This window comes from Desulfovibrio subterraneus, from assembly GCF_013340285.1.
GTDB lineage: Bacteria > Desulfobacterota > Desulfovibrionia > Desulfovibrionales > Desulfovibrionaceae > Halodesulfovibrio > Halodesulfovibrio subterraneus.
Window position 1 is genome coordinate 173,015 of the sequence record NZ_BLVO01000004.1, and the last position, 113,530, is coordinate 286,544.

Below are 113,530 nucleotides of genomic sequence, written 5' to 3' on the forward strand. Positions count from 1 at the left end.
CGGTCAAGTGTACATCAGGTCGCGATTGCAGAGGATTTTCCGCAATCGCGACTTTTTTTGCGTCGGCCATTTCAGCCTTGCCACGCAAAGGTTTTCGGGCTTTTACGGTTGAGTTTCCTTGCGCAATCTGATAATAGACCCAATCCCGCCGTAAAGGATGGGAAAATATTCGTTGGTTGGAGGATTTCGTATGGAAACCATGGAAAACAACAATTTCGACGCTGACATCAGTTTCGAAGCTGCCCTTGAAGACTACCTTAGCTCAGATTTCGGTGATCTGGACGAAGGTTCCATCGTCAAGGGAGAAGTCGTTCGCGTGAGCAGCGACTATGTCCTCGTGGACGTAAATTTCAAATCTGAAGGGCAGATTTCCGCTGCCGAATTCATCGGCCCCGACGGCACTATGACCGTTGCGGTCGGCGATAAGGTGGATGTCTTCGTTGTTCGCAAGAACGAAATGGAAGGCACCATCACCCTCTCCTTCGAAAAGGCGAAGCGCATGCAGCTCTTCGACCAGCTCGAAGAAGTTCAGGAAAAAGAAAGCACCATCAAGGGCCGCATCATGCGCCGCATCAAGGGTGGCTACACCGTTGATCTGGGTGGCGTTGAAGCCTTCCTGCCCGGCTCTCACGTGGACCTGCGCCCCGTGCCGGACATGGACGCCCTTGTTAATGAAGAATTCGAATTCCGCGTACTCAAGATCAACCGCCGTCGCAGCAACGTCATCGTTTCCCGCCGCGTGCTGCTCGAAGAGGAACGCGATTCCAAGCGCTCGGAACTGCTGGTGAACCTTGAAGAAGGTCAGATCGTGAAGGGCAAGGCCAAGAACATCACCGAGTACGGCGTATTCGTCGACCTCGGCGGTCTGGACGGTCTGCTCCACATCACCGACATGTCCTGGAAGCGCATCCGTCATCCCAAGGAACTCGTTTCCCTGGGTCAGGAACTTGAACTGAAGATTCTGAGCTTCGACAAGGAAAACCAGAAGGTTTCCCTGGGCATGAAGCAGCTCATCACCGATCCGTGGCAGGACATCACCGCCAAGTTCCCCGAAGGTGCACGCCTCTCCGGCAAGGTTACCAACCTTGTTGATTACGGTGCATTCGTCGAACTGGAGCCCGGCGTGGAAGGCCTTGTGCACATTTCCGAAATGTCCTGGACCCGTAAGCTGCGTCATCCCTCCCAGATGGTCCGCGTGGGCGACGAAGTTGAAGTCGTCATCCTCGGCGTGGACGAAGACAAGAAGCGCATCTCCCTCGGCATGAAGCAGGTTAAGCCGAATCCGTGGGAAGTTGTGGCCGAGAAGTACCCCGAAGGCACCGTCCTTGAAGGTGTCATCAAGAACATCACCGAATTCGGCATGTTCATCGGTATCGAAGACGGCATCGACGGTCTTATCCATGTTTCCGACATCAGCTGGACCAAGAAGATCCGCCATCCCAACGAAATGTACAATGTAGGCGACACCGTTCAGGCCAAGGTTCTGACTGTGGACCAGGAAAACGAAAAGTTCACCCTGGGCGTAAAGCAGCTGACCGAAGATCCCTGGACCAAGGTGCCCACCAACTACCCTGTTGGTGCCATCATTGAAGGTCTGGTGACCAACATCACCGACTTCGGCCTGTTCGTGGAAGTGGAAGAAGGCATTGAAGGCCTCGTTCACGTTTCCGAAATCAGCCAGAAGAAGGTGAAGTCTCCCAACGAAATCTTCAAGGAAGGCGTTACCATTCAGGCCAAGGTCATTCACGTGAGCGCGGAAGAGCGTCGTCTCGGCCTCTCCATCAAGCAGCTCAAGGATGACGAAGACCGCAAGAAGCCCCGTGAATTCCGTACCGGCGCATCCGAAGCCGGCCAGAATCTCGGCGACCTTCTGAAGCAGAAGTTTGAAGAGGATGCAGCAGAATAAGCTGCCCTTTTACCAGAAGCATCCGCTTCTGTTCTGCCTCGCGCTTATAATGGCGGCCGTGGCCCTGTTCGCAGGTGCCATGGCCGCCTTGCGGCTTTCCGGCGCCCACGCTACCGGCGGTCTTTTCAAGCAGGACCGTGTGGGCATCTGCTATATTGAAGGCTTCATTGCCGACTCTTCCAAGGTTACCGCATGGCTGCGCGAACTGCGCGACGACCGCTCGGTCGTGGGCGTTCTGCTGCGCATAGACAGCCCCGGCGGAGCCGTTGCCCCCTCGCAGGAAATGTATAACGCCGTACGCCGCCTTGCCGCCGTCAAACCCGTGGTTGTTTCCATGGGTTCCGTTGCCGCAAGCGGTGGCTACTACATTGCCGCAGGCGCAGACCATATCGTGGCCAACCCCTCCACCATCACCGGCTCCATCGGCGTAAAGATGGAACTGGCTAACATGCAGGGGCTCATGGACAAGATAGGCATTGCGCACGATGCCCTCACCAGCGGTGACCTGAAGAACGCCGGCAGCCCCTTCAAGCCCATGACCGACAAGGAACGGGCGTATCTGCAGGGGCTGGTGGGCGACATGTATGAGCAGTTTCTTGAAGCCATCGTCAACGGCCGCCGCATGAACATCGAGGATGTACGCAAAGCCGCGGACGGAAGGGCCATGACCGGCAGGCAGGCGCTTGCCCTCGGCCTTGTGGACACCCTTGGGGACATGGAAACCGCCTACGACAAGCTTGTATCCATGTGCAACGCCACCGGACAGGCTCCCCTGCCTTTTGTGGAAGGCCCCCCGCAGGAAACCAGTATCCTGCGAGACCTTCTCAGCTCCTATCTGGGCATAGACCCGGCCAGCTCCTTCTCCGAATCCCTGCGACGACGATCGGACATACGCTTCCTGTACTACTAGGAACGCCGATCGCGTACCAGCGCAGCCCAAGAGCGATGCACAGGCCATTCAGCCTGACGCTCCCCCCCGTTTCCGCCATCCGCATTCCTGACAGTACCCCTGTCGGCCATCTGCCGTGACGCGTCTGCATCCGTCACACGCCATCCGCATTACGGGAACACAACCGTAACCTCGCGGTGCCACCATGTCATAATCCGTCCCGTTCTGCGCTTTCCGGTCACGAAAGCTCGCAGCGGACGGTACGCAGGAGTCAACCATGCGGTCTCAGAATGCTGTCTCCATCCCCGGCGTTTCTTCCGTCTCCACTGAACAGGCTCAGAGCAAGGCGACCATCCATATTGGCCACCCTGCCACGCCTGTTTACCCTGTTCATACCGCACCATTCCCTCACATATCTGCCTCAGTGCAGCCTGCGTTGCCTCATGAGCCGCTGACGCAGCGCACGCTCACGCCCGCCGATCTTGAACGGGCTTCCATGCAGGCATGGCCTGCTCTGGAAGAATGCTCCTTCGGCAACGTGCGGCTGCGCTGTGCGGGCGGCTTTACCAAACGGGCAAACAGCGCGGTACTCATACACCAGCCGTCCATTGAGAATAGTGATATTTCCGACTGTGCTATCGTTGATGTCGAGGCATGGTATGCAGGGCGGGGACAGAACACCGTATTCCGGCTCACGGAACCGCTGAGCACAGGGCTGGACGAGCAACTTGCACGGCGCGGATACCGTATGGCAGACCCCTCGCTGGTCATGGTCAACGATCTGTCCTTTGCTCCTTCCTTCACGCGGGACACTTCACACATCCCGCAGGCCCGCCTGATGCAGGATGAAGAGTGGCTGGAGCGCGAACGCCAATTCAGCAACCGTCCCGCCGGTGACCAGCGCATGATGCAGCATATTCTCGCCTGCAATGCCGTTTCAAATGACTACATGGCCATTGAGGACAACGGCACCATGGTCGCCTGCGGTCTTGGCGTGCGGCAGCAGGGGCTGTATGCCATTTTCTGCATCCGCACGGCGCAGTCCCACCGCAGGCGCGGCTATGCAACCGCGCTCATCTGTTCCATGCTGCAGCGGGCAAAGACCTCCGGAGCTTCTCATGCATGGCTGCAGGTTCTGGAATCCAACCTTCCGGCCATAGGGCTGTATCGCTCGCTACGCTTCTCCACCAGCTACCGCTACTGGTACCGCATACGCCCGTGACCGGTCTTTTCCCGCTGGCGGCACGCATCTGCCTGTGATAATGTTGCAGGATGCCGCATAACTCCTCCAAAGAGCCGTGCGGCGCTCACCGTCACAAGATACGGAGGTTTCCGGCATGTACACGCGCGCCAGCGGAATGCTGCTGCATATCACTTCCTTGCCGTCCCGCTACGGCATAGGCGACATGGGTCCGGCTGCCTGCGGATTCGCCTCTCTGCTCAGGGATACCGGCCAGCTGTACTGGCAGGTTCTGCCGCTGGGTCCCACGTCCACGGCCATCGGCAACTCTCCCTATTCAAGCTGTTCCGCCTTTGCGGGCAATCCCCTGCTCATCAGTCCGGAAAAACTCGTGGAAGACGGCCTGCTCTCGTGGGCCGATATCGAATATCCCCCCGGAACCGACCCGTCGCGAGTGAATTTTCACGTGGTGGAACAGCACCGCCAGCGCGTTCTGCGGGCCGCCTTCGAACGCAGCCGGCATTGGCTGGAAAAGGACTACACCTTCACGGCATTTTCCAGAAAACACCACCACTGGCTGCACAACTACGTCCGCTTTGTCACCATCAAGAAGTGGCATGACGGAGCCGTGTGGTCAGAATGGCCCGAGCCCCTGCGCTTTCGTCACGAAGAAGCCCTTGCCCGCTGGGATGCCGAACATCATGAAGAAATGCTCTTCGAAACCTTTGTCCAGTACGTGTTCTTCCGGCAATGGAACGATCTCAAGGAATACTGTTCCGGTGCGGGCGTGCGCCTTATCGGAGACGTGCCCATCTATGTCACCTATGACAGCGCCGACGTATGGGAGCACCCCGAATTTTTCAAGCTGGATGATCAGCGCAAGCCTCTCATGGTCGCCGGGGTTCCGCCCGATTATTTCAGTAAGACAGGCCAGCGCTGGGGCAACCCCGTGTATAACTGGGACGCCCTTGCCCGCGACGGTTTCGCCTGGTGGGTGCGCAGGCTCGCACACAATTTCGACCAGACCGATCTGGTGCGCATAGACCACTTCCGCGGGTTTGCAGGCTACTGGGAAATACCTGCTGAAGAAGAAACCGCCATAAACGGCGAGTGGGTCGATGCCCCGGGCATGCAGCTCTTTTCTGCACTGAGCCGTCATTTTACCGTGCTGCCGCTCATTGCGGAAGATCTGGGCATAATCACGCCGGACGTGCGCGAACTGAAATCGGCCTTCAACCTGCCGGGCATGAAGGTGCTGCAGTTCGGCTTCGGCGGGGACAAGCTCATCAATAATCCCGATGCCCCCATGAACCACGAGCGTCACAATGTGCTCTACACCGGCACGCACGATAACTCGCCCATGCGACACTGGTTCGTGCACGAAGCAGGCGATCAGGGGCGCAGCAACTTTGCGGCTTTTGCTGGACATGATGTGGTGGAAGCGGGTGCAGCAGAGACAGCCATCCGCATTGCCATGAGCAGTGTTGCCAACACGGCAATCTTCCCCGTACAGGACGTGCTCGGGCTTGACGGAACCGCCCGCATGAACACGCCTTCTGTTCCTGCCGGCAACTGGGAATGGCGACTGCGGCCCGAGGAAATGGAACTGCCCTTCTACAGAAACTTTGCACAGATGACGGAATTCTTCGGCAGGTGGACCTGACATGGTCCTGCGAGAATAATCACGCCTGTCCGCCTGCCGGATACTGCCCCCAGCACAGACACGAAACAGCACACGGAACACGATATGCGCAAACTCTACATAGCCATGATGGGCCTCCCTGCGCGGGGCAAGACCACTGTTTCCTCCAAGCTGAAGGAAGGACTGGAACAGGAAGACCTGAATGTCCGCATCTTCAACAACGGCGCCCTGCGCAGGCAGATTCTCGGCGAAGCCTCATCACGGGCGGAATTCTACAATCCGGAAAACAGGGACGGGCTGGAAGCGCGGGAAGAACTGGCCCGCCTGAACATGGAACGTGCGCAGCAATTTCTGGCCGAAGACGGCGATGTGGCCATTCTGGACGCCACCAACGTCAGCGCCCTGCGACGCGAGGTGGTACAGAAAACCCTTACCGACCACCCCCTGCTCTGGGTGGAATGCACCAACGACGATCAGGACCTTGTGGAAGCCAGCATTCTGCGCAAGACCCGCCTGCCGGAATTCGCCAGCCTGAGCGAATCAGAGGCCGTTGCCAGCTTCAAGCGGCGCATCGCCTATTACGAGCACATCTACACCCCCTTCAGTCAGGAACCCTGCTGGATACGGGTGGATTCGCTGCGCAACCGCATCATCGACGAGCAGATCAGCCACAACATCCCCTATTACGTAAATATCCGCGATATTCTCGTCTCGGACTGGATTCGCAATCTCTACCTCGTGCGCCACGGGCAGACGCTCTATAACATGGAAGGGCGCATCGGCGGCGACTCCGAACTCACGCAGCAGGGACTTGAGCAGGCCGAGGCACTGGGCCGCCATTTCAGGGGATTCAGCATTCCCTACATCTTTACCAGCACCCGCCGCCGCTCGCACCAGACCGCCACCCCCATCTATCAGGGGCAGGACCACTGCACGGTAAAAGCCCTGTCAGAGTTCGACGAAATCAACGCGGGCATCTGCGAGCACATGCGGTACGAAGAAATCAAGCACAAATGGCCCAACGAATACCGCCGCCGCCAGAAGGACAAATACCACTACATCTATCCGGAAGGTGAAGGCTACATCACCATGAAAGAGCGGGTGGACAAGGGATTGAGAAAGGCGCTGTATCTTTCGGGCAACGCGGAAGCGCTCATGATTGTCGGGCATCAGGCCATTAACCGCATGATCCTTTCCTACTTCCTGTTCCGCAGAACAGAGGATGTTCCTTTCATCTACATCCCGCAGGACCAGTACTTCCACATCGTTTCCACGCAGAAGAAAAAGCTGTTCGAACAGGTGCGGTTTACCGGCAGGCGGGAACGGACGGGGACAAAACCCGACTAGAGGGCGGTTCTGCCAGCCAGCTTGGCGGCCAATGTACTGAGTAGTGTGAAGGGCAGGCTGTCGGCCAAACGGGTGACAAAACGGCTGTCGAGCCTGGCGCTCAGGCCCTTTCGTACCTGCCGGAAGCAATGGTTGGCAAGTACCCGAACGGCATATGCGGCCCGACGCTATGCACGGTCTACAGCTCTATTTCGCGCTCCATCTCAAAGGTGAACCGCTTCGGCAGGAAGATGGACAGACGCGCCCCCGATGCCACAGGGCAGTGGGCCAGCGCCCGCACAACCTGCACGGGCCGATCTATCAGGGCTGCGGCACCGGGAATGTCGGGCAGGCAGAACAACTCGCCCCTGTTGGTCAGGTAGACCATTGAAGCGCTTTCCGGCTTTCTGACATCACGGCCGGTAGTAACGTTGACCAGCAGCATCACCCGCACCACAGCTTCGTCCTGAAGATACTCTCCCCACGGCCGTTCGCATGCGGCGGGCGAACATATTTCATACAACGCCTCCAGCGCCGCCTGCACATCGCCTATGCTCACATTCGGCGCAAGGGCGCTGCCCGTGACCACAGTACCGGGCTGCCAGTATTCGTTGGCAATGAGCCAGCAAAGCAGCTTGGCAAAACTCTTTTCAGAACGCAGCGCCTCGCGCGCGGCCTTACGCCCTGCCAGCTTGGGCAGGCGGGCCTGCACGTTCCATACTGCCAGCTGTCCGGAAGGGGCAGGCTGCGACCGGACAGAAGTTTGCGTTTGGGCAGAAGCCTGCGGCAGGGCAGAAGTCTGCGACGGTCCTGTCTCGCACTGCAGTTCAAGGCTTTCGATAAAACGGTACGGCGGCTCGATGAAAGGCAGCCGCATTATCTTGTAGGGTCTTGGCTCAAGCCACGCAAAGATCTTGCGCCCTGCCATGGTCAGATCGCGGGAGGAAACACCCGATTCGGCAGGAATCTCCACAGAGGCAAAATCCGGCACCTGTCCTTCCGCTCCTCCGCCGCCCTTCAGCCCCAGCATGTCACTCACCCGCACGTAGGTGGCGAGCAGGTAGCTGTTCAGCCGTTCACCAAGTTCGCTCATCTCGAGCAGACTCGGCAGGGAATCATCGCCCTGCATCACCGGATCGGCAAGCTTGCGGCCCACGGGATCTTCCGAATAAGGCAGAAAATACTCCAGATATTCCGCGCCAAGGTGCAACGTTTCCGCCGAGCGGATGGTCGCCGTGGATACGCCTGTGGCATAGCCGCATTTGCGCAGAAATGCCTGCCGGATGAGGTCCAGCACATCCAGACGCCCTTCGCCCTGATAAAAGGCATAAATATCACGCAGAATCACGGCCAGAGGATCGGCATGCCACACACCGCCGAATCCGTTATGCAGGCTGCGCTTAATGCGGTTGCACACAAGCTCCACGTTGCCGCCCTCCGGCTGTCGTGAAGACCCCGCAGCGCCGCCGTCTGGCTCATATGCCGTGCTGCCGTTTTTGCCCGCGACCATTGCCTCAAGCTGACCGAAGGCCAGAAGCGAAAGAAAGGGAACGGACATGGCGCGGGCAATGTACCAGAACAGGGAGTTCAGCAGGGATTTTGCCGGAATGTCCTCAAGCGGCCCCATATCAAGGGGAGACGCAGGCAGCAGCCCCTGTCCCATGTAGGGGAGTCGCCGCATGTATTCCGCATCATCAATGCCTGCGGGCGTGCACCACCATGCGGGCATGCGGCCAGCCACCAGCACGAGAAAACGATACAGCTCGGCCTTGAGCAGAAGCGATTGCGAAACACCCGCCTCGTTATCACCTGCGGCCGTATCAAAACCGAAGGCATTGTTCCGGATACTCCCGGCATGCAGCACATGAAAACGGATGGTCTGCCGTTGCTCCGCCTGCACCCAGCGGGCAATGGCTGCAAGCTTGTCTCGCAAGGCGTCCACCTGCACTGTGGCCTCATCCTTCGCAGCATGCACCACCCAGACATCAAGCGGAGAGCCCGCCGTCTGCGCTATGGAACCGGCAGCTCCGGAGAAGTACACGCCCTCGATCTCAAGAATATCCCCTTCTGCCTGCTCCGCTTCGGAATATGGCGCACCGAACCGCCGTTCTATGGCATCCAGCGCTCCCCTGTCGGGAATATATCCCGCAATGCGGCACGGAATGCCCCTGGTCACTGCAACAGCCTTGTTGGCCCCCGCTGCCTTGGTTGCCACCACTGATCGGGTTGTCACGGCCGCAGTCGGAGAAGCCGTCTGCGCAACCCCGCCTGCCCCGTAAGCATAAGACGACGCGCCCGTGCCGGAAGCAAGCGGTACCACACCGCTCTGCACCAGCAGGGGCAGCATGGCGACCAGATCCGCGTGTTTGCCGAGCTTGATGCGGCACCAGTCCAGCCGCCTGCGGTTCTGCACCAGCATGCGCACGGCCCTGCGCTCGGCGTCCGCCATCTGCAGCCAGCGCTGCAGCAGCAGATACAGCGCCGCACTGGCGGGAGGCATGACCGTATCAGCGGTGTCTTCCGCAATGGCAAACAGGGCTTCGTTACGCCACGTTTCCGCCATCACGAGCAGGAAAGGAGCATCCGTCACCACGGCCTGCGCCCTGCTCATGGGGGCAACGCATCCGGAAAAGGCCGTCCCCTGCGCCCGCACCTGTCGCAGATCGGCGCGGACAAAGGCACAGTCACCAAACAGACTGCCATCCAGCATCACATCGCGCATGGTCACACAGCCGAAATCGCAGTATTCCGCCATGCAGGTGACAAGACGGCTTCTGCGCCACCAGCTTCCCCACAGGCGCACGCTGCGCAGCGTTGCATTGCGGAATTCGCACCCCGTAAGACGGCACTCTCCCATATCCACATGGTCCAGCAGGCTGCCGTCGAACTGCACGTCCTGCATGAGGCAGATATCGGCAGGCATGAGCGCCAGTTCGCAGTCCTTGAACACCACGCCGGAAAGACGGGATTCCGTAAGCCGCACGCCGTGCAGGCGGCAACGCTCAAACCGCACACCGCTCATGGCGCAATACGAAATATCCACACCGCTGAAGGTGCAGTCCGTGAAGGTGACATTCTTCAGACGCAGGGAAGCGATGCTGCCGGGTGCAAACTGCTTTCCGGCAATTTCTTCGCCCTCCCTGACAAGCGAAAGTGGATGCGGGCCTTCTTCCTGCTTCTTTTCCCGGCTGAAAAAGGAACGGACATTGGAGAACATGCCGCCCGCCTCTGCGGTTGCATCTTCTGCCGGAGCCTCGGCGCGGGGCATGGGGGGCGTGTGAAAGGGCGTGAATTCCACATTGGCGTTGGCGGCGATAAAGCCGCGCACGTGGGCTGCTGCCTCTTCGGGCGAAGCCGTGCGCGTGGCCGGAACAGACAGCCCCTTGAGCACGGCCAGAAGCCGCTCCTGATCAAAGGAGGCCAGAATCACGGCAAGACGGGAAACCAGCGCTGCACGCACTGCCGAATCAAGCCGCTTGAAAACATTCTTGAAGACATCCCCGTCCAGCCCGAGCAGCAGAGAACATAGCGATGCAGGAGCCCCTTTATCCGCTCCGGCAAGATTGGCTGCCAGCGGTGCGTCCGCCTCCGGCAGGCCGAGCGCCACCTGCGCCCGCACAGCCTCTTCCCGCACGTGGGGCAAACGGTGCTCCGCAGCCTCGGCAAGCAGCTGCCTGACCTTCGCATCCTGCGGTTCGGCGCAGGCAGCGAAACATCGGAGGAGCGGAACAAGTTCCTCCCTGCGCATGCGCGGCCAGTGCCGGACAAAATGCATGGCAAGCCCGTGTGCGCGCATCACGCGCACCGCGTTGGCCATGTAGCCCAACTGCTCCGCATTCAACTCCATACGCAGCAGTTCTTCCAGCCACAGCCCGAAGCGGCTGCCAAGCATGGCATGCTGCACTGCACAGGCCGGTTCCAGCCCCCGCTTACCCAAGGTATCCAGAAGCACAAGCCCTTCTTCCGGTTCCTCGTTTATGACTTCGGAAAAATTGCGGCGCAGGGGAACCATCACGCTCTCGGCCGCCCCCGCTCTGGGCCTGCGCAAAAGCGCGTTGAGCAAGAGCAGACGGTGCTCCGCCTGAATGGACTGCACCATGCCCACAAGCACTTCGGGCCGCATCTGTCCGGACATGACATAGCCCACGGCATATGCCTCGCCAGCCTCACCCAGCGTACACAGCAGGCTCAGGCAGCGCCGGTGCAGCCCCTCTTCAGCTGAGGATGCCATCAGCACGGCAAGGATATGCGCAAAGTCAGCCCGATCACGCTCATGCAGAATAGGGTCCGGCCCGTCGTCTGATGGCTGTCCATCATCCCGGGTCCCCCCACCCTGCTCCTTCGGACCTGATTGCCGGGGCTTGAGCAACGCCTCAGCCTGCGCCAGCAATGCGACAAGACTCTGCGAATCCGCATGTCTTCCCGCACGCACGGCCTCGCGAAGCGCCTTCATAAAAGTTCGGGCAGCATAGACAGGAACGTCGGTCATAAATCGTCAGCTCCCCTTGGGCATGGACTCGGCGTAGTAATTGTATTGCGAAACAGGCGAGAGGTAGGCGTAGACTTCACGGGGCAGATCGTCGGCCTTGATGGTGGCGGAAACTTCCAGTTCATCCTCCACGGCCAGATCAACCACCAGCGCTTCCTTGCGCGGAACATCAGCATGGTAGATGAGCACGGTGGGGCGCGCCGCCTTTGCGGGATTGGTGGCCAGCACCATACCTGTTGCGCCGTTGGAAAGCTGCACCAGCGTTCCCGGCGGGTACACGCCGAGGCAGCGGATGAACACGGAGACAATGCGGGCATCCAGCGTGCCAGCCTTCTTGGCCATGGCAAACAGCCACTTCAGCGCCTCGTGCGGGGTTGCGCCGCCGTTTTCATCGTTGAGCAAATTTTCATAGGCGTCCACCACATGCACGATACGCGCATAGGGCATGATGGCGTCTCCGCTCAATCCCTTGGGGAAACCGGAACCGTCCATTGCTTCGTGATGCTCAAGGATGATGCGCACGGCCTGCCGGGGAAAACCGGGCATTTCCAGCGCCTGCCTTGCCCCCTGCTCAGGGTGGGAGGTATAGTGCGATTTCAGCACGGAACTCATGGCCGTGGCCTTGCCGCCCTTGAGCTGCTGAATGGGTACCCTGCCCTTGCCTATATCGTGGAAAAGACCGCCCATGCCAAGAATATGCATGGCCTCGGCATCCAGCCCCATATCCTTGCCAACCATCATGGAAAGCACGGTTATGTTGAGCGCGTGGTAGTGCTTTTTCTCATCGGTGGGCTTGTTTGTCATCAGGCCCACAACCACGTCGGCATCGCCGAGAAAGGTATCCACCATGGCGCGGACGAGTTCACCGGCCTCATCAACGGCCTCACCCGATTTGGATGATATGCGCCGCATCACTTTGTTCACGCTGACCATGGTCTGATCGTACTGCTTCTCAAAGCGGGCAAAGCGGGCCTTGCGTTCCTTGTTGCGCTCAATGGTTTCGCGCTTGAGGCCCAGCAGTTCCTTGGATACGGGGGTACGGGGGCCAGCTTCGGCCTTGGCGGAATCGGCCTGCGCCTCATCAAGGGGAATGGGCAGTTTGTCGCACTTGTCCAGCACGCAGATGACGTGCTTTAAGCCGGACGCACGAATGATATCTATCTGCTCCTGCTTATCTATCTTGAAACTGCGGGAGGGAAAGGGCAGCGAGATCTCAGCCGTATCCAGACGCACGAAAACGCCCACACACAGCTGATCCACATGTATCGGATATTCAGTGAAGCCCATCAGCATACGCCTTCAAAAGGTTGCTGCCGGACCGGACCGCCCGCCTGCGCAGCAGACAGAAGACGGATGGTGGTGACGCATCACCTTAACCAGCGCATATTGTCATTCACCCCAAGTATATACCACATTACCCCTGGCGGCATGAGGGGTCAACAGGACTTTGGCCTTCACCCCGAACACATTTTATACAAAAAAACCCCCGATCAGAAAGACCGGGGGCTTGTCGTTTGCAATTGTGCCGCACATGGCACACCGGCGCTTACAGGGCTACTGCACGGTCCATACGGGCGAGGGTGCGTTCCTTGCCCAGCACTTCCATCACGTCCGGCAGGTTGGGGCCGCCCATGGCACCAACAAGAGCCACACGCAGGGGCGGACCTACGGCCTTGAACTTCAGGCCGTTGTCTTCCACGTACTTGGCCATCACATCGTGGGTGGTCTCCTTGGTAAAGGATTCCAGTCCTGCGAACAGGGCACGCATACCGGCCACATGCTTTTTGCCTTCTTCGGTCAGGGCCTTGGCAACCGCAGCCTCGTCATAGGCAAGCTCGGCATCCGCAACAAGCATGAAGCGCATGGCTTCTGCCAGTTCGGGCAAATCCTTGGCGCGTTCCTTCAAAAGCGGCACCAGCGCGGCCACATAGCCCTTGTCGGCTCCGGCAAAACCGGCTGCTTCCACAAAGGGATATACGAGACCGGCCAGCTCTGCATCGGGAGTGGCCTTCATGTAATGAGCGTTCAGCCACTGCAGCTTGTCAGGGTCGAAGCCCGCAGGCGAAGAACTGAGACCATCGGTGGAAAACTTCTCGATCAGCTCCTGCAGCTCGAAGATTTCCTGATCGCCGTATGCCCAGCCGAGGCGAACCAGATAGTTCACCAGAGCCTGCGGCAGGAAGCCCATCTTCTCATATTCCATGACGGAAAGCGCGCCATGACGCTTGGAAAGCTTTTTGCGGTCGGAACCCAGAATCATGGGCACATGGCCGAACTTGGGAATGGGAAAGCCCAGCGCCTCGTACAGCATGATCTGCTTGGGCGTGTTGCTCACATGGTCGTCACCGCGCAGCACATGGGTGATGTTCTGTTCGTGGTCGTCCACCACAACGGCAAGGTTGTAGGTGGGCGATCCGTCGCTGCGGCGGATGATCATGTCGTCCAGTTCAGTGTTGTCGAACCCGAGGGGGCCCTTCACAAGGTCCACCCACGAGGTCTTGCCGCTCACGGGAGCCTTGAAACGCACCACGCGGCCTTCGCCAGGGCCGAGATTCCGCGCACGGCACCTGCCATTGTACTTAGGCTTGTCTCCGGCTTCGCGGGCAGCCTCGCGCATGGCCTCCACTTCTTCGGGAGAGCACTCGCACCAGTAGGCCTTGCCCTCTTCGATAAGGCGGTCGATGTATTTGTTGTACACATCGTCACGCTGGCTCTGATAGATGGGGTCCGCATCCCAGTCCAGCCCGAGCCAGCGCATGGATTCGAGAATGGCGTCCGTGTATTCCTGTCTGGAACGTTCGCGGTCCGTATCCTCAATGCGCAGCACAAAACGGCCGCCCATCTTGCGGGCAAGCAGCCAGCTGAAAATGGCGGTACGCGCACCGCCGATATGCAGATGCCCCGTGGGTGAGGGGGCGAAACGGGTGACAACCTGACGGGAATCAACAGGATTCGTCATGTGGTACTTCTCCAAGACGCGCATGCTGCCGAAGATGCCGGTGCATGGCGGAAATATTGCTGTATGGAATGAACGGGTGGCAAACCTGCACGGAAACGGCAACGCCACAATTGACGCCGCATTTCTCCGTTACACGTCGGGAACGGAAGAAAGACAGACCGGACCGGAAAAACCGGCACAAACCGGACCGCTATTCTTCGACGGCTTCCACACCCTTCACTTCGCGCACTTCCTTGAGCACAAAGCGCTCAACGGTGTTGCGCAGGGTGACCTTGGACATGGGGCAGCCCTTGCAGCGTCCGGTCAGGCGGACCATCACGATACCCTTGTCGGTAATCTCCACAAGTTCCACATCTCCGCCGTCGTTCTGCAGGTACGGACGTACCTTGGCCAATGCGGCTTCCACTTTATCTCTCATATACCTGCTCCTGAAGGGAAGGTTCGGGGACTCGCCCCGGCGCAGTCGTTCTAGCGCCCTTGAAATGGTGTGTCAAACACTCATGGGTATCATGTAACACCCTGAAACGAGAAGCGGGAGACGTATGCCTCCCGCCTCGTTCAGTTCTTGCGTCTGATATGGGGTTTCCGGCCCGTCGGGCCCGAATCAGGCCGGAGCAACCGTCACCGTATACTTTCTGAGAAAATCAACGGGGTGGTAACTCAGCTTGGCCTTTCGCAGCCCTTCGTCATCAAGGTCCTGCTCGCGGTTCACATAGGTGTAGTCGGCACCTTCGGCAGCCACAAAGAGATTGTTGATGGCCTGGTATGCGCCGCGATATCCGTTGCGGGCCTTTTCAAAATGCACCACCAGCGTATCTTCCGTGAGCTTCTCGCCCACTGTATACGCGGCCATCTCGCCGTCAATGTAGATAGCGCCGCCCACCAGACCGGGAATGACATCCCACTCTTCCAGCACGCGCACAATGGCTTCGTTCTCCGCAAGCAGGGCTTCGGATTCTTCACATTCACGCCACTGGCACCATTCTTCCTGCAGGGCAATCACATGCTCCACGCAGTCCGGCGTAAGGGGGTGATACTCAAACATGTACTGCTTCTTGAACTGGTTCACATGGTTCTTCTTCTTGTGAAACTTGTTCCCGCTCAGGGTAGCCAGTTCTTCCGCGCTGTAGAGATAATCCCACTGCCCGCGGGCTTCTTCCACCTGCACGCGGTCGCCAAGCTGTGCCTGCCAAAGCTCCATGAGCTGCTGGGGCACACGGTTGAACACCCGCTCGCCGGCTTTGAGAAGCGGACACTGCGACCAGTCCACTTCGTTCCACGGGCCAAGCGGCGCCCAGTAGCGCACATCGGGCCGGGTCTGGCGCACCCACACGTGCGTGGTGCTCCACGCCCATTCCAGCCCGTATTCCTCGGCCCAGCCCCACAGGTTGGTGAAGCTGTAGTCCGATGAAGGCGACGGGCACTTGGCAAAACGTTCGTTATATTCGTGCATCCGATCAAGCGAGATCGGACTAAACTGCAGGTCTGACATTGGTCTTCGCTCCTTCAAGCGGGGGAGGACAGCATTCTTCCTCGGTCCTGCACCCCTTGTTGTTGCGCTTCATCATGCTGAACCGGTACCAGTCGCGCTTGAGCAGGATATACATCATCGCGCTGGACTGGAATATCTGGGAAATCAGCATGGCAAGATACACGCCTTCAGCATCCTTCCACACAAAGTGGCCAAGCGTATAGGCTATGGGCAGGCGCACCAGCCACGTTGCGGAGCTGTATACCGCAAAGGTGTATATGGTGGCCCCCGCTCCGGTCATTATGCCGCCCAGCGTCATGCTGGCCACCGTGAACGGGATGGAAAGGATGTTATACAAAAGATAGTTCACCGCCTGTCTGGCAACCGCGGGTTCCGGTGCCAGAAACGCCGCAAGCGGATCAATGAACGGATACATGCACACGGCCACAAGGGTCATGGAACCGCAGGCAATACCCGTCAGACGCAGGGCTATGCGCAGTGCCTCATCCTTGCGGCCCGCGCCGAGACTGTTCCCCACCAGAATGCTGCCCGTCATGTTGAAGGCAAACGCCGGCAGAAACAGCAGAGACTCCACACGCATGCCCGCCGTCATGCCCGCAAGCGCGTTCACATTATCGTTGGGCAGCGAGGCCGTAATGGCAAACAGCACCATATAGCCGAGATGCCACAACAGCTGCATGCCGCCCGTGGGCAGCGCCACCTTCAGCAGATACGGCAGGCCCTTGCGCACCCAGCGCAGAGGGGGAAAGGTCTCCGCCTTGAGCAGGCCGTGATGGTACAGCATGTACACGTTGAACAGTGTGGCTGCCGTGACGGAGGCAAAGGTGGCCCATGCCACCCCCTTGTAGCCGAAGTTCGGCAGGCCGAACCAGCCAAGACCGAACCCGAAGTCCGTAAACGCGTTCACCACGGCCGCAATGGCCGTGGAGGCAAGCGGCACAACCACAAGTTTCTGAGCCCTGAATACCGCGTTGGTCACCACCATCAGGTAATAGGCGGGCAACAGCATCAGGAACACATCGAGAAAATAGCCCGTTACAGGCAAAATCTCATCCGGAACCTGCAGAATGCCGAGGAACTGCCACTTGAAAAGCCGCCCCACCACCCATATGGCCGAGCCGAAAATCAGGCCGATATAGAGCACCAGCCCGATATAGCGAAAAGCCCTGCGCCGCAGCCCCGCACCGAACGACTGGCTTATGGCCGCAACGCTGCCGTTGGCCACCGCCATGCCGATAACGAGAAAGAAGAACAGACTCTGGGAAATAAGCCCCACCGCTGCCTGCACGCTTCGGTCAATCTGCCCGGCCACCCACACATCGATAAACCCGATGGAAAAGTGGAAGAACATCATCACGATCTGCGGCCACGAGAGGTTCCAGATATTTCTATACGAAGCCTGATCTGTTTCAGGCGCTGCTTTCATAGACATCAGACGATATACCAGTCCATTGATGACGGTTACACTTCCAGTATTACATAGTGCCTTACCAGCAGCACATGGTCAACCGACCGAAAGGGAACCATGTACCCTGGGGGGAACCGCCCTTGTCATGTCGGAAAAACCTTGCCACTGGAACACACTTCTTGTACAAAATATGTACAGAACTCTCACACAATCCGGACACGGAGGCATATCATGCGCATATTCAAGGAAGAGCAGGAGACCAAAAGGGTCATCTTCAATGTGGATGCGGAGCTGGCCGCACGGCTGGAACACGCCAAAAACCTGGCGAAACAGCTGGGCAAAAAGCTCAATGTGGATGCCGTGATCGACGAAGCGCTCAGCCGGTATCTGGAAGCTGCGGAGAAACAATTCTCCCGTATCAAAGGGGGGACGCGGGGTGTTTCCGAAGATCCCATCGTCATGGGCCCCTCGCCCGAAGATGCAGGCGAGATGGCATCCACCACGGCGGTACAGGTGCGGGCTTCCAGCAATCTGGCTCGAACGTCCGTCAAGCAGCAGAAAAAGTAGGCCCATACGGAAAAAAGTCAATTGCGGATATGGGTATTCCTCTGCCGCATGCAGCAGAAAAGCCTTCACAACCATATGACAAACGACAGCGGGGCCGCTTTCTTCAAGAAGAAAGCGGCCCCGCACCGTGCAGCAAAGAACGCCGCACATTGATCGGCAAGGTGCAGGCAGGCTGCTGCTGCAGTCCTGCATGTCCGGCAAGGAACAGTGCTTCCCTGTTGCATTCGAACCGACTCGTCGAGGGGCACACTCTGCGAATACTGGTCCTGCGCTCCAGCTGCTCCTTCCGTGCATGAGTCGGGCACCTTGGCCGAATCATGCGGAACACTTGAAAATTTTCCCGCCCCTGTTCAGACGGAATTGCGGCTGGCACCGGAATACATACCGGCTGCCACCACATCATTTCTGCCGCACCACTCATGCCGCCCGCCGATGGCAGTCGACGGACGGCATGAAAGCGGTGCGCCGCACCGGCTGGCATACCGGTGCTGCAATTCGCCGCGGTAATCCCCCATATGCACAATCAGGCCCCCGCCGGATGGACGCATGGTGGCGGACCACGTGTCGGGTGTCATCTCGACGGCCGGACCTTTCCGAAGAACCTTGCAGGGAAACCACGGAAAAGCGCCGGGAACGGCATACGGAGTTTCGCGAAGCGAATGTGGATCCGGGCGTGCCAACCGGCAGGGATTGCGTTGTTGGTTGTCTTGGGGAACAACACACCCGGAAACCTGTTCCGCATGAAGGAGGCGGCCCTCATGCGCAACTATCGTAACCGCCGCGCGGGCGGCAAATATCTATGCGTTATGCGCAGGCGCGAAAGCGTTCTGTCAGCTCTGCCGCTTCGGGATACATGGCAAGCAGGTCGGCAATGGTTTCGCGGCGGCGGATAAGTCTGGGCTTGCCGTCGGACTGGATGAGCACTTCGGCGGGGCGCAGGCGCTGGTTGTAGGGTGAGGTCATGACGTAGCCGTATGCCCCGGCATCCAGCATGCCGATGATGTCGCCTTCCATGATCTCGGGCAACTGGCGGTCCTTGGCGATGATGTCGCCGGATTCGCAGATGTTGCCCACAATGGACTGTTCCATGGTTGCGGAAACAGGTTCGCCGTCTTCGCGGTATATTTCCACGTCATGGAAGGAGTCGTACATGGCGGGGCGCACAAGGGTGTTGAAGCCGAGGTCCGTGCCCACAAAGCGCTTGGGACCGTTGTTCTTCACGCTGTAGCAGGTGCCGAGCAGCAGGCCGCATTCGGCCACGATGTAACGGCCGGGTTCGCACATGAAACGCCCCGTGTACCCGGTGCGCTCGGCAAACTCGCTGATGGTGGCATGGAAGGCCTCGCCCAACTTCTGCATATCGAGGCGGGCCTGCCCTTCATACTTGCGGTAGGGAATGCCGAAACCGCCGCCGAAGTCGATGATCTCAAGGGTATCCCACTGCTCCGCAATGGACAGCAGCACCTGCATGGCCTCGATGTAGCCATCCGGTTCCATGAACAGGGAACCGATGTGCATGTTCACGCCGCACAGGGTGAGGTTGTGGCGCTCTATGATGTCGCGCACCTCATCCATGGTTTCGGGATCGACCCCGAACTTGGTCTGCTTGCCGCCCGTTACCACCTTGGCGTGGTGTCCTGCCCCGATGCCGGGGTTGAAACGGATGACCACCTTGCCGCCGGGGTTGATCTCGCCGAACAGGTCGAGCTGCGAAAGAGAATCCACGCTCACGTACACGCCGTGATCAATGGCGAACTTGAGTTCTTCGGCAGAAACGTTGTTGGAGATGAACAGAATCTGGTCCGGCGTGAATCCGGCAGCCAGGTTCATGATGATCTCGCCGGGAGACATGGCGTCTACCACCATGCCCTCCTCGCGGATGATCTTGAGCAGGTGAATGTTCGTGTTCGCCTTGGCGGAATAGTTGGGCGTGAATCCCGGATGGGTGGAAAGAGCCTTTATCTCGCAACACCGGCGGCGGAGCATGTCTTCGTTATAGACATACAGGGTGCTGCCGTATTCTTCCACAAGCTCCATGGGCGTGTTGAGCCCGAAAAAATCCACGCTGTCCGTATAGGTGGAACGAACATTCGCCATTGCTAGTCTCCTGTCATGCCCCCCCGCAACCTGATCAGCTCTATTTCGTTCAAGAGCGCTTCACGCATCAGGTACACAAGGTGCTTGTTCTTTGAATACAGGCACTGCCCCTTGTTCACTTCAACCAACCCCACGATGACCTCGCTGGTGTCGGCTATCAGCTTCACGTTGCCGGTGCCCGCGTTGTTTTTCATATATTGCGCGCCCCTGATGCCGGGGTCCTCGTTACAGAGGATAACCACCTTCAGCCCGCGTTCCACACATCCCGAAATCTCGCTTCGCAGCAACGCCACGTTGGTTGAATGCATCGAGATGTATATGCGCAGTTCCGCCATCAGCATCATGTTCCGCATCTTGTCCAGCGTGTTCTCATAGCCGGAAACGGTCAGATACGGGGCCGCGCCCTCCTCCTGTTCGGGGAGGTTTTCTTCCAGAAATTCAATGGTCCTTGCGCAGGACCGCTTCAGGTTCAGCAGCAGCTCTTCCTTGGGGGTTGCCACATAGTTACTGGCGTCCTCGCTGGAAACAACCGCCCCGCCCTTTTCCACAAGGCTGGACAGCGCCGCGTATGCGTTGGAGCGGGAAATGCCCGCCACCTTGGCAGCCTCGTATCCAGTCATGCCACCGTGACGACTGAGCGTCACATACATGAGGGATTCCTGCTGCGTGAAACCGAACTTTTTGAGTGCTTGGATGAGTTCCATTGCTTCCTCAGTGGTACTAATTGGTACTACTATGCTTCCGTTCTCCGGAAGTCAATACCTCTGCCTGCGAATTGATAACTTTTTTCAACGCGAATCCGCGTCGATTTCAAACATATTCCTTACAAAACAACGCGGCACTATGGCGCTTCATTCCGGCAATGTCCACCATTGCGAAACAAACGCCGACCCGCGTGCAGCCTCTACCCAGCGCTCAGGTTCCAGTCAACCGGTTCCCGTCGGGGGCAAGCTGCCTTTTTCACGCACCGCGCACCATACTGTACCAGAATCCTGCACTCAGGTCGCCACGTACTCATATTGTCCTGCCTTTGGGTTGTTTCCAACATGACAACGCGTTACACTGCCCGTATTGTCCGGTCTGGATGTTGCCACCCGGATTGCTGCGGCCCGCAGGGGTACAAACCCTTCCGCCGCTGCTGCAACGGGAACGCCACCGCCGGATTATCGCACCAAGCTGCATGGAGACAGTATGGACATCATTCGCACCCTCGTGCACGAGCATACCCCGTATCTCATTGAAACCCGCAGGGATCTGCACCGCATTCCCGAACTGGCCTTTGAAGAAGTGAAGACCGCCGCCTTTGTGGCACAGGAGCTCGAAAACATGGGCCTTGCCGTGCGTACCGGCGTGGCAAAAACCGGCGTGGTAGCCATGCTGGAAACGGGACGCCCCGGCCCTGTGGTCATGCTCCGTGCCGACATGGACGCCCTGCCCATGACCGAATGCACCGGCCTTGAGTTCTGCTCCACTCATGCAGGCTGCATGCACGCCTGCGGACATGATACACACATGGCCATTCTGCTCACCACGGCCAAGGTGCTCTGTGCCATGCGCGATGAATTGTGCGGTACGGTTAAATTCGTGTTCCAGCCGGCGGAAGAATTTCCCGGCGGCGCCCGCCCCATGATCAATGAAGGCGTTCTCTACAGCCCCAAGGTGGATTACTGTTTCGGCCTGCACGTGTGGCCCGGCACCCCATCGGGAGCCGTTGCGGTAAAATCCGGCCCGCTCATGGCCGCCATGGACCGTTTCGAGGTCACCATCATCGGCAAGGGAGGACACGCCGCCAAGCCCCATGAATGCGTGGATGCGCTTGAGATAGGCACGCAGGCAGTGGGCGCGTTGCAACGCATCATCTCCCGCCAGATAGACCCTGTGCAGCCAGCCCTGCTCACCGTGGCGGTGTTCAATGCCGGACACGCCTTCAACGTGATAGCAGAAACCGCCACCTTCGGCGGCACCCTGCGCACCTTCGACAAGGGCGTGCGCGCCCGCTGGGAGGCACGCATGCGGCAGGTGGTGGGCGGCATTTGCGATGCCATGGGTGCGACATATGAATTTTCCTTCATAGACGGCTACCCGCCCCTCATCAATAATCCGGATATGGCAGATGTCATACGGCGGGCCGCCGCAGCAACTGCGGGCAAGGAAAATGTGCACGAGGCCACTCCCACCATGGGCGGAGAAGACATGGCCTATTATCTTGAGCAGGTTCCCGGTTGTTTCTTTTTTCTCGGCACCGGCTACGAAGGAGCCCACCCCATTCACAACCCGGCCTTCACCGTGGATGAAGCAGCACTGCCCGTAGGCGTGGAAACATTCTGCCGCGCAGTAAGGGAACTCCTTGTAACTGAATGACTTTTTCCCTTCCCTGTTGACTTTATCCGGTACAGTGGCGATTCTTAGCCCTTCAACCCTTTAAATGAGGAGACGTGCATGACTCAGGTCAAAGACGGCGATTCCGTAAAAGTCCATTACACCGGCACGCTGAATGACGGCACGGTGTTTGATTCATCCCGTGACCGTGAGCCTCTGGAATTCACCATGGGTTCCGGCATGCTTATTCCCGGCTTCGAATCCGCCGTCCTTGGTATGGGCGTCGGCAACACCACCAAGGTGACCATCGCTCCTGAAAACGCTTACGGAGAAGTGAACGAAGAACTCGTTCTGGATGTTCCCAGATCGCAGGTTCCCAGCCACATCACTCCCGAAGTGGGCATGATGCTGCAGCTGCAGACCGAAGAAGGCATGATGGAAGTTGTCATCGCCTCCGTGAATGATGATTCCATCGTGCTTGACGCCAACCACCCCCTCGCCGGTCAGGAACTGACCTTTGAAATCGAAGTGGTTGCCATCAACTAATCAGGCATAAAGCCCCGTATGCAACAGGCCGCTGTTCCTGAAAAAACAGCGGCCTTTTACTATTCATACTGAAAGGGCCGCCGCTCATTTGAGCGGCGGCCCTGCCTGTTTGTTAGGCTTTTGTCTGGCGCATGCCAGGCGTATGCCAGGCGTTGTCAGACATATGTCAGGCTGATGAGTCCTGAACCTGAAGGCTATAGCGATCCGATCTGGTAGGCGGCAGTGGCCACGGCCAGTGCAAACACCGTGTTGAATACGGTGGAGAATATTGCCCATCCCCACGAACCGGCTTCCTGCTTGATGGCTACCACCGTCACAAAGCACGGTGCGTAAAGCAGCACAAAGAGGAGCAGGGATATGCCGTTGGCCCGAGTCCAGTGCGGGTCGTTGGCAATACGCTCGGCAAGGGGCTGTGCTTCTTCGGCGTCCACTTCTCCCAGAGAATAGGCAGTGCCGAGGGTGGATACGATAACTTCCTTGGCTGCAAAGCCGCCCACCAGTGCTATGTTGGTGCGCCATTCAAAGCCCGCCCACTTGGTCACCGGCTCAAGGGCCACACCCACACGACCGGCAACCGAGTTGCGCAGTGCTTCTTCGCTTTCAAAGTTATTCACTTCCGACAGCTTTTCCTCGAATGCGGCAACATCCTTGCCTTCAGCCTGTGCCGCTTCCATCTGCGCAACGATTTCGGCACGCTGGGCTTCAATGGGAGCAAGCTGTTCATCGGAAAGCTTGGGGAAGGTCATGGCCAGCCACAGCAGGATGGAAATGGCCAGAATAACGGTACCGGCCTTCTTGATATACTGCCAGGTACGTTCCCAGGTGTGGATCATGAGACCACGCAGGGTGGGAACGCGATACGGGGGCAGCTCCATAACGAAAGGAGTGGCCTCGCCGCGGATGATGGTGGACCGCAGCAGCTTTGCCACCAGCAAGGCGGATACCCAGCCTGCCAGTGTGAGCGAGAACATCACGGCAGCCTGATTCTTTTCAAAGAACACGCCCACGATGAGCAGAAACACGGGCACCTTGGCACCGCATGCCATGAAGGGCGCGGTGAGCAGGGTTGCCAGCTTTTCCTTGGGGCTGCGCAGAGTACGGGATGCCATGACACCGGGAACGGCGCAGCCACCTGCAATACCGCCGGAGACAATGAAGGGCATGACGGAACAACCATGCAGGCCGAAGAAACGGAACACGCGGTCGAGCATGTAGGCTATGCGCGCCATGTAGCCGGAGTCTTCAAGGAATGCGATCTGGACAAACATGAACATGATCAGCGGCACAAAGCCCATAACGCCGCCCACGCCGTCAATAATGCCGGAAACAATAAGCGATTTCAGCATGCCGTCAGGCAGCAGATTGGAAACAGTCTCGTTGAGCCAGCCGAAGAAGGCTTCAACCCATCCCATGGGAACTTCGCCGATGGTGAAGGTCACCTGATAGATAAGGAAGAGAATACCGAGCATGATCAGCGGGCCGAACATGCGGTGCGTGAGCACCTGATCGATCTTGTCGGATACAGCAAGGCGGTCTTCCAGCGCATCAAGGCGGGAAACAACACCCTGCCGCAGGATGGAAGAAATATAGCCGTAACGGTAGTCGGCGATAACGGCTTCGGGATAGGTCTTCAGCGTTGCCTCAAGATGGTCCGCCACTTCACGTGCGCGGGCCTCAAGTTCGGTCGCCACGGCTCCGAGACCGCGGCCTATACGCTGAATCTCTTCGTCACTCTCAAGGTACTTGATGGCAACCCAGCGGGCGGGATAACGGTCGGTGAGAAACTGCTCGCGGTTGATGAGGGCGATCATTTCTTCCAGAACGGGATCAAGGTCGGGGCCGTATGAAATAACCAGAGGCTCCCACGGCTTGCCTGCCAGCTTGTCACCATTGGCCACTGCGGTCAGCATGAGGGATTCGATGCCTTCGCCGGTGCGGGCCACGGTTTCCACAACCGGCACCCCGAGCAGAGACTGCAGCTTGCGGGCATCAATGCGCATGCCCTGCTTTCTTGCTTCGTCCATCATGTTGAGCGCGATGGTCAGCGGGGCGCCCATTTCCAGAAGCTGCACGGCCAGATACAGGTTGCGCTCAAGCGCGCCTGCATTGACAACATCAACGACCATATCAGGACGCTCGTCAGCCACAACGCTGCGGGCGACAACTTCTTCCATGGTGTACGCGGTCAGGGAATAGGTGCCGGGCAGGTCGATAACCTGCACTTCCCGGCCGTCCACATAGGTGGTGCCCTGCTTCTTGTCTACGGTGATACCGGGGTAGTTGCCTACATGCTGGCGGGCACCGGTGATGGCATTGAACGCGGTAGTTTTGCCGGAGTTCGGGTTGCCGGCAAGAGCAACAGTAATTTTTTTAGACATTATTCGATTCCTGTACGTTCCTTGGCAAGCCTGATTACAGCGGTTCCACGGTGATGAAGTCGGCCTCGTTATTGCGCAGCGAGAGCGTAAAGCCCACCAGTCGCAGGGCAACGGGGTCACGCAGCGGGGCACGTCCGGTTATTTCGATTTCGGCTCCGGTGATAAGCCCCATGTCGCGGATTCTGCGTCCCAGCTCGCCGGACGCCGTAACGCTGTGAATCTTGGCTTTCTGCCCAACCTTGAGTTCCCGAAGGGGAAGAATAACGGACATACATTCTCCTCAGATATTCCGCTGCCGAAACGGCCGGCACGGGTACCGCGTTATCGTGAGATCAATTGATCTTGAAAATCGTTTTCAATATACGTTGCCAAAAAAAGTGCACTCGGTGCACAGACGTTTTCGGAGATGGCAACGAAAACCTGAACCAGTCGTTATCGCTCGCCGCAGCTTCCGCCGCAACCGCACGAACTTTCAGCGGACTTTGTTGCAGCATCCGAACGGATATGCCGCGCAGAACCGCAGCCTCCGCAACCGCCGGAGCAGCCGCACCCGTCAGAAAGCTTTTTCTTCATCTGCCGTCTGATAAGGTAGGCCGCAGCAGCAACCACAATAAGGACAACCCCAATGGTATCCCACATGTCAAAACTCCTTCCCCCGCCCAGCAGGGGCCGGGGCTAAGCTACCCTGCCCTTGGGCTGGGCGTCGTTTTCAAGAGGTTCACAGGTAACCAGTCCTGCCACTTCAATTCCCAGTGCCACGCACGATTCACGCACTCTGACACTGCAAGGGGCGCACACTTCCACGACAGTGCCGGGGGTAAGCCCCAGCGCGCAGAGTCTGCCTCGCTCCCTTGAACAGCCGCAATACCCCTTGATGGTGGCCTTGCAACCGGCAGGTACCTTATCCAATGTACAACAGTTCATGTAATTCCTCCGAAAACGTGAATCTCTACTATTCCAGTTGAAAATGATTGTCAAGTTCCTCTGCGTACAAATTGAAAATAATTATCATCCAACACCTTGTCATGACGTACGTCACATTTTTCCGATTCTTTTGAATAAAAAAAGGAAGCTCCGCAGAACTTCCTTTCAATCCGTATCCAAATCATGCCGTCAGTGCCTACAGCACCGGCCCGCTGCAGCCTTTACCGTATCTACAACTGCCGGCGGTCCACAACCCTGCGTATTTTGCCTTCCGTCCGTTCCAGCGTCTTGCGGCCCACAAAGACCACATCCATGGCAACGCCCAGCTCAGACGCCAGCTTACGCTTGATGCCTTCAAGGGCTTCACGCGCCACGCGCATGCGGTCGAACAGCAGGTTCTCGGAAACCTCCAGAAACACGGTGGCTTTGTCGAGCCGCCCTTCGCGCTCAAGGACGATCTGATAATGCGGCTCGGCCCCTTCCATGGCCAGAAGAACCGTTTCCACCTGCAGGGGGAACACGTTCACACCGCGGATAATCAGCATGTCGTCGCTACGCCCGATAATGCGGGCAATTCTCCGGAACCTGCGCCCGCAGGGGCAGACGTCGGGCAGCACGCGGGTCAGGTCGCCCGTGCGGAAGCGTATCATGGGGAATGCTTCCTTGGTCAGCGTGGTGATGACCAGCTCGCCCACTTCGCCGTCCGGCACCGGTTCACCCGTTTCGGGATGCACTATCTCGAAAAGGAAGTGATCCTCGTTCACATGCAGCCCCTGCCGCTCAAGACACTCACCCGCAATACCGGGCCCCATGACCTCGGAAATGCCGTAGTTATCCGTGGCAGTTACCTTGAGCCGGTTCTGAATCTCTTCACGCATGGCCTCGGACCATGCCTCTGCGCCGAAAAGCCCCCACTTGAGATGCAGGGAGTTGGGGTTAACGCCCATCTCCTCCATGGTATCCGCCAGATGCAGGGCATAACTCGGCGTGCAGCACAGGGCCGTGGTGCGGTAATCCTGCATGATCATGATCTGCTTGCGGGCATTGCCGCCGGAGCTGGGAATAACGGACGCCCCGAGCGTTTCCGCTCCATAGTGCAGACCGAACCCGCCGGTGAACAGGCCGTAATGGAAGGCTATCTGCACCACATCGTCACGCGTCATGCCGCCCATGGCAAGCACCCTTGCCACAAGGCGCGACCAGCGTTTGAGGTCGTTGCGGGTATAGCCCACCACAATGGGCTTGCCCGTGGTGCCGGAAGAGGACTGCAGCCGCACGACATCGCGCAGCGGCACGGCGAACAGTCCATAGGGATAGTTTTCGCGGATGTCCTGCTTGGTGGTAAAGGGCAGCTTGCGCAGATCGTCCATGGACCGGAAATCATCCGGATCAAGCCCCAGTTCCGCAAACCGCTGCCTGTATAACGGCACGTTGCGTGCCACCCGGTTGAGCGTGGCCTGCAGGCGTTCAAGCTGAAGGTCTTCCAGTTCAGCCCGCTCCATGCACTCTACGTCTTTTTCAAAATACATCGAGTCACCCCTGTGCGTTCCGGAACTCCGGTTATGGCGCTGTTACGCACCCTGCTCCGGCTGTATTTCGCGGTCAAGATCGCGCCCCAGATAGGCACGTTGCACGTCATTGTTCGCCAGCAATTCCCCTGCAGGCCCCTGCAGCAGAATGCGTCCGGTTTCAAGCACGTAGCCCCTGTCGGCAATGCGCAGCGCGGCACGGGCATTCTGTTCCACCAGCAGCACGGTTAGCCCCAAGGCATCGCGCAGCTTGAGAATATACCGGAAAATTTCCTTCGTCACCGTCGGCGCAAGGCCCATGCCCGGTTCATCCAGCAGCAGCATCTTCGGTTTAGCCATAAGCGCGCGTCCTATGGCCACCATTTGCTGTTCACCGCCGGAAAGCGTGCCGGCAGCCTGCAGGCGGCGTTCTTCAAGGCGGGGAAACATGGCGTAGACCTGTTCCAGCTCCGGGCGCACATCCGTTCTGCGCCCCAGCCTGTGGCGGGTAAACGAACCGAGCAGCAGGTTGTCTTCCACCGTCATCGGGCCGAAAACCAGCCGCCCTTCCGGCACATGGGATACACCGGCCCGCACTATGGCATCGGCCTGTGCGCGGGTGATGTCTCTGCCGTCAAATTCAATACTGCCGGAGGCAGGTCGCATAAGCCCAGATACCGCCGTGAGCATGGTGGTCTTGCCCGCACCGTTGGCCCCTATCAGCGCCACGATCTCGCCCTTGCCCACATGCAGCGAAGCACGGCGGACAGCCTGTATGCGCCCGTAGGCAAGGTCCACGTTCCGCAAGCGCAGCATGGTTATGCCTCCCTGCCGGTTTCTTCAGCGCTGTCGTCGGGGGCCGGACAGTCATCCGCACCGTCATCCGCATCGTCGTCCGCATCGCCATCCGGATAGTCTTCGTCATCAGTTCCCAGATACGCGGCAATGACGGCAGGATTGCGCTGTATTTCCAGCGGAGTGCCCGAAGCCAGCAACTCGCCGAAGCACAGGACGTAGATCATGTCGCTGACGTCCATGACCAGCTCCATGTCGTGCTCCACAAGGGCCACGGTAATGCCAAGCTCATCGCGCATGCGCCGTATGAGCGTCCCCAGCTCGCGTGTTTCCCGCATGTTCAGCCCTGCTGCCGGTTCATCCAGCAGCAACAGTTCCGGCTCGGCGGCAATGACGCGGGCCATTTCGAGCAGACGCTGGTTCCCATACGCCAACTCGCCCGCAGGCAAAGAGGCCATCTCCGCAATGCCCGTAAATTCCAGCGCGCGCATGGCCGCCTCTCTGCATTCCCGCTCCTCGCGGTGGTAGCGCGGCGTTTTGAAAAAGGCATCCAGCACGCCGTATGCGCCCTTGCGGTGGCGACCGGCCATCACGTTTTCCAGCACTGTCATGTTGGTAAAGACTTCAAGGTTCTGGAACGTGCGCAAAATGCCCTTGCCTGCGCGCACATGCGGCGGCTGCGCATCCACCCGTTCCCCCCGCAGCGATATGCTGCCGGAGGTCATGGGAACCATGCCCGTAAAGGCGTTCAGCAGGGTTGTCTTGCCTGCACCGTTGGGGCCGATGACGGACGTTATCTGCCCCTCGGCCAGCACGCAGGATACGCCATCCAGCGCCTTCACACCGCCGAAGCGCACCCCCACATCTGCACAGTGCAGCATGACGTCAGTCATGACGTTAGGCATGACGTTAGGCATGACGTCAGGCATGACCTTGGGCATGACCTTGGGCATAGCGTCTGGCATAGCGTCTGGCATGACATCAGACATGGGAGTCTCCTTCCGGTGCGGTCGGCCGCTGTCCGTTGCGCCGCATCTTTCTGACAAGCGTGGTCAGTCCGCCTGCCAGCCCATGCGGCATGAACATCATGCACAGCACGAGCAGGCCGCCATAGACCAGCGTTTCCACACTCTCGAACACGCGCAGGAACTCCGGCAGCGCCGTGAGGAAAAAGGCACCGGCGACAGCCCCCCAGACAGAGGCCATGCCCCCCACAACCACCATGACGATAAGCTGGACGGAGAAGTGAAAGCCGAAGGAGGAAGGGGCCACAAACCCCAGATAATGGGCATACAGAAATCCCGCCACAGCCGCATAGATTGCGGACAGCACAAAGACGAACAGCTTGTAGCGGGCAATATCCACACCGATGCACATGGCGGCCTTTTCACTGGTGTGAATGGCCATGAGAGCCCGCCCGAAGCGCGACCGGATAAGATTGAGCGAGAGCAGCAGCACCAGACTGAGCACCGCTGCCACCACATAGAAATATTCCGTATCGTCCCACAGCTCACGCCCGAAGAGGGCAAGGCGGGGAATGCCCACCATGCCGGAAGGCCCGCCCGTAAGCTCAATGGATTCATTAAAGAAGATGTAAACGATAATGCCGAAGCCGAGCGTGCCCATGGCCAGATAATGGCCTGTGAGCTTGAGGGTGGGAATGCCCACAAGCAGCGCCACGGCGGCGGCAAGCCCCACGGCGATGAGAAACCCCGTACCCATGGAAAGCCCGTAGGTTGCGGTGGCAATGCCCGTGGCATAGGCGGCTATGCCGTAGAATGCCGCATGCCCGAGCGATATCTGCCCCGCAAACCCGAGCAGGAGGTTCAGCCCCACCACGATAATGGCATTGATGCAGGCCAGCGTGAGGGTGCTTACATAGTAAGGGTTGGGAAGCACATAGGGCATGCAGAGCATGGCCGCGAAAAAGAGCCCCACCGGCAGCGCGGAACCACCGGCAAGACGGGAGAGGATTCCGTTGCGGCTCATACGCGCTTCACCTCCGCCTTGCCGAACAGGCCGGAAGGCCGGACAAAGAGCAGCAGCAACAGGATGATGAACGCAAACGCATCCTTGTAGGCCGAGGAAATGACACCTGCTCCGAAGGATTCCAGCACGCCGATCATCAGCCCCCCTGCGGCCGCACCAAAGGGATTGCCCAGCCCGCCGAGTATGCAGGCGGCAAAGCCCTTGAGCCCCAGCAGTATGCCCACGTCGAACGAGGTCATGGTCATGGGTGCAAGAATCACCCCGCCCACAGCCCCCACAAGGGCCGAAATCATGAACGAGAGCAGCACCATGTGCTCAACGCTTATGCCCACAAGCCATGCGGCCTTGCGCTGGTATGAGCAGGCGAGCATGGCCTTGCCGAAAATAGATTTGCGGAAAAAGGTCCGCAGCGCATAGAGAACAACGGAAGAAATGCCCAGAATCCACAGGCTCTGCGGCATCAGGGCTGCACCTGCCACCATGATGGGCTGCGTTCCTGAAAAATGCGGCAGCGTATGCGTATCCTTATCCCACAACAGCATCACAATGCTGCGGATGAGAATGGAAATGCCTATGGTGATGATCACAAGGTTTATGGGCGGCGCGTTGCGCACAGGACGTATGGCAAGCCGTTCAACCAGAGCTCCCGCCAGCGTTGCGCCGAGCACGGCCAGCACAACCGAAACAGGCAGCGGCAGCCCCAGAGCAGCCTGACAGATGACGGCCAGCATGCCGCCCAGCATGACAAACTCACCCTGTGCAAAATTGATGAGGCCGGTGGTATTGAAAATGATGGTGAAGCCCAGACCGGTCAGCCCATAAGTGGCCCCCACGGTCAGGCCGGAAAAGAGGTATTGCAGAAAACTGGATGCATCCATCATATCAACCGCCATCAAGAGTGATGCCCGCGCCTTGTTTCCTTCCCTGCCGATGCAGACAGGGAATCCCAAAGTCACAGGACCCGACACACCCGCGGGAGCATGCGCAGCATTGCGCATTTCCGCACAGGTCCGCAGACCGCCGCAGCCGGTTCCTTCTGCAGCGGTATGACCCGTTGCAGCCCGTCAACAGCGGGTAAATAAACTCGGCGAGGGGCCAATCTCGCTTCTTTTTTACCCTTTTGTCAACTTCGATGATGACGAAAGGACATTTTCCCTGCCCAAAGCTGCGGATACGCGCAATCCATAAAAAATCCCCGCCGGAGCGGGGAAGCAGACTGCCGATAAAGTCATTTCTGGTATTTTTTGGCTCCGGCGGGCAGGAACCTACCGTTCCTGCACCTCGGATACGCGATAAAAAACCGTTTTGGGACCTTAGTTCCGGCTTAACGGGCATCTGAATTCCTGAAAGCGAAATTTTTCATTACCCTGGAGCCCCCCGAAACGGGACTGTATCATCACACGTCCATAATCGAATCCGACCCCTCACGGGAACGGCCGACATTGTCCACAAGCTCGTCGAACCCGTCCCCTGTCCACGGCTGACCGACCATACGGCCGTACAGGTCGCGTGCCTCGTCAAAGCCGCCGTTGATGCGCAGCGCCGTGACCAGAGCCTCCATGCCCTTGTCCCGCTCTTCAAGCAGATAGTAGGCTTTGGAGAGGTTGAAATAAATGTTCTCGTCTCCCGGCGATATCTCCAGCGCCTGCTGATAGGCCCGCACGGCTCCCTGCAGATCACCGTTTCTGCGCAGCCGCACCCCGAGTGTGTTGAAGGGATTAATGGCGGTGCTGTCCACCTTAAGGATTTCGATGAACAGTTCCTTCACCTCTTCCAGCCGGTCAAACTGGGCATAGGTATCTGCCGCCTTTTTCAGGTAGCGTTCATACCCATCCATATCGCCCTTGCCGCGGAAGGCCTCGGCAAGCCCCTGATACGCCTCGGCAAACAATTCGTTGATCTTGATGGCCTTGTTGAAGGAGACAATGGCCTTGCCGAACTTCTGCCTGAGCAGGTAACGGCAGCCCATGTCGTAATACTGCTGCGCCTCGTCGTGCAGGGCGATAATTTCTTCAAATTCCTCGATGGCATCGTCGTAGCGGCCCATGGCGAGCAGCTGCTTGGCATCGCTGATCTGCTGTTCTTCTATTTCGGTGAAGGTGGTGAGCTTGAGCGCCGTCCCCACATGCCGCTCGAAGGTGTCCACGGAATAGGGCCGCAGAATGTATCCGGCGCATCCTGCCGCAATGGCATCGAGCACTGCGTTGCGGTCGTTTTCCGCCGTCACCATGACCACGGGAATCTGCTTGAGGGTGGCATTCTTCTTGAGCAGACGCAGAAAACTGCGGCTGTCCATGTCGCCGATGTTATTATCGCAGAGAATGATGTCGCAGGGGTTGGAGCACAGATAGCCGAACGCCTCCAGCCCGGAGGCAAAGCTGGCTCCCAGAGTCAGGCGCTGACGGGAAATAGCCGCCCTGTCCTGCTCTTCATGTTCCTTGCGGGATGTCACGAGCACCACCTTGGGTGCATTCTCCCTCAATCGCATCATATTTCCCCCGTGCCTCACGCAAAAGGCCGCTACCCCACATGCAGTGAACAATGCATAACATGAGAAAGAGTAAGCGGTTTTTCCGGCCATATCAAGGCGATGTCGCGGATGAATTGGAGAAAAATCACCCTCACGCTCTTTCCGATACAGGGAACACCCTTGCGGATTTATGCCGGTGTGTGCAAAACAGCATGAGCGCAAGGCCGCAACCACATGAACATTGCATGAACATTGCGCGAACTTCGCACCAACACCGCACATACATTGTCACTAGCACCGCCAAAGGAGTCCCCCATGCCCCACAGCCCCGCCACGGTTCCGTCTTTGAACGACCGGACGCCGCTGCTGGATGTCCGCGACCTGACCACCGTGTTTCACACAACGCGGGGAACGGTAACCGCCGTGGACGCTCTCAGCTTCACTCTGAGAACGGGCAGAACACTGGGAATAGTGGGAGAATCCGGTTGCGGCAAAAGCGTTACCGCCCTCTCGATCATGCGCCTGCTTTCTCTGCCTGCGGGAGAAACCGTGGCAGGAAGCGTCCTCTTCGAGGGCAAAGACCTGCTCAAGCTCACGGAAAAGGAAATGCGCTCGGTACGCGGCAACGATATTTCCATGATCTTTCAGGAGCCCATGACCTCGCTTAACCCCGTCTTCAAAGTGGGAGAACAGGTAGCCGAGGTCATTCGCCTGCATAGAACAGCCGACAGAAAAAGCGCATGGAACGAAGCAGTGGAACTCCTGCGCAAAGTGGGCATTCCGGCACCGGAGCGGCGTGCGGAGGAATACCCCCACCAGATGAGCGGCGGCATGCGCCAGCGCGTGATGATAGCCATTGCCCTTGCCTGCTCCCCCAAGCTCATCATCGCGGATGAGCCGACCACCGCGCTGGATGTCACCATTCAGGGGCAGATTCTGGATCTCATGAAGGACCTGTCGCAAAGCACTGGCTCCGCGCTCATGCTCATAACCCACGACCTTGGCGTGGTGGCGGAAACGGCAGAAGACGTGATTGTCATGTACGCAGGCAGAATCGTGGAACATTCACCCGTGCACGACCTGTTCAACACGCCTCTTCATCCCTACACGCAGGGGCTGCTGCAATCACTGCCTGAGCATCCCCTCAGGCTTGCCAGTCATGGCGCATTGCGCAAACCGCTCAGGGCCATACCCGGAACTGTCCCCTCACTGCACAACCTGCCCCCCGGCTGCAAATTCAACGACCGCTGCCCGCATGCCTTTGATCGCTGCCACAACGAGGAACCCGGCCTTATAGCCGCCTCGGAAACACATCAGGTACGCTGCTGGCTGCATGCCTGATACACGCGCAGCCTGTCAGTCTGGAACTACCGGCAGATTCAGCCCGTCTCCCAGACCATGACTCAGCAATAAAAAAAGGGCGGTATATAACCGCCCTTTTCACTACCCTCCAAGGGTAGTAAGGATCGCCCCAAAATGCTTCAGTCACCTGAAGCGTGCCACCTGCAGAAAATAACGGAAGAGACACCCGGCCTGCGGACCCGGCCCGCATATGGTCTACACATGCGCTATGCGGCATCCGCCCTCGGCAGCCATCTCCGTCCTCTGCTTTCTGCACCTTTTTGAAATTCTGTGCTATTAGGTAAAACCCCACTTTTTGAGGTAGGGTTTTTCCCACTTTGCAACATTTCTTTACATTATCAAGTGAATCCAGCATAATTACTTAGAACGCCTTACTCTTTTCTGCGCGAAAATAGGTCGAAGAGATACAAATGGATACAAGCATACTTCTGGTTGAAGATCTGGAAATTGTCCGTCAGGGGCTGCGTGCTCTGCTCTCTGCGCGGGAAGGATTCACCATTATCGGCGAAGCTGCGGACGGACTCGAGGCCGTGCGTATGACAGCCGAGAAAAAACCGGACGTTGTTCTGATGGACCTGCACCTGCCCCATATGGACGGGCCGGACGCCATCCGCCAGATAAAGAAAAGCTACCCCAACACCAAGATCATAGCGCTGACTGCGGACACCAAGGACCGCATGCTCTTCAAGTCGCTGAACGCGGGGGTGGACGGGTATGTTCTCAAGAAGGCCAACTGCGAGGATCTGGTAAAAGCCATAGAATCCGTGCTGCTCGGCAAGACCTATATCAGCCCCGACCTTTCAGGCCATCTGGTAGAACAGTATCGCAGGGAAGGGGCCATATCCCAGAAAAGCACGCTGGATACCCTGAGCACACGGGAGCAGCAGGTTCTCAAGCTCATTGCCGGCGGCATGGGCAACAAGGCCATTGCGGAAACGCTGTGCATCAGCCACAAGACCGTGGAAAAGCACAAGGCCAACCTCAAAAAGAAAATTGCCGTTTCCACCACAGCTTCGCTTGTATCCTTTGCCATGGACCACGGCCTGCTGGAAGAACTCTAGCCTTCTCCCCCTATCTCTGCAGACATCTGCACCACTCTGTCCATCAGCGACCGGCAGCGCTCCGTTTCCTGCGCGTTGCCCTTTTCCAGCGCATCCATCAGGCATCCCGCACATTCAGCAAGCAACCGCTGCCCGAACGACAGCGCTGCGCCCTTGAGCGAATGCGCCGCCCGTATGGCCTCTGCATGATCGGCAGTATCAAGATACTGCCCGCACTGCACCCACAGTTCGCAGACCGATTCCACAAGACGCGGAACCAGTGGCTGCAACAGCAAAGGCACCGGCTGGCCGAAGGGCGCATCGGGGCCTGCAGTTCCGGCCGCACCGTACAGAATGGCCGCTTCCGCCAGAATTCTTCTCATACCGCCCTGCTTCACGGGCCATGGTATACTGCGTGCACCAGAAAGCCTGTTCGATACATCACCGGCTATGCCAGCCGCAATTTCGGGAGGAATCTCGCCGTGCACCCAGAGCACATGGTCCGGCATACCCGCACCCGGATTCCATGAGGCGGCAAGCAAGGGGGAGAGCATAATCACTCCACCCCATCCACAGGGTCCGCCGGGTCTGCCGATTCCTCCGGTCACGCCGGCTTCACCGATTACAGCAGTCCCGCCGTACGCAGCGTTTTCATAACTGGCGGGAAGACCGGCAAACGCCTGAATATCACAACGTATGCCGAGTTCCTCAGCCGCAGCCTGAATCCACAGGGTCAGCAAGGCACGGTTGGTCTCCAGCGGGTCAGCCAGCACAACGGGCAGAGAAAGAGATACAGGCCGGGATTCCAGTTCGGGCATGTGTGCTCCAGTGAATGGACGGACAACTGGGGAACAGGGAAACAACGAAACAGGGCGGGCACCTTTCGGCACCCGCCCTGACATTGTATTATTTTTTGGATGTTCTGCAATCCTCGCATACACCATATAGGTACATTCGATGACTTGTGAGTGTAAACCCGTGCCGTTCGGCAAGCTCCTCCTGCAGTCTTTCGATCTCTTCGTCTATGACTTCAAGATTCCTGCCGCAGGCTTCGCAGATAAGATGGTCGTGGTGCTCACTCCCATACTTCTGCTCATACCGGGCCACACCGTCGCCGAAGTGCACTTCCTTCGCTATGCCGGAATCGCAGAGCAGCTTCATGGTCCGATATACGGTGGCCTGCCCTACGGAACCGTCGACAACCTTGACCCGTTCGTACAATTCTTCCGTGGTCAGGTGTCCGGCTTCCCGAAGAAAGACCTCTACAATGCGTAAACGCTGAGGGGTCACCTTCAGTCCGTTCTTGGCTATATACTCAGTAAAAACCTGTAACGCTTCCTTCATTGACGCTCTTCCCGTATGGAGTGAGATTGACGCGGCATGGTACCCCGCCTGCGCCAAAAGCGCAACAGGCCAGATACACTAGAGAAGATCGGCAAGCTGCCAACCCTTTTCCGCTGCAGCTTCCTTCACGCCTGCACCACCAAGAACGCATACCACGCCCTGAGCGGCCGCTTCGGAAAGAATAGCCCCGAATGCCCTGAAATCGTCAAGGGTTGTTCCGAGAATCTCTTCGCGCATCTGCTGGCGACGCTCTTCAGTATCACCCGTAAGGTAGCGGGTCATGGACGCAGCTCCCTTGGCATCGGGCAGCAGGTGGGCATCCAGCTCGCCTATGGCACCGACAATGGCCTTTTCAAGCTCATCGGTACTCAGATGCACGTTGCGCAGGTATTCTGCAGAAGCATCATACACATCCAGCGTTTTGAGCAGATTGGGGTCGCGGTAGGAAACCTGGGCAAGGGTGCCACCGGCACGGTCAAACGCCGCAAAGGCTCCGTATGCCCCGCCCTGCACGCGCACCTTGTCCCACAGCCAGCCCATGCGCAGATGCTTGAAAATCACATTGGCAGAGCCGTGATAGACATAGCCGAGATCATACAGGTTGGCCGCCTTGCCCACATAGTTGACCTGTGCGGGAATGGCGAACACTTCGTGCTGAGATGAAGGCGTGAACGACCACACGGCACCGGCCTGCTCACGCTCCGGCAGTGCTGCCAGAAACGCCTTGGCGTGGGGAGCAATGCGGTTCCAGCCTGCATCATCCACGGTAATATTCAGCAATGCCGAATTACGGCGGATCAGCATTTCGCGCGCGGCCTCAAGGTTCGAGAGAATGTCGGCCCACTGCGCATCAAAACCGGAAACAAGGCGACGCAGGAACTGCAGATAGGCTATGCCGTCCGTCAGCTCGCTCACACGGCCCGCCATGCCGAAGTGAGACCGCAGGCGGGAAATCACCACGGAGTGACCGGCCGGAACAAGCTGCTCTTCGGCACGGGCCTTTTCTTCCAGCAGAATGGAGCGGAAGCGCTCCCTGTCATCCAGCCGCCCTTCGAGCAGCACTTCGCTCATCAGGGAGAACAGGGATTCGGCATTCTCCGTAGTCGCCTTGGCATTCACCAGCAGCTTCACCACGGGCGAACGGTCCTGCAGCGAGGTGGTGATGAGCATGTCGCCTTCAATGCCGCCGGTTTTGGCCGCAATACGCATGCCCAGTTCCACAAAGTCTCTTCTGGCTGTTCCCATTTCGGTGAAGCAGCGCGCAAGCAGCGGCACATAGGGCAGCATGGCTTCATCCATGCCCTGCACGTCAAAGGTAAGGTCGGCGTAAACAATGCCGCCCGTGGGCAGATCGTGCGTCATGACGCGCACACCCGCCAGTTCGGAAAACTCTGCGGGAATGGGCTTGTTGACGAGAGGCAGGTCAGCTTTGGTCACCCGGGGAATGGTTGCCACGGCCTCGGGATCGTCCGGCGCCTCCTGCAGAGCCCGCAGCGTGTCAGCTGTGGCTTCAATCTCTTCAAGGGCACGCGCATCAAGCGCACCGCGCACACCGGCAAGGCGGTCTTCCTCTTCCTTCCTGCGTGCTTCCTGCAATGCCTCATCAGGCACGAGCAGCACCGTGCTCCTGTGGTTGTTGGTGAGGAAGGCGCAGGTGATCAGCTCTTCAAACACACGCTCACCGGCACCAAGCCTCTGCTTGAAGGCAGCAAGAGGAGCTTCGAAGGCCAGCAGAGCCAGCGGATCACCGTCATACAGCCACGTGGAGAGCGAGCGTACCATCACGGCCAGACCAACAGGGAAACGGCCGGTATTATTCTCGCGCAGGGAGAACTCAACGCTGTTCACGGCAGCTTCCACGCAGGCCTTATCTATGCCCTTTTCAGACAGTTCGCGCAGGGTATCAAAAATAAGCGCTTCAACCTTGGGGGCATCTTCAGGATCAATGCCCTTGAGACCGGTGGAGAAATACATCTGGCGCAGTTCCGATTCCAGACCCACACCGGAAAGATCTTCACCAAGACCTGATTCGATCAGTGCCTTGCGCAACGGCGAGGCAGGCATGCCTATCAGGATATGCTCCAGCATCTGGAAGGCAAAGTTCAACTCCACTTCCACGGTTTCCGGCAGCAGCCAGTTCACCGTGAACATGCCGCGCCTGTCCTCGTCATCCTGCGCGGGACCGGCGGCATAGCCCGTGACAATGGAACGCGGCGCATCAAATGCAGGCTGCAGCGGCACGGCGGAATCCACCTTGAGCGGACCGAACCGGTCGAGAAGCTTGCCCAGAATGGCAAGGCGTTCTTCTTCCGGATCATCGCCCCAGAAATAGAACCGGCCGTTGGACGGATGGTAGTACGTTTCGTGGAAGGTATGGAACTGCTCATACGTCAGGTCGGGTATGACGGAAGGATTGCCGCCGGAATCAAGCCCGTAGGTGATGTCGGGGAACAGCGACTGCTGCGACTGCTCGCCGAGCACGCTGTCGGGCGAGCTGTATACGCCCTTCATCTCGTTGAACACCACACCCTTGTAGCTCAGCTGCCTGTCTTCGCCATCCACTTCGTAGTGCCAGCCTTCCTGCTGGAAAATGGCCTCGGTGATGCGCGGGAAAAAGCAGGCATCCAGATAGACGTCCACAAGATTGTAGAAGTCCTGAAGATTGGTGGAGGCCACGGGGTAGCAGGTCTTGTCGGGATAGGTGAAGGCGTTCAGAAAGGTCTGCAGCGATCCCTTGAGCAGTTCGACAAACGGTTCCTTCACGGGATACTTTTCGGAACCGCACAGCACGGAGTGCTCCAGAATATGGGCCACGCCCGTGGAATCCTGCGGCGGAGTGCGGAACGACACCCCGAACACCTTGTTCTCGTCACTGTTGACCATGGAAAGGAGCTGAGCGCCAGTCACGGTGTGCCGCCACAGTCTTGCCACGGAAGAAAGCTCCGCTACCGGCTGTTCATCCACAAGCTCAAATCCGTACATCTTGGTCATGCATATCCTCCGGATAGCCAAAAAGAGTAAAGAAGCGGGGATACCGCAAAGCTCCCCGCATGATGTATTTGCAAAAGATTGTTCAGCCTACATAGTACACGGTATTGCCGTAGACAAGGGGCTGCACGGCAAAACCCCTTTCCCCGTGCAGGAAACGCCTGCCCGTTATCCGACAAGTCGTTCCAGCTCGGCGTACACTCTGAATACCTGCGGTTCCATTTCCGCATACAGGAGACGCACCTCCTGCAGGTCGCCATTGCGGGCGGCGTGTTCCATTTCACGGGCCACCAGCGCGGGGCCTTCCGAAATAATATCAAGCGCGGAACCGGCCAGCGAGTGGGCCACATCCGCCACCTCACCAAGCCAACCTTCTTCCGCCGCCACCTTGAGCGCTGAAAATTCCCGGGGCAGTGATTCCTTCACCAGAGCATACAGGCTGAACACATCGTCACGGTCCAGGCCGAACTCGGAAAAGATGAAGTCAAGTTCGCGCATGCGGCCATCCTTCTGCCGGGCAATCTCGGACTCGGAACGCGGTGCAACCTGACGCCCCTTGTGCTCCATGACATCGCGCACTGTCTGCAAAAGAGTCGTAATGCGCACCGGCTTGATCAGCAGGCCGTCTATTCCGGCCTTGATGAAGCGTTCCCTGTCGTCTTCTCCCTTGGCATCCGCAAGCGCAATGACCGGAATAGAGGCATCAACCCTGTCCGTCACCGAAGAACGGATGGCCTCTGTCACCTCCACGCCGTCCATATGCGGCATGGTCACATCCATGACCAGAACATCGTACACATTGTGCAGAAGCTCGGACAGCAGTTCACGGCTGTCAGCAACCAGTTGCACGGAATGCCCGCGCCGTTCAAGCATGGCCGCCAGTATCCTGCGATTAAGCAGACTGCTGTCGGCAACGAGAATATTCAAGGCCCGAAGGGGGCTGTCAGAAAGCGGCATTATCCTCTCCCCCCGTTTCATCATGTTTTTGGACGGATGATTCCGACGAATCCTGATGCATGACAACCACCCTGTTTCTCCCGCCTGCTTTGGCTGCATAAAGCGCCTTATCCGCCAGAGCATAAATGGCATCCGGCCATACGTTCCTGCCCTCGCGGGAAGACACGCCGAATGATGCGGTTATCTGGACGGTCTGTTCTCCAGCCAATTTGATGGGAGTTTGCTGTATGGTCAAACGCATACGCTCCGCCACAATCCGTCCGCCTTCCGCATCGGTATCCGGCAGCAGAACGGCGAATTCCTCTCCCCCGACACGCGCAACCATATCGGAATCACGCGCAACACTTTTCAGCATTCCGGCGAACTCCCGGAGCACAACATCTCCCATCTGGTGTCCGTACGTATCGTTGACACGCTTGAAGTGGTCTATATCCGCAATCACAAGGCAGATCGGCGTGCGCTGACGGACACTGCGAGCTATTTCCTGTCTGAAGCGGTGCTGAAAATAACGGGGATTACAAAGGCCGGTGAGGGAGTCGATATAGCTGAGTTCGGCAAAGCGCTGCTCGTGCCTGCCGACAATGTAGCCGAATACGGCGAAAACACAGATGGTACCCAGCCCCATGTATCCATAAAGCCAGAGCCAATAATACGGGGCAGCCGCATCCAGTTCAAGCAAAGCGGAAAGACAGAGCCAGCCAAACGGCGCACCGATGCCCAGCACACATCCCTGAAGCAGCCTTTTCAGACGCGTTCTCGAAATGCCGAAAAAATCCCTTAGAGTATCGATTCCGGCCATCAGAAAACGCATCGCTCCTCCATTCCGCAGGATTCATCAAGACACCTTAACGCATATAGGATCGCGCCACCTTGAACACATCATCATACTCCAGACGCATTGCTATGGCGATGCTCATCTCAGTGGACATGAGCATTTTCTTTTGCGTTTCGGCAAGAACCACAGACTTGTGCTCCTTAAGCCATTTTCTGACGAAGGGTGCGTCAAAACCGTCTATGACCATGGACAACCCTTCGCGGAAGTAGCGTGATGAAACATAGGAAAGAAGCGGTTGGCAGCCCGTCTTGCTTTCATGGCGGGACAACAGCACATAGAAAAGCAAGGTCACAATGAGTTTGTCGTCCTGCGACTTGTGCCCCACATCGAAAAAGCGCTCCTGCCCTGCCTGATGTTCCGGCACCAGCTTGAGCAGTTCCTGCGACAGCGCCTTGGCCTTGTCTTCGGTGATAGGGGGAACGGGAAACTGCGCAAGCAGTTTGGCAAGCGTTCTGTGCGGATTTTCGCCGGTTGCCACGTCCAGAATGGCAATACGCATGAGATTGAAACGGCGGGCATACTCGCTGAGCTGCGTTTCCATCTTGGCATGAGCCAGCAAGCGTACCCGTTCATCGGAGTACCCGCAAAATCCGATATCAAGCAGATGCCGGACAAAAGGTTCCGTCGTATAGCGGGCTTCTTCCTCCAGCGCTTTGAAATTGCGCTTACTGCCCACCAGCTTTTTCAATGAAAGCCAATAGGCCGCAACGCCCTCCAGAGGCAGCTCCAGAATATCAAAATCATTCTGCAATTCAGACATAGGCAGGCACCAACCCCCGAAAGACAATACGAGTCTTATCCTGTATTCTTAATAGAATACAGAACCACTGGCGCATTGGCAAGCCGGAGCTGGATTTACTACAGCGAAATAACCGAGTTATCCGCCATGGCGAACGGGCAGAATTCAAACCTGTCCGCATCGGCATCGTTGTACCATTGGCCCCCGCAGTGGTAGCGGAACCGGTAATCCTTACCTGCTTCCAATTCAACCAGAACTGTAAATGAACCATCCTTGCCCTTTTTCATAGGGCAGGCTTTTTCATCCCAACTGTTGAAATCGCCGACAACGAATACTTCGTCGCACCCGTTCACCTCGTCCTTCGCCAGCTGGAACTTAACCTTGCACACCGGACGGCTTTTCAGAAACTGCTTGTTCAAAGACATATTCTTCTCCTCGCGGACAGAGACTTTATAAATAGGTTAAGGCCACCATACACCAGCTCGGAATACGTTTCCATGCCGAACCCATTATTTTTCCATTTCGGAGAAAACTCTGTAAACGGGGATGGATAACACCCCGGAGAGAAGAAAAGAAGAGAAGAAAAGAAAACGACCTGATCTGCAAAAGAACAGGCCGGACAGGGGGATGGAGAAACACAAAATGCGCCGGAAGGCGCATCAGGATGACAGAAAACTCAAACAAAACCAAGCTACTGGAAAAAGACCAGAAAAGACCAGCCTACCACCGGCAAGCTGTTAGGCGGCACCGCACTTGCCGCCCGGCGAGACACTGGTCCCCGCTCTCGCGGAGGACCCGACAATGACTGATGGGGCTACTGATTCGCAGCCTTGAGCGTCTGTTCCAGCGACTGCAGAAACTCTTCGCTTCTGCCGGAACCATCCAGCCCACAAAGCCCCTTCACAGCCGTCATGAGCAGGTCAAGCTGCACGGTGACATCGAAAAGCCCGTTGTTGATACGGCACATTTCGCCATCCACCTGCAGCAGATATACGCGACGATCCTTGTTCACACCGTCACTGGTGACGATGGAATACACCTGCTGGTTCTGATCGGTCACATACAACCGTTGACGGGTCATTACGCCGGTCTCTTCATCATAGTATGAGCTCTCGGAGTACAATCTGCCCCTGAACGTAATGTCGGCCCCGACATCATTCAGCAGGGTTACTTCCTCCATCACGGCTTTAGCCTGTTCATTGCTCATACCCGTTCCTCCTGTACTTAGGTGGGTAGTGTTAGCTGCTCCGGCCCCTTGGGTTTCTTCGGCTTTTCCGGCACCGGTTCCGGTTCCGGCTCCGGCTCGATCATTTGCTCCGCCTTTTCAAACAGAGCGCCGCCGCCCATGGAACTCCAAAACGCTTCCAAATCGGCTCGTGAAACACGATACCCTCTTCCCAGCTTGGCAGCCCGCAGCGTCCCATCCTTGATGGCTCTGCGGATGGTCTCCTTGTGGCAGCTCAACAAATCGGCCGCCTCACCCAATGTGTACGTCTGTTTGGTCATTGTTGCGCAGTAACCCTTGTCAAATCAGCCTTGGCACGAGCAGCAACACAATGAGGATCACACGACTGGGGGATATGTCCTCTCAACTCACCAAGCTATGGTTATCAGATGCTACACAGAGCCATTACCACCTGAAATCAACTATTGTCAACAATGCGCCCATAAACCTTGTTTGCATGCAATAATCAACTATAATCAACACTGGGCAACACCTGACCACATTTCTATCACTTCAGAACTGTTCAGACCCTTCCAGACTCTGCCAACCACGGTCAGACCAAATCAGGACATATCACCGACATATCTGACACACTCAGGCCCACAAGCACCTCCCGAGTGCCATGACAACACGGAATGGCCCGCTGCATTGCACCACAGCGTATTGATGCTCATCTGCATATAGCCTGCTGCATCCATGTGCTTTTCTGATGCACCAAGCTTATTTGAGCTAGCAGAGCCCACAAAAAAAGCCCCGCCATCAAGGCGGGGCCACAACTCACATGACTGATCGGAAAAACAGAATCTACCTGCCCGGAGGCACCAGCCTGAACACCTGAACGCACCCCAGCAGGGAACCGTCCGCACTGCGCAACGGCGTGACCGTATTATAAAATTCCGGACCTTCAGGCACAAAACGAATCCAACCGCTATGCACCTTGCCGTCCGCCACAAAACGGGTAAAGGGGCAATCTCCTGAACAATGGGAGCCGGTACCCGCAAACGGAAACTTGTGCGGGTCTATTGCACCGTCTTCACTTCCCACATGCCGGAAAAAAGCCTTGTTGGCAGCCAGCACCGACCTGTCGCGCCCCATGATGACCACCATATCGGGGATGGCGTCTATTGTGCTTCGCAGCACCTGCAGCTCGGCAGCAGCGGCGTCTCCCAGTCCACGGGTCTGAACAAGTACGGAATGATAACGGCCTGTTCCCCCATGCATACCGCTTGTACATTGGACAAATTCCAGAGCATCCAGAAACGCTCCGTCCCGCCTGCGCAGGCGGACCGCATACGGCCTGGATTCGGAAGAACTGTGCATCCGCGAACAAATCATGCTTCTGTGATCTGCCGCTTCATACAGACTGTCGGCTTCGGTAACGGCCTCATGCATCTGGCGGGAAGATTCAAAGCCGAGCATACGGGCCAAGGCCGAGTTGCATTCCAGTATGCTCCCCTGCGAGTCAGCAACATACATACCCGCAGGAGAATCGTGAAAAAAACTCTTGTAGCGGGCAGCCTGCTCCCGCAGGCTGAGACTCATGGCCTGGTGGTGCTGCAGAATGCTCAGGTTTACGCGCAACTCGTCTGCACTGACCGGCTTCTTGATTAGCCCCAGGCCTCCGCTTTCCACCACCTGTTCCAGCAGGGCCTTGTCGGATGTGCCGGTGATGAACAGTATCGGTATGGCCAGCTCCCTCACGATAACACGAGCAGCCTCTACTCCCGACATCTCATCGCTGAGAAAAATGTCCATGAGCACCGCATCGGGCATCATGGATCTCGCGGCCTCGACAGCACTGGCACCGCTGCTCGAAACACCGCAAACAACGTGCCCTTCAGCCTCCAGCAGCACCTTGATCAGTGTTGCGCTCAGCTTATCATCTTCCGCAATGAGAATGCGCAGGGATTGCATATGCGTACCCCTTGGCGATCGGATTATGCCGCCGCCAGCTGCGCGAGATTCATGGGCAGACGCACTGTGAAGCGTGTTCCCGCAGTCTCGCTTGTCGTAAAAAACACATCACCTTTCAGGTAGTTGGTGGCGAGCAATTTTATGCTGTATGTTCCAAGCCCCCTGCCTACTCCCTTGGTGGAAAAAGATCGCTGAAAAATCGCCGAACGGGATTCTGCAGGTATGACCGAAGCGTTCCAGACATGGAAAAGAAGTTCCCTCTCTCCCACGGAATATCCGAGGCGGATTTCCCCGCCACGCGGTGTTGCTTCAAGGGCGTTCTTCACCAGATTGGCCAGCACCCGCTTGAGCAAGGTGGGGTCAGAGATGAAAGCCACGTCACAGAGAGATTCTTCAACGCTTATGCGCCTGCCCTCGCCCACCTCATGCGAGGCATAGAGTTCACAGACGGTCCGCAGCACCTCGCCCGGCCGCAGAGATTGCGGGTCCACACTGAGTTCTTCATTCTCTGCCGCCAGCAGAACGCGCTGGGCCATAATCTCATCCACAAGTTCACTGGAAAACTTGTGAAGCAGCAGCGTTTCGTCCTTGAGCTTGAGGGGGACTTCTTCAAGCACCATACGGGCAAGATTGCGCAATCCGCCAGCGGTATTGAGGATATCGTGAAAAAAGATGCGTTCGAGCGCTCTGCGGCGCTTTTCGTGACTCATGTCGGTGATGGCGAAAGTGACATACCGCTCCCCTTCCAGAAAAACAGGGCTGCCCACCACCTTGAGATCATAGGCATAGATGGCGTCACCCTTGCGCTGGGTGAGGCGGCATTCATCCTCAGTTCTTCCGTTGCCCAGAGCACACATGATGACCTTCACCGCGCCGCAGTTGCGGCAGAACTCGGAAGTGCCGCATCCGCCGGGGACGCAACCGGCATGTTCACAACTGAACAGCTCACCCGGACGCATGCCGATGATCTCACGCGCATCCTGCATATCGAGCAGATGCAGCAGATTCCTGTTGGCATAGACAATCTGCCTGTAGCTGTTGAGGATCATGATGAGGTCAGTCACTGAATCGAGTAGCGAGACAAGGGGATTGCCTTTGAACATGGACGCCTGCTTGAGCAGAACATCCGATTCGGCACGCTCGGCCGGAGCAAATCTGGTTGGCAGCACCGTTGTCATACACTTCTCCGTTCTCTATCGTTGGCGGGTAAGCGGGTTGCCCCGCCGTCTAAGGGTGACTCCTACCCTATTCGCGTTACAAATCCAAGCCATCGAATATGCCAAAAATGCAAAAGCCCGCCATTGCGGCGGGCCATTTCAACAAATACTCAGAACAGGACGCTACCCCATATACGGCGCAGCATGGTTTACCGGCCCTGCTCCCTTGCCGGGAGTATAGCTCTTTTCCAGACACAGATGCAGATATTGCTGTGCACGCACCACAGCTTCTTCCATGACGCATCCGTGTGCAAGCCATGTGGCAATGGCAGCTGACAGCGTGCAGCCGGTCCCGTGATTGTTCACGGTGTCCACCCTCGACTGAGGCAGCGCACGCGGGGCCTTGCCGGGTTCGCCCAGCCAGTCCACCAACGTGGAGCCGCCTTCGAAATGCCCGCCCTTGAGCAGAACAGCCTTCGGCCCCATATCCAGAATACGGCGGATGGCTTCTGCCACATCCTCTTCTGTATCAATTTTCATACCCGCAAGCATTTCGGCCTCGGGGCGGTTGGGCGTAAGCAGGTCCGCAATGGGCAGAATGCGCCGTTTCAGTGCTTCCACCGCATCGGGCTTGAGCAGGGCATGCCCGCTCTGGCTCACGGATACGGGGTCCACCACCAGCGGAAAATTCTTGGCTGCAAGGCAGTCTGCCACGGCTTCTATGATGGGAGCCGAAAACAGCATGCCGGTCTTGGCAGCCGCAACGGGAAACCCTTCCAGCACAGTGGAAAGCTGCAAGGCCACAAATTCGGGCTCCGGTGCATGTATGCCGGTAACGCCAAGCCCGTTCTGCGCTGTAAGGGCGGTGATGACACTCATGCCAAAGCCGCCGAGCACAGTCATTGCCTTAATGTCAGCCTGAATACCTGCTCCACCGCCGGAATCGGAACCTGCAATGGTCAGGACACAGGGCGGAGTTTTCATCTGCATGCCGGCTGTCTCCTTCATAGCTAGACCACCACATCCATGAGCAGGTTGTCTCTGTGTATGGCCTCGGGATACTGGTTGTCACCAAGAACGTCCTTCAGGTCGGCACTCTTCATGCCGAGCACCTTGCGCAGGTCTGCCGCCGTGTAGTTGCACAACCCCACGCCGATGATCACACCATCCCCCGTGCTCACCCGCACAAGTGCGCCGCGCTGGAAGTTGCCTTCCACCCGCACGATACCGGCAGGCAGCAGGCTCTTGCCGCGCTCGGCAAGCGCCTTGACGGCACCGTCGTCCACCACCAGCACGCCGGAAGGATCGCCGTTGTAGGCCATCCAGAATTTGCGCCGTGAAACGGCCTTGGCTTCGGGGCATATCCATGTCCCCAGCATTTCACCGGAAAAGGCGCGGACAATGGCCTCAGGTTCACGGCCGGAAAGAATGAGGGTGGGCACCCCGAGCTGCGCGGCACGACGGGCGGCCAGCAATTTGGAATACATGCCGCCGGTGCCTACAGAGGTTTTGCCGCCGCACATGACATCAAGATCCAGATCGTGCAGGTCTTCGATAACCTCAAGCGGACGCGGATTGGCCACCTTGTCGGGGTTGTCCGCATACACGCCGGAAGCTGAAGTCAGGTTGACGTAGAGATCTGCCTCCACCACGTTGATCAGCAGCGAGGCAAGGCTGTCGTTGTCGCCGAATTCGAGCTCCCGCACGGAGACGGTGTCGTTTTCGTTGACAATGGGGATGGCCCGCCATTGCAGCAGCGAGGCAAAGGTGTTGCGGGCGTTGAGGAATCTGTGTCGGCTCTTGAGATCGTCTCGGGTAAGCAGAATCTGTGCAGAAAGCTTGCCGTGCTCTTCAAACGCCTCATTATAGAAATGCATGAGGCGACTCTGGCCGATGGCGGAAGCAGCCTGCTTGTCGGGCATGCCCTTGATCTCGCAGCAGGAACGCAGCACGTTTCTGCCCGTTGCCACGGCACCGGAAGAAACAAGCACAACGTCAGTGCCTCTGTCATGCAGCTGGGCAAGCTGCCCCGCAAGACTGCGCACGATGTTGATATCCACGCCAAGGCCGGTGGTGAGCACAGCACTGCCCACCTTTACAACCACCCGTTTCGCGCTGTTGAGAACCTGTTCGCGCTCCTGTTTCCAATCCATGTCCAATTCCGTACGGCTGGGTGTTGTACATAGACCCGCTATTCGCGGGTCCAGATCACTTCCACTTCTTCCTCGTCGTCCACTTCTTCCACCCAGTCGCGGGCAGAATTGATCGGGGCATGGCGCTCTACAGTTTCCTGAATACGCCACATCTCTTCGACGATTTCTTCGACACCCTCGCCATGCAGGGCAGACATGAAATACATCTTGCGGCCGTCTTCGGCTGCTTTCTTCTTCAGAGCTTCGACAAATTCTTCGTCCACAAGGTCTATCTTGTTGATAACCTGCAACTGAAGACGCTCACCCAGAACGGAATCGAACTTCACCAACTCTTCGTTAATGAGGTCGAAACCGGCCCACGGGTTCTCGATATTGATGTCTTCCGCACTGAGAATATGCACGAGAAAACGGGTGCGCTCGACATGCTTGAGGAAGCGGATGCCAAGCCCCTGCCCTTCATGCGCCCCTTCGATGAGGCCGGGAATATCCGCAATGACGAGACGCTTGTCGTTATCCACTTCATGAATCATCACGCCGAGATTGGGGGTGATGGTGGTAAACGGATAGTTGGCGATCTTGGGACGGGCTGCGGAAACCTTGGAAATAAAGGTGGACTTGCCCGCGTTGGGCAGACCGAGCAGACCTGCGTCTGCAAGAATCTTCAGTTCAAGGCGCAAGCGCTTGTATTCGCCCTCTTCGCCGGGCTGGGCAAAGCGGGGAACACGCATGGTGGAAGACTTGAAAAATTCGTTACCGTGTCCGCCACGTCCGCCCTGAGCAATAAGAATGCTCACGTCAGGTTCGGAAAGGTCGGCAATCATGGTTTCGTGACCGTCTTCGTCAACCTCGAACACAAGGGTACCCACAGGCAGATCGATGATCAGATCATCGCCCTTGCGGCCGAACATCTGGCTCCCCTGACCGGGACGCCCGTTCTCTGCACCGTAGTTGCGCTTGAGACGGAAGTCGTACAGCGAAAGCAGCTTGGTGGAACCGCGCAGAAAGACGTTGCCGCCCGCGCCGCCGTCACCGCCGTCGGGACCGCCGCGGGGAATGAACTTTTCTCTCCGGAAAGACAGACAGCCGTTGCCGCCCTTGCCGGCGCGCACGGTAATGGTGGCTTCATCTACAAAACGCATGATATTTGCCTACATTCCTTAGTGAAGATGTACGAAAGCCTAACACAACGATCGGCCTCCGTACAAGAAAGCATTGCGGCGGCCACCGGCCGCCTAAAAAAATGGGCGAAAGACGCATAGCGACTTTCGCCCAGTTCCGACTTTGCTGAAAAAGGTTACTCAGCCACTGCGGGAACGATGCTCACGCGGGTCTTTACCTTTCTCTTGCGGGTGTACTTTTCGTACTTAACCACGCCGTCGACCTTGGCGAAGAGGGTGAAGTCTCTGCCGATGCCGACGTTCTCGCCGGGATGCACCTTGGTGCCGACCTGACGAACAAGAATGTTGCCGGCCAGAACGATCTGACCGCCAAAACGCTTAATGCCGCGTCGTTGTCCCTGGGAATCGCGTCCGTTTCTGGAACTACCACCAGCTTTTTTATGTGCCATGACGTATCTCCTGACAGAAAAAAATTACTCGGCCCGTAAAATCTAGGCCTGGATGCCCTTGATCTTGAGAGCAGTGAATTCCTGACGGTGCCCCTGCTTCTTGCGGGAATCCTGACGACGGCGCTTCTTGAAGACAATGATCTTCTCGCCGCGGCCATGCTCCAGAACTTCAGCGGTAACCTTGGCGGAAGCCACATAGGGCGCGCCTACAGCGAACTTGTCGCCGCCAACCATAAGAACCTTATCGAGAACGACTTCGCTGCCGGCTTCAGCTGCAAGCTTTTCTACAAAAATCTTGCCACCTTCTTCAACACGGAACTGCTTGCCGCCCGTTTCGACGATCGCGTACATATATATTCCTCCATAGAAAGAGAGAGGGAGACTTACCCTCTTTCATCAGGAAAAGTCAACCCAAATTCATCTCGTTTGTTGCAATAAAGTCTCACAAAAAGTGAACCGCTTCCGCTACCACAAGGGTAATCACCTTGCAAGCGTTTTCGCAAGACTTCGTCCGATATTATGCTTTTCTCCCCACGTATTCCCGCCCCTGCCACACCTTACAAAGTTTTATAACAGCAAGATACACTTTTCCAGTGACACGCAACAGCAATTATGTAAAAAAGACCTTGAGTGTGTCTCATCTCGTGTCCGGGGAGAAGTACCGCACCAAAGCCCTCCCCCAAGGCTTATTCTCCCCGGACCCCTTTCAATCCCCAATTCCTTTGCTTTTTCCGCCAGCTCTCAATATAATGATTGCTTCTGGCTCATTTCCCTTTGGCTTAACTTGCACCACATGAGGCGCTTCATGAAAGGCATCATCCTTGCGGGCGGTTCCGGCACCCGGCTTTATCCGATCACTCACGGCGTATGCAAACAGCTGCTGCCGGTTTTTGATAAGCCGATGATCTATTACCCTCTTTCCGTGCTCATGCTTTCGGGAATCAGGGAAATATGCATCATCTCCACCCCCAAGGACCTCTCCCGTTTCCGCGACATGTTCGGTAGCGGCAAGCAGCTCGGACTCTCTTTCGAATACATTGAACAGCCCAGCCCGGACGGTCTTGCTCAGGCATTTATTCTTGCCCGGGACTTCATAGGCGACTCGCCCGTATGCCTCGTGCTTGGCGACAACCTGTTTTACGGACACGGCCTTTCAACGATTCTGGAGCAGAGCGCGGAACTGACCGACGGCGGCATCGTCTTCGGCTACAAGGTGCGCGATCCCGAACGATACGGGGTTGTGGAGTTCGACGCCTCCTTCAAGGCACTGAGCATCGAAGAAAAGCCCGCCGTGGCAAAATCGCGCTACGCCGTCACCGGCCTCTATTATTATGATAACAACGTGGCCGACATTGCCGCCTCGCTCCGCCCCTCCGCCCGTGGCGAGCTGGAGATAACCGACCTCAACAACGTATATCTCGAACAGGGCAAGCTGGACGTGCAACTGCTCGGACGCGGCGTGGCATGGCTGGATACCGGCACCTTCGAATCCCTGCATCAGGCTGCCGCCTTTGTGCGCGCCGTTCAGGACAGACAGGGACTCAAGATCGCCTGTGTTGAGGAAATTGCCTATCGCAAAGGGTACATCAACGATGCGCAACTGGCGGAACTGGCCAAGCCAATGCTCAAAAACGACTACGGCCAATATCTTATGGATGTCGTGCAGGGGTAATACGGATACGCTCTGCTCTGTCCCGTCGGCTGAACGTCGCAACCGGCCCTCATGTGGCAAGGACGGCAGCGGACAGCAAATCAAAGTTCACCACCCCTGACCGGCACAGACTTTTCCAAAAAGAAAGGCCTGTCCCGTGCAAAACGGAACAGGCCTTCAAAAATTCTTGACCCACAGCATGTCAGAGCATAGAGGCTGACACAACATCAGTTCGCCCACGAACCTCGTCATATCCGGCCCTGCCACCCTTACGATGGCCGCTCTGCCACAATTGCAACTGGAACCACAACCCGATCAGATCAACCTGCGGCCGCCCACAGCCGCAACCGATCTTAATGATGATCGAGGTGGTCGCCCTTCTTGATGCGGTAGAATGCAGTGGAAACGATGATCACGAAATAGATGAAGATGAGGCTCACACCCACCATGCCCTGAGGGGTGGAGTGCATCATATTCTCAAAGAGTTCGGCAACCATACTCAGCTCCTTTTCTCAATCATTACATGTAAAACCTGCAGAAAAAGTAGTTGCCGCAATTCGCGTAAAAGTCAAGAATCAAATTGTGATTTTGAGCACAAATACGTGCCATACGATGACGCCGCAGCACGGCCCGAACACGCGCCGTGCCTGACACAACCTACCGATTACGGAGCCCCAATGTCCCCCGAAACAATATCTGCCGGCACCACGCTGGAACTCACCATACACTCCCTTGCAACCGGCGGTCAGGCCATTGCCCGCCACGACGGCATGGTCGTCTTCGTAAACAGGGGGCTTCCCGGTCAGACAGTGCTTGCCAACATCATCCGCACCAAAAAGCGCTTCGCCGAAGCTGACCTTGAGCGTGTGCTCGTTCGCAACGAAACGGAAATACAGCCCTTCTGCAAACACTTCGGGTTATGCGGCGGCTGCCACTGGCAGCACCTGCCCTATGAAGAACAGCTGGATTGGAAACGACGCTTCGTGGAAGATTCCATCCACCGCATTGCCGGTTCGGAACAAATCACGGCCCGGCCGACCATCCCCTCACCCGACCGCCTCCACTACCGCAACAAAATGGAGTTCGCCTTTCTGCAAGGCAGAGATGTGGTTCATCTGGGACTGCGCAGAAGCGCCTCCCACTCCATTATCAACATCACCGAATGTCACCTGCAGTCCGACCGCACGGTTGCCATTGTCCAGCAGGTACGCGCATGGGCCAACAGCCACAAGCTGCTCAACGCCTATGACCAGCGCAGCGGCAAAGGGTATCTGCGTTTTCTCGTTGTCCGAGAAACCAAGCAGCATAGCATGCCCGGCAACCAGACCCTGGTGCAGCTCATCACCACACCGGACTGGTCTCCCACAGGCCAGCGCAACACAATGGTGCAGGAACTGGCAGATGCTCTGAAACGCGAAACTGACGGTCAGACAAGCTTCGTCCATTCCACCCGCACCTCCAAGACGCAGGTGGCCTATGGCGAGAACATCATCTTTTCAGAAGGCCCCCGGACACTCTCCGAAACACTTACGATTGACGGGCAAACCATGCCTCTGAATATCGGCGGAGCCGATTCCTTCTTCCAGACCAACACCAGAGCTGCAGAAGCCCTGTATACCAAGGCACTGCAACTGGCTGCACTTACCGGCACCGAAACAGTCTGGGACCTGTACTGCGGCGTGGGCGCACTGTCTCTTGCTGCTGCCATGCGGGCAAAGCGCCTTGTCGGATTTGAAATTTCCGCAGCTGCTGTCGGCACCGCTGCAGAGAATGCTGAGAATCTCGCTATCACCAATGCCGTTTTTCATGCAGGAGATGTACGGCACACCATGGAGCGCGAACAACAGGCTCCTGACGTACTCATCACCGACCCGCCCAGAGGCGGCATGCACCCTGATGTAGTAGCCGCCATTGCAAAACTGGCCCCCAGTCGCATTGTGCACATTGCGTGCGATCCGGCCACGCAGGCACGCGACATAGGCCTGCTGACCGAACACTATGACATCAGCGAAGTGCAGCCAGTGGACATGTTTCCCCACACGCCGCACGTGGAGAATATCGTACTGCTTACCCGCCGCGGTTAGCCGGCTTCCGGCAACGCAAGGACCCTTTTCCTGTGCGGGTCTGTGCGATTTGAACGGATTGAGCGGATATGTGCGGGGGAAGGCATACAAACGCATAACCCCTTATGGACGAAAGCGAAAAACTGTTGTACGGGAAGGCAAACATCATTCCGCATCCCAAAAACCCCGGGAGTGTGCCATAATGAACCGTCTGCGTATTCCCCTGTCGCTCGCAGCAGCCACCCTGATTGGTGCCTTGCTGTGGACAGCCCACCCGCTGTCCGTTCGGGCAGAGTCCACCTATGTGGGCACCGATGCCTGTGCCGAATGCCACGAAGATCAGTACAACAAGTTCAAGAAGTACGCTAAGAAAGCCAAATCAGCGCACAGCGTGAAGATCATGGCGCCCAAGCTGACCCGCAGCGAACTTGAAAGCTGCTATGGCTGTCACACAACGGGCTATGGCAAGCCCGGCGGGTTTGAGAGCTTTGAAAAAACGCCTCATCTCAGCGATGCCGGATGCGAAGTCTGCCACGGACCGGGATCGGAGCATGTGGAATCAGGCGGCGATCCGTCACTTATCCACAATCCGGAGATGAACGAATGCCTGACCTGCCATAATGAGGACAGGGTGAAAAGTTTCGGATTCCGCCCGCTGCTCCACGGCGGCGCACACTAAAAAATAAGCCCTCCGCAAGGAGGGCTTTTTCATTTTACTTAATCTGCCCGCATTAAAGGCTGCGGTTGGCAGCCCAAAGCCGGACAAAAAACGGACAGGCCGTCACCAGTCAACCTTGATGACAATCTTGCCGGAAGAGTCACGCTCTATACCGGAAAGGTCTTCCACCTCATCAATACTCCCGCCGGCATCAAGAATCTTTTTCTTTTCCAGCCGTATCAGTTCAGTGAGAAGGGCTGTCTGCTTCTCGCTCAATTCCAGGAACTGGCAGCCAACCCTGTCGTCTCCCACAAACCGGACCACGGCCTGCACCTTCTTCAGCCGCACATCTATCGTATCCATAAGGTGAAAACGAAACACCTGCCCCGTCTCAAACATGCCTTCATCAGCCTTGAAGCAGATTCCGCCCATGCTGATGTCTATAACGGTCAGAGCGTCCCGCCCTTTGCCTGCACCAATGAAAAAGTCGGCAAGAGGAATTCTGGGGTGTCGCCTTTTCTCTTTCCACCCCACCTGCGGAGTGTCCTGCACAATCAATGCTTTCGGCCCGGATGCAGCGCCTGACCGTTTCGTGGGTCCGGCTTCGCCGAAAAGAACTTCCGCAAGGTCTCCCCCATCAGATTGACACAGCGCTGTGCCGCTGCTCTTGCTGACTGCCCCGGTCTGGGGCTGAGGGTCTCTGAGCAATGTGTTCAACTCGTCAGCCGACAAGGTGCCGGAAGAAGAATTCGGAAGTGAACGTTTATCACTCTCATGAGAAAGATAGGCCGCTGCCACTTCGCGAAACACGTTCGCGCCATCACCTTCCTGTTCCGCGGCAGACTCCAGCACCGCCAAAGCTCTGTCCGCATACCCGCATTCGTTCAATTCCTGGGCCACGTCCAGCAGAAGATTGGCCGTTTCAGGCAAATTCTCGGAAGCCGGCCCCAATCTTCGCACGACCTTACCGGCCTCTGACACGCGCCCCTGCTTGGCAAGGGCGGTAACAGCCTTACGGCGAAAGACATACGCCTTGGCAGAGTCGCCCATCTTCGAAGAACATTCTGCCAGAGAAAGCAAAGCTTCCGGAAAGGCGGCCTTTCGTTTGAGCGCGGCAAGGAACAGCTTGGCGGCCTTGCCATACAGCTTCTTGCCAAGCAGCTGCATACCGGCATGGAACAATCTGCGGGCATCCTCTTCCGGATCAATTGGGTCTGGCGGCCCTGCTTCCGGAACAGATTCAGCCACGTGTGCCCCGGGCCGGACATGGCTGCGCACCACAGAGGCCACACCTTTTTTCACATCCTCCGGAGAAGAAACGGCCAGACACATGGCCGCACCGGCATCAACAGCCTTGCGGGAATCTTCGGCTCCACATTCAGGCAAAATGACCATGACAGACAGGCTGCCGAGCGCCGCATCGGCACGAATGGCCTTGAGTAAGGTATAATCGTTCCGCCTTGCAACAGAGCCGCTCAACATAAGAATATCAAAGGGAGTTTTCTTGAGCGCCACAAAGCCGCCCTTGACGGAAGGAGCAAACAGCAAGCGCACTTGCCCCATACCGTCAAGACCCTTGCGTAGCATTTCTCTAATGGCAGGCTGCTCTTCAATAACGAGTATTTTCAGTATTCTGGACATGCGTGCCCCGCACTCGGATAGAGTATTGCGTTACCCCGTAATGCCCCTATACAACGTCACTCCGAGAAGGTCCATGCCTCTCCTTCGTTAGTGAACGGCTACATATTAGCCCGTTTCGCAGTCATGACGCCAATCGCTATCCTGACCAAAGTTGTCACCTTCATGGCCGCAGGCGACATCGTTGACGGGTCCCCCCCGTAGCGGCGCACAAGGGCCTCCAGTGCGCGCCGATGCTCATCGCCCTGCTCAAGAACCGTGGCAACCCCTGTGGCATGGACACTTTCGAAAGCCATACCAATATCGCACGCTTTGGCGTTTTCAGGAACAACCAGACGCCCTGTACTGATGGCGCTGACAGATACATTGGGATTGGCGCGGATGCAGTCCAGCTTTTTGCCGGCAGCAGCACAATGGAAATAGATGTTCCCATCGAGATAGACGTGGTTGAGCGGCACCTGATAGGGAGCACCGGCAGAAGTATCATCCTGCATGGCCAAAGTCATATGCAGCGCCTCGGCAAGGATGCGCTCTTTTTCTTCTACGGAATCCACGTTTCTGTCTTTGCGACGCATATTTTTTCCTTTTGCTGTTTGAACGATCAGCTTGCTTACTCTCGTGAAATGTGTGAAAAAAAGTGCTCTCGATGTTCCTCAACCGTTGACGGTCTTCATATCGCATGATAGACCGATGCAACTTGTGAATGATTGCACGAAGTGCCCTATGGTGAATGCAGGCATGTCCGGGGTTCTCAACGGGGTTCTAAGAATGATCATCAAGAAAGACAAGGAAATCAACTCCAAAAAGTATGTCGACTTAATGGGTACCGTCGGAACGATGGGTACACATATGGTCACACACCCTGCTGTGGGGGCAGGCGCAGGCTACTTTCTGGATGATTGGTTAGGGACTAAGCCGTGGCTGTTCATAATCTGCCTTCTTCTCGGCATCGTTGCCGGATTCAGGGCGGTCTATGTGGACACACGGAAGATCATGAGAAATCAGGATAAGCAAGATGCTGAGAGATACGGGCGAGAAGATTGAAAAGCACCTGTATGCCAAAGGCTTCAGGTTGCCGGAAATCAGGTCCATTCTCAAGGTGCAGATCCTGCTAAGCATGGCTTCCGCTCTGGTTGGGGTCCTCACGGTCTGGCTGACAATGTGGCCGATCAGTTTCGCGGTGGGCGTGATTCTGGGTACATACAGCTTTTTTTCGCTGGCTAGGTTCATCCAGCAGGTCATACTGCAGAGCTACAGTCGGCAAATGCTGTGGGGATTGTTGTTCAGATTTTATGGGCGGCTTATGCTTACCGGACTCATCCTGTTCGGGCTGATTATTGAGCTCAGGGTTCCAAGTTCGGCGCTCGTGGCAGGTTTAGCCACTTGTATGGCAACCATGCTCGTAGGGATTATATCCCGAAAAGCAGAGCGGAAAATCAAGGAGGCATGAGGATATGGCAGGTGGATTGCCGCATCCGGTGCTATGGTCCACCCTCACGGGGATGGACTATGTCACCATCAACGGAGCTCACGTAGAGTTCAAGCATGTGTTCTATACCTGGATTGCCATGGCAATTCTGTTCAGCTTCGCCTTCCTGCTCAGAGGAAAGGTGAAGATGGTGCCCGGCAAAATCCAGAACGTCTTTGAAGTTATCATCGGCGGGTTGGAAGAGTTTGTCGTCAGTAACATCGGTGAAGACGGTCGCAAGATTTTTCACGTCCTTATCGCTCTGTTCTTCTTCATCCTCTTCAATAACCTTCTCGGTCTGGTACCCGGTTGCGATGCTCCTACAGCGAACGTGAATACCAACGCTGCGTTGGCTCTCTTCACCTTTGCGTACTACAACTGGATCGGTATCAAGCGTTGGGGTGTCGGCTACATCAAGCATTTCTGCGGCCCCTTCTGGTGGCTCATTCCGCTTATGTTGCCCCTGGAACTTATCTCCCACGCTGCACGTCCCCTCTCTCTGACGCTCCGTCTTTTCGGTAACATCAGAGGTGAAGAAATCGTGCTGGTACTGTTCTTCATTCTCGCACCTATCTTCGGTACTATTCCGATCTACTTCCTGTTCCTGCTCGCCAAGTGCCTGCAGGCCTTCATCTGGTTCATGCTCGGCATGATTTACCTGAAGGGTTCTCTGGAACACGCCCATTAACGGGGGAAATGGTCTTAGACCAACTAACATAATAATCTTAGGAGTGTAGTACAATGCGTAAGTTCATGATGATTGCTCTGAACACTGTTGCCATCCTGTCCGTTGCTGCTATGGCTTTCGCTGCTGAAGGCGCAAACGCTTTCGGCGACCTGGTATACTTCGGCGCCGCTCTGGGCATGGCTATTGCCGCTGCCGGCTGCGGTATCGGTCAGGGCCTCGGTCTGAAGGCTGCTTGTGAAGGCACCGCCCGCAACCCCGAAGCTTCCAACAAGATCACCGTGTCCCTCATCCTCGGCCTGGCATTCGTAGAATCTCTGGCCATTTACGCTCTCGTTGTTAACCTGATGCTCCTCACCAAGTAAGCATCCGGAATACGTGCCTGATAAGGAGGCCGCCCGGCGGCCTCCTTTTTCCGGTTTAAAATTGGGAATGATTTCACAATCAAGAAGACTTAGCCCATGACACAAAAAAGCGACCATATCCCAAGAGCCACAATCCAGCGTCTTGCCGTTTACGTGCAAGTGCTGGAAAACCTTTTGAGAGAAGGCACTGAAGTCATATCCTCCGAGCCGCTCGCCAAAGCTTGCAACGTCAACGCGTCACAGATTCGCAAGGACCTGGCTTACTTCGGTGAGTTCGGCGTCAGAGGTGTGGGCTACTACGTGAAGAGCCTGATCGAGTCCATCACCAGCGCGCTTGGTGTGGACCGGGAATGGCGTACAGTGCTCATCGGGGTCGGCAACCTTGGCCGTGCCCTGCTGAACCACAAGGAATTTCGTCTCAGAGGCTTCAACATCGTCGGTGCATTCGACTGCGACCCGTTCAAGATCGGAGAAGAAATCTCCGGACTGGAGGTTGTCTGCACCAAACGCCTCAAAGAGAAGATCGGTGAAAACGGTGCCGAAATCGGCATCATTACCACGCCGCCGGAACGTGCCCAGCGTGCCGCCAACCATCTGGTTGAAGCGGGCATAAAGGGCATACTCAACTTCGCCCCGGCGCGTATTACAGTACCCGGTGATATCAATGTGGAGTATGTCGACATATTCCATCATCTGTATGCTCTTTCGTTCAATATCACGTTCGGGAAGACCGATTAGCACACGGTGTCGCTTTCAGTTTTGACGCCCAAGGGCCCGACAGGTATATTCAGCCGGTCGGGCCTTTACATTTCTCCGGGCGGCTTGCCGCACCGGACAGAACAGGACAGGACAGGACAGGACAGGACAGGGAGGAAGCATGCCAGTTCCCATAGTGCTGCTGACTGACTTCGGCCACATAGACCCCTATGTGGGACAGATGAAAGGCGTGCTGGCTTCGCTTGCACCACACAGCCCTGTGCTGGACCTGTGCCACGGAGTTCGCCCGCAGGCAGTCATGCAGGCCGCATACTTTCTGAACGCCAGCTTCATGCACTTTCCCGAAAAGAGTATTTTCATATGTGTGGTGGATCCCGGCGTGGGAACTGACAGGCGTATAGTCTGTGCCAGCATAGGCAACCGGCACGTGCTGGCACCGGATAACGGCTTGCTCACCCCCCTGTTCGCTGAATATCCCGGTGCCGGTTGCCACATCATGGACACGGACCAGTTCCCTGACGCTTCCGCCACCTTTCATGGTCGCGACATTTTCTGCCCGCTGGCGGCCCGCCTTGCCGGAGGAGCATCCCCTGCCGAACTTGGCGCTCCCATCCACTTCTCGGAACTGCATACACCGGACTGGATTGTGCCGGTAGAAACAGACGGATCAGTGGAATGCACTGTGCAGCACATAGACACCTTCGGCAACGTGGTGCTCAACCTGCCCATTGTTCCATGGTTCGAGCGCCTCGCATCATGGCCGGATCTGTTACTCAGACTCTCGCCGCCGCTGGAAATTCTGCGGACCACAACCTTCGGCCAGTTGCCCCGTAACACCCTGGGGTGTATCGCAGGCAGTCAGGGCAATCTTGAACTGGTTCTCAACGGCGCCTCCGCAGCTCAGCACCTTAAGGTAGACCTCGGAGACACCATAACCCTCATCAGCAGCTTCTCACCGGATGATCAATATACAAACCGAAACAAATAGCTTTGCCGCCGCCATGGGTTTTCTCACGCGGCTCGGCCCTGCCCGCCTGTTCACAACCGAAGAAATGGCATCCGCCGTCAGGCACTTCACCCTTGCCGGACTGATTGTCGGTGCTATTGTCACGCTGGCGCTCCACCTTCTGTTCGGACAGGCAAACGGCGCGGTGCAAGGGTGGCTGTGGGTAGCCCTGTCCATATGGCTCACCCGCGCTCTGCACTGGGATGGCTGGGCGGACCTGTGGGATGCGTGGGGCAGCTGCGCGCAGGGTGACAAGTTCTGGGCCATCATGAAGGACAGCCATATCGGCGCCTTCGGGGTCATCGGCCTTGTCATGGGGCTTGGCGGTCAAATTCTCTTTACAGGCCAGTTGCTGGGTTCCCCGCTGTGGATGGCTCTTATATGGGCCCCCGGCTTCGGCAGAGCGGCAGCCGCCCTCATTGCCATGCTCGGCACCCCGCCGCCCACCTCCACACTGGGCAGGCTTTCATTGATCGGCGCCACCAAACCCGTTGTGGCGTTTCAAGCGCTACTTGCCCTGCTTGCCGGAATACTGCTGTGCGGCGCCAAACCCGTTGCTCTTGCCTGCGTTATCGCTGCGGCCGGTCTTACGGCCCTGCTCCGCCTTTCGCGCAGACAGAACGGGCTGAACGGTGATTTTCTCGGGGCAGCCATTATCTGGGGAGAGCTCTCCGCTATGCTGGGAGCCCTGCTTTCTCTAGCGTAATCATGTTTTCCGGCATGATCCCTGCTATATGATGCACCAGATGCCGAACTGTCGGCTTCGTGACACACAGACACATCAGCACCGGATACACCATGGCTCCGTACAAGTTCAAATTGCAGCAGGTTCTCGACTACCGGAACCAGCTGGAAGATCAGGCAAAAATGGCCTTTACCCAGGCGCAGCAGCGTTATGATGCCCATGTGGCACGTGTGAATGGGTTACGCCAGCGACTTGCCGAATACGAGCCCAAGCTGTATCAGACCAACAACCCGAGCGAACTGTGGCTGCTGCGCAACTTTGTGCAGGCCCTTACGCTGGATGTCGCCACCGCCGAGTCAAGACTGCTGCAATTGGCGCAGGAACTGAACAAGGCGCGTCAGAATCTTGTCAAGAAATCGCAGGAGCGCAAGCTTCTGGACAAACTGAAGGAAAATCAGGCCAAACGACATGCCAAAGAAGAACGATTCAAAGAACAGCAGCAATTCGACGAAACAGCAACGCTTCGGTACAAGCCTCAGGCTGTTTAGACTCTGCAAGCTGCTCGCGCTGGCGGTTGTTTTCAAGCTTGTCATCCTTGCCACTCTGGCATTGGACCTGACCGGCTGGCAGATCCCCTTCCTTTCCGCTCCTTCAGGTTCGGTCGCGCAGGTTGCCAACGCACCCGCAGCATCCGGCCTGCCGGTATCAGCCGCCGTTGCCGCCTCGCAGGCCATGGCTGCAAGCCCGGCCTTTGCAGCCAACGCAACCGCACCCGCACAGCCTGCGCAGGATTCCCTGACGTGGGAATCGCTGCAGCAGAAGCAGGATGAACTGAACCGCCGTGAACAGGAACTCAACCGCCTGCAAAACGAGCTGGACCAGAAGATACAGAACCTGCAGTCGCTGGAAACCCGCATGCAGACCATGCTCAAGGACGCGGAAGAAGCCAAGGACAAGAAGATGCGCCACCTTGTGGACGTATATTCCAACATGAAGGCCAAGCAGGCTGCCGAAGTGCTGAGTTCTCTTGATGAGGGCATTGCCGTCCGTATTCTGGCCGGTATGCGCGGCAGACAGGCCGGTGAAATTCTCACCTTCGTCAAGCCGGATAAAGCAGCCCGTCTTTCCGAGGCCCTGACCAGAATGCAATTGCCTTTTGAATAGGTTCCCATGCCACGACTCAAGATTCTCGTAGCCTACGTTGGCACAAACTATTGCGGCTGGCAGATTCAGAACACACTCTCCCGACGCCCCCAGCCCACTATTCAGGAAGAGTTGGAGCGCATTGTCGAACGCGTGACAGGCAGCCCCATCCGCGTATTCGGCAGCGGCCGGACAGATTCGGGCGTGCATGCCGACGGGCAGGTCGCGCACTTCGACATTCCCGAGGCAAAGCTGGATATGGACTGGCAACGCACCTTCAACTCCATGCTGCCGGACGACATTGCCGTGCTTTCCGTGGAACAGGTTGCAGACGATTTCCATTCCCGCAAGGACGCCACGGGCAAGGCCTATTCCTATTCCCTGTGGCTCAGCAAGCGATACACCCCGCCACGGCTTTTTCCCTTCGTATGGGCCACCGGCCCGCTTGATGTGGCCGCCATGGACGCCGCAGCAGCCCACCTTGTGGGTACGCACGACTTTTCAAGCTTTCAGAACGTGGGTACGGACATTGAAACCACCGTGCGCACCATTCTCGGCATCACGCGAACGCCGCTGGGCACCGTTCCCACGGAAGACACGCCCATGCAGCTCACGTGGCGCTTTGAGGCGGACGGCTTTCTCAAGCAGATGGTGCGTAACCTCATGGGCACGCTGGTCGCCTGTGGTACCGGCAAGCTTTCGCCGGACGACGTGCCGGCCCTGCTCACGGCCTGCGACCGGACCAAGGCCCCCTGCACGGCTCCGGCACAGGGGCTGAGTCTCACCCAAGTCTATTATTAGGCCGACTCCCTTTTTGTGCAGGAAAACCCTTTTTTGTTTTCGCCTCCGGCGGGCAGGGGGATAATCCCCCTGCACCCGATGTTAGCGGGCAACTATGTCTTGTTAGCATCAGCCGCGGCTTACTGAAGTCTGTTTTATTTTCAAAAAACTGAACTTTGTCATTTACAAAAAAAACACCCCGATGTGAGTCGGGGTGTTTTTTTTCCTGAAATTCGTTGCCGCAGACTAGGTGTAGTTCGGCTCTTCTTCCTTGATGATCTGGAAGGCCTTGTTCGACTTCACAGTGCCGCTTATGCCCCAGAACTTGCGCACGCCGGCCACGGTACCTTCCAGCAGGTCATCCGTGTCGGTATCCAGCAGCAGCACGTCGCCTATCTTCAGACGCAGAAGCTGGTTGCCGGTAATCTTGGTTTCCCCGAAGCGAATCTTCATTTCAACCGGGGTTTCCATCAGACGCTCCTTCAGACGCGCAACCCATGCGTGGTCCACTTCCAGACGCTCCGTCTGGAAACTGGCGTGCAGCTTGGAACGGATAGGTTCGATGGTGGCGTAGGGAAGGCAGATGATAAGCGAGCCGATGGCCGTTTCCAGTTCCACTTCAAAGGTGATGACAACCACAACATCGCTGGGCGGCACAATGGCTGCGAACTGGGGGTTGATCTCCGAACGCACGAGTTCAAGGTTGACCTCGTGCACAGGCCGCCACGACTCTTCCATGTTATCGAGCGTGATCTTGATAACCCTGTCCACAATGGCCTGCTCGATACGGGTAAACTCGCGGCCTTCAATCTTCGGCTGCGAGCCTGCTCCGCCGAAAAAGTTCTCCACCAGTGCGAAGACGAGACGGGAGTCGACAACCACAATGGCATTGCCGCGCAGCGGCTCCATCTTGAAAATATTGATGCTGGTGGGTACGGGCAGCGAACGCATGAAATCGCCGAACTTGGTCATATCAATGGATATGGGGTTCAGTTCCACACGCTTGCGGATGGTGTTGGATAGGGCGTTCGTGCACAGCCGCGCAAAGCGGTCGTTCACGATTTCCAGAACAGGCATGCGGCCGCGGATAATGCGGTCCTGGTTGGCAAGGTCAAACGGAACGATCCCGGAGTCATCCTCCGGAATATCGGTCTCGCTTTCTATCTCTCCGCCGGACAGACCCCGTAAAAGGGCATCTACCTCGTCCTGGGCAAGAATCTTGTTCATAAGCCGCAATGCTCCGTAAACTTAAGTGCCTAATACCCTACGTCCTGCAACGCCCAACGGTCAAGCGCGCTTCGATGTTGGCGGTTTGACATGGACACGGTTCCATGAACAATCATGCATGTTTGGTGCCAGAAGACATACCCCGGCACATCCATACATAATTTAACTCTTCGGATTAATTAGGCAAGATTGGGATATCGACGTTTGATACGCTGAATGACATCCGGATTGACGTATCCGAGCAGGGAAAGAATTTCATCTATTTCGTAGGGCGATTTGGACTGCTGCTTATAATTCTCGGCTTTTGCCAGATCTTCCGGTGACAACAGCTTTTCCGCCAGCAGAACGTCCACAATGGTATGCTGCGCTGTCGTGTTCCGCTTCCGCGCTGCAGGTTTCTGCACCCCGGTAATCAGGTCGCCGCCCTCGGTAAGAGCGCCTATGCTGTAATCATCCACGCCGTCAAGCTGGCGTGTCAGAGAAAGCTCCATTTCCTTCAGGTCTGTAAGCGTCTGTTTTGTTTCACGGTACTTCAGTTTCAACTGCTGCTTTCGAGCACGTTGAATCTGAATTTTTTCCGTAAGTCCTGTTGTGGACTGATAGCCGAATCCGGCAACGCCGATAATCAGCACAAAAACAATAAATACGCCAAGTAGCATTGACATGGAGCCACCCCTTACCCGACCTGGCGGACATGTACGGTCTGCGGACTATTCACTTTGTTACAATTTCTAGACTTTTACCAGATATCATATGTGAAGAGCAAGTGCATAATCACTCCGTTCACAAGCCACGCGCGGTTTCGGGAGCATTGCTGCCATCTGCATGGCACCTGCCGCGCGCTGCAGCACAACCCTCAACATTGCACTTGACCCACCACTCAAATGCGGTAGAACCTGTGCCACAGGGATAAAATCGAATTTGTCATTTTTTGTCATTTCGAACAATTTGCATATGGTTTCAAGCATTTTTACCGCCCAGAGAGGTCGCACCCCATGAAACGCATCATTCTCAGCCTTGTGGTTACCATGCTGTGCCTCGTGCCGGTCATGGCGTCCGCTGCCGGAAAGGTCATTTCCGTCAGCCAGTTTGTCGAACACCCTGCGCTTGATGCCGTGCTCAAAGGCACGCAGGATTACTTCAGGGACAACAAACTGGACGTGACCTTCAACGTGCACAATGCACAGGCCAACATGGCCACCACCGTGCAGATAGCCGCCCAGATCATGGGTGAGCAGCCCGATCTGGTCATTGCCATTGCCACGCCCTCTGCACAGGCATGCGCCCAGAAAATTCACGGCACCCCCATTCTGGCCACTGCCGTGACCGACCATGTGGGTGCGGGACTGGTGAAAAGCATGGAGCACCCCGGCGGCAATGTTTCCGGCACCTCCGACATGCTGCCCGTGGCACGCCAGCTTGACCTCATCCGCGAATTTCATCCCGGCATCAAGACCCTTGGTGTTATCTACAACTCGGGCGAAGCCAACTCCGTAACCCTTGTCAAACTGCTCAAGGCCGCCTGCGATGCCGCAGGCATCAAGCTTGAAGAAGCCACCGTGCTGAACTCCGCCGGTATCTATCAGGCTGCCAAGAGCCTTGTGGGCCGTGCGGAAGCCATCTTCCTGCCCACGGACAACACCGTCATTTCCGCGCTGGAATCCGTGGTGAAGGTCTGCCGCCAGAACAAGCTGCCCCTGTATGCTGCCGACAACGACTCGGTCGAGCGCGGCACCATCGCGGCCCTTGCCTTCGACTACTACAAGCTGGGCTACCAGACAGGTGCCATGGCCAAGCGCATTCTCTTTGACGGGGCAGATGTTTCCACCATGCCTGTCGAATCTCTGCAGGAACTCTCTCTGCACGTGAACCTGAAGGCTGCCGAGGCTATGGGCGTAACCGTGCCGGAAAGCGTCCTCTCCCGAGCCGAAAAGGTAATCAAGTAACCATACAACGCATCAACAGGGCGGGGGTATGGCAACATGCCCCCGCTCTGCCATTCGAGAACAGAATATGACCTGGTATGCATTTTACGGAGCCCTCGAACAGGGGTTCGTTTACGGGCTTCTGGTACTGGGGGTCTATCTGACCTTCCGCGTGCTGGACTTTCCCGACCTCACTGTCGACGGCTCGCTGCCGCTCGGCGCGGCTGTTTCCTCAGTTGCCATTACTGCTGGGATCAATCCCTATCTTTCTCTGCTCATGGCCATGGGAGCCGGATTTCTGGCAGGCATGGTCACGGGCATTCTGAACACCAAGTTCAAGATTCTGCATCTGCTTGCCTCCATTCTGACCATGATCGCGCTCTATTCCATCAATATCCGCATCATGGGCAAGCCCAACCTCACCCTGCTGGGTACAGACACCGTGCTGGATTCCGTAAGCAACCTCGGCCTGCCCCCGCACATGTCCGCACCGCTGCTCTTTGCCTGCTTCTGTGCCGTTGCCGTGGTCGCCCTTGTCTGGTTCCTGCACACGGAACTGGGGCTCACCCTGCTCGCCACCGGTGACAATGCGCAGATGATCACCGCGCAAGGGGTAAACACGCACACGGTCATCATCTTCGGTGTGGGCCTTTCCAACGCCCTTGCCGCCCTGTCCGGCGCGCTGGTCGCCCAGAATCAGGGCGCTGCCGACGTGAACATGGGCGTGGGCACCATTGTGGCCGGTCTTGCCTCGGTCATTGTCGGCGAAACACTTTTCGGCTGCCGCAGCGTGGCCCGCGCCATGATCGCGGCCATTCTCGGGTCCGTGGCCTACCGTCTTGCCATTGCGCTGGCACTGGGCCTCAAGCTGGGCAGTTTCTCCTTCACCCCCAGTGACCTGAACCTCATCACGGCCATTCTGGTCATCGCAGCCCTTGTTTCACCCCAGCTGAAAAGCCGGTTCAGGAAGTAAGCCATGCTGGTACTCGACAACATCACCAAGTATTTCAACAGAGGCACCATCAACGAGGTGCTTGCGCTGAACAACCTGAACCTGACGGTAAATGAAGGCGACTTCATAACCGTCATCGGCTCCAACGGCGCAGGAAAATCCACAACCCTCACCTGTGTTGCGGGCGGGTTCAAGCCGGACACCGGTGCCATACGCATCAACAACGAAGACATCACCGACTGGCCGGAATATCGCCGTGCGGCCTTTATCGGCCGCGTGTTTCAAGACCCGCTCAAGGGTACCTGCGCATCGGCTTCCATTGAGCAGAACATGGCACTGGCCCTGAAGCGCGGCAAACCGCGCGGGCTTTCCAAAGGGGTGAAGGACAAAGACCGCCCGTGGTTCCGCGAACAGCTTGCCACGCTCGGCCTCGGCCTTGAAAACCGCCTCAAGGACACAGCCGGTCTGCTCTCCGGCGGGCAGCGTCAGGCGCTGACCATGCTCATGGCAACCATGGTGCGTCCCGACATCCTGCTGCTCGACGAGCACACGGCTGCGCTGGACCCCAAGACCGCCAACCAGATTCTGGAACTGACCCACACCATAGTCGAAACCCAGCACCTCACCACCCTCATGGTCACGCACAACATGCATCAGGCCCTCACCTTCGGGAACCGCCTCATCATGCTGGACCGCGGAGAGGTCATTCTGGATGTTGCCGGCGAGGAAAAGAAGAATCTCACCGTGGACAACCTGCTGCAGCGCTTCTATGCCCTGCGGGGCGAAGCCATGGGTTCGGACAGGCTGCTGCTCGGCTAGCCGCAGCGCCATGCAGCCCAAGGTGCTGAGAAACACTGTGGGCAAAAACATTTCTGATAGTTTTGGCCCGCCGGGCAGGAACCTAACGTTCCTGCACCTCGTGCAAGCGATACCGTTCCGTTTTTGGCGTCAGTTCCGGCTTAATGGAGTCTGGTTTTGCAAGAAACCTGAGTTTATCGTTATAATCTGAAGGCCGCTTTCCCGTGGGGGATAGCGGCCTTTTCATTCTTTGCCACCGGCACCAAACTGGATCGCGTCCACCACGTCGCTACGGTGTGCTCGGCTGGAGCGCTGCCATACGCCGTAAGTGGACAATCATGGAGTTCTTCCGGTGATGCCGTTGCACGGGCAGCAAACCATTTCCATCCCGCTCTGTTCCTTTGCGCAAATTTCTGGCATACCGGAATTACCATGCAACACATCACCGTTACCGATCACACCGGCGAAAGCAGGATAATCCCTCTGAAGCAATCAGACGGTCTCACTCTGGCACAACACATTTACACCAGCGGCAGCTTCTGCGCTCCGGCGCTTTGCTCCGGACTTGCACGATGCGGTCGTTGCCGAATGCGTTTCACGGAAAACGCCCCCCTGCCCAAGGGCGAAGATGCTCTGTATTTCTCGGATGCGGAACTGCAGGAAGGCTGGCGTCTCGGTTGCCATCACATGCCGGAACCCGACATGTGCATCACCCTGCCCGAACTGCCCTCGCGCAAGCGTCCGGCTATCTCTCCGGTACCGGCAACCGCAGACAAGCTCAGGTTTGCGGTAGATATAGGCACCACCTCGCTGCATTGGTCCCTGCTTGACAGCGACCGCCGCGTTGCCTCGGGGCAGGAACTCAACCCGCAGCTGGGTGCAGGCAGCGAGGTCATGTCGCGTCTTGCCTTTGCCCGCAACGGAGAGGGCGCGGCCATTCTGCAGCGGCTGGTAACAGACAGGCTGCGCACCCTGCTGGCAAACGCCGGAGCGGATGTGACGGAATGCTGCATTGCCGCCAACTCGGTCATGACCTACCTGCTGCTCGGCAAATCCACCACCTGCCTCGCCTCGGCCCCCTATTCGCTCGGCTACACAGGCGGGCGTGTTGAAACCCTTGAAAATTTGCCGCCCGTCTATATTCCGCCGTTGCCTGCCCCCTTTGTGGGGGGAGACCTTTCCGCCGGAATGCAGGCAGTGCTGGAGCGCAGCCCTGCATACCCCTTCCTGCTGGCAGACCTTGGCACCAACGGAGAGTTTGTGCTTGCCCTGTCACCGGATGAGGCACTCGTCACCAGCGTGGCGCTCGGTCCCGCACTGGAAGGCATTGGCCTGACCTTCGGCACCGTGGCGCAGGCTGGCGTCATTACCCGCTTCACCATGACGCCCAAAGGACTGCAGGGTGTTGCCCTGCCCCATTCACCGGATGGCCCCCCGCCCGTAAAGGGCATAAGCGGCACCGGCTATCTCTCGCTAGTCCATGCGCTGATCAAGTGCGGCCTGCTGCAACGGGACGGCCGTTTTGCCGAACCGCCCTACACGAATCCGCTGGCTGCGCGCCTTGCCGCTCAGATAGACAACCGGTACGGAGAAAAACGCTTCATGCTGCAGGATGACATGTACCTGCTGGCAAGCGATGTGGAGGAGATCCTCAAGGTCAAGGCGGCCTTCACGCTTGCCTACGAGCGGCTTCTTTCCGAAGCTGGCCTGAGCACCGCAGACATACGCACCCTGTATCTTGCCGGTGCGCTCGGCGAACATGCCGACACCGCCGACCTTGAAGGGCTGGGATTCCTGCCCGAAGGAATGGGTGCCCGTGTCTCAAGCCTTGGCAACACCTCGCTGCGCGGAGCGGAACTATTCCTTGTTGACCCCGCAAGGCGCGGTATGGCAGAAGTCTGGACCGCAGCCGTGCGCCACGTGGACCTGACCACCGACCCGGCATTTACCCAAAACTTCACGCATCACATGCGTTTTATATTTTCATGAAAAATTGCCTCTCCCTCCCTGCGTTGCCGTTACGCGAACAGCTTGCCGCCTATGAAGGTGTTCTGCGCACCGTATTGTCCCTCAAGCAAGCACATCGCAAAGAGCTGCACTACGCTGTTGCCGATCTTTCCCGCTCTCTGACCACAGAGCGCGGCGGAATGAAGGTGAACTACTGGTCCACGCCGCGCAACACTTCTGCCTACCTGCATTTCTACCTGCCGTGGAACCTGTACCGTCTGGCCTGGCTGCTGCCCAATCTGGACCTGAACCTTGAAGACGGTGACACCGTGCTCGACCTCGGGTCCGGCCCGCTCACGCTGGTGCAGGGTATGTGGCTCGCGCGCCCTGAACTGCGCACCAAGAAGCTCACCTTCATATGTTCCGATATTGCCCCCAAACCCATGGAAACCGGCCGCAAGCTGCTGGAAACCATGATGGGCATGCCCGCTTCGCAAAGCCCGTGGAAGATAGTGCTGGAACGAACCGCGCTGGAAAAGACCCTGCGCAACCACTATGGCAGAGTGCGTCTTGTGAGCGGAGCCAACGTGCTGAACGAACTGCGTTCCGGAAGAGGCCAGACGCTCGAAGAACGCATGGACGAGCTTGCACTGGCCATGACCAATGCCTGTACCGACAACGGCGAAGTACTGTTTGTAGAACCCGGCACCCGTCTGGGCGGAAAAATGGTGTCGCTGCTGCGTATGGGCCTTATGGAACACGGCATGCTCCCGCAGGCTCCCTGCCCGCACGACATGTTCTGCCCCATGCTGGATCAGCAGAGCTCCGGCTGGTGCCACTTCAACGCATCAGCCGAAAATGCTCCCGCATGGCTCATGGACCTGACCAACCGCGCCCGCATGGAACGCCGCAACATAAGCCTGAGCTTCATGCATGCGGCCCGTACGCAACCGCAGTATGATACCGACATGGTCAGGGTTCTTTCCGATCCCATACGCCTGCCGGAAGCGACAGAATCGGCACGCTACGCCTGTTCCTCGCGCGGGCTTGCACTGGTGCACAAGGCTTTCCACTTCCAGAGCGGCTGCGCCCTGCAGATACAGTGGCCGGATAAACCCGTCATCGATGCCAAATCGCGCGCACAGGTGGCCTATCCCGCCAAGCGGTAGCCGTTTATTCCCAGAGCTGGAAACGTCATGAAAATTATCGATCTCGGATTGATCCGATATGCGGAAGCCGACGCCATTCAGCGCAAACGGCTGGAAGAGGTTGCGGCCGGAGCGGAACCCACGCTGTATCTGCTGGAACACCCGCCGGTCATCACCTTCGGGCGTAACGGCGGCCGCGAAAACCTGCACGCGAGTGATGAATTTCTCGCCTCGCAGGGTATTGATCTGGTGCAGTCGTCGCGCGGCGGCAACATAACCTGCCATTTTCCCGGCCAGCTGGTGGCCTATCCCGTCTTCAGGGTGGCCAAGCGGCCCGGCGGCATGCGTGGTCTGTTCCACGACCTTGAAGAGGCTGTCATACGCACCGCAGGCGCCTTCGGGTTGCAGGCAGGCAGACAGGAAGGCCGCCCCGGCGTGTGGGTGGAAAACCGGAAGATTTGCTCCATCGGCATTGCCATGCGTAAGTGGACCAGCTACCACGGCCTTGCGCTCAACGTGCAGCGCGATGTGAATCTGTTCCGCATGATCACGCTCTGCGGACTAACTGACGCGGAACCCTCGTCTCTGGCGCAGGAACTGAACCGCGATGATCTAAGCATGCAGGAAGTAAAGGATGAGCTCGTCAGACAATTCGGAAACATATTTGCGGATACCACCCTGGCTCAGGGTCAAGATTCCCTGTAACCACAACTACACCGCTACGGGCGACCTGATCGGCGACCTGAACCTGAACACGGTCTGCCAGAGCGCCAAGTGCCCCAACAAGTTCGAGTGCTTCTCGTCCGGCACGGCCACCTTTCTGATCATGGGCAGCACCTGCACGCGCAACTGCGCCTTCTGCAATATCGGCAACGATCCCGTGCCGCCCCTTGATCCCACGGAACCTGCCCGCGTAGCCGAAGGCGCCCGCAGGCTCGGGCTCAAGCACGTGGTTATCACATCCGTCACCCGCGACGACCTGCTGGATGGCGGCGGTGCGCATTTTGCGGCCACAATACGTGCCGTACGCGGCGTATTGCCGGAATGCAGCATAGAGGTTCTCATCCCCGATTTTCAGGGCTCACTGCCTGCGCTCAACATGGTGATGCAGGCCGCGCCGGATATCATAAACCACAACGTGGAAACGCCTCCGGTCCACTATCCCCGCATCCGTCCGCAGGCAGACTATGCCCAGAGCCTGCAGCTGCTTGAACGGGTGAAGCAGGCGGGGCACCGTTCCAAATCCGGCCTGATGGTGGGACTTGGCGAAACGGACGAGGAAGTACGCGGTGTCATTGACGACCTTGCAGCCATACACTGCGATATTGTTACCATCGGCCAGTACATGCGTCCCTCGCGCAAGCACCCCGCCGTGGAAAGATACGTGCACCCCGATGTCTTTGAAGAATATGCCGCCTACGGCAGGGAAAAAGGCATACGCCACATGTTCTGCGCCCCGCTGGTACGCTCATCCTATAACGCGGCCATGTTCACCGAATAACGACCTTGCAGTGCCGTAAAAATATCAGAACCGGCCGGAATAACCTCCGGCCGGTCTTTTTTATGGCGAACCCGGAAATAAACGACATCACCCTTGCCACAGCAGTGAATATATACTAACGTAATTGTACGGCCTTATCCCACAGTCTGGTCCCTCTTTCGTGAGCCGGTTACTCTCGGTCCTCCTGCAAAAGCCTCCTGTTCCCCTCGGGAGGCTTTTGCACGCAGTTTTTAAAAATGGGGGAAAACCCTACTATTCATGGACCGCCCCCTGCTATATTCTTACTGCATATGCGCACCCGCTTTTACGTGATTTCGCGGGTTGCGGAAGGTACAGACAGCCCGGTTATGACGGATCCGGGCTGTTTGTGTTTTGATAACACATACTTCTGCAACTGCACTCCACGCCAGTAACAGTCTGAATCCCCTCTGCACCATTCCTCATACAGTCCTTACATAGTCATACGAAAACAACACTGCATTCAAGTGAAGTGACACGGCAATTAATACGCGTGCCACAAACGCGCCGTTTCTTTCCCCACCTTGACCGTCCCCCTGCCCGCACACTACCATATGCCAGCCAGACATCAGCAGGAGACAATACCATGACAGCCCAAAGACGCGACACTCTGCGGTCCATTCTCGACGCCGCACTGCATGCCGTAGCCCCGGACAAAGCCATCCACCGGCATGTAACCGTTGCCGGTTCCGCCATGACCATCGCAGGTCAGCCATACGACCTTGATTCTTTTGACCGCATCTTCATCATCGGAGCAGGCAAGGGTGCCGCCCCCATGGCCGCCACGCTGGAAACAATGCTCGGCAACAGAATTACCGAAGGCATAATTTGTGTGAAATACGGCCACACAGTCCCCACCCGCATTGTTGACGTGCGCGAAGGAGCACATCCGGTACCCGATGCAAACGGCGAGCAGGCCGCCCGCGACATTCTTGCCATTGCGGAAAAGGCGACGGAACGGGACCTTGTCTTATGCGTCATCACCGGCGGCGCAAGTGCACTCACTCCGGCACTGGTTGAAGGCATACGCCTTGAAGACGGCAAAAAGGCCACGTCCCTGCTGCTGGAGTGCGGGGCCACCATTCACGAAATAAACGCCATACGGAAACACCTTTCCATCTTCGGCAGCGGCAACCTCGCACGCGCGGCCCATCCGGCCCGCCTTGCAGCGCTTATTATTTCCGATGTGGTGGGGGACAATCTGGATGTCATCGCATCCGGCCCCACCTCGCCGGATTCCTCAACCTTTGCGCAGTGCATGGAAATCGTGGAGCGCTACGGCATCCGGGACAGGCTGCCCGCCAATATCCTCGCCAGGCTCGAAGCTGGAGCACGGGGCGAGATTGCCGAAACACCCAAACAGGGTGATCCGGTTTTCTCCACAGTGCAGAACGTGCTGGTGGCAACCAACCTGCAGGCTCTGGAGGCCGCAGCCGCTGCTGCACTGCAGGCCGGATACACGCCGCGCATTCTCACCTCCACCATGACCGGCGAAGCGCGCGATAAGGCAAGGGAACTAGTAGATACCGCCATGAACCTGTGTCTGGACGGCAAAGAAGTGGCAGGCCCCGTATGCCTGCTTGCCGGAGGCGAAACCACGGTTACCATCACGGGCAGCGGTCTGGGCGGCCGCAATCAGGAAATGGCTCTGGCCGCCTCTCTCTATCTGCAGGACTGCGAGCACATCACCATGCTCTGCGCCGGTACCGACGGCTCAGACGGCCCCACTGACGCTGCCGGCGGGTTTGCCTGCTCCCGCACGCTGGAACGCGCCGCCTGCTGCTCGCTTGATGCGCAGGCGTACCTTGCAGACAACAACGCCTACCACTTTCTGGACAAGACCGACAATCTGCTCAAAACCGGCCCCACACTGACCAACGTGATGGATCTGGCGCTCGTGCTTGTGGATTGTCCCAGATAGACTCAGGAAAGATCATGCACCGTACACTGAAAGATCTTCGCTCGGTAGGCCCGGCCACAATACGCGACCTTGCCATACTGGGCGTTTGTTCCGTTGAAGACCTGTCCCGAAAGGATGCACAGAGGCTCTACGATGACCTGTGCGCGATCACAGGGCAGAAACATGACATATGTATGCTGGACGTATTTACATGCGCCATAGCGCAGGCGCGTGATCCGAATCTGCCGGACGAACAGAAGGACTGGTTCTGGTGGTCCGCAATACGCAAGGGCCAACCTGCACCACACTGCCGCTGAGCACGGAGCAACCGGCACGGCTGATGCTTCCACGGTGCACGGCAGAAAGAACTCCACAATAAAAAGCCCCCGCATGCCATGCATGCGGGGGCTTTTATCAGCAACAGCAAAAGCGGATTACTTTACGGCATCCTTCAGCATCTTGCCGGGGGTGAACTTCACAATCTTGGTGGCGGGAATTACGATTTCTTCGCCGGAACGGGGGTTGCGGCCCTTGCGAGCAGCGCGCTCAGCAACCTTGAAGCTGCCGAAGCCGGTGAATACAACGGAATCGCCACCCTTAAGGGCTTCTACGATGGTAGCGATGGTTGCATCAAGAGCAGCTTCTGCCTGAGTCTTGGATGCGAGGTTCGCCTTGGAAAAAATCTTTTCTACAAATTCTGCTTTGGTCATTCACTTATCTCCGTGACACTGACGTAGTTTATACGAGACACAGGCCTGAGCCCGCATGTCTCAATGAGTACGGCAGGACAAATGGCAAAGCTTGGTGGGTTTGTCAACCTCCACCCTGTCAAATATTGGCGACTGGCGTGGGTTCCCAGCCCGATCAGGGGTCCGCGCACAAGCCCGTCGTCTTAAAACACTGCTTCAACAAGCTGTAATTACATAGCTTTCACAGACGATTTTCCGCAACACCGTGCGTCTATTGAAAATTAGAAAAAATGCCCCCCGGCGCCCGCAAAACACCGAGTGCCAACGCATGCATGGACAATCATTCCCTGTCGTGTATAGAATATGCCCGAAGATTCCGAAGCAATACGGAGCAGCCCAGCATGAATGTGAAGATCGAACGTCTGCCCTTACTACGCGTTGCTACCGTCCGCGCCTACGGCCCTTATGAAAAATCTGGGCCGGAGGCATGGCAGATGCTGACGCCCTGGATTGCCAGACACAACATACTCACGGCAAAAACCATGTTTCTCGGTTTCTGCCATGACGATCCTAACATAACGGCCTCCGGCAGGATTCGGTATGATGCGGCAGTGACCCTGCCGGAAGGATTCATCCCTGATGACTTCGTCCATACCGTTGAGGTTCCGAGCCTGGAATACGCTGTTACGGTCCATAAAGGACCGTATGCAACGCTTTCCCACGTCTGGGCCTCGCTATTCTGGGACTGGCTGCCGGGCAGCAGCCGCCGCCCTGCGGATGCCCCGCTCATGGAACAATACCTGAGCGACCCGTACCTTGATTCGGAAGAAGACCTTGTAACCAGACTGTATCTCCCGTTAACAACAATCTGACCATTCCGACATATCTTTCGGAGGAACTATGAAGACCGGTTACCGCCTTGCAACGCTTTCCCTGTGCTTCCTGCTGCTTACCCTTGCCGCCTGTGCACCCAACAACTATGTGCGTCTGCAGTATACATCCGAACTGAGCCCGGCCCACATCCAGCCCAACGCTCCCAGCGTTACCGTTGTGGAATTTGCCGACGAACGCTCCAAGAAGGATATCGGCGTGCGCAATGACCAGACTCCCTTCATCCCCGTATCCAGCGTTTCCGCATGGATGAGCGATGCCCTCAGGGAAGAACTGAGCCGCAAGGGACTCAACACCCACTATGTGAAGAGTGCTGATGAAGTGACTCCCGGCGAGCATGTTGTCACCGGCACCGTGAAAAAGGTGTGGCTCAAGCAGAACACCATGACGGCATACAGCGTCTCCATTGAAGCTGCCATCGCCGTAGACGGCGGCCTGCCCGTTACCTACCGCTCCGAGCAGGAACGTCAGGACGTGCCCACTGACGGCGTGACGGAAGAACACCTCAGCGAAACCCTGCGCACCATGCTTAACGGTGCCGTGGAAGACATTCTTTCAAAGATCTATAACACGGCGAACTGATGCGCCGGACCCTTGTCATTCTCTGGTGCCTCTGGGGACTCTTCCCGGGGGCACCGTGCAAGGCTCAGTCACCTCCGGCTCCTTCCTTCAACCATTCGGTAGCTGTGGCCTTTGGCGGTGAACTGGGCCTGTCTGCAGCCCTGAGGGTATCGGAAGCCATGGCCCGCATCGGGGTCATGCAAAAAGCCTCTCTCTGGCTGGAAAGGGACAAGAATGTCCAGCTGGCCAAACTCGCCTACGGACAGACCGATGCCGAAGTCCTGCGCGATGCCCAGCCGCTGGCATGGATGATATACCGCCCCGTCATCACCGAGCAGGAAAAGATAGGCAGAGCACCGGACCTCGGTGTCCGCTCTACAGCCACAATCGTCCATCCTGCCCGTTTTCCCGATCTTCTCAAAAACGCCCTGCTCCAGCCAAAGCAGATGCTTCTGCACCGTAAGCTGCTTGATTACGAGCAGCGTATTCTGCGCCGCTTCGTGCAGCTTTCCGCAGCCATGCAAGGCGGCGGAGCGCCTGCGGATGCCCTGACCAGGCAATACGAGCCGCAGTTTGCTGTCGTAGCCAACGAGCTGCACGCCATAACCCTGTTGCGCGACCAGCTGCCCGACCTGCAGAACGGGGTATGGCAGCACCCTGACGCCGTCTCCGGTGCCATGCGGCAGGCTCTTGAACTGGCCCCGGACAACCCGCTGCTCTGGTATGCCAAGGGAACCGCCGATTATCAGCTCCAGCGCTCGCAGGACGCGCTGGACGCCCTTGACCGGTGCATCGATATGGCACCCGGGTTTGCGCAGGCCCTGCACGACCGGGGAACCGCCTATCTGCGCCTGCACCTGACCACACTGGCCATTGCCGACTATGATGCCGCCATCCGCCTGCAACCCCGCAATGCGGACTTCTTCCGCTCGCGTGGCTCGGCCTATCTGGTGGACGAAGATTTTGTTCCCATGTGCAGAGATTTTTACACGGCATGCTCGCTCGGGGCCTGCGAGAACTACCACTGGGCTACGAGCCGCGGGCACTGCAAAGCAGACGCGCCACCTGCCGCACAATGATCTTTGATGCATAAAAAGATCGGCCGCGTCTGGGGGTAAGAGACGCGGCCGACGCTGCAAGGGAGGAGGATGATGATTGGTGCGGTTTCGCTGCTAAACCGCACTACAGACCGGATGCTGCAAACCGGTCCATCAATCCCTGCTGTCATCGAAATCGTTCGACAACAGACATCCATATATCCAAATTACACTACGTTGCAGGACCGGCTATTATATTTTTTCAGAAGATTCACATTCTCTGCGACAAACTTTCCTCAAAACTAAAACCCCGCCATTCTCACGGCAGGGCTTTGGCAGCAAATTCGCTCAAGCTTCGATGTATCATCGCGACAAACCGAGTCTGGCCGGGTCTGGCCGGGTCTGGCCGGGTCTGGCCGAGTCTGGGCAGTCAGACACTAACGCCAGACAAAGGAATCCGCACTTCCCGCGCAATGGCACAGCCCTTCTATCCCCCGCTGTTCCAGCTGTCTGCGCAGGCACAGAGCGGCCTCATCCCGAAACACAACCCACAGCGAGCCATAGCGTTCACACACATAGGCATGTCCGGCCCTTTCTGCTGTGCGCCGCGCCTGCGGATTACCCAGCATCTCGCGCACCTCGCCCGGTGTCATGCCACGCGCCACGGCCACTCGTCCGGCCTCGGTAAGTTCTCTGTTGCGCCGGACAATCTCATCCCGTTTGCGCTTGATGGATTCGAGCGACCCCAGAGCTTTTTCCTGCTCCGCAGACCGTGAAAGTCCCGCAGAGCCGCCTTGACCGACAGGGGCAACCGGCGCGACCGGCGCGACGGGAGCACGCATCTCGCTCCCGTCTGCGGAAGGACCAGCGGGCGAGGCCATTTCCGACACCTTGCGCCGTGCAGACTCCACTTCCCTGCCCGATTCACCAAGCTCATTTCTCAGCGCAGGATTACGGGCAATATACGCCAGAGAATCAAGCACTTCCTGTTCGTTGAATGTCACCCTGCTTCTGCAGTGCACAGACATGTGCTGGCCATCCAGACGCACTTCTTCGCCCAGCCGTTCAACCTGCAGCACGGCAGCCGTAAAGCTGAACACCTCGTCCTTCTTGAGGGCGAAGTTCGAAATCTCGGTGCGCGATTCCATATACACTCCGGCCTGCTCCAACGCCCTGCGCTCCGCCTCAGCATAGCACATGCGTACAGCCTCGGAACGGGAATCACTGTCCCCCAGCTGGTACACATGTTCCACCTCTATGGTTTTCCGGTCGGCATCGGCGAATGCATCCGCAGTTGCAGACAACAGGACAAACATGCAGGCAATCCCTGTAACCAGCTGATATCTTGTCATGACAGGTCAATCTCCATGCCTTCGCGGACGCCGAAGCATTGCATTTCAACACCATGTTGCCGCAGTTGGGCAAGACAGCGGGTGACAATGCCGTCAATCACGTCGTCCGAATGATCCTGATTGTGATGAAACAGACCGAAGCGATGCACACCGGCGTCCATGGCCAACTGCAGGGCTCTTGTCCATGTGGAATGCCCCCAGCCGCGGGTGGCCGCATATTCCTCTTCGGTAAATTCCGCATCGTGTATCAACAGGTCAGCGCCGGTGCAGAAAGCGACATACTCTTCATATGATCTGCCTCCCGCATGGGTGCCGTCCAATTCATTATCGGTCAGAAACACGAATGTCCTGCCGTTCTCCACAAACTTATACCCCAGCCCCCGGTTGGGATGATTTAACGGGATGCTGCGGACGGAAACACCATTCACGATAATGGGGGTATCCGTCGGTGCATCGCGCATCCACTGGACATCGGCATGCAGCCCGTGCAGGGGAACAGGGAAATACGGGGGTGACATGAGTCCGGAAAGCAGCTGTTTCATGTCGCCTTCTTCAAGGGGGCAGCCATATACGGTCAGGGAAAAATCCTTTCTGTAGACAGGACGAAAGAAGGGAAAGCCCATCAGGTGATCCCAATGCGCATGGGTGAAGAAAAGCGTACAGCTGGTCCGCTTTTCTTCAAGCAGCCTGTTGCCCAGCTGGCGGATGCCTGTACCGGCATCTATGACCATGATGTCGTCACCGGCGGTACGCAGCTCAAGGCAGGTGGTGGAACCACCGTACCGCAGATATTCCTTCCCGAAAACGGGAATGGAACCACGTGCCCCCCAACACCTCACAATCATGCTTGTCTCCAGTGATGTTGTCCGGCCGATGCGAAAAAACAGACAGCCCCAGCATACTTTTCACATGACGATAAACCGCGTAGGCGAATAAGGCAACCAACGCTGATTGCAGAGATATTCACTTGCCTATTCCACCATTGTGCGCGAGGTTTGCAAAGAGGAGGCACCATGTTTGACACCCTTACGCTGGAAAAATATGCAGATGTCATCATCTGGGGACTGCAACGCGGCCGCAGCGGCACCTTTGCCAAAAGTGATTTCATTCTGGTGAATTATGATCACGATGCCCTGCCGCTTGCCGAAGAGGTCTGCTGCCAGCTGCATGATCGCGGCTTTATTCCCATCCAGAGAGCTATGCCCACGCCGCGCATGGATTATGACCGGTACACCAGAGCCAACAACAAGCGCCTTGCCACGCTCATTCCCGGTGACAGGGATATGTATAACCACCTGAACGGCTCCATCAGCCTTCTTGCCCCCTCTTCGCTCACGCACCTGGCAGGCGTAGACCCTGAATTGCTCAATCTCGTGCAGATGGCGCGACAGCCCCTGCGCCAGATCATGAACACACGGGAACAGATGGGAACCTTCGGCTGGACACTGTGCATGTATCCCACACAGGCGCTGGCGGCTCAGGCGAGGCTCAGCCTGCAGGAATACGCCCGGCAGATCGAGCTTGCCTGTTATCTGGACGACGGCACGCCCACCCGCAAGTGGCGGCTGCTTGCCAAGCAGATAGAAGCCCTGCGCGAGGAACTGACCGGCCTCGGCAACTGCACGCTGAAAGTGGAATCCGAAACGGTGGACCTGCTGCTCAAGGTTGGCGAACGCCGCACATGGGCGGGGCTGACAGGGCGCAACCTGCCCAGCTTCGAACTGTATGTTTCTCCCGACTACCGCACGGTGGAAGGCGTATACACATCAAACCTTCCCTCATTCCGTTCAGGCAACATTGTCCGTGATGTGCGGCTGGAGTTCAAGGCAGGCCGCGTTACGGCCGTGAGCGCCGAGCACAGCGAAGAATTCGTGATCAAGCAGCTGAACATGGATGAAGGCGCTTCCCGCATCGGCGAGTTTGCTCTGGTGGATAAACGCTTCTCCCGCATTTCCGCGTTCATGGCCAACACCCTGTATGACGAAAACCACGGTGGCACGTGGGGTTCCATGCATATGGCCCTTGGCAACGCCTATACCAACACCTTTGCGGGCGAGGCCACGGAATATAACGAAGAGTTGCGCCGCGCGCTCGGCTTCAACTCATCCATGCTGCACTGGGACCTCGTCAACACGGACCGGAAGCGCGTAACCGCCATCCTCGCCGACGGAACACGCAAAACCATCTATGAAGACGGAGAATTCACGCTTTAAGCCGCATACCGCAAACAGGCCGCGTGAAAACCGCGGCCTTGCCTTTCGGATAAAAACACGGCACCGTCCACGCCCATGGAACATATCATCATCAAAGTATACGGCAGCGTTACCCCGGCAGGGGAAGATATGCTGCACGCCGTGCAGCAGGTTGCGGAAGAAAGCGTTTCGCTGGAAGGGAACATGCTCCTCGTCAGTCACGAGGGCGTGTACTTCATGATTGAAGATTTCATCGAGGCCCTCAAGCCGCACCTTGGCAAAGGCAGCGAGGGGCGCATTGACTATATTGATATGGATGAATGGACCCTGACCCGTTACCGCATTCAGGACGGGCTCATCACCCGCAGTCAAGCCGGACTGAATCAGGTGATGGACTACTCGGGCCACTAATCATCGTCTTCCGGCCCGAACCGTCCGGCCCCGTGGCCCATGCGGTTCACGTTGGCCTCTTCATACGAAGGCAGCGTATAGAGCCGCACCTTATGGCTACGCGGAAATTCCTTTTTCAACAGCTGCTTGAGCAGGCGTTTCAGCTTGTCGGCGGATACATCCTCCCACCGCTCCTGCCCAAAGCCGTCTTCTATGACGGTGAAGGCATCCACTCCCGTACGAATCAGGGCAACGGACCTGTTTCGCTTGAACGTGCGGATATCGAGGCAATGTCCCGTCTCCAGCTTGTCTGCACGCTGCAGCACCGTGGTGATGAGCGTTGTCTTATCGATCACTTCCTGTCCTCGTCACTTACTGCCCCCGTCACTTCCTGCCCTCGTTCCTGCCCGCCCTGCCGCGGCGGTATTCAGGCTCATGAGCACATGCTTGCGCCCGGGAGAGATTATGGTCACCTCACCCGTACCCACCGCAAAAAAAACCGTTCTGCTCAGCTCAAGGCCCACATCTTCCGCAAAAAGGGTTATCCCGCGCTGTCTCAGCAGCGAGCGAACAGCTTCGACATTGCGCTGCCCGATAAAAAAACGACTGCTGTTGGGCAGCACACTGGCTCCGCCGATAATTGCGGCCGAAAGCCCCGCAGCAAAGGGAGTGCCCCGCAGCCTGCCCACATGGCGGAACAGCAGTTCCACTCCCTTGTCGGCATAATAGCCAGGAGCACCGCCGATACCATCCGCCCTGCCTGCCTGCAGCGACGAGTCCGGCAGGGCGATATGCACCATCCCCCCCACTCTTGTCAGAGGATCATAGAGCACAAGGGCGACACACGACCCAAGCCCGAAGGTCTTGAGCATTGCCTCCGGACGGGCGGAAGCCGCCATCTCGCCTATACCTATAATATGTTTATCATCAGTCATATGAACAGTTCTTGCTGCGCGTTATTCCGCAGCGCTCCCACGGCGGGGCAACTCCATCACGTTTAAACTCAATCCGGCTGCAGCTGTATTCGCCCCAACCAGATACTGGAGCCGCATAACAGAATCAGGAAAATTAAGCTGATACACACCAAAGAGAAATGATAATCAGGGCAAAGAATTAGCTAAGTCACGCCCGCCTGTGACACTGGCGCGTACCATAATGAGAGTAACACAACTTCATGAATACAAATGAGGCCGCCCTCCAGCCGGAAGGCGGCCTCTTTCATACTTACTTTGAAACGCCTTATTTGGCGTAACCGACCGCCCTGCGTTCGCGAATGACCGTAACTCGAATCTGACCGGGGTAGGTGAGATTCTTTTCGATCTGCTCCGCGATGTCCTTACACAGCAGGTAGGTGGTATCGTCGTCCACGTTGTCGGAGTTAACCATAACGCGGATTTCGCGGCCCGCCTGAATGGCGTAAGCCTTGGATACGCCTTCAAAGGCGGTGGCGATGCCTTCCAGATCCTCAAGGCGCTTCACGTAGTTTTCGAGAAGTTCCTTGCGGGCTCCGGGACGGGCACCGGAAAGGGAATCCGCCGCCTGCACCAGCACTGCCAGAGCAGACTTGGGCGGCTGATCTTCATGGTGAGCGGCAATGGCATGGATGATTTCCTTGCTTTCGCCGTATTTCTTGGCAAGGTCCGCGCCGATGATGGCGTGGGGGCCTTCCACTTCGTGGTCCACAGCCTTGCCTATGTCGTGCAGCAGACCGGCACGCTTGGCGCGCTTCACGTCAAGTCCGAGCTCGGCTGCCATCATGCCACACAGGGAGGCCACTTCCAGAGAGTGCTGAAGCACGTTCTGAGAGAAGCTGGTGCGGTATTTCAGCTGGCCGAGCAGCTTGATGAGGTCTGCATGAATGCCGTGCACGCCGGCATCAAAGGTAGCCTGCTCACCCACTTCACGCAGCTGCACTTCCAGTTCCTGCTGCACCTTGCGGACAACGTCCTCAATGCGGGCAGGATGGATGCGGCCGTCGCTGATGAGACGCTCCAGAGCCATTTTGGCAATCTGGCGACGCAGCGGGCTGTATGCGGAAAGGATAACGGTTTCAGGGGTGTCGTCGATAATCAGGTCCACGCCCGTGGCTGCTTCCAGCGCACGGATGTTGCGGCCTTCACGACCGATGATACGGCCCTTCATGTCTTCGCTGGGCAGCGTTACCGCGGTAACGGTCTGTTCTCCCACGTAATCGCCCGCATAACGCTGAATGGCGGTCGCAAGAATTTCCTTGGCCTTGCGGCTTGCGGTTTCCTTGGCTTCCGCCTCTATCTGCCGCATCATCTTTGCGGCTTCATGCTTGGTACGCGACTCGATTTCTTCGAAAAGGCGTTCCTTTGCTTCGTCGGCTGTCAGTCCGGATACTTCCTGCAGGCGTAATTCCTGCTCGTGCATCTTTTCATCCAGCAGGGCAGCCTGTTCTTCGAGCTTGCGTTCTTTGCGGGTGAAGTCCTTTTCCTGAATGAGCAGTTCCTGCTCTTTCTGGGTAGCCTGCTCACGTTTACGCTCAAGGCGCTCAGACTGCTCCTGCAGCTTGTGATCACGGCTCTTTATCTCTGACTCGCGCTCTTTGAACTCTTGTTCAAGAGTGCGCTTCTGGTTGTATATCTCGTCCTGCCCCTGAAGGATTATCTCCTTCTTCTGGGCCTGTGCTTCCTTGCGCGCTTCTTCTATGATCCGGTTCGCCAGCTCCTGAGCGTCGTTGAGACGCTTGGAGGAGACGACCTTATGCAGCGCGTATCCGGTTGCAGCGCCGATAATGGCACCCAGCAGGACGAGCCCGATGGACATCAGACTCATGCTGTTACTCCCATAGCATTCGGAAGCCCCATTCCGAATGGTCCATTGTTATGACGCGACGTTGCGCCTGCTACACAGGAGACAGAGGGAGAGTGAGTATCAGGTACCGGACTAAATCAGGATCTGCCGCGCATCAATTCATAAACGCAGCAGACAATGAAGGGCTGAGATTAGGGGAACCCCGAAGCGCCGTGTGACTCACCAATGCAGGACCAGATGATCCTTAGGTGGGCTCCTTGGGCGCTCCTTCAGGCTTCCCGAGCAGATCGGGCTTGCACACCGGCGCGCCGGCCAGGCTCCCAATAGTATGATTGTGAGGCCAGCATCGGCTTGTCATCACGCACACCTCAGGGTGTTGTAACCATATCGAAGCCCGAGGGCTGCGGGTCAGATGTTCCCGCCATCTATCTTTTCCACAAGCATCTCCATGCGTCTGTTGAGCACTTCGAGCTTGCGGTCGGATTGCAAGAGATCGTCAGCCAGTCCTAATACCAGAAACGTCAGTAGCTTCTCCTTGCTAATCTGCCTTCCTGGAAAATTGAGCTTATTGTAACGCTCTTCAACCAATTTTTTGGCGCGCTCAACCCTGGAGGGGTCAGCCTCCGCCTTGAAAGAGACCTCAAGATCCAAGACATTCAGGTTATAACTGCGCATCGCGCACTATGACCCCCCGGTCTGGTCTTTCAGCTTCAGCAACAGGGCGTCGATACGCTGGCGAACTGAGTCCTGCGTGGACCGCTCCAATTCGAGCTGCTCCTTGAGAGCGCGATTTTCATCCTCAAGCACGGTAAGTCCCAGATCTACCTCATCCTTGAGGCGTCTGTTGTCTTCCCTGAGGACGGCAATCGTTTCAAGAAGTGAGTCAATACGCTGTTCTAACTGGTCTATAAGCTCCATGACAAACTCGTATCCTTTTTGTCAGTTGAAATCAAGACTTCCGTTTTCTGGGAAGATTCTTCTGCACGCCGCGCGCAATGGCGAGCGTATCATCCGGCACATCCTTGGTAATGACCGATCCCGCGCCCACAAGGCTGTTCGCTCCTATGGTCACAGGGGCCACCAGCGCCGAATTGGAACCGATGAACGCACCGTCGCCGATTACGGTTTTGTGCTTGTTCACGCCGTCGTAGTTGCAGGTAATGGTCCCTGCACCAATGTTGGCCCCCACGCCCACCTCGGTATCGCCGAGATAGGTAAAGTGGTTGGCCTTGGATTTTTTACCGAGCACCGACTTCTTCATTTCGACAAAGTTGCCAACGCGCGATCCTTCCTCAAGAACGGCACCCGGACGCAGGCGGGCATAGGGGCCCACAATGCAGTCAGGGCCGATCTCGGCGTCCTCGATATGACAGAAGGGCCGCACCTCGGCTCCGGAAGAAACAATGGCGTTACGCAGCCACGTATGTGACTGGACCGTTGCGCCCGTGCGCACTTCCGTATTGCCGTACAGTTCGCACGGGCCGTGCAGCACGGCACCGGGCTCAAGGTATACCATTGGTCCGATGCGCACCGTTTCCGGCGCATGGATCATGACACCCTGCTCCAGCCACTCAAGCACCAGATTGGTGCGCAGAAGCGACTCGGAACGGACAAGCTCCGCCGGATTGTTGATGCCGAGCAGATGCGGGTCCTGCCCGCAATCCACGCCACACACCTTCATACGGCGCGCCACCGCCAGTTCCACAAGGTCGGTTATGTAATACTCACCGCTCTTATTGGTATTCTGGAGCTTTTCCAGCAGCGGCGATATGGAATCAATCTTGAGCAGATAGATACCGGCGTTGATTTCGTTGGGTTCCTGCCCGTGCATGTTCTCATCGAAATCCTTGGCCTCCACAATGGCGGCCACTTCGCCGTTATGCCGGACAACCCTGCCGAAGGAAGCCGGATCGGCCAGCGTGAGGGTCATGAAGCCGATATCGGCATCACGGTCCACCACTTCCTTCATAAAGGCCATGATACGCGGCTGGGGCAGCAGCGGGGTATCACCGTTCACCACCAGCACACGGTTCAGGCCGGACCTGATCAATTCCGGCCAGGCAACCTGCAGGGCATGGCCTGTGCCGAGCTGTTCACTTTGCAATACGAAGTTCCGCGATTCCATTTCGAACGTACGGCTGACCATGTCGGCACCGTGGCCGATGACAGTCCATATGCCGTCGCCGAAAATGGGATCGAGGGCAGTATACACATAGCGCAGCATGGGTTCGCCGAGAAGCGGCTGCAGCACTTTGGGCTTGTCGGAATGCATTCTGGTTCCCTTGCCCGCAGCAAGGATAAGGGCACCAATGGTATTTTTAGAGGACATGTCGTCTCCCGGATAGTTGCATCAAAGGTCGATCAAAATGCACAAACCAAGGAAAAATACGTGGTCACACCCGTTGTTGTCCAGCGCAAACACGCATTCCGCAATAATACGGCATATTCATCTACATTTCATGCAATATCGAAGAGATAGACAACTCTCATCATCCGCAGGCGATGCCCCTCCGGAAACAGCCGTCCGCTCATTTTGGCGCAGGTAGTACTCTCTGTGACAAAATGAGCGGACAAGTTCAGGCAGGGATTTACAGAGTCCTATCAGGCGCTCATCTGCCGCCGCCCGAGTACGGCTGCGACAAGAATGCAGGCAAGCCCCGCCAGTGCGTAAACGGAAACCGGCACCTGCCGCACAACAGCCACCAGCAGAACAGCCAGCGGCGGCGTAAGGTAGCTCAGATAGCCGATAACGGCCATGTTACCCCGGACTATGGCCCTGTTCCACAGGGTAAACGAGAGCCCAAGCGGCACAAGCCCCAGATAGACAGCCGCCAGAAGCGATGAGGATGATGGAAGGATATAGTCGCCCGCACCGAGCACATGCACTGCAAACATGCCCGTTGAGATGCAGGCCGCATACACCGTAAAAGCAGGCATGTAATCCTCTCCCGGGCGAAGGCGTGACAGCGCCACGGAAAATCCGCTCCAGATAAGGCCGCAGCTCAACGCATAGGCGTAGCCGACACCATATGCAGCATCAAAGGAAAGTCCCCTGCCCCCCGAGATCACGAGATAGGCTCCGTACATGCCAAGTGCGGCCAGCCCGATGGTGGAAAGTCGCACGCCCCTGAAGTGCAGCACTGAGGAGATCACGACAATCCAGAAGGACCATGTTGTCGCCAGAATGGCCCCTTCGACTATGGGCGCATGCGCAAGGGCGAGATAATAGACCCAGTGGTAGCCGAAGATTCCCGCTATGCCGAGCAGAGACACGCGCAGAGAGGGAACAGGGATGCGGAACGAACGGCGGAGAACCGCTTCCTGCGCAACCAGATACAGCGCAGCCGGAACAAAGCTGAAAAACAGCAGCTCAGGGATGGAAAGACCATCCAGCGCATTGCCGGTTGCGGCAGGCAGGCTCGCCCAGCAGAGAATGGCACCAAAGGCGTACAGATGTGGATGCATAGACCCTCCTTCAGCACTCTATGTGCGAATGATGAAGAAAGGTCTTGAACAAAATGAACGTGGCCAAACGATAAAGCTGATCAGGCCATAATGGGAGCCAGGGTATGAAGGTAATCAGGCCAGAGCAGTTGTCATGCAAGAAGCGCAGGACGGACAGAGGCCCGATAGGCTGCCGGAGTGGTTCCCGCGAGCTTTCTGAACCACCGGGTGCAGTGACTCTGATCCGCAAATCCACAGGCGGCCGCAGTGTCGGCAATGGTGCAGCCTAAACGTAACATGCGCTTGGCCTGTGCCACGCGAAGGCAGACAAGATACGCATGCGGAGAAATGCCTGCATGCTTTCTGAAAAGACGCATGAGGTGCTGGGGCGTGCAATCGGCCTCATCCGCCAGAGACAGCAGAGTATGTTCGCCGGCGTACTCATCACGCAGGCGCTCACGCACACGCCGGAACCGTTCAGACTCGCTGAACATTCCCTCGTGGCCCACTGAGGCGCGCCCCTCTCCATGCCGACTGCCCATCAGCCCGAACACCTGCGTGAACAGCGACTGGCTCTCCAGCGGATCACGGGCAGACCACAGAGCAGCATGCATGAAGGCAAGTTTGTCGTGCAGTTCGGGATCGTCATACAGCCCGTCTGCGATGATCCGGACCGGCTCGCCCATAAAGGACTCGGCCCATTCCATATCCACGTAGATGGTCCGCAGATTGCGGGGCGTCTCTTCCACACCGCTGTTGGCGTGCACCTCGCCCGCATTGACAACACCGAAGGAATCCAGACCGAGAACAGAAGTATTGCCCTTGAAACGGAAATACTCCCCGCCTGAGTCGTTCAGCCAGATGGTCAGCGCGTCGTGCACATGAGGAGGAAAATCCACTTCCGCATGGGGGCAGGAAAGCAGTTCAACCCCGGCGAGACCTTGGGGGATATGATATGTCGCATGCGGCATCTTCATGGCTGTTTCATACAACCAACATGAGCCAGATGCAATGAAGGCGCAATGAGGGCGCAATGAGGGCGCAATTCGGGCACAAAGGAGCTGCAATTCCGGATTGATGCAGACACAACCCGCGAGGCAGACACGGGACAGTAGCAATTCGGACTCCGGCTCGCCGGATCAAATCACCTCGAACAGATCGTAAAAAAGCGGGCCACCCTTTCGGGTGGCCCGCCGCAGGTCCATTTAACAGGAGCTCTACTTGCGCGCTGCGCTCATGCGCTGCAGTGCTCGCTGGAGCGCTGCCTGTGCACGAGTGTAGTCGATTCTGTCGCGTTCCTGTGCGATGCGTGCTTCAGCACGATCTTTCGCCTTGCTGGCGCGTTCGACATCAATGTCTTCGGCGCGCTCGGCGGATTCAGCCAGAATGGACACCTTGTTATCAGAGATTTCTGCAAAACCACCGGAAACAAAGACCTCGCGGGTCTTGCCGGCAGCCTTGTAATGCAGGACTCCGATGCGCAGGGCAGCCAGGAAGGGGATGTGGTTCGGCAGGATACCGAACTCACCCTCAAAACCGGGGGCGCCCACGTAGTCCACCGCTTCGCTCAGGACAACTTTGTCCGGCGTCACGATCTCAAGATGGAGAGACTTATCCATAAGAGCTCACCTCCCTTGAGTTAGGCCTTGTTCTTGTTGTACTTCTCCACAGCCATTTCGATACCACCCACCATGTAGAAATCGTTTTCTGCCATGTGGTCGTATTCGCCATTCAGGATTCCGCGGAATGCCTTGATGGTGTCTTCCAGTTTCACGTACTGACCGGGGGTGCCGGTGAATACTTCTGCAACGTGGAAGGGCTGGGACAAGAAGCGCTGGATACGACGAGCACGTGCAACGGTGAGCTTGTCAACGTCGGACAGTTCGTCCATACCCAGAATTGCGATGATGTCCTGAAGGTCTTTGTACTTCTGAAGAACCATCTGAACTTCACGAGCTACGCTGTAGTGCTCAACACCAACTACGTTGGGGTCAAGAATACGCGAGGTGGAGTCCAGCGGGTCAACCGCAGGGTAGATACCAAGTTCTGCAATCTGACGGGAAAGAACGAGCGTACCGTCAAGGTGCGAGAAGGTGGTGGCAGGTGCGGGGTCGGTCAAGTCATCCGCGGGAACGTAAACTGCCTGAACCGAGGTAATGGAACCCTTGGTCGTGGAGGTAATACGTTCCTGCAGGCCGCCAAGGTCGGTACCCAGCGTAGGCTGGTAACCCACCGCGGAAGGCATACGGCCGAGAAGTGCGGACACTTCGGAGCCTGCCTGCGTGAAGCGGAAGATGTTATCGACGAACAGGAGCACGTCCTGATTTTCTTCGTCACGGAAGTACTCTGCACAAGCCAGAGCGGTCAGAGCAACACGAGCACGTGCTCCGGGCGGTTCGTTCATCTGGCCGTACACGAGTGCGGCTTTCTCCAGAACGCCTGCTTCCTTCATTTCGTGGTAAAGGTCGTTACCTTCACGGGTACGCTCACCAACACCTGCGAACACGGAGATACCGCCGTGCTGCTTTGCGATGTTGTTGATCATTTCCATCAGAATAACGGTCTTGCCCACGCCTGCACCACCGAAGAGACCCATCTTGCCGCCCTTGGGGAAGGGAATCAGCAGGTCAACAACCTTGATGCCGGTTTCGAGCAGCTGCACAGAGGTGTCCTGCTCAGTGAAGTCAGGAGCTGCGCGGTGAATGGGCATACGCTTCTTAGCGTCAATGGGGCCCATTTCGTCCACAGGGTTACCAACAACGTTCATGATACGACCGAGAGAAGCAGCACCTACGGGTACGGAGATGGGTGATTCAAGGTCAGTAGCATCCATGCCGCGAACGAGACCTTCGGTAGCGTCCATGGCGATGGTACGAACAACGTTGTCACCAAGGTGCTGCGCAACTTCGCAGATCAACTCGGGGGCATCCGTGTTGTTGGGGTTCACGATTTTAATCGCGTTGAGAATGTTCGGCAGGTTGCCATCGGCGAACTCAACGTCCACGACGGCGCCGATAACCTGAACGATTTTACCTACGTTAGCCATAACGATTTCGCTCCCTTACTTATCCTTTCAGCGCTTCAGCGCCGCCGACGATATCCATGAGGTCACTAGTGATGGCTGCCTGACGGGTCTTGTTATAGATCAGAGTCAGACTTTGCACCATTTCGTCGCAGTTCTTGGTTGCGTTGTCCATGGCTGCCATACGTGCCGCGTGTTCGCTGGCAGAGGTATCGAGCAGTCCACGGTACACCTGAACCTTGATAAAGCGGGGCAGAAGTTCTGCCAGCAGACCCTCGACAGCAGGTTCGTAAATGTACTCCTTCTGCACGCCGGAAGCAGGAACTTCTTCTTCCTTGGCAGCAGGAGAAATGGGGAGCAGAGCCAGGCGAACCGGAATCTGCTTCGCAATGCTTACAAACTCACCATACACCAGAACGACTTCGTCGAATTCACCGGTAAGGTAGGAGTGGATAACTTCCATGCCCATCTCGTTTGCGAGACTGAAATCGAAGGTACCCATTGCATCGCCAATGCCTTTCACGACTTCGTAGTCGCTCTTGCGAATGGCGTCGCGGCCTTTCTTACCCACACAATAGAACTTGACGGTCTTTCCTTCAGCGGACTTTTCCTTGGCAACCCTGAGAGCCTCATTGATGAGGTTCACGTTGTAGCTGCCACAAAGACCGCGGTCCGAGGTGGCGAGCAACACGCAGCAGGTCTTGATTTCCTCACGGACCTCAAGGAGCGGATGCGCATTCTCGTCCGCCTTGCTGGCAAGGTCACCCAGCATCTCATAGAACTTGTCCGCGTAAGGGCGGAAACGTTCTATGCGGGTCTGGGCACCGCGCAGTTTCGCCGAAGCCACCATGTTCATGGCTTTGGTGATCTGCTTGGTCTTCTTGACCCCAGCGATCTGTAGTTGGACGTCTTTCAACGAGGCCATATGATACCCCCGTCCTTAAGCCGAGAAGGTTTTTTTGAACTCTTCGATTGCTGCTTTCAGGCGGCCTTCGATATCAGCGTCAATCACTTCACGAGCCTTCAGGTCGGCAAGGATGTCGGCCTTGGCGTTGCGCAGGAACTCAATGTATGCGCTTTCAAACTTACGAATGTCGGCAACCGGCACGTCGTCCATAAAGCCGCGGGTAGCAGCGTACATGGAAGCGACCTGCTCGCTGAACGGCATGGGCTGGTACTGGGGCTGCTTGAGCAGTTCAACCAGGCGTGCACCACGGTTCAGTTTTGCCTGAGTGGCCTTGTCAAGGTCGGAGCCGAACTGCGCAAAGGCAGCCAGTTCGCGGTACTGGGCAAGGTCAAGACGCATGGTACCTGCAACCTGCTTCATAGCCTTGATCTGTGCAGCGCCACCCACTCGGGAAACGGACAGACCAACGTTAATTGCGGGACGCACACCAGCGTTGAACAGGTTGGGTTCCAGATACACCTGACCGTCAGTAATGGAGATAACGTTGGTCGGGATGTATGCGGAAACGTCGCCAGCCTGGGTTTCGATGATGGGCAGCGCGGTCAGGGAACCGGCGCCGAGGCTGTCGTTAACCTTAGCGGAGCGTTCCAGCAGGCGGGAGTGCAGGTAGAAAACGTCGCCGGGGAATGCTTCACGGCCGGGAGGACGACGAAGCAGCAGGGACATCTGACGATATGCGGTAGCCTGCTTGGAAAGGTCATCATAGATGATCAGAGCATGCTGGCCGTTATCGCGGTAGTATTCAGCCATGGTGCAGCCGGAGTAAGCAGCGATGAACTGCAGCGGTGCAGGCTCGGAAGCGGTAGCGGAGATAATCGTGGTGTAAGACATGGCGCCGTACTTCTTCAGAGTGTCGGCAACCAGAGCAACGGTGGACTTTTTCTGGCCGATAGCCACGTAGAAGCACTTGATGCCGGTTTCCTTCTGAGCAAGGATAGCGTCGATGCAAACTGCGGTCTTGCCGACCTGACGGTCGCCGATGATCAGTTCGCGCTGTCCACGACCGATGGGGGTCATGGCGTCGATAGCCTTGATGCCGGTAGGCATGGGCTGATGAACGGACTTACGTGCGATGATGCCGGGAGCCTTGAGTTCCACGGGACGGATGTCCTTGGATTCAACAGGACCCAGACCGTCAATGGGCTGACCCAAGGGGTCGAGAACGCGACCGATAACGGCATCACCAACGGGAACGGAGAAGATCTGACCGGTACGCTTTACCGGGTCGCCTTCCTTAATGCCAGTGTCAGAACCGAGAAGAGCGACACCCACGTTGTCTTCTTCCAGGTTGAGAACCATGCCCTTGAGGCCGCCGGGGAACTCAAGAAGTTCCATGGCCATGGCATTACGTACACCGTAAACACGAGCGATACCGTCACCAACGGAGAGTACGGTACCAGTTTCGCTCATTTCGACGCGCTGTTCGTAATTCTCGATCTGGCTTTCAATGATTTTGGAGATTTCTTCTGCTTTAATCTGCATGGCCCTACTCACCCCTCTTGATGTTTTCTTTCAAGATTCCCAGCTGAGCGCGGAGGCTCGCGTCAAGCACCTGGTCGCCGATCTTCAGCAGAACGCCACCAAGGATGCCCTTGTTAACGCTGAAGTCCAGGATGAGCTTCTGGTTGGCTTGTTTTTCCAGCTGGGTTTTTACCTCGTCGCGCTTTGCCTTGGGGAGTTCCACTGCGGTGACGAGCTCGCCGCGTACAACTCCCTGCTCAGCGTCGAGCAGAATGTTGTAGAACGCCTGAATGTCAGGAATCAGAGCAAGACGACCTTTTTCCGCGAGCAGGAAGCAGAAGTTGCGGACGGTCGTGCTAGCTTTGACGTTTTCGAGAACCTTTTCGATGACCGCGTGCTTTTCTTCCTGAGAGAAGATCGGGTTGCGGAACACCTTGCCAAGTTCAGGCGTGCTTTCAATGGCCTTCGCCAGGGAGGCAAGTTCCTGTCCGAAGGAATCAAGTTCCTTCGCACCGGCTTTCTTACCGATGGAGAAGAGTGCCCTGGCGTATCTGCGTGCTACGATATTGCCGGTCAATTGAGCACCACCTTCGTTAAGTATTTATCGATGAGCTTTTCGTGATCCTCGACAGTCAGCTTTTCCGCGAGCATCTTCTCGGCGGCACTGACAACGAGTTCGGCCATTTCAGCACGCATCTGCTCAACGGCCTGCTTCACTTCTGTCTCAGCGGTCTTGGTGGCCTGTGCCGTAATCTGGGAAGCGGTCTGTTCAGCCTTCGCAATGATGGCATCCTTGATACGCTCACCCTGAGCACGGTACTCAGCGATAATTTCCTTACGCTCGGCCTCGATGTTGGCAATACGCTGCTCGACATCGGCAAGGCTCTTGCGAGCCTGGGTCTTGCGGGTTTCAAGGTCCGCAAGTTCCTGCTCAATGCCAGTGCGGCGACCGGAGAAGAAGCCCACGATCTTCTTGCCAGCCTTAAACCAGATGACCCCTACCACCACGGCAAAGGTGACGACGCGGGCTGCAAAGTTACCCCAAGGCAACTCGTGGCCACCCGCGGCCTCGGATGCGAAGGCAACAGCCACTGAGAACAGTGTAAGCGCCAATGCACCGGTTAGAATTCTAAGCCCTTTCAAAGCGAACCCTCCTTCAACGCTTGCGCGTGGTTATCCGAGCACTTTGGCCGTGGCTTTACCAGCAAGGGCGCCCACTTGGCCCTTGAGAGTCTCCATAGCCTTGGCGACGTCGGCGGCCACTTTTTCCCGAGAAGCGGAAATTACAGCCTGCGCCTCCTGGTTGGCTTTGGCGAGGATGTCAGCTTCCTGGACGAGTGCCGCTTCCTTTACCTTTTCACGCTCAGCGGTGGCGTTCTTGCGTGCTTCGGTAAGGGCAGCCTCATAGTTCTTGAGTTTCGCTTCCGCAGAACCAACAAACTGTTCAGCATCGCCCAGCAGACCCGACATCTTATCCTGCCGTTGTTTGATGATCTCCCGAATCGGACGAAACAGGAGAGCGTTCAAGCCAACCAGCACGATGAGGAAGTTCACCAATTGGATAAGCAATGTAATATCCAGATTGATCATGCCTGCTCCCTTAGTGAGGTTGTGAATTTAAGCTCAAAGTGGTTCCCGAATTAGCTGATTCATAGTGTTGTGTCAAAACCTTTTTTAAAAAAAGCTGGTTACTGTGCACTCAATCAACTCCGGATATCTCGCTGTTATCATTTTGGATACAAAAAAAGCCTCCCATATCGGGAGGCTATTTTTTGTATCCATCTTCATTTGCGGAACTATTTCGTTTCCTGATCAGAATCGTCGTCACCGGATGCTGAAGGAACGGTCTGCATGGCTATGCGGCCTTCCAGTTTTGCGCCTTCTTCAACCATAAGGACGGGAGAATGCAGACTGCCCACAAGGTTGGCAGTGCGATGCAGCACGGCCTTCTTGGTGGCGATTATCTCGCCCTGTATATGACCGGACAAGACGAGCTGCCCGACACGCACCTGCCCTTCGACTCGAGCGTCCTTGCCTATAATGAGGGTTCCCTCGGAATGCACTTCGCCGTTGAAAACGCCGTCTATGCGCACCGAGCCCTGGAAATTCAACTTGCCCTGATACACGGTTCCGGAACCGAGAAAGGCATTGATTTCATCTCTGGCCATTGGTCGCTCCTTATTTGTGACAGAAGAATACAAACAAAATTCAACTACCCGCCAGCACGGGTCAGTTAGTTTTAAAGACAAACCGCCTCATGGAAACGTTCAATACCAAACCGATGAGGCAGAAGTTAACCAAAGTGGCGCTACCACCATAACTGATAAAGGGCAAGGGTATGCCGACAACCGGCATGAGCCCCATGACCATGCCCATGTTGATCAGAAACTGCCAGAAGAAATAGAAGAACACGCCTGCGGAGAGAAAAGAGCCGAACCGGTCCTTCGCATCTCTTGCCGTATTGAAGATGGCGAGCAGAAACAGACAGAAAAGCACGAGCAGGATAAGACACCCCACAAAGCCCCACTCTTCCCCGAACACGGCAAAGGCGAAGTCGGTATGCTTTTCAGGCAGGAACCGCAACTGCGACTGTGTGCCTTCCATGAAGCCCTTGCCCCACATTTCTCCCGAACCGATGGCTATCTGCGATTGTATGATATGGTACCCCGACCCCAGAGGATCATCGCCGGGATTGAGGAATGTGAGCACACGCTGCTTCTGATATTCCTTCATGAACATCCAGCCCAAGGGCAGGCAGGCGGGCCCCGCAATCAGGCAGGTTCTGAATACCCCCTTGCTCAGTCCGCGGAACAGGATGATACCACCCACGTTGAGCAGCATGTTCAGCGTGGTGCCAAGGTCCGGCTGCTTGAGAATGAACACGGCCGGAATAAGGCATATGCCCACGACCTTGATGAATTCTCCCCAGCCGAGAGGATGCGAATTACGGGCCAGCAGCTTTGCCGCCATGAGAATGGCCGCGATCTTGGCAATCTCACTGGGCTGGAGATTGAAAAATCCGAGCGAGATCCAACGCTTTGCGCCGTAGATGGTTTTACCCGCCACAGGCACCATGGCGAGCAGCACCACGGTAAGGATGAACATGGGCCACGCAAGACTGCGCCAGTGCCGATAGTCGAGCACCATGGCAAGCAGCATGCCCCCGAGACCCACACCGCCCCAGAGAAGCTGCTTCTGATAGAAGGAGCTCATGGCGATGCCCTCTTCCGACATGAAGGCGCTGGCGGAATAGAGATTGAGCACGCCCACACAGAACAGGATGAACGTCATGAGGACGAGTCCCCAGTTCATATGGGTGAGCAGTCGTCTGTCTATGGCCATTATTCATGCTCCTCGGCAAACAGGTGGTCGAAGACCTTTTTCACGATGGGGCCCGCTGCCGAGCCGCCGTGTCCGCCATGCTCAAGCATGCAGACAACAACATACCGTTTGCCGCCTTTGCTGCCCCATGCAGCCATCCATGCGTGGTCCCGTTCCCAATATTCCATTTCTTCAAATTTCTGGCGCTCGTTGTTGGCCTTCAGCTTCAGCTTGACCACCTGCGCCGTACCGGTTTTTCCGCCGATATCGGCACCGGGCGTACGCAGACGCTTTGCCGTGCCGCGCGGGTCTTCAACGGTTCTGCGCATGGCGTCCAGCAGATACAGGCGCTGGGCCTCGTTCAACGGAATGCTCCTGCGCACCACAGGCTCACTGTCTGCCAGCAGGCTGGGCTGCATAAGCTTTCCGTCGTTCATGAGCGCGCCGAGGAAACAGGCCACCTGAACTGGTGTTACCAGCGTAAAGCCCTGTCCGATGGCGGTAATGACGGTTTCACCACGCTGCCAGGCTTCGCCGAAACGTTTGCGCTTCCAGTCGCGGGAAGGGACAAGGCCGGAACGTTCATGGGGCAAGCCGAGACCGGTCTGTTCACCAAACCCGTTGGCCTTGGCAAACGCTTCCATCTTGTCCACGCCGATCTTGTTCAGCATTTCATAATAATAGACGTCGCAGGATTCGATCAGCGAGCGGGCCATATCGACCTTGCCATGCCCATGCTTTTTCCAGCAGCGGAACAAGGTTTTGCCCAGATAAAATTCCCCGTTGCAGAAGACTGTTTCGCGCGGGTCTATCCCTTCCTTGAGCAGCAAACCGGCCATGAGAATCTTCCACACCGATCCGGGAGGATACACAGACTGGATGACACGGTTCTGCAAAGGGAAATAGGGGTTGTCGCGCAGTTCACTCCACTGCTTGTTGGAAAGCCCTGCGGCAAAGGCGTTGTTGTCGAAACTGGGCTGCGTTACCAGCGCAACCAGCTTGCCGGTGTCAGGGTCCATGACCACAAGACCGCCGGCCTGATCCTCGAAGGCTTCCGAGGCAATGCGCTGCAGCTCAAAATCCAGAGATAACAGAATGGAATCGCCCGCCATGGGTTCCTGCACCATTTTGCGGTTCAGCTCACGGCCCATGACATCCACTTCCAGCTGCTGCAGGCCCTTGTTGCCCCGCAACCTGTTTTCAAGCACCAGCTCAAGCCCCTGCTTGCCCACGGCATCGCCGAGCGCAAGATCGGAATTCTCTTCCAGTTCCTTTTCGTTGGCTTCCGCCACATACCCGAGCACATGGGCAAAGAGCGGCCCCTGCAGATAGAACCGCCTCGGCCGTATGACTATTTCCAGCCCCGGCCAGAGCATGCGGTTGGATTCGATCTGTGCAAGCAGGTCAAAGGGCACATCAGAAACAAGCACCAGCGGCTGGAAGGGTTTGACCCTCGGCTTGTCCTTGAAATACTTGGCCCAGAGAGTCTCTTCGGGGATGCCGGTCCAGTGGCTCACCTGAGCAATGGTAGAGGCGATGTCCTTGCAGTCTTCACGGACCAGCCCGAGGGCATAGGCGGGACGGTTCTCGGCAAGCAACTCGCCCCCGCTTGCACGCAGAAGTCCGCGGGGAGCATCGATACGCTCCTGACGCAGCCTGTTTTCACGGGCCAGACGGGCAAACTCGTCTCCCTTGTGTATCTGCAGGAACCAGAATCTGAGGAAAAAAACAAAGAACAGCAGGAGAACCAGCCCCTGCAGCAACAGCAACCCGCCTCGCGGTGGTTGATAGCCTTCCGGATCAAGCTGCATTGACATTACGCAACTCTCTTTCGCGCAGACGGAACACCACAAACCACACCAGAGGAATAATCACGGCATTGAGACAGCCATCGCTCACCAGACGCGGCAGCAGAATGGCAACGTCCTGCAGATGCCGCATGGTAATGCCTATGACCACATGTCCTGCCCCCATGGCAGCGGAAAGGATGAGGATGAACACGATATTCTCTGCTTCAAACAGGCTGCGACCCAGATAAAAGAGAAGACAGGCCATTGCGTACCACAGGAGACCGGGACCGAAAGCAAGCAGACCGGCCCCCTCCTGTATCAGGGTAAACAGCAGCATGAGCCAGATGGTCTGGGCCTTGTTCCCTTCCTGCATGGAACACAGCAGGCCGGGCAACAGAAAATCGACTCCGGGCACAAGATACATGGCCCATACGCCGCATACCGAATATACGGTCCACCAGATCAGCGAGCGAAAGAGCGAAGGCTGAGAACCCTGCATTATCGCCGCATCCTTTTTCGGGACACCACGGAGAAACCGCTACTGCTTCTGGGCATCGTCTTCCTGTTGCGTATCAAGAGACTGCTGGTCAAAGGCTTCCACATCACCAGTGTTGCCGATCAGCAGAACCTCTTCAAGATTGTCCAGATTGGCAAGGGGCTCGGCCATTACCTTCTGGAACAGGGATATATCGGAATATTCAATGGATACAATGCGTGCAACGGGCAGCCCCTTGGGAAAGGCTCCTGCCTGCCCTGAAGTGACAAGCAGTTCGCCAACTCCAAGCGGCGCGTTAAGCGCAACGTAACGCATCTCAAGCTGACTTCTGGGTCCGAGTCCCACCACGATGCCGGGGGTTCTGTTGTCCTGACTGACCACAGCAATACGGCTGTTCGGGTCGGTCAGCAGCAGAACGGACGAGGTGTATGGTCCCGCGCGGAAAACGCGGCCCACCACCCCCTCGTGTGTCACCACCGGGGTTCGGACGCCAGATCCCTTGAGATAGCCTTTATCCAGCAGGATTGATTCAAGCTCTGCCTGCACGCCCAGCCGGTGCGCGATAACGCGCGCCCCGATCCGCTCCCAACCGGCGGGAGCGGAAACGGACAGCAGGGACCGCAGACGAAGAACTTCCGCCTTGTCTTCATTCGCTTCGGCAAGGGAAAACATGGCCTCCTTGAGTTGCGCTTCAAGCTCGTCGTTACGTTTGCGCACACTCACAAGGTCAATATAATGATCCCAGAACTCCACCACCTGATCTCTGACCCACTTGCCCGGCTTGAGCACCGCACCGGTAAATTCCAGTCCGGTGTGTGTGGCAAGCTTGTCCACATACCCGGTACGCAGGTTCCATGTGAACAGGGTCAGATACAGGCACAAAGCCAGTACCAGCAAAATGAAAAGACGCTTTGAAAAGGAAGCGTTAATCGACCGCTACCTCCTTGAGAATATCCAGATTGTCCAGCGCCTTGCCGGTGCCGATAACAACGGTGGAGAGCGGATCGTCCACAACGGTTATGGGCAGCGAGGTTTCCTCGCGCAGCAACTGGTCCAATCCCTTCAGGAGTCCGCCGCCGCCGGTCAGCACGATACCCCTGTCCACGATATCCGCCGCAAGTTCCGGAGGCGTCTGTTCCAGTGCAATGCGCACGGCCTGCACGATGGAATCCACCTGTTCGGAGATTGCCTTGCGGACTTCTTCGGAAGTAATGATGATGTTTTGAGGAATACCCGTCACAAGGTCGCGGCCCTTCACTTCCAGAGTTTCCTCGGGGTCCATGGGATAGGCGGATGCGATCTTGATCTTGATTTCTTCTGCGGTGGATTCACCGATGAGCATGTTGTACTTGCGCTTAACGTGCGTCATGATGGCTTCATCCATCTTGTCGCCGCCCACACGCACGGACTTGGAATACACCACGCCGGAGAGCGAGATGACTGCCACTTCCGTGGTGCCGCCGCCGATGTCTACCACCATGTTGGAGGTAGGCTCCTGAATGGGCAGGTTGGCGCCGATGGCAGCTGCCATGGGTTCTTCAATAAGATATACTTCACGCGCGCCGGCGCTCTGGGCAGATTCCTTTACCGCACGCTTTTCCACCTGCGTAATGCCGGTAGGCACACAGATGATGATTCGCGGATGCACGATACGGTTATTGTGCACCTTGCGGATAAAGTGGCGCAACATGGCTTCGGTTATTTCAAAATCGGCGATAACCCCGTCCTTCATGGGCCGGATGGCCTGAATGTTACCGGGGGTACGGCCGAGCATGCGCTTGGCGTCATGTCCGACAGCAAGGACAACGGTGTTGCCTCGGGCATCCTTCTTCACCGCCACGACGGAGGGTTCACGCAGAACAATCCCCTGCCCCTTCACGTAGACGCAGGTGTTGGCGGTTCCCAGGTCAATAGCCAGGTCGTTGGAAAACATCCCAAGAAAAAAATCCAGTATCTTTGCCATATTCTCTCGCTTGCTTCGTTCAAAAGGAATGGGTATCAGGACAGAGTACCATCACTCACCACAGACACCCGAAATTGTAACCCAGTACCGGCATGAATAGATACCACCAATTGTCCGTCTACTTCCGACACCGTTTTCGTCAGCGGGTGCAAAAAATACCGCTCGATGCCGGTTTCACGTGCCCCAATCGGGACGGTTCCCTCTCCACCCGCGGGTGCATCTTCTGCAACCCGCGAGGGTCCGGTTCCGGAATGGGCCTGCAAGGCACAACCCTTCAGGACCAATGGGCTTTTTGGCGCGAGCGGTATAGCCGCTCGCTGGGTCCCGCGACCTTCATAGCCTATTTGCAATCATTTTCCAACACATATGGGCCCCTCGAAAAACTCGAAAAAACCCTCGCGGAAATCGAAGCCTTACCTGATTTGGCAGGATTGTCCATAGGGACCAGACCCGATTGTGTGGACGAGGAACGACTCGACCTCATCGCACGCACCGCAACGGCTCCCTCCATACGCGAGGTATGGCTCGAACTGGGCCTGCAATCCGCGCAGGACAAAACCCTGGAACGCATCAACCGGGGGCACGACTTTGCCTGTTTCGAACGCGCCGTCCGAATGGCCCATGCCCGCGGGCTGAAAACATGCGTTCACGTCATCGCCGGGCTGCCCGGCGAATCAACAGATGACTTCCTGCACACCATAGACAGGGTCAACGCCCTGCCGGTGCAGGGAATCAAGTTCCACAGCCTCTATGTGGCCGAGCACACCCCGCTGGCCGAAGAATGGCGGCAAGGCGGCTACACCCCATTGAACGAGGATGTATATATTGATACCGTGGTGCGGGCCATTCCCCGTCTGCGTCCTGAAATTGTCATCCAGCGACTGACAGGGGACCCTTCGGAAGGTGAACTGCTTGCTCCGGTCTGGCCGTCGACCAAAACCGGCATTCTTGCCGCCATTGCCACGGGGCTGCAAAACAGCAATACATGGCAGGGCAAGGCGCTGGGCACCCCCGGCACCGGCAACGAACGCCCCCCCCTGTGGTTCACCCTGCGCCGCAACCTGCCGGTTGCACTGCAGAAGGAATGGGAACGGGAGTATCGCGCCATTGCCCCGGAACTGGATTTTGACATCACGGAGCCGCTCGTATGAAGACGTATACCATGACCACGGACAACATGCTCGTAGAATCCATTTCGGCGGGGCGGCTACGCCTTACGCTGAATTGGGTCGGACAGCAACTGGCTGAAGCGGCAATTTCATGGAAAGATGAAAAGAGGCAGGACACCCCTGAAAACGAATTGACTGCCACCGGCAAAGTTCTGCTCGCAAAGCTGAAGGAGTATGTGGCGGGCCGCCCTGTCACATGGCCGGACATGCCCCTTGCCATGCAGCGATGCACGCCGTTTACGCAGGAGGTGCTCACCCGACTGATGTCTGTACCCGCCGGCACGACAGTGACCTACGGCGAGCTTGCCGCCATGGCCGGACGTCCCGGCGCGGCACGCGGCGTGGGTCAGATAATGCGTCGCAACCACTGGCCGCTCATCGTTCCCTGCCACAGGGTCATAGGTTCCGGCGGAACCATGACAGGATTTTCCGGCGCAGGGGGCATTCCCCTGAAAGAATACCTGCTGCACCTTGAAGGATATCTGTAAATTAACGCCCGCCGCCTTGTGACTGCGGGCGTTTTTCAAACTGCTGACAACGTCATTTCCGGTATTTTTGGCTCCGCCGGGCAGGAACCTAGCGTTCCTGCACCTCGTATACGCGATGAAAATCCGTTTCAGGACCTCAGTTCCGGCTTAACGGGAATGTGGCTTTGTTGAAAACGAAGGTTTGTCAGTAACCTGAAAAAAGCCCGCAGTCTCAAGACTGCGGGCTTTTTTTACATACGTTCCGAAAACGCTAGGTATGCTTCTCAATCTAGGTATGCTTCTCAATGGTGGCAAAGGCACTGTGGTTGTGGATGGATTCGTAGCTCTCCACCTCCACGCGGAACCAGCTCACCTGCGGATGCGCTTCCAGCTTCTGCGCCACGCTGCGCACCACGTCTTCCACAAAGGTGGGGGAGGCAAACGCGGCTTCGGTGACGAACTTCTCGTCCTCGCGCTTGAGCAGGGAATAAACAGGCGAAGAGGCAGACGCCTCGGCAATTTCGATGAACTCCTCAATCCACGCAAACCCGCGCATGCGCACCTGCATACGCACAAGGGCGCGCTGGCTGTGCGCACCTTCGTCGGATATGGCCTTGGAACAGGGGCATACGGTCATGACCGGCACGTCCACTTCCAGCAGAAAGGAGGGCTTGTCGCCCTTCAGTTCACCGGTAAGCTGGCATTTATAGTTCATCAGGCCGCCGCGGCCGCTGGCCGGAGCCTTCTTGTTCAGGAAATAGGGGAAACGGAACATCGCATACGCCTTGCGCGCATGCAGACGGTCCTTGATGTCCAGCAGCAGATTACGCATGCTGTCGTAATCAAGCTCTTCCGCCCATCCTTCCAGCGCCTCCACAAAGCGGCTCATATGCGTGCCCTTGAACTCGGCAGGCAGGTCCACCCCGATATCTACGCGCGCCACGGTATGCTGCGCACCCCGTGCACGGTCGCGGATGACAATGGGCAGGCGCAGGTCGCGGACGCCCACACGGTCAATAGCCATAGCCACCTGAGCGGGGCTCATCTGTACGTCTTCCATGAAATTAGACAAGGTCCTGTCCTGTTGTCGCCAAGGTGAGCTTGCCGTGCTTCACGCCCTTGGTGGAAACGAGCTTCTGGGCGAGGGTGCGCACCTCGTTGCCGTCTCCCTTGAGCAGCAGCACTTCAAGGCAGTTGTAATGGTCCAGATGCACGTGCAGCGAGGTGATTATCACGTCATGATGATCGTGCTGAATCTCGACGAGCTTCTGGGAAAGATCGCTCTTGTGGTGGTCGTACACCAGCGTGAGGGTTCCCGCGATTTCGCGGGTATCGTCCTTCCACTCCTCTTCCACCAGCGTATTGCGGATAAGGTCGCGGATGGCTTCCGAACGGGTCTGATAGCAACGCTGTTCACACAGCTTATCGAATTTCTCCAGCAGATCGGAGTCGAGTGACACACCGAATCGGATGGTCTGGCCCATAGAGTCTCCTGTAGAGTTACTCGTTATGAAAGGCGGCATTTCCTGAAATATTCTGTCCGGCAGAAAACGCCGGATCGCGCGCACTCTCCTGTGCAGTGACAATACGCATGGTCACCGCGCGGATCGTAGCACAAAAAACTGCTGCGCATCAACGGCGCAGCTCCCACAGGCTCACGGTAACCGCCGCGGGCTGTTCGTACAGGGCCTGCGTCTGTTCCATGGAGAGCCTGTGCGCCTTCCAGCCACGCCGGTCCAGCTGTTCGAGGAAATACATGTACACATTTCTGTTCGGTTCCGCCACCCATGCCACACCATCGGATGCGAGCGCATGCTCCAGAAACGCCAGCACAGGTTCCACAAAACGGCGCTCATACATGATGTCGCCGCCCCATACATATGCAAAGGCGTGCATGGCCACGGCAGGGTATCGCCAGTCCATGACTGTCCAGAGAGGAGAGGGAACATCGTTGATGAGCGCGTTGCGCGCGGCAAACCGCAGCGCCTGCGGTTCGTAGTCCATGGCGACCATATCAGCGCCCAGCCATGCGCCGACCAGCGCGGTAAGGCCAAGCCCGCACCCCATATCCAGACAACGCTTTCCGGCGAGCTCACCACGGCGGACATACAGCCATTCAGCAAGCACCATGCTGGAAGGCCACAGCTCGGTCCAGTACGGAAGGCGTTCGTCATCACCGAACTCGTCATCGCCCATGGATTCCCACAACGATTCCAGATCGGCGGCCCGTTCGAGCCTCCAGTGCCTGCCGCACAATTGCAGATCTATCTGCGGGGTATATTCCTTGAGTCCGGTCATAGCACTCCTTACAGCCCTGAGCGGATGCGGCCGAACAAAAAACGTTCATGGCAAGCCGTTAACCGGGCTCTCTGCACCTCTTGCGACGGAGGCAACGAATAGCAGAATAACCGCCCCTGCGTGCGGTGCGACTGCATAGCGCACCTTGCGGGCGCAGTCCACCCTGCATACGCCCTGCAGATTGCCAGCTACAGTAAAGTAGGATACCTCTCGCACGCATCGGCAATATGCGTTCTGCCTTCAGGCAGACCATGCAACAAGAGCGTGGCCGCACGCCTGATAACTCTGCCCTGTACAGGCCAATCTGTTGACAAGCCAGCCTGTTGCATTCAATCTGAAAGGCATGATCCGTTTCATTCGCCCTGCCCCGGCAAGGAACAGGTAAGACTATGACCACACCACTCTCGGGACTGCACAAACAGGTCTGGACTGCAATGCTCGCGGCACTGATTGCCGTGGGAGCCATGGTGCAACTGCCCATCGGCCCCGTGCCGGTTACGCTGCAGACACTGTTCATTGTCCTCGCCGGTCTCATTCTCGGCCCCGTGCGCGGTGCTTCCGCCATGGCGCTCTACATTCTCGCGGGCATAATCGGCCTGCCCGTGTTTGCAGGCGGCAAGGCCGGATTCGCCCATATGCTCGGCCCCACCGGAGGCTATCTTCTCGGCTATGTGGGCACGGCGCTGCTTGCCGGATTCGGTTCATCAGAAGCGGACGCGCCCCCCGGCTTCATCAAGCCCCTGCTGTGGTCGCTGGCAGGACTGGTGTGCGTGTTTGCCGTGGGCCTCGCCCAGCTCATGGCCGTTCTCGACATTTCGTTTGAAAAGGCCGTTGCCATCGGCTTTGCCCCCTTCATCATCGGCGACCTGATCAAGGTCTTTGCAGCCGTATTCGCCTATCGCTACCTCCACAGCCGGAGACTGCTGCCGTCGTGATTGAACTCAACTCCGTCACGTTCTCGTATCCGGGGGCTCCGTCACCTTCGCTGCGCGATATCACCTTTTCCGTTCCGGAAGGAACCCTGCTCTGCCTGTGCGGGGTAAACGGCAGCGGCAAATCCACCCTGCTCTCCCTGCTGGCCGGACTGCACAGCCCGACCGGAGGCACGCTCTCGGTTGCGGGGTTCAGCTCCCCCGGCAGGGAAGACAAGCTGCGCGGACTTTCCGCACTGGTGCTGCAGGATGCCGACCTGCAGATCATAGGCTCCACCGTTGCAGAAGACATGATGCTGGCCTTTCCGCACGGGCTTGCCGGCGCTGAGGAAACAGCCATGGACATGGCAACGCGGTTCGGACTGGCTGACCACTGGCACTCCCCCGTGCAGACCCTTTCGTACGGCCAGAAGCGAAAACTCTGTCTGGCGGTAGCCCTGCTCGGCTCCCCCGGCCTGCTCCTGCTGGACGAGCCCTTTTCCGGACTGGATTATCCCGCCATCCGCGAAATGCGCGCCATTCTCATGCGCAACAAGGAAAGCAAGCTCACGCAGATAATATCCGTGCACGATCTGGAATCCGTCATCGACCTTGCCGACAGCATGGTTGTGCTGCACGCAGGCGGGCAGGTGCGCCACGGCACGCCGGAGACCGTGCTGGACGGCATTGCCGCCTACGGCGTTCGCCCCCCATGCTCATGGCAACGCGGCCGCGGCATAGTGCCCTGGGAATAAGCCGCCGCCCGCCTCACCTTCAAAATCCATAGGTATGCCATGCCCTTCCAACCGATAGAAATGTCTGCATGGAAGAGAAGGTCCTATTTTGAGCACTTTCTCAACACTGTTCCCTGCGGCTACAGTGCGACAACCGATCTGGATATAACCCGCCTCGCAAACGCCCTGAAGACCGGCGGATTCAAGTCCTATCCCGCGCTCATTCATGCCCTGTGCACCATCGTCAACAGGCATGCAGCCTTCCGCACGGCCTTCGGTGCCTCCGGTGAACCGGGAATATGGGACGACATGCACCCCGCCTACACCATATTCAGCGCAAAGCATGAGACATTTTCCAGCATCTGGACCGAATATCATGCTGATTTCACGGTATTTCATGAGCGCTATCTCCACGACTGCGGACGCTTTGCCGACATACCGGAACTCTTTCCCAAACCGGATACGCCGGAAAATGTCTTCCCCATTTCAAGCCTTCCGTGGGTGCCTTTCACTGCCTTCAACCTGAATGTGCAGTCTACGTCTCCCTATCTGCTGCCCATATTCACCTTCGGCAAATTCAGAAAAGACGGGAAGGCCATCACGGTTCCGCTCTCCTCGCAAGTGCACCATGCCGTATGCGACGGCTACCATCTGGGACAATTCCTTCAGGATCTGCAAAACCACCTGAACGAGCCGGAGCACTGGCTGTAATGTACGCAAAAACGCCCCGCAACCTACGGCTGCGGGGCGTTTCAGACTGCTGACAAAGTCATTTCTGGTATTTTTTGGCTCCGCCGGGCAGGAACCTAACGTTCCTGCACCTCGTATAAGCGATGAAAATCCGTTTTTGGACTTCGGTTCCGGCTTAACGGGAATGTGGTTTTACTGAAAACTAGGGTTTGTCATTAACCTGAAGCGCCCCGCTGCCTTACGGCTGCGGAGCGCTTCTCATTACATTGCCATTCGGCTAACTATACGCTTCCTCAAATATCTCCGTCACCACCCGCAGGTTCATCTGGGTGGGGGTCAGGTTATACAGTCCGCCCATGGTCTCCATGGAGTTGGCCGCAAGCGTGGCCATCTCGTCCCTGTGCACGCCATAGTCGGAGAGCTTAAGGTCAGACAGGCCCACATCATGAATCAGTTTTTCCAGCGCTCCCACAAAGGCAAAAGGCTGGTCCTTCGCAGGTATGCTTTCCATCTCCACGCCCATGAAATAGGCAAGGTCCACCATGCGGTCAGGAACATAGCGGGTGAGATAGCGGAAATACGGCACCGAAATCATGACAAGCCCTGCGCCATGAGGAATCTCCGGATGGTAGGCCGACAAGGCATGCTCCATGGAGTGGTGCGAGATACACGACGAGAGCGACTCGCACACACCGGCGGCGGTAGACGCCCACGAAAGCATGGTGCGGGCTTCTATGCGGCTGCCGTCCTGCACCACCTGCGGCAGGAACGAGGTGATAAGGCTCACCGACTGCTGTGCGAGCAGGTCGCTGGTGGGCTGGCGGGCATGGGAAAGATAGGCTTCCACCGCATGGAAAAAAGCATCCATGCCGGTCATGGCCGTCACACGGGGCGGCACGGTCAGCGTCAGACGCGGGTCGACAATGGAAAGCGCGGGATAGGTGGAATCGTTCCCCCAGCCGATTTTCTCCTTTGTCTGCTCGCGGGTGATGACGGTCCACGGGTCGGCCTCAGTCCCGGTTCCCGCAGTGGTGGGAATGGCCACAACGGGCAGTGCCGGTTTGGGTGGCACCTGACGCCCGCCGGTTCCGCTGGGCATGTAGTCCCAGTAGTTGCCGGGGTTGTTGGCCATAAGCGCTATGGCCTTGGCCGAGTCGATGGAACTGCCTCCGCCAAGACCTATAATGAAATCACAACGTTCTTCGCGGGCAAGAGCGGCACCTTCGGTAACGTGCTCAAGCACGGGATTTGCCTGAATCTTGTCGAACACCACGGATTCCGCATCGTTCTGGGCAAGCAGGGTCTGCACGAGCTGCATATAGCCGTGCGTTACCATGGACCCGCCCGCGCTTATGACGAGCAGGGCCTTTTTACCGGGAAGGTAGGTGGTGGTCCCAAGCTCCTTGAGCTTGCCGGGACCAAAAATGATGCGGGTGGGCATATGAAACAGAAAGTTGATCATGAATGCATCTCCTTATGCTGAGCCGAGCGTACGACGGAGAACGGCAAAGGTGAATGATAGGCATGTGTAGCTCCGTTATTATCTCGGAACCCACTGAAATAGAACGGGCGGTTCCCTGCGCGGGAACCGCCCGATTGTGTCTTACGCCTGCAGGAAAGCCGTATACGCCTTGACCGTGGCGTACAGGTCCGCCTTGCTGGCCAGCTCGAAGGGGCTGTGCATGGCAAGGATGGGCGGTCCGAAATCGATGATGTCCATGCCGTATGCCGCCAGATACATGGCAACGGTTCCGCCGCCGCCAAGGTCCACACGGCCTAGCTCGGCCATCTGCCACGGCACACCGGCGGTATTCATCACGCCGCGCAGCCAGCCCACGTATTCGGGATGGGCGTCGTTGGCTTCGTACTTGCCACGGTGCCCTGTGAACTTGCAGAAGCAGGGACCAAAACCGATGGTGGCCGAGTTGAGCTTTTCGTGCAGGTCCTGATAGTCCGGGTCCAGCGCGCCGTGCACGTCTGCGGAAACGGCCTTGGTGTTCAGCATCACATCGCTGAAGCGTGCCGAGGGAGCCCAGGCCTGAATCAGGTCCTCAACGCAGTATTCAAAGAAGCGCGACTTGGCACCGGTGGAGCCTTCGGAACCAATCTCTTCCTTGTCCCACAGCAACACGGTCTGAGTAAATTCGGGCGTATCGCCGGACAGCAGCGATTCCAGCGCGGCAAAGCAGCAGATGCGGTCGTCCTGACCGTAGCCGCCGATAAGGGCGCGATCCAGCCCCACGAAACGGGCGGGACCTGCGGGAACGGCCTGCAGTTCTGCGGAATACAGATCTTCTTCGCGGATATCGTACTTGGCGTTCAACAGTTCCAGCACGCGACGCTTGATTGCGTCCTTGGGTGCGTCCTTGGGTGCGTCCTTGGGTGCGTCCTTTGCAGCTTCCTTGGACGTATCCGCAGCTTCCCCTTCTTCGCCCTTCTTCGCGTCAACGGGGCGATGGCCGAGGATGATGTTCATCTTTTCGGCTTCAAAGGCTTCGGAAAGTACCTGCTTGGCCTGATTCTGTGCAAGGTGGGGCAGAAGGTCCGCAATGGCGAAAACGGGATCGCCCGCATCTTCCCCAATGTTCACCTTCTTCACTTCGCCATCCTGCCGCACGATAACACCGTGCAGCGCGAGCGGGCGGGAGAACCACTGGTGCTTGCGTATGCCGCCGTAGTAATGGGTTTTGGCCTGTCCCACGCCACATGCCTCGTAAAGGGGGCGCTGCTTCAGGTCCACGCGGGGCGTATCCGCATGCGCTCCCACAAGGCGCAGACCCTGCGAAAGAGCACGCCGTCCCTTGCGGGCGATGAAAATGGTCTTGCCCTTGAACACCCGGTACACGAGATCATGCCCGAAATTGGTGGTGTAGCCTGCGCCGCGCAGACGCTCCACCACATAATCGATGGTTTCGCGCTCGGTCTTGCAGGTGGAAAGAAAATCTACGTAACGGTTTGCAAGTTCGTCCATGGCGGCAAGGCTGTCATCGTCGCCGTAGATTTCCCAGCAGCTTTTGGGGGCAAGTTCAAGGGTGTCGCTCATTATGCTGTCTCCTTCCGGCCCGATGGCCTGATGATCTGGTCGCCTGACGGCCTAGTCGCCTGATCGCCTGACGGCCTGGTCGCCTGCCGGAATATGGCTTGTTATCATAGTGTGGCCGGAGCGCGAAGCTCCGATAAAAATCTCTATTTATGCATTCCCTGCCGCAGGGCATCGCAGACCAGCGGAAATTCGGCATCCGTCAGGGTGCGCGGGTCAAGACAGAAGGCATTATCCTCAAGCCGTCCCACCAGAGGCGGATGCGTATCCAGCAGGCGCTGCTTCAGCTCCGTTGCCGAAGCCGCAACAGGCATGATGCGCACCAGCGTTGTGGGCAGGTCGCGTTCGGGGAAGGAACCGCCCCCCACGCGTGAAGCACCCTCATGCAGGGCAACGGTGCACAATTCACCCAGTTCGCGCCGCACTCTGGCTGCCAGCTTTTTCGCCCGCACCTTGAGTTCATCCGCAGAGGCCGTGATCATGGCAAGGGTAGGAATCTCGCGCCGTGCCTTTTCCGGGTCCGCATACAGGCGCAGAGTCGCTTCCAGCGCGGCAAGGGTCATCTTGTCGATACGCAGGGCGCGGTTCATGGGATTCTTCTTGATGCGGTCTATCCACGCCTTGCGGCCTACGATAATGCCCGCCTGCGGCCCCCCCAGCACCTTGTCGCCGGAGAAGGTGACCACATCCGGCCCTGCTCCCACCACCTGCTGCACGGTGGGCTCATCGCCCATACCCATGCCGCTGAAATCGTGGAAGCTGCCGCTGCCGAGGTCTTCCAGCACGGGCAGGCCGCGCTGTTTGCCCAGGGCAACCATCTCTTCCAGCGTCACTTCCTTGTGGAAGCCCACAATGCGGTAGTTGGATGTATGCACGCGCAGCAGTGCGGCGGTCTCTTCGGTAATGGCATTTTCGTAGTCGCGCAGGTGGGTGCGGTTGGTGGCACCCACTTCGCGCAGACGCGCCCCGCTCTTTTCCATGACTTCGGGAATACGGAAGCTGCCGCCGATTTCCACCAGCTGCCCGCGCGAAACAATGACCTCGCGCCCCTTGCACAGTGTATCGAGCACCAGCATGACAGCGGCGGCGTTGTTGTTCACCACAAGCCCAGCTTCGGCTCCGGTCACCTGACAGAGAATACGCTCGACATGGCTGTAGCGGCTGCCGCGTTCGCCGGTAGCAAGATCGAACTCAAGGTTGGAATAATGGGCACAGGCTTCGCGTACCGCTTCCACCGCCGTGTCCGCCAGCAGGGAACGGCCGAGGTTGGTATGCACCACCACGCCCGTGCCGTTGAGAACCCGCCTGAAATGAGGGCGGGACTTGGCCCGCACATATGCGGCCATGCGCGGCAGCAGCGATTCCAGCGACAGCTGCTCGGGCAGCTCATACAGACCGCCGCGAATCTCTTCACGGCAGACATCCAGAAATCCGTTCACATGATCACGCACAATGGCGCGGGGTACGCTGAAGAGGGAATCTTCTCCCCTGACTGCGGGCAGATTCGCAAGGGCGTCCAAGGCCCTGTCTACCGAAGGCAGTGCGCGGAATAGCTGAGACACGGTGCGGCTCCTTTGATGTCTTTTGCTGTCTGCAGAGTTACGGTGCGGTCTTTCCGGCTAGTCCCGTTCCAGACACTTGGGGCGAAGTGTAAAGAACTCGCCCAGTAAATACAAGGAACCGCAGAGCAGAACCACCTCATTTGCTGCATCTTTTTCAGCCGCAGCCTTTTTGGAAAGTCGCAGGGCTTCTCCGAGAGAAACGCAGACTCTGGCCCTGTCGCCGACCAGCGCCTTGAGCTCTTCCGGTGGCATGGCGCGCTCATTGTCCGCAATGGGCGGCAGGAATATCGGGCCGGTGGAAAGCGAAAGCAGCTGCGGAATGATATCATCCAGCGGCTTATCTTTCATGCAGCCGAAAATGATGGCAGCGGGACGGATGTCGAGCGCCTTGAGCGATGCCTTGAGCGCCACGAACGCGTGCCCGTTATGCGCACCGTCCAGAATCAGCGCAGGATGATCGGCCTGTGCCTCCACAGCCTGCATACGGCCCGCTATCCACGCATCGGCAAAGCCGAGTTCCTTCACGTCGTCCCAGTCCATGATGGGCGGCGGGCTCCAGCCATACTTGTCCACCAGCAGCTTGAACGCGCCGAGCGCGAGACAGGCGTTATCCTTCTGGTGCGGCCCCATAAGACCGAAGCGGGGATTTTCCGGCATGGTGATGAGTTCTTCTGCCATGTGCAGCGTGGTGCTCTGCTGTGCCGCCACATCGCGCAGCACGGCCAGAGCGGCTTCGTCCTGCACATTGGTGACTACAGGCACACCTTTGCGGATGGCACCGGCCTTGTCGCGTGCAATATCCTCAATACGGTTACCCAGGATTTGCTGATGGTCAAAGGCAATGGGCGTGTAAACGGTTACGTCCGTCGCCAGCGCGGTGGTGGCGTCGTACAGCCCGCCCAGACCGGCTTCCATGACGGCGAGATCCACTTCGTAGTCGTAGAAGGCAAGCACCGCGAGCACGGTGAGAAATTCGAAATAGGTCAGCGTATCTCCGCCCGCTTCCATAATATCGTTGGCAAGGTCGCACCATTCCTCTTCGTCCAGCATCTGGCCGTTGATGCGCACCCGTTCACGCGGTGTGGTGAAATGCGGCGAGGTGTACAGGCCCGTATTCAGCCCCGTGGACTGCGCCAGAGACGACATGAAGGCAGAGGTGCTGCCCTTGCCGTTGGTGCCGAGCACATGTGCCACCGCATAAGGCGGACGGCGCAGTTCCAGCTCGTCCAGAACCGTGGTGATACGGTCGAGGCTGAGGTCCATATTAAAAAGGCCCAGCTTATCAAGATAGGCCTCAAACGCGTCGTATGTGAGAAAATGATTACGTTCTGTTTCCGTTTCGCTCATGGCTTTGGCGTTAGGGCATGCGGGGGGCGGCGTCAAGCAGGTTTTGCTGACCGCCCCTTGAATCTGTAAGCATACAGGCCTGTTCCTCTTCTGTCATGAGTCTGTCGGAAATTCCCGTGTCACCGGCCTGCATCCGCACAAATCCGCCATTGTATCCCTTGTTCATGATTTTCCGACGTTTTTATGCAACCTATAGCTTGACCCCATCGGCAGTCCTCGTATAAAAGACTGAGCCTCCCGTACGGGAGCAAGGGCCAACGCCCTGCATATACCACGCGCGCCTGTAGCTCAGTCGGATAGAGCATCTGCCTTCTAAGCAGACGGCCGGGGGTTCGAATCCTCCCAGGCGCGCCATGAGAATAAAAGCGGCCAGCTGTAAACAGCTGGCCGCTTTTCCCGTTTTGGATAAAGAATGGATACGGAAAAGAAGGTATTTCGTCAAAAGTGAAGCCACTACCGGACTGGAGCCACTCTTGCTTGTGCTCTCCGCCTGATTTCAGCCTGCTACCCTCCTGCTA

At 57.3% G+C, this 113,530-nt stretch carries 113 protein-coding genes, 1 tRNA gene and 1 other RNA gene; 43 read left to right on the forward strand and 72 right to left on the reverse strand.

All coding sequences use genetic code 11. The features are described 5' to 3' along the window. Positions 1-190: 190 nt before the first annotated feature. The 5 genes from HUV30_RS01230 to HUV30_RS01250 all read left to right on the forward strand — a co-directional run bounded on the left by HUV30_RS01230 (position 191) and on the right by HUV30_RS01250 (position 6,964). Positions 191-1,906, forward strand: coding sequence for a 30S ribosomal protein S1 (locus tag HUV30_RS01230; RefSeq protein ID WP_174403577.1), 1,716 nt, complete (start codon positions 191-193; stop codon positions 1,904-1,906). Next, positions 1,893-2,816: a signal peptide peptidase SppA gene (gene sppA / locus HUV30_RS01235; protein ID WP_174403578.1), complete on the forward strand. Its 924-nt coding sequence runs from the start codon at positions 1,893-1,895 to the stop codon at positions 2,814-2,816. The genes HUV30_RS01230 and sppA overlap by 14 nt, the downstream gene beginning before the upstream one ends. Positions 2,817-3,072: 256 nt before the next feature. Further along, positions 3,073-4,017, forward strand: coding sequence for a GNAT family N-acetyltransferase (locus HUV30_RS01240; RefSeq protein WP_174403579.1), 945 nt, complete (start codon positions 3,073-3,075; stop codon positions 4,015-4,017). Positions 4,018-4,093: 76 nt separating this feature from the next. Further along, positions 4,094-5,638, forward strand: a complete 1,545-nt coding sequence (gene malQ, locus HUV30_RS01245) for a 4-alpha-glucanotransferase (protein ID WP_276512304.1) — start codon at positions 4,094-4,096, stop codon at positions 5,636-5,638. Positions 5,639-5,671: 33 nt separating this feature from the next. Then, the gene (locus HUV30_RS01250; protein WP_276512305.1) at positions 5,672-6,964 is read left to right on the forward strand and encodes a bifunctional nucleoside/nucleotide kinase/histidine phosphatase family protein; all 1,293 of its coding nucleotides are present in this window, start codon (positions 5,672-5,674) and stop codon (positions 6,962-6,964) included. A gap of 178 nt (positions 6,965-7,142) precedes the next feature. Here the strand turns inward: HUV30_RS01250 and HUV30_RS01255 are convergent, their stop codons facing one another. The 6 genes from HUV30_RS01255 to HUV30_RS01280 form a co-directional block, all read right to left on the reverse strand. After that, positions 7,143-11,432: a pentapeptide repeat-containing protein gene (locus tag HUV30_RS01255; RefSeq protein ID WP_174403582.1), complete on the reverse strand. Its 4,290-nt coding sequence runs from the start codon at positions 11,430-11,432 to the stop codon at positions 7,143-7,145. A gap of 6 nt (positions 11,433-11,438) precedes the next feature. Then, positions 11,439-12,719 (reverse strand): cyclic di-GMP phosphodiesterase, encoded by a 1,281-nt coding sequence (locus HUV30_RS01260; RefSeq protein WP_174403583.1) that lies wholly within the window; start codon positions 12,717-12,719, stop codon positions 11,439-11,441. A 259-nt stretch (positions 12,720-12,978) separates the two neighbouring features. Further along, entirely contained in the window at positions 12,979-14,391 is a 1,413-nt protein-coding gene (gene gltX, locus HUV30_RS01265) for a glutamate--tRNA ligase (protein WP_174403584.1), read from the reverse strand. 190 nt (positions 14,392-14,581) lie between these two features. After that, complete coding sequence (locus HUV30_RS01270) at positions 14,582-14,809, reverse strand: NifU family protein (protein ID WP_174403585.1); 228 nt, start codon at positions 14,807-14,809, stop codon at positions 14,582-14,584. 186 nt (positions 14,810-14,995) lie between these two features. Beyond that, positions 14,996-15,883, reverse strand: coding sequence for a DUF2156 domain-containing protein (locus tag HUV30_RS01275; RefSeq protein WP_174403586.1), 888 nt, complete (start codon positions 15,881-15,883; stop codon positions 14,996-14,998). Next, positions 15,864-17,315, reverse strand: a complete 1,452-nt coding sequence (locus HUV30_RS01280; RefSeq protein ID WP_174403587.1) for an MATE family efflux transporter — start codon at positions 17,313-17,315, stop codon at positions 15,864-15,866. The genes HUV30_RS01275 and HUV30_RS01280 overlap by 20 nt, the downstream gene beginning before the upstream one ends. Before the next feature lie 207 nt (positions 17,316-17,522). Here HUV30_RS01280 and HUV30_RS01285 point away from each other — a divergent pair, with 207 nt between their 5' ends. Then, the gene (locus HUV30_RS01285; protein ID WP_174403588.1) at positions 17,523-17,858 is read left to right on the forward strand and encodes a hypothetical protein; all 336 of its coding nucleotides are present in this window, start codon (positions 17,523-17,525) and stop codon (positions 17,856-17,858) included. 350 nt (positions 17,859-18,208) lie between these two features. Here the strand turns inward: HUV30_RS01285 and HUV30_RS01290 are convergent, their stop codons facing one another. The 3 genes from HUV30_RS01290 to HUV30_RS01300 form a co-directional block, all read right to left on the reverse strand. Then, positions 18,209-18,433, reverse strand: a complete 225-nt coding sequence (locus HUV30_RS01290; RefSeq protein ID WP_174403589.1) for a hypothetical protein — start codon at positions 18,431-18,433, stop codon at positions 18,209-18,211. Between the two features lie 229 nt (positions 18,434-18,662). Then, positions 18,663-19,955 (reverse strand): diaminopimelate decarboxylase, encoded by a 1,293-nt coding sequence (lysA, locus tag HUV30_RS01295; protein WP_174403590.1) that lies wholly within the window; start codon positions 19,953-19,955, stop codon positions 18,663-18,665. Positions 19,956-19,957: 2 nt separating this feature from the next. Further along, positions 19,958-20,659, reverse strand: coding sequence for a TrmB family transcriptional regulator (locus HUV30_RS01300; RefSeq protein ID WP_174403591.1), 702 nt, complete (start codon positions 20,657-20,659; stop codon positions 19,958-19,960). A gap of 487 nt (positions 20,660-21,146) precedes the next feature. On the opposite strand from HUV30_RS01300, the gene HUV30_RS01305 reads away from it, so the two are divergent. Both HUV30_RS01305 and HUV30_RS01310 read left to right on the forward strand, forming a co-directional pair. After that, positions 21,147-22,316 carry a M20 metallopeptidase family protein gene (locus HUV30_RS01305; protein ID WP_174403592.1) on the forward strand — a complete coding sequence of 390 codons (1,170 nt, stop codon included), beginning with the start codon at positions 21,147-21,149 and terminating at the stop codon, positions 22,314-22,316. Positions 22,317-22,394: 78 nt separating this feature from the next. After that, complete coding sequence (locus tag HUV30_RS01310; RefSeq protein ID WP_174403593.1) at positions 22,395-22,820, forward strand: FKBP-type peptidyl-prolyl cis-trans isomerase; 426 nt, start codon at positions 22,395-22,397, stop codon at positions 22,818-22,820. Between the two features lie 194 nt (positions 22,821-23,014). Here the strand turns inward: HUV30_RS01310 and feoB are convergent, their stop codons facing one another. The 10 genes from feoB to HUV30_RS01360 all read right to left on the reverse strand — a co-directional run bounded on the left by feoB (position 23,015) and on the right by HUV30_RS01360 (position 32,905). Beyond that, positions 23,015-25,198 (reverse strand): ferrous iron transport protein B, encoded by a 2,184-nt coding sequence (feoB, locus tag HUV30_RS01315; RefSeq protein ID WP_174403594.1) that lies wholly within the window; start codon positions 25,196-25,198, stop codon positions 23,015-23,017. A gap of 34 nt (positions 25,199-25,232) precedes the next feature. Then, entirely contained in the window at positions 25,233-25,469 is a 237-nt protein-coding gene (locus tag HUV30_RS01320; protein WP_174403595.1) for a FeoA family protein, read from the reverse strand. A gap of 161 nt (positions 25,470-25,630) precedes the next feature. Then, positions 25,631-25,837 (reverse strand): FeoB-associated Cys-rich membrane protein, encoded by a 207-nt coding sequence (locus HUV30_RS01325; RefSeq protein ID WP_174403596.1) that lies wholly within the window; start codon positions 25,835-25,837, stop codon positions 25,631-25,633. Positions 25,838-25,873: 36 nt separating this feature from the next. Next, complete coding sequence (locus HUV30_RS01330) at positions 25,874-26,122, reverse strand: FeoA family protein (RefSeq protein ID WP_174403597.1); 249 nt, start codon at positions 26,120-26,122, stop codon at positions 25,874-25,876. Between the two features lie 230 nt (positions 26,123-26,352). Next, complete coding sequence (locus HUV30_RS01335; protein ID WP_174403598.1) at positions 26,353-27,651, reverse strand: phenylacetate--CoA ligase family protein; 1,299 nt, start codon at positions 27,649-27,651, stop codon at positions 26,353-26,355. Positions 27,652-27,693: 42 nt separating this feature from the next. Then, positions 27,694-28,446 carry an ABC transporter ATP-binding protein gene (locus HUV30_RS01340; protein WP_174403599.1) on the reverse strand — a complete coding sequence of 251 codons (753 nt, stop codon included), beginning with the start codon at positions 28,444-28,446 and terminating at the stop codon, positions 27,694-27,696. 2 nt (positions 28,447-28,448) lie between these two features. Beyond that, a complete protein-coding gene (locus HUV30_RS01345) occupies positions 28,449-29,414 on the reverse strand; it encodes an ABC transporter ATP-binding protein (protein ID WP_308480853.1) in 966 nt (321 codons plus the stop codon). Continuing rightward, complete coding sequence (locus tag HUV30_RS01350) at positions 29,407-30,414, reverse strand: branched-chain amino acid ABC transporter permease (protein ID WP_174403600.1); 1,008 nt, start codon at positions 30,412-30,414, stop codon at positions 29,407-29,409. The genes HUV30_RS01345 and HUV30_RS01350 overlap by 8 nt, the downstream gene beginning before the upstream one ends. Then, positions 30,411-31,292, reverse strand: coding sequence for a branched-chain amino acid ABC transporter permease (locus tag HUV30_RS01355; protein ID WP_174403936.1), 882 nt, complete (start codon positions 31,290-31,292; stop codon positions 30,411-30,413). The genes HUV30_RS01350 and HUV30_RS01355 overlap by 4 nt, the downstream gene beginning before the upstream one ends. 518 nt (positions 31,293-31,810) lie before the next feature. Next, complete coding sequence (locus HUV30_RS01360; RefSeq protein ID WP_174403601.1) at positions 31,811-32,905, reverse strand: tetratricopeptide repeat protein; 1,095 nt, start codon at positions 32,903-32,905, stop codon at positions 31,811-31,813. A gap of 294 nt (positions 32,906-33,199) precedes the next feature. Here HUV30_RS01360 and HUV30_RS01365 point away from each other — a divergent pair, with 294 nt between their 5' ends. Both HUV30_RS01365 and HUV30_RS01370 read left to right on the forward strand, forming a co-directional pair. After that, the gene (locus HUV30_RS01365; protein ID WP_174403602.1) at positions 33,200-34,225 is read left to right on the forward strand and encodes an ABC transporter ATP-binding protein; all 1,026 of its coding nucleotides are present in this window, start codon (positions 33,200-33,202) and stop codon (positions 34,223-34,225) included. A gap of 431 nt (positions 34,226-34,656) precedes the next feature. Continuing rightward, positions 34,657-35,307 carry a response regulator gene (locus HUV30_RS01370; RefSeq protein ID WP_174403603.1) on the forward strand — a complete coding sequence of 217 codons (651 nt, stop codon included), beginning with the start codon at positions 34,657-34,659 and terminating at the stop codon, positions 35,305-35,307. Here the strand turns inward: HUV30_RS01370 and HUV30_RS01375 are convergent. The 16 genes from HUV30_RS01375 to rplU all read right to left on the reverse strand — a co-directional run bounded on the left by HUV30_RS01375 (position 35,304) and on the right by rplU (position 50,516). Then, positions 35,304-36,104 (reverse strand): Hpt domain-containing protein, encoded by an 801-nt coding sequence (locus HUV30_RS01375; protein WP_174403604.1) that lies wholly within the window; start codon positions 36,102-36,104, stop codon positions 35,304-35,306. The two genes, HUV30_RS01370 and HUV30_RS01375, sit on opposite strands and share 4 nt — an antisense overlap. Before the next feature lie 88 nt (positions 36,105-36,192). Next, positions 36,193-36,630 carry a Fur family transcriptional regulator gene (locus HUV30_RS01380; protein ID WP_174403605.1) on the reverse strand — a complete coding sequence of 146 codons (438 nt, stop codon included), beginning with the start codon at positions 36,628-36,630 and terminating at the stop codon, positions 36,193-36,195. A gap of 78 nt (positions 36,631-36,708) precedes the next feature. Continuing rightward, entirely contained in the window at positions 36,709-39,621 is a 2,913-nt protein-coding gene (locus tag HUV30_RS01385) for an insulinase family protein (protein ID WP_174403606.1), read from the reverse strand. A 165-nt stretch (positions 39,622-39,786) separates the two neighbouring features. Next, positions 39,787-40,575: a response regulator gene (locus HUV30_RS01390; protein ID WP_174403607.1), complete on the reverse strand. Its 789-nt coding sequence runs from the start codon at positions 40,573-40,575 to the stop codon at positions 39,787-39,789. Continuing rightward, the gene (locus HUV30_RS01395) at positions 40,562-41,386 is read right to left on the reverse strand and encodes a GGDEF domain-containing protein (RefSeq protein ID WP_174403608.1); all 825 of its coding nucleotides are present in this window, start codon (positions 41,384-41,386) and stop codon (positions 40,562-40,564) included. Before HUV30_RS01395 ends, HUV30_RS01390 begins: the two co-directional genes overlap by 14 nt. Before the next feature lie 34 nt (positions 41,387-41,420). Continuing rightward, positions 41,421-42,170, reverse strand: a complete 750-nt coding sequence (locus tag HUV30_RS01400) for a hypothetical protein (RefSeq protein WP_174403609.1) — start codon at positions 42,168-42,170, stop codon at positions 41,421-41,423. 98 nt (positions 42,171-42,268) lie between these two features. Continuing rightward, entirely contained in the window at positions 42,269-42,574 is a 306-nt protein-coding gene (locus HUV30_RS01405) for an isoamylase early set domain-containing protein (RefSeq protein WP_174403610.1), read from the reverse strand. Positions 42,575-42,963: 389 nt separating this feature from the next. Then, positions 42,964-43,356, reverse strand: a complete 393-nt coding sequence (locus HUV30_RS01410) for a hypothetical protein (RefSeq protein ID WP_174403611.1) — start codon at positions 43,354-43,356, stop codon at positions 42,964-42,966. Between the two features lie 17 nt (positions 43,357-43,373). Further along, positions 43,374-43,655: a helix-turn-helix domain-containing protein gene (locus HUV30_RS01415; RefSeq protein WP_174403612.1), complete on the reverse strand. Its 282-nt coding sequence runs from the start codon at positions 43,653-43,655 to the stop codon at positions 43,374-43,376. Positions 43,656-44,178: 523 nt separating this feature from the next. Next, positions 44,179-45,288 carry a response regulator gene (locus tag HUV30_RS01425; protein WP_174403614.1) on the reverse strand — a complete coding sequence of 370 codons (1,110 nt, stop codon included), beginning with the start codon at positions 45,286-45,288 and terminating at the stop codon, positions 44,179-44,181. Positions 45,289-45,311: 23 nt separating this feature from the next. Further along, complete coding sequence (locus tag HUV30_RS01430) at positions 45,312-46,466, reverse strand: ATP-binding protein (RefSeq protein ID WP_243452029.1); 1,155 nt, start codon at positions 46,464-46,466, stop codon at positions 45,312-45,314. A gap of 162 nt (positions 46,467-46,628) precedes the next feature. After that, positions 46,629-47,429, reverse strand: a complete 801-nt coding sequence (gene thiD / locus HUV30_RS01435; protein WP_174403938.1) for a bifunctional hydroxymethylpyrimidine kinase/phosphomethylpyrimidine kinase — start codon at positions 47,427-47,429, stop codon at positions 46,629-46,631. A gap of 26 nt (positions 47,430-47,455) precedes the next feature. Next, positions 47,456-48,598: a glutamate 5-kinase gene (proB, locus tag HUV30_RS01440; RefSeq protein ID WP_174403615.1), complete on the reverse strand. Its 1,143-nt coding sequence runs from the start codon at positions 48,596-48,598 to the stop codon at positions 47,456-47,458. 38 nt (positions 48,599-48,636) lie between these two features. Continuing rightward, the gene (gene obgE / locus HUV30_RS01445) at positions 48,637-49,737 is read right to left on the reverse strand and encodes a GTPase ObgE (protein ID WP_174403616.1); all 1,101 of its coding nucleotides are present in this window, start codon (positions 49,735-49,737) and stop codon (positions 48,637-48,639) included. A 155-nt stretch (positions 49,738-49,892) separates the two neighbouring features. Beyond that, positions 49,893-50,165 carry a 50S ribosomal protein L27 gene (gene rpmA / locus HUV30_RS01450; protein ID WP_174403617.1) on the reverse strand — a complete coding sequence of 91 codons (273 nt, stop codon included), beginning with the start codon at positions 50,163-50,165 and terminating at the stop codon, positions 49,893-49,895. A 42-nt stretch (positions 50,166-50,207) separates the two neighbouring features. Beyond that, positions 50,208-50,516: a 50S ribosomal protein L21 gene (gene rplU, locus HUV30_RS01455; RefSeq protein WP_174403618.1), complete on the reverse strand. Its 309-nt coding sequence runs from the start codon at positions 50,514-50,516 to the stop codon at positions 50,208-50,210. 454 nt (positions 50,517-50,970) lie between these two features. Between rplU and rfbA the strand changes: the two genes are divergently transcribed. After that, on the forward strand, positions 50,971-51,837 hold the full coding sequence (gene rfbA, locus HUV30_RS01460; RefSeq protein WP_174403619.1) for a glucose-1-phosphate thymidylyltransferase RfbA: 867 nt from the start codon (positions 50,971-50,973) through the stop codon (positions 51,835-51,837). Positions 51,838-52,169: 332 nt separating this feature from the next. Here rfbA and HUV30_RS01465 read toward each other — a convergent pair whose 3' ends face one another. Next, positions 52,170-52,313, reverse strand: a complete 144-nt coding sequence (locus tag HUV30_RS01465; RefSeq protein WP_174403620.1) for a hypothetical protein — start codon at positions 52,311-52,313, stop codon at positions 52,170-52,172. A 180-nt stretch (positions 52,314-52,493) separates the two neighbouring features. Between HUV30_RS01465 and rlmD the strand changes: the two genes are divergently transcribed. Continuing rightward, positions 52,494-53,900, forward strand: coding sequence for a 23S rRNA (uracil(1939)-C(5))-methyltransferase RlmD (rlmD, locus tag HUV30_RS01470; protein WP_174403621.1), 1,407 nt, complete (start codon positions 52,494-52,496; stop codon positions 53,898-53,900). Positions 53,901-54,081: 181 nt separating this feature from the next. Further along, complete coding sequence (locus HUV30_RS01475; protein ID WP_174403622.1) at positions 54,082-54,558, forward strand: cytochrome c family protein; 477 nt, start codon at positions 54,082-54,084, stop codon at positions 54,556-54,558. A gap of 102 nt (positions 54,559-54,660) precedes the next feature. Here the strand turns inward: HUV30_RS01475 and HUV30_RS01480 are convergent, their stop codons facing one another. Both HUV30_RS01480 and HUV30_RS01485 read right to left on the reverse strand, forming a co-directional pair. Continuing rightward, entirely contained in the window at positions 54,661-56,178 is a 1,518-nt protein-coding gene (locus HUV30_RS01480; RefSeq protein WP_174403623.1) for a PilZ domain-containing protein, read from the reverse strand. Between the two features lie 98 nt (positions 56,179-56,276). Next, entirely contained in the window at positions 56,277-56,750 is a 474-nt protein-coding gene (locus HUV30_RS01485; protein ID WP_174403624.1) for a pyridoxamine 5'-phosphate oxidase family protein, read from the reverse strand. A 193-nt stretch (positions 56,751-56,943) separates the two neighbouring features. Between HUV30_RS01485 and HUV30_RS01490 the strand changes: the two genes are divergently transcribed. From HUV30_RS01490 to truA, 10 genes are all read left to right on the forward strand, one after another. Further along, positions 56,944-57,219 carry an AtpZ/AtpI family protein gene (locus tag HUV30_RS01490; RefSeq protein ID WP_174403625.1) on the forward strand — a complete coding sequence of 92 codons (276 nt, stop codon included), beginning with the start codon at positions 56,944-56,946 and terminating at the stop codon, positions 57,217-57,219. After that, complete coding sequence (locus tag HUV30_RS01495; protein ID WP_243452030.1) at positions 57,191-57,625, forward strand: ATP synthase subunit I; 435 nt, start codon at positions 57,191-57,193, stop codon at positions 57,623-57,625. Before HUV30_RS01490 ends, HUV30_RS01495 begins: the two co-directional genes overlap by 29 nt. Positions 57,626-57,629: 4 nt before the next feature. After that, positions 57,630-58,331 carry a F0F1 ATP synthase subunit A gene (gene atpB / locus HUV30_RS01500; protein ID WP_174403626.1) on the forward strand — a complete coding sequence of 234 codons (702 nt, stop codon included), beginning with the start codon at positions 57,630-57,632 and terminating at the stop codon, positions 58,329-58,331. A 53-nt stretch (positions 58,332-58,384) separates the two neighbouring features. Then, a complete protein-coding gene (locus tag HUV30_RS01505) occupies positions 58,385-58,693 on the forward strand; it encodes an ATP synthase F0 subunit C (protein WP_174403627.1) in 309 nt (102 codons plus the stop codon). Between the two features lie 96 nt (positions 58,694-58,789). Further along, on the forward strand, positions 58,790-59,431 hold the full coding sequence (locus tag HUV30_RS01510; protein WP_174403628.1) for a redox-sensing transcriptional repressor Rex: 642 nt from the start codon (positions 58,790-58,792) through the stop codon (positions 59,429-59,431). A gap of 139 nt (positions 59,432-59,570) precedes the next feature. After that, positions 59,571-60,398, forward strand: a complete 828-nt coding sequence (locus HUV30_RS01515) for an SAM hydrolase/SAM-dependent halogenase family protein (RefSeq protein ID WP_174403629.1) — start codon at positions 59,571-59,573, stop codon at positions 60,396-60,398. After that, positions 60,370-61,122, forward strand: coding sequence for an adenosylcobinamide-GDP ribazoletransferase (locus tag HUV30_RS01520; protein ID WP_174403630.1), 753 nt, complete (start codon positions 60,370-60,372; stop codon positions 61,120-61,122). The genes HUV30_RS01515 and HUV30_RS01520 overlap by 29 nt, the downstream gene beginning before the upstream one ends. Positions 61,123-61,214: 92 nt before the next feature. After that, a complete protein-coding gene (fliJ, locus tag HUV30_RS01525) occupies positions 61,215-61,649 on the forward strand; it encodes a flagellar export protein FliJ (RefSeq protein WP_174403631.1) in 435 nt (144 codons plus the stop codon). Beyond that, a complete protein-coding gene (locus HUV30_RS01530) occupies positions 61,570-62,265 on the forward strand; it encodes a MotE family protein (protein ID WP_174403632.1) in 696 nt (231 codons plus the stop codon). Before fliJ ends, HUV30_RS01530 begins: the two co-directional genes overlap by 80 nt. A gap of 6 nt (positions 62,266-62,271) precedes the next feature. Next, positions 62,272-63,045 (forward strand): tRNA pseudouridine(38-40) synthase TruA, encoded by a 774-nt coding sequence (truA, locus tag HUV30_RS01535; RefSeq protein WP_174403633.1) that lies wholly within the window; start codon positions 62,272-62,274, stop codon positions 63,043-63,045. A 225-nt stretch (positions 63,046-63,270) separates the two neighbouring features. On the opposite strand, the gene fliM is transcribed toward truA, so the two are convergent. Both fliM and HUV30_RS01545 read right to left on the reverse strand, forming a co-directional pair. Beyond that, positions 63,271-64,251: a flagellar motor switch protein FliM gene (gene fliM / locus HUV30_RS01540; RefSeq protein ID WP_174403634.1), complete on the reverse strand. Its 981-nt coding sequence runs from the start codon at positions 64,249-64,251 to the stop codon at positions 63,271-63,273. Positions 64,252-64,430: 179 nt separating this feature from the next. Beyond that, entirely contained in the window at positions 64,431-64,916 is a 486-nt protein-coding gene (locus tag HUV30_RS01545; RefSeq protein ID WP_174403635.1) for a hypothetical protein, read from the reverse strand. 330 nt (positions 64,917-65,246) lie between these two features. Here HUV30_RS01545 and HUV30_RS01550 point away from each other — a divergent pair, with 330 nt between their 5' ends. The 9 genes from HUV30_RS01550 (at position 65,247) to HUV30_RS01590 (ending at position 74,757) form a co-directional block, all read left to right on the forward strand. Then, positions 65,247-66,197: an ABC transporter substrate-binding protein gene (locus tag HUV30_RS01550; RefSeq protein ID WP_174403636.1), complete on the forward strand. Its 951-nt coding sequence runs from the start codon at positions 65,247-65,249 to the stop codon at positions 66,195-66,197. Positions 66,198-66,264: 67 nt separating this feature from the next. After that, the gene (locus tag HUV30_RS01555) at positions 66,265-67,149 is read left to right on the forward strand and encodes an ABC transporter permease (RefSeq protein WP_174403637.1); all 885 of its coding nucleotides are present in this window, start codon (positions 66,265-66,267) and stop codon (positions 67,147-67,149) included. Positions 67,150-67,152: 3 nt separating this feature from the next. Then, positions 67,153-67,947 carry an ABC transporter ATP-binding protein gene (locus HUV30_RS01560; RefSeq protein ID WP_174403638.1) on the forward strand — a complete coding sequence of 265 codons (795 nt, stop codon included), beginning with the start codon at positions 67,153-67,155 and terminating at the stop codon, positions 67,945-67,947. Between the two features lie 411 nt (positions 67,948-68,358). Further along, positions 68,359-69,915, forward strand: coding sequence for an ASKHA domain-containing protein (locus HUV30_RS01565; RefSeq protein ID WP_174403639.1), 1,557 nt, complete (start codon positions 68,359-68,361; stop codon positions 69,913-69,915). Then, positions 69,912-71,042, forward strand: a complete 1,131-nt coding sequence (locus tag HUV30_RS01570) for a small ribosomal subunit Rsm22 family protein (RefSeq protein ID WP_174403640.1) — start codon at positions 69,912-69,914, stop codon at positions 71,040-71,042. Before HUV30_RS01565 ends, HUV30_RS01570 begins: the two co-directional genes overlap by 4 nt. Positions 71,043-71,069: 27 nt before the next feature. Then, a complete protein-coding gene (lipB, locus tag HUV30_RS01575; protein WP_174403641.1) occupies positions 71,070-71,726 on the forward strand; it encodes a lipoyl(octanoyl) transferase LipB in 657 nt (218 codons plus the stop codon). Continuing rightward, on the forward strand, positions 71,656-72,522 hold the full coding sequence (lipA, locus tag HUV30_RS01580) for a lipoyl synthase (RefSeq protein ID WP_174403642.1): 867 nt from the start codon (positions 71,656-71,658) through the stop codon (positions 72,520-72,522). The genes lipB and lipA overlap by 71 nt, the downstream gene beginning before the upstream one ends. Positions 72,523-73,126: 604 nt before the next feature. Next, complete coding sequence (locus HUV30_RS01585) at positions 73,127-74,461, forward strand: glycerate kinase type-2 family protein (protein ID WP_174403643.1); 1,335 nt, start codon at positions 73,127-73,129, stop codon at positions 74,459-74,461. A gap of 14 nt (positions 74,462-74,475) precedes the next feature. After that, entirely contained in the window at positions 74,476-74,757 is a 282-nt protein-coding gene (locus HUV30_RS01590) for a helix-hairpin-helix domain-containing protein (RefSeq protein ID WP_174403644.1), read from the forward strand. Between the two features lie 117 nt (positions 74,758-74,874). Here the strand turns inward: HUV30_RS01590 and HUV30_RS01595 are convergent, their stop codons facing one another. Then, positions 74,875-75,150, reverse strand: coding sequence for an HU family DNA-binding protein (locus HUV30_RS01595; RefSeq protein ID WP_174403645.1), 276 nt, complete (start codon positions 75,148-75,150; stop codon positions 74,875-74,877). Positions 75,151-75,530: 380 nt separating this feature from the next. Between HUV30_RS01595 and HUV30_RS01600 the strand changes: the two genes are divergently transcribed. Genes HUV30_RS01600 through HUV30_RS01610 form a run of 3 tightly spaced genes read left to right on the forward strand, consistent with a single transcriptional unit; the run spans position 75,531 to position 77,660 of the window. Next, positions 75,531-76,001: an AraC family transcriptional regulator gene (locus tag HUV30_RS01600; RefSeq protein ID WP_174403646.1), complete on the forward strand. Its 471-nt coding sequence runs from the start codon at positions 75,531-75,533 to the stop codon at positions 75,999-76,001. A 28-nt stretch (positions 76,002-76,029) separates the two neighbouring features. Further along, a complete protein-coding gene (locus HUV30_RS01605) occupies positions 76,030-76,602 on the forward strand; it encodes a YajG family lipoprotein (protein WP_174403647.1) in 573 nt (190 codons plus the stop codon). Beyond that, positions 76,602-77,660, forward strand: coding sequence for a tetratricopeptide repeat protein (locus HUV30_RS01610; protein WP_174403648.1), 1,059 nt, complete (start codon positions 76,602-76,604; stop codon positions 77,658-77,660). The genes HUV30_RS01605 and HUV30_RS01610 overlap by 1 nt, the downstream gene beginning before the upstream one ends. Positions 77,661-78,055: 395 nt before the next feature. On the opposite strand, the gene HUV30_RS01615 is transcribed toward HUV30_RS01610, so the two are convergent. Continuing rightward, on the reverse strand, positions 78,056-78,970 hold the full coding sequence (locus HUV30_RS01615) for a hypothetical protein (protein ID WP_174403649.1): 915 nt from the start codon (positions 78,968-78,970) through the stop codon (positions 78,056-78,058). Then, positions 78,967-79,815, reverse strand: coding sequence for an MBL fold metallo-hydrolase (locus HUV30_RS01620; protein WP_174403650.1), 849 nt, complete (start codon positions 79,813-79,815; stop codon positions 78,967-78,969). The genes HUV30_RS01615 and HUV30_RS01620 overlap by 4 nt, the downstream gene beginning before the upstream one ends. Before the next feature lie 168 nt (positions 79,816-79,983). On the opposite strand from HUV30_RS01620, the gene HUV30_RS01625 reads away from it, so the two are divergent. Together HUV30_RS01625 and HUV30_RS01630 are read left to right on the forward strand one after the other, a co-directional pair. Beyond that, complete coding sequence (locus HUV30_RS01625) at positions 79,984-81,183, forward strand: aminopeptidase (protein WP_174403651.1); 1,200 nt, start codon at positions 79,984-79,986, stop codon at positions 81,181-81,183. Positions 81,184-81,258: 75 nt separating this feature from the next. Next, a complete protein-coding gene (locus tag HUV30_RS01630; protein ID WP_174403652.1) occupies positions 81,259-81,573 on the forward strand; it encodes a hypothetical protein in 315 nt (104 codons plus the stop codon). On the opposite strand, the gene HUV30_RS01635 is transcribed toward HUV30_RS01630, so the two are convergent. The 22 genes from HUV30_RS01635 to HUV30_RS01740 form a co-directional block, all read right to left on the reverse strand. Then, positions 81,570-81,908 carry a hypothetical protein gene (locus tag HUV30_RS01635; protein ID WP_174403653.1) on the reverse strand — a complete coding sequence of 113 codons (339 nt, stop codon included), beginning with the start codon at positions 81,906-81,908 and terminating at the stop codon, positions 81,570-81,572. The two genes, HUV30_RS01630 and HUV30_RS01635, sit on opposite strands and share 4 nt — an antisense overlap. Before the next feature lie 12 nt (positions 81,909-81,920). After that, complete coding sequence (locus tag HUV30_RS01640) at positions 81,921-82,487, reverse strand: chemotaxis protein CheD (RefSeq protein WP_174403654.1); 567 nt, start codon at positions 82,485-82,487, stop codon at positions 81,921-81,923. Positions 82,488-82,791: 304 nt separating this feature from the next. Beyond that, entirely contained in the window at positions 82,792-84,351 is a 1,560-nt protein-coding gene (rny, locus tag HUV30_RS01645; protein WP_174403655.1) for a ribonuclease Y, read from the reverse strand. 174 nt (positions 84,352-84,525) lie between these two features. Then, positions 84,526-84,708: non-coding RNA, 6S RNA (ssrS, locus tag HUV30_RS01650), on the reverse strand. 30 nt (positions 84,709-84,738) lie between these two features. Further along, positions 84,739-85,005 carry a cell division protein ZapA gene (gene zapA / locus HUV30_RS01655; protein ID WP_174403656.1) on the reverse strand — a complete coding sequence of 89 codons (267 nt, stop codon included), beginning with the start codon at positions 85,003-85,005 and terminating at the stop codon, positions 84,739-84,741. A 6-nt stretch (positions 85,006-85,011) separates the two neighbouring features. Next, a complete protein-coding gene (locus HUV30_RS01660; protein ID WP_174403657.1) occupies positions 85,012-85,248 on the reverse strand; it encodes a cell division protein ZapB in 237 nt (78 codons plus the stop codon). Between the two features lie 31 nt (positions 85,249-85,279). Further along, on the reverse strand, positions 85,280-86,659 hold the full coding sequence (gene glmU / locus HUV30_RS01665) for a bifunctional UDP-N-acetylglucosamine diphosphorylase/glucosamine-1-phosphate N-acetyltransferase GlmU (protein WP_174403658.1): 1,380 nt from the start codon (positions 86,657-86,659) through the stop codon (positions 85,280-85,282). 272 nt (positions 86,660-86,931) lie between these two features. Then, the gene (locus HUV30_RS01670) at positions 86,932-87,795 is read right to left on the reverse strand and encodes a DMT family transporter (protein WP_174403659.1); all 864 of its coding nucleotides are present in this window, start codon (positions 87,793-87,795) and stop codon (positions 86,932-86,934) included. Positions 87,796-87,926: 131 nt separating this feature from the next. After that, positions 87,927-88,751: an AraC family transcriptional regulator gene (locus HUV30_RS01675; protein ID WP_174403660.1), complete on the reverse strand. Its 825-nt coding sequence runs from the start codon at positions 88,749-88,751 to the stop codon at positions 87,927-87,929. 240 nt (positions 88,752-88,991) lie between these two features. Beyond that, on the reverse strand, positions 88,992-89,393 hold the full coding sequence (locus HUV30_RS01680) for a F0F1 ATP synthase subunit epsilon (protein ID WP_174403661.1): 402 nt from the start codon (positions 89,391-89,393) through the stop codon (positions 88,992-88,994). A 20-nt stretch (positions 89,394-89,413) separates the two neighbouring features. Continuing rightward, entirely contained in the window at positions 89,414-90,820 is a 1,407-nt protein-coding gene (gene atpD, locus HUV30_RS01685) for a F0F1 ATP synthase subunit beta (protein ID WP_174403662.1), read from the reverse strand. Between the two features lie 19 nt (positions 90,821-90,839). Then, the gene (locus HUV30_RS01690; RefSeq protein ID WP_174403663.1) at positions 90,840-91,721 is read right to left on the reverse strand and encodes a F0F1 ATP synthase subunit gamma; all 882 of its coding nucleotides are present in this window, start codon (positions 91,719-91,721) and stop codon (positions 90,840-90,842) included. Positions 91,722-91,736: 15 nt separating this feature from the next. Continuing rightward, positions 91,737-93,245: a F0F1 ATP synthase subunit alpha gene (atpA, locus tag HUV30_RS01695; RefSeq protein WP_174403664.1), complete on the reverse strand. Its 1,509-nt coding sequence runs from the start codon at positions 93,243-93,245 to the stop codon at positions 91,737-91,739. Between the two features lie 4 nt (positions 93,246-93,249). After that, positions 93,250-93,801, reverse strand: coding sequence for an ATP synthase F1 subunit delta (gene atpH / locus HUV30_RS01700; protein ID WP_174403665.1), 552 nt, complete (start codon positions 93,799-93,801; stop codon positions 93,250-93,252). Beyond that, positions 93,798-94,367 (reverse strand): F0F1 ATP synthase subunit B, encoded by a 570-nt coding sequence (gene atpF / locus HUV30_RS01705; protein WP_174403666.1) that lies wholly within the window; start codon positions 94,365-94,367, stop codon positions 93,798-93,800. The genes atpH and atpF overlap by 4 nt, the downstream gene beginning before the upstream one ends. A gap of 30 nt (positions 94,368-94,397) precedes the next feature. Next, positions 94,398-94,814 carry a F0F1 ATP synthase subunit B gene (locus HUV30_RS01710; RefSeq protein WP_174403667.1) on the reverse strand — a complete coding sequence of 139 codons (417 nt, stop codon included), beginning with the start codon at positions 94,812-94,814 and terminating at the stop codon, positions 94,398-94,400. A gap of 206 nt (positions 94,815-95,020) precedes the next feature. Further along, entirely contained in the window at positions 95,021-95,392 is a 372-nt protein-coding gene (locus tag HUV30_RS01715; protein ID WP_174403668.1) for a bactofilin family protein, read from the reverse strand. Between the two features lie 61 nt (positions 95,393-95,453). Next, on the reverse strand, positions 95,454-96,569 hold the full coding sequence (gene rodA, locus HUV30_RS01720) for a rod shape-determining protein RodA (protein WP_174403940.1): 1,116 nt from the start codon (positions 96,567-96,569) through the stop codon (positions 95,454-95,456). After that, positions 96,566-98,362, reverse strand: coding sequence for a penicillin-binding protein 2 (gene mrdA / locus HUV30_RS01725; protein ID WP_174403669.1), 1,797 nt, complete (start codon positions 98,360-98,362; stop codon positions 96,566-96,568). Before mrdA ends, rodA begins: the two co-directional genes overlap by 4 nt. Continuing rightward, a complete protein-coding gene (locus HUV30_RS01730; protein WP_174403670.1) occupies positions 98,346-98,834 on the reverse strand; it encodes a hypothetical protein in 489 nt (162 codons plus the stop codon). Before HUV30_RS01730 ends, mrdA begins: the two co-directional genes overlap by 17 nt. 39 nt (positions 98,835-98,873) lie before the next feature. Next, positions 98,874-99,728 carry a rod shape-determining protein MreC gene (gene mreC / locus HUV30_RS01735; RefSeq protein WP_174403671.1) on the reverse strand — a complete coding sequence of 285 codons (855 nt, stop codon included), beginning with the start codon at positions 99,726-99,728 and terminating at the stop codon, positions 98,874-98,876. 28 nt (positions 99,729-99,756) lie between these two features. Next, positions 99,757-100,794 (reverse strand): rod shape-determining protein, encoded by a 1,038-nt coding sequence (locus HUV30_RS01740; RefSeq protein ID WP_269891801.1) that lies wholly within the window; start codon positions 100,792-100,794, stop codon positions 99,757-99,759. A gap of 92 nt (positions 100,795-100,886) precedes the next feature. On the opposite strand from HUV30_RS01740, the gene mnmL reads away from it, so the two are divergent. Both mnmL and HUV30_RS01750 read left to right on the forward strand, forming a co-directional pair. Next, positions 100,887-101,945 (forward strand): tRNA modification radical SAM protein MnmL/YtqA, encoded by a 1,059-nt coding sequence (gene mnmL / locus HUV30_RS01745; protein WP_174403672.1) that lies wholly within the window; start codon positions 100,887-100,889, stop codon positions 101,943-101,945. Then, positions 101,942-102,451, forward strand: a complete 510-nt coding sequence (locus tag HUV30_RS01750) for a methylated-DNA--[protein]-cysteine S-methyltransferase (protein WP_243452031.1) — start codon at positions 101,942-101,944, stop codon at positions 102,449-102,451. The genes mnmL and HUV30_RS01750 overlap by 4 nt, the downstream gene beginning before the upstream one ends. 268 nt (positions 102,452-102,719) lie before the next feature. Here HUV30_RS01750 and folE2 read toward each other — a convergent pair whose 3' ends face one another. The 3 genes from folE2 to HUV30_RS01765 all read right to left on the reverse strand — a co-directional run bounded on the left by folE2 (position 102,720) and on the right by HUV30_RS01765 (position 104,728). Continuing rightward, positions 102,720-103,490 carry a GTP cyclohydrolase FolE2 gene (gene folE2 / locus HUV30_RS01755; protein ID WP_174403943.1) on the reverse strand — a complete coding sequence of 257 codons (771 nt, stop codon included), beginning with the start codon at positions 103,488-103,490 and terminating at the stop codon, positions 102,720-102,722. Positions 103,491-103,494: 4 nt separating this feature from the next. Then, positions 103,495-103,914 (reverse strand): nickel-responsive transcriptional regulator NikR, encoded by a 420-nt coding sequence (nikR, locus tag HUV30_RS01760; RefSeq protein ID WP_174403673.1) that lies wholly within the window; start codon positions 103,912-103,914, stop codon positions 103,495-103,497. A 148-nt stretch (positions 103,915-104,062) separates the two neighbouring features. After that, on the reverse strand, positions 104,063-104,728 hold the full coding sequence (locus tag HUV30_RS01765; protein WP_174403674.1) for a class I SAM-dependent methyltransferase: 666 nt from the start codon (positions 104,726-104,728) through the stop codon (positions 104,063-104,065). Positions 104,729-105,117: 389 nt separating this feature from the next. On the opposite strand from HUV30_RS01765, the gene HUV30_RS01770 reads away from it, so the two are divergent. From HUV30_RS01770 to catA, 3 genes are read left to right on the forward strand one after another with little or no spacing between them, the layout of a single operon-like run. Continuing rightward, positions 105,118-105,663, forward strand: coding sequence for a biotin transporter BioY (locus HUV30_RS01770; RefSeq protein ID WP_174403675.1), 546 nt, complete (start codon positions 105,118-105,120; stop codon positions 105,661-105,663). Continuing rightward, complete coding sequence (locus HUV30_RS01775; RefSeq protein ID WP_174403676.1) at positions 105,660-106,394, forward strand: energy-coupling factor ABC transporter ATP-binding protein; 735 nt, start codon at positions 105,660-105,662, stop codon at positions 106,392-106,394. Before HUV30_RS01770 ends, HUV30_RS01775 begins: the two co-directional genes overlap by 4 nt. 39 nt (positions 106,395-106,433) lie before the next feature. Next, positions 106,434-107,084 (forward strand): type A chloramphenicol O-acetyltransferase, encoded by a 651-nt coding sequence (catA, locus tag HUV30_RS01780; RefSeq protein ID WP_174403677.1) that lies wholly within the window; start codon positions 106,434-106,436, stop codon positions 107,082-107,084. Between the two features lie 256 nt (positions 107,085-107,340). Here the strand turns inward: catA and HUV30_RS01785 are convergent, their stop codons facing one another. The 4 genes from HUV30_RS01785 to HUV30_RS01800 all read right to left on the reverse strand — a co-directional run bounded on the left by HUV30_RS01785 (position 107,341) and on the right by HUV30_RS01800 (position 113,048). Further along, positions 107,341-108,525 carry an iron-containing alcohol dehydrogenase gene (locus HUV30_RS01785; RefSeq protein ID WP_174403678.1) on the reverse strand — a complete coding sequence of 395 codons (1,185 nt, stop codon included), beginning with the start codon at positions 108,523-108,525 and terminating at the stop codon, positions 107,341-107,343. Positions 108,526-108,666: 141 nt separating this feature from the next. Beyond that, entirely contained in the window at positions 108,667-110,106 is a 1,440-nt protein-coding gene (locus tag HUV30_RS01790; RefSeq protein WP_174403679.1) for an aminopeptidase, read from the reverse strand. A 143-nt stretch (positions 110,107-110,249) separates the two neighbouring features. Next, positions 110,250-111,665, reverse strand: a complete 1,416-nt coding sequence (gene selA, locus HUV30_RS01795; RefSeq protein ID WP_174403680.1) for an L-seryl-tRNA(Sec) selenium transferase — start codon at positions 111,663-111,665, stop codon at positions 110,250-110,252. Positions 111,666-111,722: 57 nt separating this feature from the next. After that, entirely contained in the window at positions 111,723-113,048 is a 1,326-nt protein-coding gene (locus HUV30_RS01800; protein ID WP_243452032.1) for a bifunctional folylpolyglutamate synthase/dihydrofolate synthase, read from the reverse strand. Between the two features lie 241 nt (positions 113,049-113,289). Between HUV30_RS01800 and HUV30_RS01805 the strand changes: the two genes are divergently transcribed. Continuing rightward, positions 113,290-113,366 (forward strand) — tRNA-Arg (locus HUV30_RS01805). Positions 113,367-113,530 lie beyond the last annotated feature (164 nt).

What these genes read in the sequence shown, in the direction of transcription:
- HUV30_RS01310 (WP_174403593.1), top strand. Translation starts at nt 22,395, where the DNA reads ATGACTCAGGTCAAAGACGGCGATTCCGTAAAAGTCCATTACACCGGC.
- HUV30_RS01280 (WP_174403587.1), bottom strand. Translation starts at nt 17,315, where the DNA reads ATGTCTATGAAAGCAGCGCCTGAAACAGATCAGGCTTCGTATAGAAAT.
- HUV30_RS01370 (WP_174403603.1), top strand. Translation starts at nt 34,657, where the DNA reads ATGGATACAAGCATACTTCTGGTTGAAGATCTGGAAATTGTCCGTCAG.
- HUV30_RS01425 (WP_174403614.1), bottom strand. Translation starts at nt 45,288, where the DNA reads ATGCAATCCCTGCGCATTCTCATTGCGGAAGATGATAAGCTGAGCGCA.
- HUV30_RS01290 (WP_174403589.1), bottom strand. Translation starts at nt 18,433, where the DNA reads ATGACACCCGACACGTGGTCCGCCACCATGCGTCCATCCGGCGGGGGC.
- HUV30_RS01430 (WP_243452029.1), bottom strand. Translation starts at nt 46,466, where the DNA reads ATGACAACGGTGCTGCCAACCAGATTTGCTCCGGCCGAGCGTGCCGAA.
- HUV30_RS01520 (WP_174403630.1), top strand. Translation starts at nt 60,370, where the DNA reads ATGATCAATATACAAACCGAAACAAATAGCTTTGCCGCCGCCATGGGT.
- HUV30_RS01400 (WP_174403609.1), bottom strand. Translation starts at nt 42,170, where the DNA reads ATGTCTGAATTGCAGAATGATTTTGATATTCTGGAGCTGCCTCTGGAG.
- HUV30_RS01560 (WP_174403638.1), top strand. Translation starts at nt 67,153, where the DNA reads ATGCTGGTACTCGACAACATCACCAAGTATTTCAACAGAGGCACCATC.
- sppA (WP_174403578.1), top strand. Translation starts at nt 1,893, where the DNA reads ATGCAGCAGAATAAGCTGCCCTTTTACCAGAAGCATCCGCTTCTGTTC.
- HUV30_RS01740 (WP_269891801.1), bottom strand. Translation starts at nt 100,794, where the DNA reads ATGGCAAAGATACTGGATTTTTTTCTTGGGATGTTTTCCAACGACCTG.
- HUV30_RS01690 (WP_174403663.1), bottom strand. Translation starts at nt 91,721, where the DNA reads ATGGCCTCGTTGAAAGACGTCCAACTACAGATCGCTGGGGTCAAGAAG.
- HUV30_RS01340 (WP_174403599.1), bottom strand. Translation starts at nt 28,446, where the DNA reads ATGCTGCGCTTGCGGAACGTGGACCTTGCCTACGGGCGCATACAGGCT.
- lysA (WP_174403590.1), bottom strand. Translation starts at nt 19,955, where the DNA reads ATGGCGAATGTTCGTTCCACCTATACGGACAGCGTGGATTTTTTCGGG.
- HUV30_RS01275 (WP_174403586.1), bottom strand. Translation starts at nt 15,883, where the DNA reads ATGTCAGACCTGCAGTTTAGTCCGATCTCGCTTGATCGGATGCACGAA.
- rplU (WP_174403618.1), bottom strand. Translation starts at nt 50,516, where the DNA reads ATGTACGCGATCGTCGAAACGGGCGGCAAGCAGTTCCGTGTTGAAGAA.
- HUV30_RS01680 (WP_174403661.1), bottom strand. Translation starts at nt 89,393, where the DNA reads ATGGATAAGTCTCTCCATCTTGAGATCGTGACGCCGGACAAAGTTGTC.
- HUV30_RS01355 (WP_174403936.1), bottom strand. Translation starts at nt 31,292, where the DNA reads ATGGATGCATCCAGTTTTCTGCAATACCTCTTTTCCGGCCTGACCGTG.
- HUV30_RS01510 (WP_174403628.1), top strand. Translation starts at nt 58,790, where the DNA reads ATGACACAAAAAAGCGACCATATCCCAAGAGCCACAATCCAGCGTCTT.
- HUV30_RS01405 (WP_174403610.1), bottom strand. Translation starts at nt 42,574, where the DNA reads ATGTCTTTGAACAAGCAGTTTCTGAAAAGCCGTCCGGTGTGCAAGGTT.
- mrdA (WP_174403669.1), bottom strand. Translation starts at nt 98,362, where the DNA reads ATGTCAATGCAGCTTGATCCGGAAGGCTATCAACCACCGCGAGGCGGG.
- HUV30_RS01570 (WP_174403640.1), top strand. Translation starts at nt 69,912, where the DNA reads ATGAAAAATTGCCTCTCCCTCCCTGCGTTGCCGTTACGCGAACAGCTT.
- HUV30_RS01360 (WP_174403601.1), bottom strand. Translation starts at nt 32,905, where the DNA reads ATGATGCGATTGAGGGAGAATGCACCCAAGGTGGTGCTCGTGACATCC.
- mnmL (WP_174403672.1), top strand. Translation starts at nt 100,887, where the DNA reads ATGAATAGATACCACCAATTGTCCGTCTACTTCCGACACCGTTTTCGT.
- folE2 (WP_174403943.1), bottom strand. Translation starts at nt 103,490, where the DNA reads ATGGAAGACGTACAGATGAGCCCCGCTCAGGTGGCTATGGCTATTGAC.
- HUV30_RS01330 (WP_174403597.1), bottom strand. Translation starts at nt 26,122, where the DNA reads ATGAACTGTTGTACATTGGATAAGGTACCTGCCGGTTGCAAGGCCACC.
- HUV30_RS01270 (WP_174403585.1), bottom strand. Translation starts at nt 14,809, where the DNA reads ATGAGAGATAAAGTGGAAGCCGCATTGGCCAAGGTACGTCCGTACCTG.
- feoB (WP_174403594.1), bottom strand. Translation starts at nt 25,198, where the DNA reads ATGTCTAAAAAAATTACTGTTGCTCTTGCCGGCAACCCGAACTCCGGC.
- HUV30_RS01600 (WP_174403646.1), top strand. Translation starts at nt 75,531, where the DNA reads ATGAATGTGAAGATCGAACGTCTGCCCTTACTACGCGTTGCTACCGTC.
- HUV30_RS01350 (WP_174403600.1), bottom strand. Translation starts at nt 30,414, where the DNA reads ATGAGCCGCAACGGAATCCTCTCCCGTCTTGCCGGTGGTTCCGCGCTG.
- rlmD (WP_174403621.1), top strand. Translation starts at nt 52,494, where the DNA reads ATGTCCCCCGAAACAATATCTGCCGGCACCACGCTGGAACTCACCATA.
- HUV30_RS01530 (WP_174403632.1), top strand. Translation starts at nt 61,570, where the DNA reads ATGCCAAAGAAGAACGATTCAAAGAACAGCAGCAATTCGACGAAACAG.
- HUV30_RS01610 (WP_174403648.1), top strand. Translation starts at nt 76,602, where the DNA reads ATGCGCCGGACCCTTGTCATTCTCTGGTGCCTCTGGGGACTCTTCCCG.
- HUV30_RS01485 (WP_174403624.1), bottom strand. Translation starts at nt 56,750, where the DNA reads ATGCGTCGCAAAGACAGAAACGTGGATTCCGTAGAAGAAAAAGAGCGC.
- HUV30_RS01710 (WP_174403667.1), bottom strand. Translation starts at nt 94,814, where the DNA reads ATGATCAATCTGGATATTACATTGCTTATCCAATTGGTGAACTTCCTC.
- HUV30_RS01325 (WP_174403596.1), bottom strand. Translation starts at nt 25,837, where the DNA reads ATGTGGGATACCATTGGGGTTGTCCTTATTGTGGTTGCTGCTGCGGCC.
- rny (WP_174403655.1), bottom strand. Translation starts at nt 84,351, where the DNA reads ATGAGTCTGATGTCCATCGGGCTCGTCCTGCTGGGTGCCATTATCGGC.
- HUV30_RS01660 (WP_174403657.1), bottom strand. Translation starts at nt 85,248, where the DNA reads ATGGAGCTTATAGACCAGTTAGAACAGCGTATTGACTCACTTCTTGAA.
- HUV30_RS01305 (WP_174403592.1), top strand. Translation starts at nt 21,147, where the DNA reads ATGGACATCATTCGCACCCTCGTGCACGAGCATACCCCGTATCTCATT.
- HUV30_RS01605 (WP_174403647.1), top strand. Translation starts at nt 76,030, where the DNA reads ATGAAGACCGGTTACCGCCTTGCAACGCTTTCCCTGTGCTTCCTGCTG.
- HUV30_RS01595 (WP_174403645.1), bottom strand. Translation starts at nt 75,150, where the DNA reads ATGACCAAAGCAGAATTTGTAGAAAAGATTTTTTCCAAGGCGAACCTC.
- obgE (WP_174403616.1), bottom strand. Translation starts at nt 49,737, where the DNA reads ATGCGTTTTGTAGATGAAGCCACCATTACCGTGCGCGCCGGCAAGGGC.
- HUV30_RS01565 (WP_174403639.1), top strand. Translation starts at nt 68,359, where the DNA reads ATGCAACACATCACCGTTACCGATCACACCGGCGAAAGCAGGATAATC.
- HUV30_RS01675 (WP_174403660.1), bottom strand. Translation starts at nt 88,751, where the DNA reads ATGAAGATGCCGCATGCGACATATCATATCCCCCAAGGTCTCGCCGGG.
- HUV30_RS01335 (WP_174403598.1), bottom strand. Translation starts at nt 27,651, where the DNA reads ATGTATTTTGAAAAAGACGTAGAGTGCATGGAGCGGGCTGAACTGGAA.
- atpD (WP_174403662.1), bottom strand. Translation starts at nt 90,820, where the DNA reads ATGGCTAACGTAGGTAAAATCGTTCAGGTTATCGGCGCCGTCGTGGAC.
- fliJ (WP_174403631.1), top strand. Translation starts at nt 61,215, where the DNA reads ATGGCTCCGTACAAGTTCAAATTGCAGCAGGTTCTCGACTACCGGAAC.
- lipB (WP_174403641.1), top strand. Translation starts at nt 71,070, where the DNA reads ATGAAAATTATCGATCTCGGATTGATCCGATATGCGGAAGCCGACGCC.
- gltX (WP_174403584.1), bottom strand. Translation starts at nt 14,391, where the DNA reads ATGACGAATCCTGTTGATTCCCGTCAGGTTGTCACCCGTTTCGCCCCC.
- HUV30_RS01505 (WP_174403627.1), top strand. Translation starts at nt 58,385, where the DNA reads ATGCGTAAGTTCATGATGATTGCTCTGAACACTGTTGCCATCCTGTCC.
- proB (WP_174403615.1), bottom strand. Translation starts at nt 48,598, where the DNA reads ATGGATTGGAAACAGGAGCGCGAACAGGTTCTCAACAGCGCGAAACGG.
- HUV30_RS01375 (WP_174403604.1), bottom strand. Translation starts at nt 36,104, where the DNA reads ATGCCCGAACTGGAATCCCGGCCTGTATCTCTTTCTCTGCCCGTTGTG.
- HUV30_RS01555 (WP_174403637.1), top strand. Translation starts at nt 66,265, where the DNA reads ATGACCTGGTATGCATTTTACGGAGCCCTCGAACAGGGGTTCGTTTAC.
- HUV30_RS01365 (WP_174403602.1), top strand. Translation starts at nt 33,200, where the DNA reads ATGCCCCACAGCCCCGCCACGGTTCCGTCTTTGAACGACCGGACGCCG.
- HUV30_RS01255 (WP_174403582.1), bottom strand. Translation starts at nt 11,432, where the DNA reads ATGACCGACGTTCCTGTCTATGCTGCCCGAACTTTTATGAAGGCGCTT.
- HUV30_RS01230 (WP_174403577.1), top strand. Translation starts at nt 191, where the DNA reads ATGGAAACCATGGAAAACAACAATTTCGACGCTGACATCAGTTTCGAA.
- fliM (WP_174403634.1), bottom strand. Translation starts at nt 64,251, where the DNA reads ATGAACAAGATTCTTGCCCAGGACGAGGTAGATGCCCTTTTACGGGGT.
- HUV30_RS01630 (WP_174403652.1), top strand. Translation starts at nt 81,259, where the DNA reads ATGGAACATATCATCATCAAAGTATACGGCAGCGTTACCCCGGCAGGG.
- catA (WP_174403677.1), top strand. Translation starts at nt 106,434, where the DNA reads ATGCCCTTCCAACCGATAGAAATGTCTGCATGGAAGAGAAGGTCCTAT.
- HUV30_RS01550 (WP_174403636.1), top strand. Translation starts at nt 65,247, where the DNA reads ATGAAACGCATCATTCTCAGCCTTGTGGTTACCATGCTGTGCCTCGTG.
- HUV30_RS01410 (WP_174403611.1), bottom strand. Translation starts at nt 43,356, where the DNA reads ATGAGCAATGAACAGGCTAAAGCCGTGATGGAGGAAGTAACCCTGCTG.
- HUV30_RS01785 (WP_174403678.1), bottom strand. Translation starts at nt 108,525, where the DNA reads ATGATCAACTTTCTGTTTCATATGCCCACCCGCATCATTTTTGGTCCC.
- HUV30_RS01475 (WP_174403622.1), top strand. Translation starts at nt 54,082, where the DNA reads ATGAACCGTCTGCGTATTCCCCTGTCGCTCGCAGCAGCCACCCTGATT.
- nikR (WP_174403673.1), bottom strand. Translation starts at nt 103,914, where the DNA reads ATGGGCCAGACCATCCGATTCGGTGTGTCACTCGACTCCGATCTGCTG.
- HUV30_RS01715 (WP_174403668.1), bottom strand. Translation starts at nt 95,392, where the DNA reads ATGGCCAGAGATGAAATCAATGCCTTTCTCGGTTCCGGAACCGTGTAT.
- HUV30_RS01345 (WP_308480853.1), bottom strand. Translation starts at nt 29,414, where the DNA reads ATGTCTGATGTCATGCCAGACGCTATGCCAGACGCTATGCCCAAGGTC.
- HUV30_RS01260 (WP_174403583.1), bottom strand. Translation starts at nt 12,719, where the DNA reads ATGGGCTTCACTGAATATCCGATACATGTGGATCAGCTGTGTGTGGGC.
- HUV30_RS01590 (WP_174403644.1), top strand. Translation starts at nt 74,476, where the DNA reads ATGCACCGTACACTGAAAGATCTTCGCTCGGTAGGCCCGGCCACAATA.
- HUV30_RS01380 (WP_174403605.1), bottom strand. Translation starts at nt 36,630, where the DNA reads ATGAAGGAAGCGTTACAGGTTTTTACTGAGTATATAGCCAAGAACGGA.
- HUV30_RS01320 (WP_174403595.1), bottom strand. Translation starts at nt 25,469, where the DNA reads ATGTCCGTTATTCTTCCCCTTCGGGAACTCAAGGTTGGGCAGAAAGCC.
- rfbA (WP_174403619.1), top strand. Translation starts at nt 50,971, where the DNA reads ATGAAAGGCATCATCCTTGCGGGCGGTTCCGGCACCCGGCTTTATCCG.
- HUV30_RS01480 (WP_174403623.1), bottom strand. Translation starts at nt 56,178, where the DNA reads ATGTCCAGAATACTGAAAATACTCGTTATTGAAGAGCAGCCTGCCATT.
- HUV30_RS01750 (WP_243452031.1), top strand. Translation starts at nt 101,942, where the DNA reads ATGAAGACGTATACCATGACCACGGACAACATGCTCGTAGAATCCATT.
- HUV30_RS01640 (WP_174403654.1), bottom strand. Translation starts at nt 82,487, where the DNA reads ATGACTGATGATAAACATATTATAGGTATAGGCGAGATGGCGGCTTCC.
- lipA (WP_174403642.1), top strand. Translation starts at nt 71,656, where the DNA reads ATGAGCTCGTCAGACAATTCGGAAACATATTTGCGGATACCACCCTGG.
- HUV30_RS01415 (WP_174403612.1), bottom strand. Translation starts at nt 43,655, where the DNA reads ATGACCAAACAGACGTACACATTGGGTGAGGCGGCCGATTTGTTGAGC.
- HUV30_RS01545 (WP_174403635.1), bottom strand. Translation starts at nt 64,916, where the DNA reads ATGTCAATGCTACTTGGCGTATTTATTGTTTTTGTGCTGATTATCGGC.
- HUV30_RS01790 (WP_174403679.1), bottom strand. Translation starts at nt 110,106, where the DNA reads ATGAGCGACACCCTTGAACTTGCCCCCAAAAGCTGCTGGGAAATCTAC.
- HUV30_RS01465 (WP_174403620.1), bottom strand. Translation starts at nt 52,313, where the DNA reads ATGGTTGCCGAACTCTTTGAGAATATGATGCACTCCACCCCTCAGGGC.
- HUV30_RS01390 (WP_174403607.1), bottom strand. Translation starts at nt 40,575, where the DNA reads ATGCCGCTTTCTGACAGCCCCCTTCGGGCCTTGAATATTCTCGTTGCC.
- HUV30_RS01585 (WP_174403643.1), top strand. Translation starts at nt 73,127, where the DNA reads ATGACAGCCCAAAGACGCGACACTCTGCGGTCCATTCTCGACGCCGCA.
- HUV30_RS01625 (WP_174403651.1), top strand. Translation starts at nt 79,984, where the DNA reads ATGTTTGACACCCTTACGCTGGAAAAATATGCAGATGTCATCATCTGG.
- HUV30_RS01495 (WP_243452030.1), top strand. Translation starts at nt 57,191, where the DNA reads ATGCTGAGAGATACGGGCGAGAAGATTGAAAAGCACCTGTATGCCAAA.
- zapA (WP_174403656.1), bottom strand. Translation starts at nt 85,005, where the DNA reads ATGCGCAGTTATAACCTGAATGTCTTGGATCTTGAGGTCTCTTTCAAG.
- HUV30_RS01300 (WP_174403591.1), bottom strand. Translation starts at nt 20,659, where the DNA reads ATGGAACTCATCCAAGCACTCAAAAAGTTCGGTTTCACGCAGCAGGAA.
- truA (WP_174403633.1), top strand. Translation starts at nt 62,272, where the DNA reads ATGCCACGACTCAAGATTCTCGTAGCCTACGTTGGCACAAACTATTGC.
- thiD (WP_174403938.1), bottom strand. Translation starts at nt 47,429, where the DNA reads ATGAAAACTCCGCCCTGTGTCCTGACCATTGCAGGTTCCGATTCCGGC.
- HUV30_RS01240 (WP_174403579.1), top strand. Translation starts at nt 3,073, where the DNA reads ATGCGGTCTCAGAATGCTGTCTCCATCCCCGGCGTTTCTTCCGTCTCC.
- HUV30_RS01770 (WP_174403675.1), top strand. Translation starts at nt 105,118, where the DNA reads ATGACCACACCACTCTCGGGACTGCACAAACAGGTCTGGACTGCAATG.
- HUV30_RS01730 (WP_174403670.1), bottom strand. Translation starts at nt 98,834, where the DNA reads ATGCAGGGTTCTCAGCCTTCGCTCTTTCGCTCGCTGATCTGGTGGACC.
- HUV30_RS01385 (WP_174403606.1), bottom strand. Translation starts at nt 39,621, where the DNA reads ATGACCAAGATGTACGGATTTGAGCTTGTGGATGAACAGCCGGTAGCG.
- atpA (WP_174403664.1), bottom strand. Translation starts at nt 93,245, where the DNA reads ATGCAGATTAAAGCAGAAGAAATCTCCAAAATCATTGAAAGCCAGATC.
- HUV30_RS01490 (WP_174403625.1), top strand. Translation starts at nt 56,944, where the DNA reads ATGATCATCAAGAAAGACAAGGAAATCAACTCCAAAAAGTATGTCGAC.
- HUV30_RS01515 (WP_174403629.1), top strand. Translation starts at nt 59,571, where the DNA reads ATGCCAGTTCCCATAGTGCTGCTGACTGACTTCGGCCACATAGACCCC.
- atpB (WP_174403626.1), top strand. Translation starts at nt 57,630, where the DNA reads ATGGCAGGTGGATTGCCGCATCCGGTGCTATGGTCCACCCTCACGGGG.
- HUV30_RS01615 (WP_174403649.1), bottom strand. Translation starts at nt 78,970, where the DNA reads ATGACAAGATATCAGCTGGTTACAGGGATTGCCTGCATGTTTGTCCTG.
- HUV30_RS01670 (WP_174403659.1), bottom strand. Translation starts at nt 87,795, where the DNA reads ATGCATCCACATCTGTACGCCTTTGGTGCCATTCTCTGCTGGGCGAGC.
- glmU (WP_174403658.1), bottom strand. Translation starts at nt 86,659, where the DNA reads ATGTCCTCTAAAAATACCATTGGTGCCCTTATCCTTGCTGCGGGCAAG.
- HUV30_RS01620 (WP_174403650.1), bottom strand. Translation starts at nt 79,815, where the DNA reads ATGATTGTGAGGTGTTGGGGGGCACGTGGTTCCATTCCCGTTTTCGGG.
- rpmA (WP_174403617.1), bottom strand. Translation starts at nt 50,165, where the DNA reads ATGGCACATAAAAAAGCTGGTGGTAGTTCCAGAAACGGACGCGATTCC.
- HUV30_RS01285 (WP_174403588.1), top strand. Translation starts at nt 17,523, where the DNA reads ATGCGCATATTCAAGGAAGAGCAGGAGACCAAAAGGGTCATCTTCAAT.
- HUV30_RS01765 (WP_174403674.1), bottom strand. Translation starts at nt 104,728, where the DNA reads ATGACCGGACTCAAGGAATATACCCCGCAGATAGATCTGCAATTGTGC.
- HUV30_RS01395 (WP_174403608.1), bottom strand. Translation starts at nt 41,386, where the DNA reads ATGCGTTTTCTGATGGCCGGAATCGATACTCTAAGGGATTTTTTCGGC.